The organism is Vibrio sp. ABG19 (assembly GCF_029962385.1).
Classification (GTDB): domain Bacteria; phylum Pseudomonadota; class Gammaproteobacteria; order Enterobacterales; family Vibrionaceae; genus Vibrio; species Vibrio ostreae.
In genome coordinates this window covers 1,149,047-1,264,389 of sequence record NZ_CP071708.1, presented here as the reverse complement: position 1 = coordinate 1,264,389, position 115,343 = coordinate 1,149,047, and the positions used below count along the sequence as shown (strand labels likewise).

The window sequence follows — 115,343 nt, the reverse complement described above, 5'->3', positions numbered from 1 at the left end:
GGCTGAAGCGTTCGAAGTGGCCAAAACCGGCCGCCCTGGCCCGGTCATCGTTGATATCGCTAAGGATGTGCAACTGGCTCAGGCGCCGACCACCGTCCTGCCTGCCTTTACTCCACCAGCCATGCCACAAGTCACCGCAGACCAGCTGAGCGAAGCTCAGGCACTGCTGGCACAGAGCAAGCGTCCGGTGCTGTATGTCGGCGGCGGCGTACAACTGGCGCACGCCACGGAAACGGTACGCGAATTCCTGCGCTTAAACCCGATGCCTTCGGTCAGCACCCTGAAGGGCCTTGGCACCATCGAACGTCACGACCCGCACTACCTCGGTATGCTGGGCATGCACGGCACTAAAGCCGCTAACCTGGTGGTCCAGGAAAGCGATCTGCTGATCGTGGTCGGCGCCCGTTTTGATGACCGCGTGACTGGTAAACTGGATACGTTCGCCCCGCACGCTAAAGTGATTCACATCGACATCGATGCGGCTGAATTCAACAAACTGCGTCAGGCGCACGCCGCGCTGCGTGGTGACATCAATGTTATCCTGCCACAGCTGGAGCTGAGCCACGACATTTCACCCTGGGTTCACCACAGTGAAAGTCTGCGCAGTGGGTTTAAGTGGCGTTACGACCACCCGGGCGAGCCGATTTTCGCTCCGCTGCTGCTTAAGCAGTTGTCTGACATGATGCCGGACAGCACGATGGTCTCAACCGACGTCGGCCAGCACCAGATGTGGGCTGCGCAGCATATTCAGCCGCGTCAGCCACAAAACTTTATCTCTTCCTCGGGCCTTGGCACCATGGGCTTCGGTCTGCCGGCCGCGATGGGCGCGGCAGTAGCCCGTCCTGACGACCAATCCGTTCTGGTGACCGGTGACGGTTCATTTATGATGAACATCCAGGAGCTGGGTACGCTGAAACGCCGCCAGATCCCGGTCAAGATGGTACTGCTCAATAACCAGCGTCTGGGCATGGTACGTCAGTGGCAGTCACTGTTCTTTGACGGCCGCCACAGCGAAACCATTCTCGATGACAACCCGGATTTCATCATGCTGGCTAAAGCTTTTGATATCCCTGGTAAAACCATCACCCGTAAACAAGAAGTGGAACCGGCACTGCAAGAAATGCTAGCCAGTAAAACCGCTTACCTGCTGCATGTTGCCATCGACGAAGAAGAAAACGTCTGGCCGTTGGTACCGCCGGGCGCGTCCAACAATGACATGTTAGAGAACACCTAGGAGACGCTCACTATGCAAAGATATCTACTCGACATTAAAGCAGACGACAAACCGGTCCTGCTGGAGCGTGTACTGCGTGTCGTGCGTCACCGCGGGTTCATCATTCGTCAGGTTGCCGCCACTCAGAACCATGAAAGCAGAATTGCCAGCGTGGAGATCATCGTCGACAGTGATCGACCAATCACCACCCTGACCAACCAGATTGAAAAATTATGGGACATTCGCAGCGTCGACGTTACGCCGATCAAAAGCAACGAACTCCCAAACAACAATTTACAGCAAAAAATTTGCGCTTAAGGAAGAGACAATATGCCTAAGTATCGTTCGGCGACCACCACTCACGGTCGCAACATGGCAGGTGCCCGTGCACTGTGGCGCGCCACTGGCGTTAAAGATGAAGATTTCGGCAAGCCGATCATCGCCGTGGTGAACTCGTTCACCCAGTTCGTCCCAGGCCACGTTCACCTGAAAGACCTGGGTCAGATGGTGGCACGTGAAATCGAAGCGGCTGGCGGTATCGCCAAAGAGTTCAACACCATTGCGGTCGATGACGGCATTGCGATGGGTCACGGCGGCATGCTGTACTCACTGCCATCACGTGAACTGATTGCCGACTCAGTGGAATACATGGTCAACGCGCACTGTGCCGATGCCATGGTGTGTATCTCCAACTGTGACAAAATCACTCCGGGCATGCTGATGGCGTCGATGCGCCTCAACATTCCGACCATTTTCGTGTCCGGTGGTCCGATGGAAGCGGGTAAAACCAAGCTGTCTGATCAAATCATCAAGCTCGACCTGGTCGATGCCATGATTCAGGGCGCCGACCCGAAAGTATCCGATGAGCAGAGCGAACAGATTGAACGTTCAGCGTGTCCGACCTGTGGTTCATGTTCCGGTATGTTTACCGCCAACTCGATGAACTGCCTGACCGAAGCGCTGGGCCTGTCCCAGCCGGGTAACGGTTCACTGCTGGCCACCCACGCCGACCGTCAAGAGCTGTTTTTGAGCGCTGGTCGCCGCATCGTCGAGCTGACCAAGCGTTACTACCAGCAGGATGACGAAACTGCCCTGCCGCGTAATATCGCCACCAAAGATGCGTTTGAGAACGCGATGGCACTGGATATCGCCATGGGCGGTTCAACCAACACGGTACTGCACCTGCTGGCCGCAGCACAAGAAGGTGAAGTGGACTTCGACATGACGGATATCGACCGCATGTCACGCCTGGTTCCGCACCTGTGTAAAGTGGCGCCGTCGACACAGAAATACCATATGGAAGATGTGCACCGCGCCGGTGGCGTAATGGGCATTCTGGGCGAGCTGCAACGTGCCGGCCTGCTGCACGATGACACCCGCACTGTACTTGGCCTGTCGCTGGCTGAGCAGCTGGCGCAGTACGATGTGATTCAGACCGACGCTGAAGAGATCAAAACCTTCTTCCGCGCTGGCCCGGCCGGGATCCGTACCACGCAGGCATTCTCACAGGACTGCCGCTGGGACACGCTGGATGACGACCGTGAGCAAGGTTGTATCCGCACCAAAGAACACGCCTTTAGTCAGGATGGCGGTCTGGCGGTGCTGAAGGGCAACATCGCCCTGGACGGTTGTATTGTTAAAACCGCCGGTGTAGATGAAAGTATCCTGAAATTCGAAGGCCCGGCGGTGGTATTCGAAAGCCAGGAAGATGCGGTTGAAGGCATCCTGGGCGGTAAAGTGAAATCCGGTGACGTGGTGGTGATCCGCTACGAAGGACCAAAAGGCGGCCCGGGCATGCAGGAAATGCTCTACCCGACCACTTACCTCAAATCCATGGGGCTGGGTAAAGAGTGTGCGCTGCTGACTGATGGCCGCTTCTCCGGCGGTACCTCTGGCCTGTCAATTGGTCACGCTTCACCGGAAGCCGCCAACGGAGGTGCCATTGGCCTGGTCAAACAGGGCGATCGTATCGCGATCGACATTCCGAACCGCTCGATTTCACTGCTGATCTCAGATCAGGAACTGGAACAGCGTCGCAAGCAGCAGGATCAAATCGGCTGGCAGCCGGTTGACCGCCAGCGTGAAGTTTCATTTGCACTCAAAGCTTATGCCAGCATGGCAACCAGTGCTGACAAAGGTGCGGTGCGAGATAAATCTAAGCTAGGAGGCTAGCTTATGACGCTCACCCAACAAACCGGCGCAGATTATCTGCGCCAGGTATTGCGTGCTCCGGTCTACGAAGTGGCCACGGTCACGCCGTTGCAGGATATGCCGCGTTTGTCAGCGCGTATCGGCAACCAGGTACAAATTAAACGTGAAGACCGTCAGCCGGTGCACTCGTTTAAGCTGCGTGGTGCCTACAACATGCTGGCCAACCTGACCGAAGAGCAGAGAAACGCCGGGGTGATCGCTGCCTCAGCCGGTAACCATGCCCAGGGCATGGCTCTGTCCGGCACCAAACTGGGCGTACCAGCCACGATCGTGATGCCGCGCACCACACCCGATATCAAAGTGGCGGCCGTACGAGGCTTCGGTGGTAACGTGGTCCTGCACGGCAGTAACTTCGACGAAGCCAAAGCGGAAGCGGAGCGCCTGTCGGCCGAATTCGGCTACACCTTCGTGCCACCGTTCGATCACCCGCTGGTGATCGCCGGGCAAGGCACCATCGGCATGGAAATGCTGCAGCAGAACGGCCACCTCAACTACATTTTTGTCCCGGTAGGCGGCGGCGGTCTGGCGGCTGGTGTCGCAGTGCTGGTCAAACAGCTGATGCCGGAAGTGAAAGTGATTGCGGTTGAACCGGAAGATTCGGCCTGCCTGAAAGCTGCGCTGGATGCCGGAGAGCCTGTGGTGCTGGATCAGGTCAGCATGTTTGCTGACGGTGTTGCAGTAAAACGGATCGGCGATGAAACCTTCCGTCTGTGTCAGCAGTATCTGGATGGCCACATTACCGTATCAAGCGATGAAATCTGTGCCGCAGTGAAAGATATTTTCGAAGACACCCGTGCGATTGCTGAACCTTCGGGCGCACTGGCTCTGGCTGGTCTGAAAAAATACGCCGAGCAGTATGAGCTCAAAGATCAGAAGCTGGCCACCGTGCTGTCTGGTGCTAACACCAACTTCCACGGCCTGCGTTATGTGTCAGAACGCTGTGAACTGGGCGAAAAACGCGAAGGCTTGCTGGCAGTCACGATTCCGGAGCGCAAAGGCGCGTTCTTTGAGTTCTGCCAGATCATCGGCGGCCGGGCGGTGACCGAGTTTAACTATCGCTACAGCGATGACGAACTGGCTAACGTATTTGTCGGTATCCGCCTGCTCGGCGGTCCGGAAGAGCTGAAAACCATCATCAGCGAACTACGCCAGTCCGGCTATCCGGTTCAGGACTTGTCCGATGATGAAATGGCCAAGCTGCACATTCGCTACATGATTGGCGGACGTCCGTCCAAGCCACTCAAAGAGCGCTTGTACAGTTTTGAGTTTCCGGAATACCCGGGCGCGCTGCTTAAATTCCTCAGCACCCTCGGTACCCACTGGAACATCAGCCTGTTCAACTACCGTAACCACGGGGCCGATTACGGCCGTGTACTGTGTGGTTTTGAACTCGATGCTGACGATCTGAGCCGCTTCTCGGCGCACCTGGTCGAACTGGGCTATCAATATAAAGACGAGACCGATAACCCGGCCTATCGTTTCTTCCTCGCCAAATAGCGATGTCACCCTGCCTGCAGCCACCGCCCGCGGTGGCTGTTTTTTTTTACCATGCTCCACTCTTTATTCTCCCAGGACAGAAACCTCCCGCACATCCCCCTCAGATATAACCACACTATTATTATGCTTTTGATGCATAGATATAATGCTAAAGTTTCATTTAATTCATCAACCTATCAGGTCTACACTTAGCGGTATCTTTTATCCACCAGTGGAGAGCTCCATGTTTCAAGCTTTGATTCTCAACCAGGAAGACAAACGTACCATCGCCACTATCGAACAAATCGATGAAGCGCAGCTACCACCAGGCGAAGTGCTGATCGCGGTCGATTACTCTTCATTGAACTATAAAGATGGCCTGGCCATCACTGGCAAAGGCAAAATCATTCGTGAGTTCCCCATGGTACCGGGCATCGATCTGGCTGGGACTGTGCTGGAATCTGCTGATGAGCGCTATCAACCCGGCGATGCCGTGGTACTGACCGGTTGGGGTGTGGGTGAAAATCACTGGGGCGGCATGGCGCAAAAAGCGCGCCTCAAAGCCGACTGGCTGGTGCCGCTGCCTGCAGGTCTGGAAGCCCGCCAAGCGATGATGGTCGGCACCGCAGGCCTGACTGCCATGTTGTGTGTGCAGGCCCTGATTGACGCTGGCGTGCAACCCGACTCCGGCGAAGTGCTGGTGACCGGTGCCAGCGGCGGCGTGGGTTCTGTGGCGGTCACGCTGCTGTCCGCACTTGGTTATCAGGTTGCCGCAGTGACCGGACGCAGCGAGCAAAACAGCCCGCTGCTGCAACAACTGGGTGCCAAGCGCATTATTGACCGCAATGAATTTGCCCAGCCGGCACGTCCGCTGGAGAAACAGTTGTGGGCTGGTGCGATTGATACTGTCGGCAGCCAGGTACTGGCCAAAGTGCTGTCGCAGATGGATTACAACAGCGCGGTCGCCGCCTGCGGCCTGGCCGGTGGCTTTGATCTGCCGACCACTGTGATGCCGTTTATCCTGCGTAACGTGCGTCTGCAAGGGGTGGATTCGGTGCAGTGCCCGCGTGACAAACGTATCGCCGCCTGGCAACAGCTGGTGGATCTGCTGCCAAGCCGCTATTTCGACCAGGCGTGCCATGAAATCACTCTCGAACAGGCGCCGCAGTTCGCCGAAGAGATCACCAATGGCCAGATCACCGGCCGCGTGGTCATCAAGCTGTAATTCTCTCTACCGGAGCCTGCTCAGGGCTCCGGACTTTCCAGCCCCATCTCTGTCACCCGTGTGGCAATCAGTTTACTGCACTCCTGCTTGACCACTGCCCGCAGCCACTCCTGGGCCGGCGAATGGTGGCAGCGCGGATGCCAGATCATCGAGTAATCAAAAGGGGTAAAGGCAAACGGCAGCGGTTTCACCACCAAATCATGCCGTTCGGCGACCAGATACGCCAAATCGGCCGGCACGGTGATGATCAGCGGCATGGTGTCGATAATTGCCAGGGCCGCTTCCAGATGATAAGCGCGCAACACCATACGGCGTGGCGGCAACCCTTGCAGCGCCTGCTCGAGCAATGCTTTTACCCCGTCACTAATGGCGATCATCGCATGCGGCGCCGCCTGATAATCCGCCAGCGTCATAGTTTTCCGGGCCAGCGGATGCTGGCGCGACATCAGGCACAACACTCCGACCCGGCCGAGAATCTCACTGTGCAGCGGTTCAATCGAGTGGGTCGGACGGCAAATCGCCAGATCGGCCCCCTCGTAAGTTAGCTGATCGAGCAGCCTTTCATGCTGCAACGGCAGCAGCTCTATCGCGACCTGTGGCGCCTGCTGATAAATGCGCGGCAAGGCAAACGGCAAAATGGTCTGCATCGCATAATCGGTAGTAGCAATGGTAAAAGTCTGAGCGCAAGATGCGGGGTCAAACTCAAGCGGCGACAGCAACTGACGCAGCGACTCCAGCGGATCTCCCAGTGCCTGATTGATAATCAGAGCCTTTTCAGTTGGGATCAGATGCTGACCATGACGGGTAAACAGGGGATCGTCGAGTAGACTACGCAGCCGCCCCAGCACCCGGCTCATCGCCGACTGACTCAGGCTGAGGCGCTCAGCCGCCTTGCTGACACTGCACTCTTCCACCAGAACCCGCAGCGCCACTAACAGATTCAAATCACGACGGTAAATATCTTCAAGTTCCACGCATAATCCCGGGTTGAAAAGCAATAAAGCAGAGTGTAACTAATAAACAAAAAAAATCCCGCCTTTCAGCGGGGAAGCCCAAGAAAACTGGGGATAGTGTCGGAATGTATCTGAGCGTAGTTTGACAAGTGTGTTAGTTTTCCTGCTCTTCCGATGTGCCTTGCCAGCGGCGCATCTCGAGCCAGATTCCAAAAAGCGAAGCACTTACACCAAATAATGGCATTAATGAGGTCTCAACCGGAGACCGCATAACGAGGGCGCAGAACGAAATAAAACACAGAACCGAATAGATGGTCAGTCTGTCTAGTGCTGTTAACATCTTGCACCCCTTCGATTTTTGTTACCAACTTGTTAACTAAATTAAAACAAAAAGATCACTTTGCCAAGTGGTTATTGAATATTTTTTCCTCACCAGTATCATCTGAGTCTGATTTGTGACATCAATTAGGTTTGACCATGACATTTAATCCTGAATTAGCCACGTTAACGTTAGAAGCGCAAGGATTACGCTGCCCCGAGCCAGTGATGATGGTCAGGAAGACAATGCGCACCATGCAAGACGGCGACGTACTGCTGATTAAAGCAGACGACCCGTCCACCACGCGCGATATCCCGAGTTTCTGCCGTTTTATGGACCACCAGTTGCTGGCAGCCAAGACCGATGAACTGCCCTACCAGTTCCTGATAAAGAAAGGCCTGGCGTGACGGCTGCTCCGGCCTGATTTAAAGCTCCGCTGCTGGTTTAAACCAGCAGCGCGGGAATCCCTCATCATCCACAATGATGGCTGGATACGGGTTAACGATCAAAAAAGGCTGCCTGAGGCAGCCTTTTGTTTAATCTTGTTGTTCCAGTGTGCGGATTTCGGCCTGCAGCCTATATAGCTGTTGCTGCATGGCACGCATCTCTGCATGCAGCGGAATGATGTGCGCGACGCGAATCCAGGACTCGACGGTTAAACCTGTCATGATAATGGCCCCCACCACCATGGGTAGCCACATATCGGTTAACGACATCCCCAGTAACGTCAGTGCCAGACCAAAGCTAAACAGATAACTCTGACTCTTGGCGCTCATTCCCATATAACGTGTCAGCATAAACCTTCCCTCTTGCGGTGATGGTTATCCTTACCCTAGCATGCTCTGCAGCCGACAAGTTTGGCCTCTGTCACGCTCTGAATCAGCTCACTCGGAATCAGAAAAATGCCGCAGCCAGCGCCAGCACTAGGAACAGCGCCGCTGTCACTTTACGGATCAGACCAAGCGGCATTTTATCCGCCGACAATTTACCGATCAGCACCACAGGCACGTTAGCCAGCAGCATACCAATCGTCGTCCCCAGCACCACCCAGGTCAGCGCATCAGCATACTGCGCGCCGAGAATCGAGGTCGCAATTTGAGTTTTGTCACCGATTTCCGCCACAAAGAAAGCAATAAAGCTGGCAACAAAGGGACCACGGTTGGAGATCTCTTCATCATCATCGAGTTTATCCGGGATCAGCACCCAACCCGCCATCGCCAGGAAGCTGGCCACCAGCACCCATTTAAGAACTTCCGGCGCCAGGTAATCCGCTACGACAACACCGAGCCAGGCAGCTAACGCATGGTTGGCGATGGTAGCAGCAAAAATAGCGGCAATAATAGGAATAGGTTTACGGTACCGGCTGGCCAGTAACAGAGATAGCAGCTGGGTTTTATCCCCGATTTCTGCCAGCGCAACGGTAGTAATTGAAATAGCTAAAACGCTCACGACTTGCTCAATGGGGCGGGATTATTATAAAACCATAGACAAACGCCACGCCCCACCCCGGTTCGTGTTGTTTGTCTAAGGTCTTGCTAAACACAGCGTGTGCCGTGTCTCGAACGCCATGGTGATTTGGCACCAATTATGTTGACGGACGAACCGAACTGCGTGGCTGCAGGTTCGATAAGCTACTCCCCAAAGACGAACCGGATTCTATCCAGCCCAGACGCAGAGTACAAGCCTTGGGTGGCAAAAAAGCGACAAGTGGGAAATTTAAGCAGCTTAAACGACAAAAACTCCATTAAAAGAGATTTTTGCCGATTAATTAAGCAAGATTTCCTCTACTTTGTCGGGGCAGAACTCGGTATACTTGATTGTTATTTTTTATCACTTCAGACAAAAGAATCGCGCGAACCTGACTATGCAAAAATACGACATCAAAACCTTTCAGGGTATGATCCTCGCGCTGCAGGATTATTGGGCCCAACAAGGCTGTACCATCGTTCAACCACTGGATATGGAAGTGGGGGCAGGTACTTCTCACCCAATGACTTGCTTGCGTGCTATCGGTCCTGAGCCGATGGCAACAGCGTACGTTCAACCATCCCGCCGTCCGACTGACGGCCGCTACGGTGAGAACCCGAACCGCCTGCAGCACTACTACCAATTCCAGGTAGTGATCAAACCTTCTCCGGATAATCTGCAGGAACTGTACCTGGGCTCACTGGAAGTGCTGGGACTGGACCCGCGTGTCCACGATATCCGCTTTGTGGAAGACAACTGGGAAAACCCGACTCTGGGTGCCTGGGGTCTGGGCTGGGAAGTCTGGTTAAACGGCATGGAAGTCACCCAGTTTACGTACTTCCAGCAAGTGGGCGGCCTGGAATGTAAACCGGTCACCGGCGAAATCACGTACGGTATTGAACGTCTGGCGATGTACATTCAGGGCGTCGATTCTGTGTATGACCTGGTCTGGACTGACGGTCCGCTGGGTAAAGTGACTTACGGCGACATCTTCCACCAGAACGAAGTAGAACAGTCGACCTACAACTTTGAACACGCTGACGTCGACTTCCTGTTTGGTTTCTTTGATCAGTGTGAAAAAGAGTGTCAGCACCTGATCGCGCTGGAAAAACCACTTCCTCTGCCGGCTTACGAGCGCATTCTGAAAGCGGGCCACGCTTTCAACCTGCTCGATGCGCGTAAAGCCATTTCGGTCACCGAGCGTCAGCGTTACATTCTGCGTATCCGTAACCTGACCAAATCGGTAGCCGAGGCATACTACGCCTCACGTGAAGCTCTGGGCTTCCCGATGTGCAAACCATCCGACCAGAAGTAAGGGGAAGACGTCACATGGCAAAAGAATTTTTAATTGAGCTGGGTACCGAAGAGCTGCCACCAACGCAACTGCGTACTCTGGCTGAAGCGTTTGCAGCCAACTTCGAAGCCGAGCTGCAAACAGCTGATATCGCCCACCAGGGTGTAAAATGGTATGCAGCACCACGCCGTCTGGCCCTGAAAGTGGCCGACCTGGCCGAGCGTCAGGCCGACAAAGTGGTTGAAAAACGTGGTCCGGCAGTCAGTGCGGCATTCGATGCTGACGGCAACCCGACTAAAGCCGCTCAGGGCTGGGCACGCGGTTGTGGTATCACGGTTGAACAGGCTGAGCGTCTGACGACCGACAAAGGTGAATGGCTGCTGTTCAAACAGGAAGTCATCGGTCAGAGCACCAGTGAAATCCTGGCTGAGCTGGCTGACAAAGCACTCAACAATCTGCCGATTGCCAAGCCGATGCGCTGGGCCGACAAAGAAACCCAGTTTATCCGTCCGGTCAAAACCCTGACCATGCTGTTTGGCAGCGACCTGATCGAAGGTGAAATCCTCGGCGTGCAATCGGCACGCACTATCCGCGGTCACCGTTTCATGGGCGAAGCCGAATTCACTATCGACTCAGCTGATCAGTACCCGCAGATCCTCAAAGAGCGCGGTAAAGTGATGGCCGATTACGATGAACGTAAAGCGATCATCCTGGCCGACGCACAAAAAGCGGCCGCGGCGGTTGGCGGTGTCGCCGATCTGGAAGATGATCTGGTCGAAGAAGTGGCATCACTGGTCGAATGGCCGGTAGTACTGACGGCAAAATTCGAGCAGGAATTCCTGAAAGTTCCGGCGGAAGCCCTGGTATACACCATGAAGGGTGACCAGAAGTACTTCCCGGTTTACGACGAAAATCGCCAGCTGCTGCCGAACTTCATCTTCGTCTCCAACATCGAATCGAAACAACCACGTTTCGTGATTGAAGGTAACGAGAAAGTGGTTCGTCCGCGTCTGGCCGATGCCGAGTTCTTCTTCAACACTGACCGGAAGCGTCCGCTGATTGACCGTCTGCCACAACTGGAGCAAGCCATTTTCCAGAAGCAGCTCGGGACCATTAAAGACAAAACCGATCGCATCACCGAACTGGCTGGCTACATTGCTGACCAGATTGGCGCCGATGTGGAAAAATCTAAACGTGCCGGCCTGCTGGCGAAATGTGACCTGATGACCTCGATGGTGTTCGAGTTCACCGACACCCAGGGTGTCATGGGTATGCACTACGCACGTCACGACGGCGAAGCCGAAGAAGTAGCCGTAGCGCTAAATGAGCAGTACATGCCGCGTTTCGCCGGTGATGATCTGCCAGGCAACGGTGTCTCCTCTGCGCTGGCCATGGCTGACAAGCTGGATACCATTGTCGGTATCTTCGGTATCGGTCAGGCACCAAAAGGCAGCGACCCGTTCGCTTTGCGTCGCGCTTCACTGGGTGTACTGCGTATCATCGTTGAATACGGCTACAACCTGGATCTGGTTGACCTGGTAGCAAAAGCGAAATCTCTGTTCGCTGACCGCCTGACCAACGCCAACGTTGAGCAGGATGTGATTGAATTCATGCTCGGCCGCTTCCGTGCCTGGTACCAGGATGAAGGCTTTAGTGTCGACATCATCCAGGCGGTGCTGGCGCGTAACCCGACCAAACCGGCTGATTTCGACCAGCGCGTGAAAGCCGTCTCGCACTTCCGTGCTCTGGAAGCCGCAGAATCACTGGCGGCAGCCAACAAACGGGTAGGTAATATTCTGGCTAAGTTCGACGGTGAACTGGCGCAAGAGATTGACCTGGCTCTGCTGCAGGAAGACGCTGAGAAGACGCTGGCGGAAAGTGTTGAAATCATGACCGAAGCGCTGGAGCCGACCTTTGCGACCGGTAACTACCAGCAAGCGCTGAGCCAGCTGGCTGAACTGCGTGAGCCGGTCGATGCGTTCTTTGATAACGTCATGGTGATGGCAGACGATGAAGCGCTGAAGAAAAACCGCCTCACCCTGCTTAATAACCTGCGTAACCTGTTCCTGCAAGTGGCGGACATCTCACTGCTGCAGAAATAAGTTCAGCGTTACTATCCCCTGTTAACAAGGCCAACTCCCCGGAGTTGGCCTTGTTTTTTGATCTAAAACAAAATAGTACTTTGCCTGCCAAAAGCATTGCGGTATGTTCAAGAATCAAGCGAAATGGCGGATATTCTTCCCGCTAAACTAAAATATACAAACACAACTCATCAGGTAGTCGAGCAATGCAGTTTTCAACTTTTGGCGAAAAATTTAACCGGTACTCCGGTATTACCCAGTTAATGGACGATTTAAACGATGGTCTGCGCACGCCAGGCGCGATCATGCTGGGTGGCGGTAACCCGGCGGCCATTCCGGCCATGCTCGATTACTTCAAACTCGCCAGCCAGGACATGCTCGAAGACGGCTCGCTGATTGCCGCGATGACCAACTATGACGGCCCGCAGGGCAAAGACGTCTTTATTAAGGCGCTGGCTAAACTGCTGCGTGACACCTACGGCTGGGATATCAGCGAGCAAAACATCAGCCTGACCAACGGCAGTCAGAGCGGTTTTTTCTACCTGTTCAACCTGTTGGCCGGGAAACAGCAAGATGGCAGCCATAAGAAGATTCTGCTGCCGCTGGCACCGGAATACATCGGTTATGGCGATGCGGGGATCGATGAAGATATCTTCGTGTCCTACCATCCGGAAATCGAGCTGCTTGATAACGGCCTGTTCAAATATCACGTTGACTTCGAACAGCTGCAGGTGGATGAGTCGGTCGCCGCTATCTGTGCCTCGCGCCCGACTAACCCGACCGGCAATGTCCTGACCGATGAAGAAGTGCATAAACTGGATCAGCTGGCTCGTGCCAATAACATTCCGCTGATTATTGATAATGCTTACGGTCTGCCGTTCCCGAATATCATTTTTGAAGATGTGCAGCCATTCTGGAACGACAACACCATTCTGTGCATGAGCTTGTCGAAACTCGGCCTGCCGGGTGTACGCTGCGGGATCATTATTGCCAGCGAGGAAGTGACTAAAGCCCTGGCCAACATGAATGGCATCATCAGCCTGGCACCAGGCAGTGTCGGCCCGGCTCTGGCGCACCGTATGATCGAAAAAGGCGATCTGCTGCGCGTCAGTCAGGACATCATCAAGCCGTTCTACCGCCAGAAATCACAACGTGCGGTTGAACTGTTGCAACAGGCCATGCCGGATCCGCGCTTCCGTATTCATAAACCGGAAGGTGCGATTTTCCTGTGGCTGTGGTTTGATGAACTGCCGATCACCACCATGGAGCTGTACCGCCGTCTCAAAGCACGCGGTGTGCTGATTGTACCGGGAGAGTATTTCTTTATCGGCCAGAAAGAAGACTGGGATCATGCGCACCAGTGCCTGCGCATGAACTATGTGCAAAGTGATGAAGCGATGCAACAAGGCATTGCCATCATCGCTGAAGAAGTGGCGAAAGCCTACCAGCAAGGCTGATAGCCCTGCGCCAGACAGCAAAAGGCCCGCATCTGCGGGCCATCGTGTTATTTGCCTGTAACAACCACACGCTGAGTATCAGCGCTCGCGGTTACTCGTCGCCAATCAGTTGCTGGCCGTTGATGGCGATTTTACGTGGCTGCATCGCCTGCGGAATTTCCCGCTCCAGATCAATGTGCAGCAGACCTTTTTCCATCTGCGCACCCACCACTTTGACATAATCCGCCAGTTGGAACTTACGCTCAAAGTCGCGTTCCGCAATGCCCTGGTAGATATAGTTTTTGTTCTCTTCCGGTGCCCGCTCACCACGCACAATCAGAGTATTTTCGTGCTGGGTAATATCCAGATCCTGCTCGGCGAAACCGGCTACCGCCATGGTGATACGGTATTTATTCTCTTGCTGCTGCTCGATGTTGTACGGAGGGTAACCGCCCTGGGTGTTTTTGGCGCCGCCTGCTTCCATCATGTTCAGCAGGCGATCAAAACCAATCGCATTACGGTACAGCGGAGTAAAATCAACAGTTCTCATATCCTATCCTCTTTCTTAAGCAATAGTCTTAACAGTGTGTTAAGTGGCATCACTCACTCATATGACCTGAGCATGCCCGGTTGGGTTGAGCAGCCGGCCTTTTCCTCTCAAGAGCGAAAAGGTGGGTGGCTGCGGGAGACCCGTCTGGCATCTCCCTACAACACAGATATAAGGACGCAAAATTCACTTTCAAGCGCGCAGATTAAAATTTTTTGCATTGTCTGCCGCACCTACTCGCCTTCCTCTGCGCAAACCGTTTGCCGCTCATCAAAAATGCCGCAATGTTTTTTGCGTAGCAGCCTGGGGAATATCAGCGCGCCGAATTGGCGGAAAACACGGCAAAAAAAAGCAGCGCTCAAGGCGCTGCTTTCTTATGCTTGGGTGGTTAACTCTTGCTGTATCGGTTAACCAAGCTGGCAACTAGACATCCAGGTTCGCCACTTTCAGGGCGTTGTTTTCAATGAACGCGCGACGCGGTTCAACCTGATCACCCATCAGTGTGGTAAACAGTTCATCAGCACCGACGGCATCCTCAATCGTCACCTGCATCATGCGGCGCGTTTCCGGATCCATGGTGGTTTCCCACAGCTGATCAGGGTTCATCTCGCCCAGACCTTTATAGCGCTGACGGCTCAGACCACGCTGTGACTCTTTAATCAGCCAGTCGAGCGCTTCAACAAAGCTGCTCACCGGTTGAGTGCGCTCACCACGTTGAATGTAAGCGCCCTCTTCAATCAGACCATTCATCGCTTCTGACAGATCCGCCAGTTTGGCGTACTCTTTCGAGTTCAGCAGATCAACACTCAGCAGATAATCATGAGTCACACCATGGGTACGCACTTTCACTTTTGGTGAGTACGCACCTGTGGTTTCATTGTGCTCGACCACAAAGCTGTACTGGTTAGCGCCAGACTCTTTGTCATTGAGCTGAGTCACCAGTTGCTCAGTCCAGGTCTGAACCTCAGCCTGGTTCTGACACTGCTGCGCGGTCAGGCGCGGGGTGTAGATAAACTCATGAATCAGTGCATAAGGGTAACGGCGGCTCATGCGCTCCACCAGCTTGATACCGGCGTGGTAATCCTGCACCAGTTTTTCCAGTGACGCCCCCGCCATGGCCGGTGCTTCAGGGTTAACATGCAGCGCAGCGTTATCCAGCGCCAGAGCAATCTGGTACTGGTTCATCGCTTCTTCATCTTTGATGTACTGCTCTTGTTTGCCTTTTTTCACTTTAAATAGTGGTGGCTGAGCAATGTAGATGTAACCACGCTCAATCAGCTCCGGCATCTGACGGTAGAAGAAGGTCAGCAGCAGAGTACGGATGTGTGAACCATCAACGTCCGCATCGGTCATGATGATGATGTTGTGGTAACGCAGTTTATCCGGATTGTACTCATCACGGCCGATACCACAGCCGAGCGCGGTGATCAGCGTTGCCACTTCCTGAGAAGAGAGCATTTTGTCGAAGCGTGCTTTCTCAACGTTAAGGATTTTACCCTTCAGCGGCAGAATCGCCTGGTTCTTACGGTTACGGCCCTGCTTGGCGGAACCGCCCGCAGAGTCACCCTCCACTATGTAGAGTTCAGACAGTGCAGGATCTTTCTCCTGGCAATCGGCAAGTTTACCCGGCAGACCGGCCAGATCCAGCGCACCTTTACGGCGTGTCATCTCACGTGCTTTACGCGCCGCTTCACGGGCACGGGCCGCATCGATGATCTTGCTACATACGGTTTTCGCTTCATTCGGGTGCTCGGCCAGGAAATCGTTCAGCTTCTCGCCCATCGCCGATTCCACCGCCGATTTCACTTCCGACGAAACCAGTTTATCTTTGGTCTGGCTGGAGAATTTCGGATCCGGAACTTTAACCGAAACCACAGCCGTCAGGCCTTCACGCGCATCATCCCCCGAGGTCGCCGTCTTGGCTTTCTTGCTGTAACCCTCTTTATCCATGTAGGTATTCAGGGTACGGGTCAGCGCCGCACGGAAACCAGCCAGGTGGGTACCACCATCGCGCTGTGGAATGTTGTTGGTGAAACAGAAAATGCTTTCCTGGAAGCTGTCATTCCACTGCATCGCCACTTCCACACTGATCCCGTCTTCACGCTCCTGCACAAAGTGGAATACTTTCTCATGAATCGGGGTTTTGTTGCGGTTAAGGTGGCTGACAAACGCCTGGATACCGCCTTCATACATGAAGTGGTCCTGCTTACTGTCACGCTCATCCACCAGCTTGATAGACACGCCGGAGTTCAGGAAAGAGAGCTCGCGTAGACGCTTAGCCAGAATATCGTAGTGGAATTCAATGTTGGTAAAGGTTTCCGCACTTGGCCAGAAACGGACTTTGGTACCGCTCAGATCAGTGTCGCCTACCACGGTCAGTGGATTTTGCGGTACACCGTGGTGATAGGTTTGGGTATGGATATGGCCGCCACGGTGAATGGTCAGCTCCACCTTCTCAGACAGCGCGTTCACCACCGACACACCTACCCCGTGCAAACCACCGGATACTTTGTAGGAGTTATCGTCAAACTTACCGCCGGCGTGCAGTACTGTCATGATCACTTCTGCCGCGGAAACATTCTCTTCCTCGTGAAGTTCGGTTGGAATACCACGACCATCATCGCTGACCGATACTGAGTTATCTTCGTGAATCGTCACGATGATATCTTTACAGTAACCCGCTAACGCTTCATCAATCGAGTTATCCACCACCTCAAATACCATGTGGTGCAGACCGGTGCCATCATCAGTGTCGCCGATGTACATCCCCGGACGCTTACGTACCGCGTCGAGACCCTTCAGTACTTTAATACTCGATGAATCGTAATTATTCGACATGAGTTACTCTCTCACTATTTATCCTTGCCCTATTGTGCCATGTTCCACATGAAACATCTTGCTATTTGACTCGATCATGTCGGCAACCTGGCTTTCAGTAATAGAACTTACAAAAACTTGTGCCCCCGTCGCTTTTAAGCAGTCAGCAAGGCGCTTACGACGTTGGCTATCGAGTTCGGAGGCAAAATCATCAATCAAATAGATGCATTGCTTCCCGGTCAGTTCGGTCAGATGCTGCCCTTGTGCAACACGCAGGGCGCAGACCATGAGTTTCAGCTGACCGCGTGACAGAACATCCTCTACCGGCGTCCCGTTCACCTTGATTTTTAAATCGGCTTTGTTCGGACCACTGAACGTGTAGCCCAGAGACTGGTCACGTTCAAAGTTCTTCTCCAGTATCTGGTGATACGGAGTGTCTTTGTCCCAGCCCCGGTAATACTTGAGGCTGATGTCAAATTCGGGCAGAAAGGTGCGGCACAGCTCTTCGGCCACGCCTTTCATCTGCTCGATGTACGCCGCACGCCACTGGTCAATATTGTGTGCCAACCGGGCCAACTCCTGATCCCAGTAACTGAGTTCACGGTAGCGGGTCGCGGTTTTCAGCAGTGCATTGCGCTGTTTATTGAGCCGCTTGAAACGCCCCCAGGCATCAAAGAAACCTTTTTCGCTGTGGAAGACGCCCCAGTCGATAAAGGCACGGCGATTTTTCGGCCCGTCCGTCAGCAAATCAAACCCCTCCGGATGAATGAGTTGCAGCGGCAGAACCTGCGCCAACTGGGCGAGCTTCTGCCCAGACTGACCGCCTATTTTAACCTCTGTCGAGCCATCACGCTGCTTATTAATGCCAATGGGTAGCTCAAATTGATCCGAGGTCAAAAAACGCCCGTGCACAAACAGTTCCGGGCAGTCATTCTGAATAACCCGGCCAGTCAGTGAGCTTTTAAAAGAGCGGCCGTGACCGAGTAGATAAATCGCTTCCAGTACACTGGTTTTACCACTGCCGTTGGGGCCAATAAGAAAGTTAAAGCCTGATGATAAATCGATATCACAGGCTTTAATATTGCGAAACTGCTGAACAATCAGACGAGTAAGAGGCATGATGTATGTGAGCCGAGCACTAGAGGCGAATTGGCATTACCACGTACATGGCGCTGTCGTCATCGACGTTTTCAATCAGCGCACTGGCGTTAGCATCCGACATCGACACCCGCACATTGTCACAGCGCAGCGTATTGAGCACGTCCAGTACATAGCTGACGTTGAAGCCGATTTCAATTGCATCGCCTTCAAAGCCGACATCCAGCATCTCTTCCGCTTCTTCCTGCTCCGGGTTATTGGCGGTAATGCGCATTTCGCTGTCGGCCAGGTTAACCCGTACGCCACGGAATTTTTCATTGGAAAGAATCGCCGCACGGGAAAATGCCTGACGCAGCTCATCACAGCCGGCGGTCAGCGTTTTGTTGGTACTTTGCGGCAATACGCGGCGATAATCAGGGAAACGGCCGTCAACCAGCTTTGAAGTAAAGATAAAATTGTTCACTTCTGCACGCAGGTTAGCCGCACCAATCTGAATCGTCACTGGCTGTTCCGGCGCATCCAGCAGCTTGACCAGCTCCAGAACACCTTTGCGCGGTACGATGATCTGCTTGTGGGCAAAATCGCCCGCCAGCGGGGTCTGGGAGACCGCCATACGGTGGCCATCCGTCGCTACGCTGCGCAGGGTACTGCCGTCGATTTCAAACAGCATACCATTGAGGTAGTAACGCACATCCTGGTTAGCCATCGAAAACTGGGTTTTCTCAATCAGGCTGCGCAGATCGCCCTGGCTTAAAGTCAGCTCGACCTCGCTCTGCCAGTCTTCGATATTAGGGAAATCATTGGCCGGTAAGGTTGCCAGCGAGAAGCGGCTGCGGCCGGAGCGAACCTGAACCCGGTCACCTTCCAGCAGCACAGTGATCACCGCCGCATCCGGCAAGCCGCGACAAATGTCGAGAAACTTACGCGCCGGTACAGTAATACTGCCCGCTTCAAAGTCCCCTTCCAGCGTCACGCGGCTGATCAGCTCCGCTTCCAGATCGGTCGCGGTCATCGACAACTGATTGTCTGCCACTTTTAGCAACAGGTTACCCAAAATCGGCAACGTGGCCCGGCCGCCAATGGTTCCCGACACTTGTTGCAGTGGTTTAATGAAGTGACTACGTTCAATCGTAAATTTCATAGTGTGCTCTTAAACGATATTGGATATACGACGCGAAAAATCAGCGCTAAGCATAGCGCGAATCAGGAAGAAAGCGTACGAATCAGGTTGGAGTAATCTTCCTTAATATCGTGGCTCTCTTCACGCAGCTGTTCGATTTTACGACAGGCGTGTAACACCGTGGTGTGGTCACGGCCACCAAACGCATCGCCGATTTCCGGCAGGCTGTGGTTGGTGAGTTCTTTCGATAACGCCATGGCCAGTTGACGCGGACGGGCAACCGAACGCGAACGGCGTTTTGACAGCAGATCCGCGACTTTAATCTTGTAGTACTCGGCAACGGTCTTTTGAATATTGTCGATGGTGACCAGTTTTTCCTGCAGTGCGAGCAGATCGCGCAGCGCTTCGCGCACGAAATCAATCGTGATCGGACGGCCGGTAAAGTTGGCGTTGGCGATCACCCGGTTGAGTGCGCCTTCCAGCTCACGCACGTTGGAGCGCAGACGCTTAGCGATAAAGAACGCCACTTCGTCGGGCAGATGAATCTGGTGATCTTCCGCCTTTTTCATCAGAATCGCGACCCGGGTTTCCAGCTCCGGCGGCTCAATGGCCACCGTCAGACCCCAGCCAAAACGCGATTTAAGGCGATCTTCCACCCCGTTAATCTCTTTCGGATAACGGTCAGAAGTGAGGATAATTTGCTGGTTGCCTTCCAGCAGGGCGTTAAAGGTGTGGAAGAACTCTTCCTGCGAACGCTCTTTGTTGGCAAAAAACTGAATATCATCGATCAGCAGTGCATCGACACTGCGGTAGTAGCGTTTGAACTCTTCAATCGCGTTATTCTGCAGCGCTTTCACCATGTCCTGCACGAAACGCTCAGAGTGCATGTACACCACTTTAGCGTTCGGGTTGTTATCCACGATAGCATTGCCGACCGCATGCAGCAGGTGAGTTTTACCCAGGCCGGTACCACCGTACAGAAACAGCGGGTTATACGCCGCGCCCGGATTGTCCGACACCTGACGTGCCGCCGCCAGACCAAGCTGGTTCGACTTACCTTCCACGAAGTTATTGAACTTGTGTTTCGGGTTCACGTTAGAGCGGTGCATGATGTCGGCCGCTGCCGCAGCATCATCATCCCAGGTTTTATTGATCGGCTGACGACGCGCCAGTTGAGCAGGAGCTGAAGATTCGGCCGCCACGTCGGCCGCAGTACGGACCGGTGCCGGTTTGGGTGCTTGCACCCGGCGGCTGCCGACTTCAAAACGCAGGCTTGGTACATCCTGACCGCAATGCTCTTTCAGCAGTCGGTTGATGTTGTTGATGTACTTGTCGCGTACCCAGTCGAGTACGAAGCGGTTAGGCGCAAACAAAGTGAGAGTATTGTCATTGAGCTCCGCTTGTAACGGACGGACCCACATGCTGTATTCTGCGGCTGGCAGCTCTTCTTGTAGCTGTTGCAGACACTGCAACCATAGCGAAGATGACACAATTCCCTCACTCTAAATCAATGATCGGTAAAGACTGGCAATTCTACCTGTTGATAACTCAGATCGCCAGCGATTGATCCACGATCCAGTGAATAAGATCCAAGTTATTCACAATGTTTTCGAGCCAATCTGCCGGATCCTGGCAATTAGTCCTATATTTACCCACATAATGATCCACATGCTGGAAAATTCATCCAAGTTATCCCCAAAATAGCGGCATAATATAGTTATGGCTAATAACCACTAGTTATTTCTTCTATTGAGAAATTCAACAGTAAAATGAGACACTAAAATAATGAGGAGTCACAAGATGAAAAACTGGATTAAACTGGCAGTGGCCGCACTGGCACTTTCTGCCGCCACCGTACAGGCAGCAACGGACATCAAAGTCGGCATGTCAGGCCGTTACTTCCCGTTTACTTTCGTTAAGCAGGATCAACTGCAAGGTTTTGAAGTCGATGTCTGGAACGAAATCGGTCAACGTAACGATTATCATGTCGAATATGTGACTTCGAACTTCTCCGGCCTGTTTGGTCTGCTGGAAACCGGTCGTATCGATACCATCTCAAACCAGATCACCATCACCAAAGAGCGCCAGGCCAAATACCTGTTCTCTGACCCGTACGTGATTGATGGTGCTCAAATTGCAGTGCGCAAGGGTAACGACAGCATTCAGGGCATTAAAGATCTGGCCGGCAAAACCGTGGCGGTTAATCTGGGCTCTAACTTTGAACAACTGCTGCGCAAATACGATACCGACGGCAAAATCAACATTAAAACCTATGACACCGGTTTTGAGCGTGACGTCGCGATGGGCCGTGCCGATGCATTTGTCATGGACCGTCTGTCAGTACTGGAAGTGATTGATAAAACAGGGCTGCCACTGCAACTGGCCGGTTCACCATTTGAAACCATCGAGAACGCCTGGCCGTTTGTGAACAACGAAAAAGGCCAAAAACTGCAAGCTGAAGTGAACCAGGCACTTGCTGCGATGCGCGCAGACGGTACACTGAGCCAGATTTCAGAAAAATGGTTTGGTACCGATATTACTCAATAATCGTCATCAACCGACCAATCTAAAAAGGTGGAATCGCAGGATTCCGCCTTTTGCTGTCTTTGAGGGGAAGTAAATGGGCTTTGATTTTCAATACATGCTGGGGCTGATGCCGATACTGCTCAAGTATCTCAGCACCACGATGGAAATGGCCGCACTGGGCATGATTTTCGCGCTGATTCTGTCGGTGCTGCTGGCCAATATTCGCGTGTTCAAGATCCCGGTACTGGAACCGCTCTGTCAGCTGTACATCAGCTTCTTCCGCGGAACACCACTGCTGGTACAAATGTTCCTGCTTTATTATGGTCTGCCACAGATTTTTCCGATCCTGGTCGGCATTGACGCGTTCAGCGCCGCGGTGATTGGCCTCACTCTGCACTTTGCGGCCTATATGGCTGAAACCATTCGCGCCGCCATCATAGGTATTGACCGAACCCAGATGGAAGCCAGTCTGTCAGTCGGTATGACCACCGGTCAGGCGATGCGCCGTATCATTCTGCCTCAGGCCAGTCGCGTCGCCCTGCCTTCGCTGATGAACTACTTTATCGACATGATCAAATCGACCTCACTGGCGTTTACCTTTGGTGTGGCCGAAATCATGGCCAAGGCACAAATGGAAGCCTCGTCCAGTTTCCGCTTCTTTGAAGCCTTCCTGGCCGTAGCACTGATCTACTGGGGTGTGGTCGTGATTCTGACCCGCATTCAGACCTGGGCCGAAAACAAACTCAATAAGGCGTATGCACGATGATCAAACTGAGCAATATTCACAAACGCTTTGGCCAGAGTGAAGTCCTGAAAGGGATTGATATCTCGATCGAACAAGGCGAAATCATCGTCATTATCGGCTCCAGCGGTACCGGTAAATCGACCCTGCTGCGCTGCGTCAACTTCCTTGAGCAGGCCGATCGCGGCACCATCACCATCGATGATGTCAGCGTCGACAGCCAGAACCACAGCAAGGCGGAAGTGCTGGCCCTGCGCCGCAAAACCGGCTTCGTATTTCAGAACTACGCCCTGTTTGCCCACCAGACTGCGCGCCAGAACATTGCTGAAGGCCTTATCACGGTGCGCGGCTGGAAAAAAGATCAGGCGCTTGGCCGTGCCCAGCAAATTCTGGAAGACATAGGTCTGGGTGACAAAGGCGACAGCTATCCGGCCGCCCTGTCCGGCGGCCAGCAGCAGCGGGTCGGTATCGGCCGCGCCATGGCACTGCAGCCGGAACTGCTGCTGTTTGATGAACCGACCTCAGCGCTGGATCCGGAGTGGGTCGGTGAAGTACTGAACCTGATGAAAAAGCTCGCCACCCAGCACCAGACCATGCTGGTGGTGACCCATGAAATGCAATTTGCCAAAGAAGTCGCGGACCGGGTGATCTTCATGGCCGAGGGTAATATCGTTGAACAGGGTTCTCCACAGGATATTTTTAATCATCCACAGGATCCGCGCCTGAAAAAGTTCCTCAATCAGGTCGGGATCGACTAAGGATCCTTGAGATTTCAGCGAGACTCCGTATAATCGCCCGACCGGAAAGTATGAAGCGCAGAGTAAACCGAATTCGGACTTGCTTTACGCTTTCGGCAAACCGAATCATTGACACCTTTTGTGACTGTGATTACAATTCCGCCTCTTTGTTGAGAGGCGTCGGAATGTCCTTTCTTTATATAAAGAGAAGATATATTGCCCACGCCGGGTTTTATGAACCTAGAAACTACTGATCAGTAAGGTACTAACAATGAAACGCACTTTTCAACCTACAGTTCTAAAGCGCAAACGTACTCACGGTTTCCGTGCACGTATGGCGACAGCGAACGGTCGTAAAGTAATCAATGCACGTCGTGCAAAAGGCCGTAAGCGCCTGTCAAAATAATCGTAAGCTTATTTTGAGTACGTACGCATTTAATCGGGAGTTACGTTTGTTAACTCCCGAGCATTACCAAACCGTCTTCCAGCAAGCTCACCGAGCAGGCTCCCCTCATTTCACTATCATTGCACGCAATAATAACCTTTCTCATCCTCGTTTAGGGTTAGCGGTACCAAAAAAGCAAATCAAAACGGCCGTTGGTCGAAATCGCTTTAAACGTCTCGCCCGCGAAAGCTTCCGCCTCAATCAGCATCAGTTACCCAACAAAGATTTTGTTGTGATTGCCAAAAAAAGCGCGCAAGATTTGAGCAATGAAGAAATGTTTACTTTATTCGAAAAGTTATGGCAGCGCCTATCTCGCCCTTCTCGTGGTTAGCCATTGGTTTAGTCAAACTATACCAGTGGTTCATTAGTCCACTCATCGGCCCTCGCTGCCGATTTACACCCTCTTGCTCCAATTATGCGTTAGAAGCGCTGAGAGCTCACGGATTTGTAAAAGGGTGTTGGTTATCCGGCAAACGTCTATTAAAATGCCACCCTTTGAACGAAGGGGGATTTGACCCCGTTCCACCAGTCCAAAAACAAGACAGAGATAAATAACGATGGATTCTCAACGTAATATCCTGCTGATCGCTTTGGCGCTGGTTTCTTTTTTACTTTTCCAACAGTGGCAAGTAGCAAAGAACCCGGCACCTGAAGCGGTTGAACAGGCGCAAACCAGCAGCAGTGCTCCGGCACCTTCTTTGGCCGATGAGTTCGATCCGGTACCATCACCAACCAATGCTGCGGCAAAAGTGATTACAGTCACCACGGATGTACTGACTCTGTCTATTGACACGGTTGGTGGTGATGTCGTTCTGGCAAAACTGAACAAATACGCTGAAGAGCTGAACTCTGACAAGGCTTTTGTTCTGCTGAAAAACACCCAAGGTCACCAATTCATCGCCCAGAGTGGCCTGATTGGCCCGCAAGGTATTGACCTGAGCAGCAACAGCCGCCCGACTTACACTGTTGACGGCGACAGCTTTGCTCTGGCCGATGGTCAGGATGAACTGCGTATTCCGATGACTTACCAGTCAAACGGTATCGAGTACACCAAAACCTTTATTTTCAAACGCGGCGATTATGCAATCGACGTGACTTACGATGTCGCCAACAACTCTGGCGACAACGCAACCATGGGGATGTACGCACACCTGCGTCAGAACCTGCTTGATTCAGGCGGCAGCCTGGCAATGCCAACTTACCGTGGCGGCGCTTACTCAAGTGAAAATACCCGTTACCAGAAATACAGCTTCGATGACATGCAGGATCGCAACCTGGCTATCAACCTGCCAAACGGTCAGGGTTGGGCAGCGATGATCCAGCACTACTTTGCGACCGCGTGGATTCCACGTGACGCAGCGGGGACGAACCTGTACTCACGCGTGATCGGCAATCTGGGCGACATCGGTATCCGTATCCCGAATCAAACCATTGCTAACGGCCAGCACCAAGAGTTCAAAGCTACGCTGTGGGTTGGTCCTAAGCTGCAAGACCAGATGGCGGCTACCGCACCAAACCTGGATCTGGTTGTAGACTACGGCTGGTTATGGTTCATCGCCAAGCCTCTGCACTGGCTGCTGTCGACCATTCAGGGTCTGGTCAGCAACTGGGGTCTGGCGATCATCTGTCTGACCTTTATCGTGCGTGGTGCCATGTACCCGCTGACTAAAGCACAGTACACCTCAATGGCGAAAATGCGCATGCTGCAACCAAAACTGCAGGAAATGCGTGAGCGTATCGGTGATGACCGTCAGCGCATGAGCCAGGAGATGATGGCACTGTACAAGAAAGAGAAAGTGAACCCGCTGGGCGGCTGTCTGCCTATCTTCCTGCAGATGCCTATCTTCATTGCACTGTACTGGGCACTGATGGAATCGGTCGAACTGCGTCATTCGCCGTTCTTCGGCTGGATTCACGATCTGTCGGCACAAGACCCGTACTACATCCTGCCACTGCTGATGGGTGTCAGCATGTTCTTCATCCAGAAGATGAGCCCGAGCACGATTACCGATCCAATGCAGCAGAAGATCATGACCTTTATGCCGGTGATGTTTACCTTCTTCTTCCTGTTCTTCCCTTCAGGTTTGGTTCTGTACTGGCTGGTATCGAACATTGTGACTCTGATTCAACAGAATCTGATTTACAAAGGTCTGGAGAAAAAAGGCTTACACAGCAAAACCAAGTAAGCACTCAGGATAAGCAAAGGCGACCGGATGGTCGCCTTTTTGTTGCTCGCTGATTACAATAACACTCATCCGATTCTGTAACAGGTAAGGTTATGACTACCGAAACTATCGTCGCGCAGGCTACGGCACCAGGTCGTGGCGGCGTCGGCATTATCCGGGTATCCGGCCCGAAAGCGGCGGACGTCGCACTGGCGGTGACCGGACGCCCCCTTAAACCGCGTTATGCGGAGTATCTGCCATTTAAAGATGCCAATGGCTTAGAGCTCGATCAGGGCATCGCGCTGTTCTTCCCCAACCCGAACTCGTTTACCGGTGAAGATGTGCTTGAGCTGCAGGGTCACGGCGGTCCGGTAGTGATGGATATGCTGATTAAACGCATCCTGACGCTGCCGGGTATCCGCCCGGCTCGTCCGGGTGAGTTTTCCGAGCGTGCTTTCCTCAATGACAAGCTGGACTTAACCCAGGCCGAAGCCATTGCTGACCTGATTGATGCCAGCTCGGAAGAAGCGGCTAAATCCGCGCTGCAATCGCTACAGGGCCAGTTTTCGAAGCGGATTAATACCCTGGTCGAGTCTCTGATTCATCTGCGTATCTACGTTGAAGCCGCGATTGATTTTCCTGAGGAAGAGATCGACTTTCTCGCCGACGGCAAAGTCTCCGCCGATCTGCAGGCCATCATCGACAACCTCAGCGCAGTGCGTCAGGAAGCCAACCAGGGCGCCATCATGCGTGAAGGGATGAAGGTGGTGATTGCCGGTCGCCCTAATGCCGGTAAATCCAGCCTGCTCAACGCGCTGTCCGGTAAAGAATCCGCGATTGTGACCGATATCGCCGGGACCACCCGGGACGTGCTGCGTGAACACATCCATATTGATGGCATGCCGCTGCACATCATCGATACCGCCGGTCTGCGTGAAGCGTCCGATGCGGTCGAGAAAATCGGTATTGAACGCGCCTGGGAAGAAATTAAACAGGCTGACCGGGTGCTGTTTATGGTCGATGGCACCACCACCGATGCCACCGACCCGAAAGATATCTGGCCCGATTTTGTCGACCGTCTGCCGGATCATATGGGCATGACCGTCATCCGTAACAAGGTCGATCAAACCAGTGAAGCGCTGGGGATCTGCCACGTCAGTCAGCCGACCCTGATCCGCTTGTCTGCCAAGACAGGTCAGGGCGTCGATGCGCTGCGTACCCACCTCAAAGAGTGCATGGGCTTCTCCGGCAATCAGGAAGGTGGCTTTATGGCCCGTCGCCGCCATCTGGATGCGCTGGAACGCGCCGCTGAGCACCTCGACATCGGTCAGCAGCAGCTTGAAGGCTACATGGCAGGAGAAATCCTGGCCGAAGAACTGCGCATCGCCCAGCAGCATCTCAATGAGATCACCGGCGAATTCAGCTCCGATGATCTGCTTGGCCGCATCTTTTCGTCGTTCTGTATCGGCAAGTAAAGCGGCGACATACCCACAGCGGGCCTGACGTTAACGCGTCAGGCCCGTTTTTTTTGTGGATCCCACATCGCCCCCACCCCGGCCGTTATGCATTGTGGATAACTCTGCCCACCGCAAGGATCCTTTTCCATTCATGGACAAAACATGATCTTGCCCTTTACTATCCACAACTTACCCTAGTATTCTGCTAGCCTGAATTACCATGTTTCCATCTTATGACCACATACCGGGGTTCTTATGATTCATATCATCACAGGCAGTACTTTAGGCAGCGCGGAATATGTTGGCGATCACCTCAGCGATCTGCTTGAACAACAGGGCAAAGAGACCACCATTCACAATCAACCCGATCTGAACGACATTCCGGCGCAAGGTATCTGGCTGATCATTACGTCCACCCATGGTGCCGGTGAGTATCCGGATAACATCCAGCCTTTCATCCTGGCGCTGCAAAATACCCCGCCCAATACCCGGGATCTCCAGTTCGCCGTGATCGCCATCGGTGATTCCAGCTACGATACGTTCTGCGCGGCAGGACAACACGCGTATGACCTGTTGGAAGATATCGGCGCCACCCCGCTGACAGACTGTCTGTTGATTGATGTGCAGAAGCATCCGGTACCGGAAGATGCCGCCGAAGAGTGGCTGAATGACGTGATTGAACGTTTTTAACCTCTGGCGAGCGGCTGTTACGGCCGCTGCCACCGTATTTGGCCCTACTCATTTCCAATCGGCCATGTTCCGTCGGGATAAAAACCCCGAACAATTGAACATTTATTGACCACTTGGCCTGTGCATAAGTCTGAACTTATCCGGTGATCAACCTATAGTTATCCATAGAACAAGTTTGATCACTGCGAGGCCCTGTGTATAACTACCCATTTTGATCCCAGCTAATCCTCGTACTGATCAGTTGATGATCACAAGTTGCGATCCAGAAAAGATCCATGATCTTGTTGATCATTTCCTGGTTATCCACAGAGATCGTCGATCCTAATAATAGATCCAATAAAAGATCTCTATATAGATCTTTATATATTATTTACTTGAAAGTCCTTTGCGTAAAAAAGCACAAAAGCGATTTTCTAGCCAGTGGAAAGAAGGTAGAATACGCCTCCTTTTATTTTTCCCGTAGTCTCATTGAATACCTGAGGTCGTTCATGCTTTATCACGAAACATTTGACGTCATTGTGGTTGGTGGCGGTCATGCAGGAACGGAAGCCGCACTCGCAGCCGCTCGTACAGGCCAACGCACATTACTTCTCACGCACAATATCGATACCCTGGGCCAGATGTCCTGTAACCCGGCCATTGGTGGTATTGGTAAAGGCCACTTAGTTAAAGAAGTGGATGCAATGGGTGGTCTGATGGCACAAGCTATCGATCACGCAGGTATTCAATTTCGCACCCTGAATGCGTCTAAAGGACCGGCAGTACGTGCCACCCGCGCTCAGGCTGACCGTGCGTTATACAAAGCGTACGTACGCAACGCGCTGGAAAATACGCCCAATCTGACGTTGTTCCAGCAAGCCGCCGATGATTTGATCGTCGAAAACGATCAAGTGCGTGGTGTGGTGACTCAAATGGGCCTTAAATTCCACGCCAAAGCCGTGGTGCTGACGGTAGGAACTTTCCTGGGTGGTAAGATCCACATCGGGATGGAAAACTTTTCTGGTGGCCGTGCCGGGGATCCTCCATCGATCGCTCTGGCTCAGCGCCTGCGTGAACTGCCGTTCCGGGTTGATCGTCTCAAAACCGGAACCCCCCCACGTATCGATGCCAACAGCGTGGATTTTTCTGTGCTGGAAACGCAGCATGGTGATAATCCGACGCCGGTGTTTTCTTTCATGGGTAACCGTGAACAACATCCGCATCAAATTCCGTGTTACATCACTCATACCAATGAGAAAACTCATGATGTGATCCGTGCCAACCTGGATCGCAGCCCGATGTATGCCGGTGTGATTGAAGGGATTGGCCCGCGTTACTGTCCGTCGATTGAAGACAAGGTGATGCGTTTTGCGGATAAGAACAGCCATCAGATCTTCATTGAGCCGGAAGGCCTGACATCAACAGAACTGTATCCGAACGGTATTTCCACCAGCCTGCCATTTGATGTGCAGCTGCAGATTGTTCGTTCGATGAAAGGGTTTGACAACGCCCATATCGTGCGTCCGGGCTATGCGATTGAATACGATTTCTTCGATCCGCGTGACCTGAAACAGACCTATGAAACCAAATTTATCCAAGGCCTGTTCTTTGCCGGTCAAATCAACGGCACCACAGGCTATGAAGAAGCCGCGGCACAGGGGCTGATGGCCGGTCTTAACGCTAGCCTGTACAGCCAGGACAAAGAGGGCTGGAGCCCTCGTCGTGACCAGGCATACATGGGCGTGTTGATTGATGATCTGTCCACCATGGGCACTCAGGAACCGTACCGTATGTTTACCTCACGTGCTGAGTACCGTCTGCTGCTGCGCGAAGACAATGCCGACCTGCGCCTGACCGAAAAAGCCCGTGAACTGGGTCTGGTCAGTGATGAGCGCTGGGCTCGCTTTAACCATAAAATCGACAATATGGAAACCGAGCGCCAGCGACTGAAAGAGACCTGGATGAATCCGAAATCGGACGGTGTTGAAGCACTCAACGCGCTGCTGAAAACCCCGATGTCGCGCGAAGCGAGCGGTGAAGATCTGCTGCGTCGTCCGGAGATGACCTACGAACTGGTCACTTCTCTGCCAGCGTTTGCGCCGGCCCTGGAGGATCGCGAAGCGGCGGAACAGGTGGAAATTCAGGTTAAATACGAAGGTTACATCCAGCGTCAGCAGGAAGAGATTGAAAAATCGCTGCGCCATGAACACACCAAGCTGCCGGTGGATCTGGATTACCAGGACGTTAAAGGCCTGTCGAATGAAGTGGTGTTGAAACTGAACAACGCTAAACCGGAAAGCATCGGTATTGCATCACGCATTTCCGGTGTTACTCCGGCCGCGATCTCGATTCTGCTGGTGCATCTGAAAAAACATGGCCTGTTGAAGAAAGGGGAAGCCGCCTGATGAACCCATTGCGCATCAAACTCGATGCGCTGATTGCTCAGACGACCCTGGAGGTTTCTGAGCAACAGCGTCAACAGCTGGTCGGCTACGTCGAAATGCTCAACAAATGGAATAAAGCCTACAATCTGACTTCAGTGCGTGATCCGCTGGAGATGCTGGTCAAGCATATCCTCGACAGCATGGTGGTCAGCCCGCATCTGAGCGGCGAGCGCTTTATCGATGTCGGCACCGGCCCTGGCCTGCCGGGGATTCCGCTGGCGATCATGAATCCGGACAAATCGTTTGTCCTGCTCGATAGCCTGGGTAAGCGGATTCGCTTTATCAAACAGGTGATTCACGAGCTGAAAATCTGCAACGTCACTGCGGTGCAGAGCCGGGTGGAAGAGTTCGATCCACAAGGAGGATTTGACGGCGTGCTAAGTCGTGCGTTTGCTTCTATCACAGATATGGTAGAGTGGTGTCATCACCTGCCTTGTGCAGACAGCGGCGTATTTCTGGCATTGAAAGGCCTGCTGCCCCAAGACGAACTCGCTCAGTTACCTGAATGGTGTTCTGTGACCGACATCAAAGCTTTGAAAGTTCCTGAGTTGGAAGGTGAGCGTCATCTTGTAATCTTATCTCGCAAGGGATAACAGCGAGGCATTACCGTGGGTAAAATCGTAGCGATCGCCAACCAGAAAGGTGGCGTAGGAAAAACAACAACTTGTATTAATTTGGCAGCGTCAATGGCGGCCACCAAGCGTAAAGTGCTGGTGATCGATCTTGACCCGCAGGGTAACGCCACCATGGCGAGCGGCATCGACAAATACCAGGTTGATGCAACCGCGTACGAGTTGTTGGTTGAAGATGCGCCATTTGAAGAAGTGGTGTGCCGCACAACCACGGGCCATTATGATTTGATTGCCGCTAATGGTGATGTGACCGCCGCGGAAATCAAACTGATGGAAGTGTTTGCCCGCGAAGTTCGTCTCAAGAATGCTATCGCGTCAGTTCGTGATAACTATGATTTCATCTTTATCGATTGTCCACCGGCTTTAAACCTTCTTACAATCAATGCGATGGCTGCGGCCGATTCGGTACTGGTACCGATGCAATGTGAGTACTTTGCCCTGGAAGGTTTAACGGCTTTGATGGATACGATCAGTAAGCTGGCGGCAGTGGTGAACGAGAATCTTAAGATCGAAGGTCTGCTCAGGACCATGTATGATCCTCGTAACCGCCTCGCGAATGAAGTCTCTGATCAGTTGAAAAAGCACTTTGGCAACAAAGTGTACCGCACCGTTATCCCTCGTAATGTACGCCTCGCCGAGGCGCCTAGTCATGGCAAGCCTGCCATGTACTACGACAAGTATTCTGCCGGAGCCAAAGCGTATTTAGCGTTAGCTGGCGAGATGCTGCGTCGTGAAGAAGTACCTGCATAACTCCAACTAAAGGATTCGTTTACATGTCTAAACGTGGTTTAGGAAAAGGGCTGGATGCACTTTTGTCAACCAGCTCTGTAGCGCGTGAAAAACAACAGCTGGCCACGCACAGTCAGGCCCTGTCCAGCGACGGTCAGTTGACTGATCTCGCGATCACCAGCCTCAAACCGGGCATTTACCAACCCCGTAAAGATATGTCAGCAGAAGCGCTGGAAGAACTGGCGGCTTCGATTCAGTCCCAGGGTATTATCCAGCCGATTGTTGTGCGTCCGCTGACCATGGGCGGGTATGAAATTATTGCCGGCGAACGTCGCTGGCGCGCCGCACGTCAGGCTGGGTTGAAACAGGTGCCGTGTTTGATCAAAGCGGTCGAGGATCGTGCCGCGATCGCGATGGCCCTGATCGAAAACATCCAACGTGAAGATCTGAATGTGATCGAAGAAGCCCAGGCGCTGGAGCGACTGCAGGACGAATTCAAACTGACCCACCAGCAGGTGGCGGATGTGATCGGTAAGTCGCGCGCGACCGTGAGTAACCTGTTGCGTCTCAACCAGCTCGACGACAGCGTGAAGCGCCTGGTTGAAACCAAGCAGCTGGAAATGGGTCATGCCCGTGCGCTGTTGATGCTGGAAGGTGAACAGCAGGCCGAAGTGGCAGAGCGGGTCGCTAAAAAGCAACTCACCGTACGCCAGACAGAACAACTGGTGAAAAAGTGCCTTTCTGAGACTTCTGATGCAAAAAATGTCGTGGAAGACGAAGAAATACAACAAATGTCACAAAATCTAAGTGAAAAACTCGGCGCTAAAGTGTCAATTAGCCGCTCGAAGAATGGTAAGTCGAAGATAACGATAAATCTTGATGAACCTCATAAATTCGAGCAATTGATTGCCAAGCTACAGGGCTAAGTGAGATAATTGATTTAAATCAATTGTGCAAAATAAGTTTTCTTGAGCGAAATATGTCGATGTGTGAACAAAATTGTAACTTTTTGCAGCGTTGTAATTGCAATCAGTTGCCGTCACCGTATAATTTTCGCCAATTTCCGGCCCTTAATAAAAAAGCGTTGGATATTACTAGAGGTACGAATACATGGTAGCTGCGTTAGCTAGGCCAGGACGAGAGCTTGCAAAGCGATTGTTAATGATCCAGTTTGGCGCGGCTATAGTTGTGGCAGCAGGGATGGCGATTGCCGTAAATGCTGAATGGGGAATTTCAGCGCTAATTGGCGGGGGCATATTTGTCATCGCCAATGCAGTGTTTGCGCTGTGTGCTTTTATGTTTAGTGGAGCTCGGGCTGCAAAACGCATCACGGCCTCTTTCTACACGGGTGAAGCACTCAAAATCCTCATCACTATCGCACTGTTCTCTGCAGCCTACATGTATATGCAGGTGGAACTTGTTCCCCTAAAACTAACCTATTTGCTGGTTCTGGGTATTAATATCTTTGCACCAGTGCTTTTCATTAACAACAAAAAATAGGATGAGTTATGGCTGCGCCAGGTGAAGCGCTAACATCGTCCGGATACATTGAACACCACCTTTCCAACCTATCGTTATACAAGCTAGGTATGGTCGCGGAGGAAACAAGTTTCTGGAACGTACATATCGATAGCCTGTTTTTTTCTTTGTTTACCGGACTGATCTTCCTGTGTGTGTTCCGTTCTGTGGCGAAGAAAGCAACAGTAGGTGTACCAGGCAAGCTACAGTGTTTTGTTGAAATAGTGGTTGAATTTGTCGATACCAACGTCAAAGACACCTTCCATGGACGCAATCCGCTAATAGCACCGCTGGCACTGACTATCTTTTGTTGGGTATTGCTAATGAATATCATGGACTTAGTGCCAATTGATTTCTTACCTTATCCAGCAGAACATTGGCTAGGTATCCCTTATCTTAAGGTGGTTCCTTCTGCTGATGTGAACATCACCATGGCTATGGCCCTGGGCGTATTTGCTCTGATGATTTACTACAGCATCAAAGTAAAAGGCCTGGGAGGGTTTGCGAAAGAATTGGCGTTACATCCATTCAATCACCCAGTTATGATTCCGTTTAACCTGCTTATTGAAGTGGTATCGCTGCTTGCTAAACCACTGTCACTAGGTATGCGTCTATTCGGTAACATGTTCGCGGGTGAGGTTGTATTCATTCTTATCGCAGCAATGCTACCATGGTGGCTACAATGGATGGGTTCACTACCGTGGGCTATTTTCCATATTCTGGTAATTCTGATTCAGTCTTTCGTGTTCATGATGTTGACAATCGTATATCTGTCAATGGCACACGAAGACAGTGATCATTAATAAAAATATTTAGCTTTTATTTGGGCTCATAAGCCAACAACAATAATTGGAGATAGTAATGGAAACTTTACTGAGCTTTTCTGCAATCGCCGTAGGTATCATCGTCGGTCTTGCTTCTCTTGGTACTGCGATTGGTTTCGCACTTCTGGGCGGTAAATTCCTGGAAGGCGCTGCACGTCAACCAGAAATGGCTCCTATGCTGCAAGTTAAAATGTTCATCATTGCAGGTCTGCTGGATGCGGTTCCAATGATCGGTATCGTAATCGCACTGCTATTCACTTTTGCGAACCCATTTGTTGGTCAACTAGGTTAATCACTTTTTGCCAGAGACAAACCGCGTCACGTGGTTTGTCATTGATTAACACTAAGTCCATATAGAGGGGTAGCTGTTGTGAATATGAACGCAACTCTGCTAGGTCAAGCAATTTCATTCGCACTGTTTGTGTGGTTCTGCATGAAGTATGTGTGGCCGCCAATCATGAACGCAATTGAAGAGCGTCAGAAGAAAATTGCTGACGGTTTGCAAGCTGCTGAGCGTGCAAAGAAAGATTTGGACCTAGCACAAGCCAACGCTTCTGATCAAATGAAAGAAGCGAAGCGCACAGCAACTGAGGTCATTGAGGCAGCGAATAAACGTAAAGCCATGATTTTGGAAGAAGCACGCGAGGAAGCTCAGGCAGAACGCCAGAAAATCCTTGCTCAAGCTGACGCCGAAATCGAAGCTGAACGTAACCGCGCCCGCGATGAGCTGCGCAAACAAGTTGCAACTCTGGCGATTGCTGGTGCTGAGAAGATCCTTGAGCGTTCTATCGATAAAGATGCGCACAAAGACATTCTCGACAACATTACTGCAAAACTTTAAGTCTGGGGGCGCCGAATGTCTGATATGACTACAATTGCACGCCCCTATGCTAAAGCAGCATTTGAATTTGCGGCGGACAAACAGCAACTGACCCAATGGGGTGAGATGCTGGGTTTCGCTGCTGAAGTCGCGAATAACGACCAGATTAAAGAGCTGTTAACCAGCTCTACCTCTGCTGAAAAACTAGCAGAAATCTTTGTCGCAATTTGTGGTGAACAGTTTGATGCACATGGCCAGAACCTGTTACGGGTGATGGCAGAGAACGGTCGTTTACAGGCCCTTCCGGATGTTTGCGCTCAATTCCATATCCTGAAACAGGAATATGAGAAAGAGATCAACGTTGAAGTGATTTCAGCGACTGAGCTTACTGAGCAACAAAAAGCAGACATTAGCAGCAAACTTGAGCAGCGTCTTGAACGCAAAGTTCAGCTGAATTGCAGTGTAGATGAGACCCTACTTGGTGGGGTTGTAATTCGAGCCGGAGACCTAGTCATCGATAACTCAGCGCGTGGTCGTTTAAAACGCCTGGGCGATGCCATGCAGTCTTGATGGGGATTGGAGCATGCAACTTAATTCCACGGAAATTAGCGATCTAATTAAACAGCGTATTGAATCTTTCAACGTTGTTAGTGAAGCTCGCAACGAAGGTACTATCGTTTCGGTAAGCGATGGTATTATCCGAATTCACGGCCTAGCGGACGTGATGCAGGGTGAAATGATTGAATTACCGGGTGGCCTTTTCGCACTAGCACTTAACCTTGAGCGTGACTCGGTAGGTGCGGTAGTAATGGGCCCGTACGCCAACCTGAAGGAAGGCGATAAAGTAACTGGTACTGGTCGTATTCTTGAAGTACCGGTAGGTCCTGAACTGCTGGGTCGTGTGGTTAACACTCTGGGTGAACCAATCGACGGTAAAGGTCCGATTGATGCGAAACTGACTTCTCCAGTAGAAGTGATTGCACCTGGTGTAATCGACCGTCAATCTGTTGACCAGCCAGTTCAAACTGGTTACAAATCAGTGGACTCGATGATTCCAATCGGCCGTGGTCAGCGTGAGCTGGTTATCGGTGACCGCCAGACTGGTAAAACAGCGATGGCGATCGATGCGATCATCAACCAAAAAAATTCAGGTATTTACTCTATCTACGTAGCGATCGGTCAGAAAGCATCGACTATCGCCAACGTGGTACGTAAACTGGAAGAGCACGGCGCACTGCAAAACACTATCGTGGTTGTCGCGTCTGCTTCTGAATCTGCTGCACTGCAATACCTGGCGCCTTACGCGGGTTGTGCAATGGGTGAATACTTCCGCGATCGCGGCGAAGACGCACTGATTGTTTATGATGATCTATCTAAACAAGCGGTAGCTTACCGTCAGATCTCTCTACTGCTACGTCGTCCACCGGGCCGTGAAGCTTTCCCTGGTGACGTATTCTACCTCCACTCACGTCTGCTAGAGCGTGCTGCTCGTGTCAGTGCTGAGTACGTAGAACGTTTCACTAACGGTGAAGTGAAAGGTAAGACTGGTTCTTTGACTGCTCTGCCTATCATCGAAACTCAAGCTGGTGACGTATCTGCATTCGTACCGACCAACGTTATCTCTATCACCGATGGTCAGATCTTCCTGCAAACTGAACTGTTCAACGCGGGTGTTCGCCCGGCGGTTGACCCAGGTATTTCAGTTTCGCGTGTAGGTGGTGCGGCGCAAACGAAAATCGTTAAGAAGCTGTCTGGTGGTATCCGTACCGCTCTGGCTGCATACCGTGAGCTGGCGGCATTCGCACAGTTCTCATCGGATCTTGACGATGCGACTAAACGTCAGCTGAACCATGGTCAGAAAGTAACTGAACTGATGAAACAGAAACAGTACGCTCCAATGTCTGTTTTTGATCAGGCTCTGACTATCTACGCAGCTGAGCGTGGTTACCTGAATGATGTAGAACTGTCAAAAGTTCTGGATTTCGAGGCAGCCCTACTATCGTTTGCTCGCGCGCAATACGCTGAACTTGCAGCGCAAATCGACCAGACGGGTGCATATAACGATGAAATCGAAGCTCAGCTGAAGAAGCTGGTTGATGATTTCGTAGCAACCCAAACTTGGTAATAGGTCGGTGGCATTCTTTGCCACCAACTAATGGAGAGTAACGATGGCCGGCGCAAAAGAGATACGTAATAAAATCGGTAGTGTAAAAAGCACTCAGAAAATTACGAAAGCGATGGAAATGGTGGCAGCTTCAAAAATGCGTCGCTCGCAAGAAGCGATGGAAGCTTCCCGTCCATACGCAACAACTATGCGTAAAGTGATCGGTCATGTCGCTCATGCAAATCTGGAATACCGTCATCCGTATCTGGAAGAGCGTGAAGCGAAACGTGTTGGTTACATCATTGTTTCTACAGACCGTGGTTTGTGTGGTGGTTTGAACGTTAACCTGTTCAAGAAAGCCATCACAGATATGCAAACCTGGCAGGAGAAAGGTGTTGAAATTGAACTGGCGATTGTCGGTTCAAAAGCAACCGCTTTCTTCAAAAACAGCGGCGCGCGCGTAGCGGCTCAGGTGTCTGGTCTGGGGGATACCCCGGTACTGGAAGATCTGATCGGCTCGGTCGGTGTGATGCTGAAGAAATATGATAACGGCGAATTGGATCGTCTGTACGTGGTGTTCAACGAATTTGTAAACACCATGGTACAACAACCAAAGATCGATCAATTACTACCTTTGCCTAAATCGGAAAGCGAAGAAGTCAAGCGTGAGCATTCATGGGACTACATCTACGAGCCTGAACCAAAACCTCTGCTGGATGCGCTACTGCTGCGCTACGTAGAGTCTCAGGTTTATCAGGGTGTGGTTGAGAACCTTGCTTGTGAGCAAGCGGCTCGAATGATTGCGATGAAAGCTGCGACGGACAACGCGAGCAACCTGATTGACGAACTGGAACTGGTGTACAACAAAGCCCGTCAGGCGGCGATTACACAGGAACTGTCGGAAATCGTAAGTGGTGCGGCAGCGGTTTAAGCTTAGGTAAAACAAACAGTTTAGAGGATTAACGATGGCTACAGGTAAGATCGTACAGATCATCGGTGCGGTAGTCGACGTAGAGTTCCCGCAGAGCGATGTACCTCAGGTATACGACGCTCTAAACGTAACGGACTCCAAAGAACGTCTGGTTCTTGAAGTTCAGCAACAGCTAGGCGGTGGCGTAGTTCGTTGTATCGTAATGGGTAGCTCTGATGGTTTACGTCGTGGAGTAGAAGTAGTAAATACCGGTGCTCCAATTTCAGTACCAGTAGGTACTAAAACCCTAGGTCGTATCATGAACGTTCTGGGTGATGCGATTGATGAGCGTGGTGAGATCGGTGCGGAAGAGTCTTACTCAATCCACCGTGCAGCACCAAGCTACGAAGAGCAATCAAACGAGACTGCACTCCTGGAAACAGGGGTTAAAGTTATCGACCTGATCTGTCCATTTGCTAAAGGTGGTAAGATCGGTCTGTTTGGTGGTGCTGGTGTAGGTAAGACCGTTAACATGATGGAACTTATCAACAACATCGCACTGCAACACTCAGGTCTGTCTGTATTCGCCGGTGTAGGTGAGCGTACTCGTGAGGGTAACGACTTCTACTTCGAGATGCAGGAAGCGGGTGTTGTAAACATCGAGAAGCCGGAAGAATCAAAAGTAGCAATGGTTTACGGCCAGATGAACGAGCCACCGGGTAACCGTCTGCGTGTTGCTCTGACTGGTCTGACTATGGCTGAGCGCTTCCGTGACGAAGGTCGTGACGTACTGCTGTTCATCGATAACATTTACCGTTATACCCTTGCGGGTACTGAAGTATCGGCTCTGCTGGGTCGTATGCCATCAGCGGTAGGTTACCAGCCAACACTGGCTGAAGAGATGGGTGTTCTGCAGGAGCGTATCACGTCAACCAAGCAAGGTTCTATCACGTCTGTACAGGCGGTATACGTACCTGCGGATGACTTGACCGACCCGTCACCAGCGACGACTTTCGCGCACTTGGATGCAACCGTTGTACTTAACCGTAACATCGCATCTATGGGTCTGTACCCTGCGATCGACCCACTGGATTCGACTTCACGTCAGCTGGATCCACTGGTTGTTGGTCAGGAGCACTACGACATTGCGCGTGGCGTTCAGCAGACTCTGCAGCGCTACAAAGAGCTGAAAGACATCATTGCGATTCTGGGTATGGACGAGCTGTCTGAAGAAGACAAGCGCGTGGTATCTCGTGCACGTAAGATTGAGCGTTTCCTGACTCAGCCTTACCACGTAGCGGAAGTCTTCACAGGCGACCCGGGTACCTACGTACCACTGAAAGAAACTCTGCGTGGCTTTAAAGGCCTGTTAGCTGGTGACTACGACGACGTTCCAGAGCAAGCGTTCATGTACTGCGGTGCAATCGACGAAGCTCTAGAGAATGCGAAGAAGCTATAAGGCTAACTAGGAGGCGATATGGCAGCAATAACCTTTCATCTGGATGTAGTCAGTGCTGAGAAGAAAATCTTCTCTGGCCTAGTGGAAACATTTCAGGTGACCGGTAGCGAAGGTGAGCTAGGTATTTTCCATGGCCACACACCGCTGCTGACCGCTATTAAGCCTGGTATGGTGCGTATTGTGAAACAGCACGGCCACGAAGAAATTATTTATGTTTCTGGTGGTATTGTTGAAGTTCAGCCTGGCACAGCGACTGTGCTGGCTGATACTGCAATTCGTGGTGAAGACCTAGACGCAGCGAAGGCAGCAGAAGCTAAGCGTCGCGCTGAGGAGAATATCCAGAATCAGCACGGCGATATGAACTTCGCACAAGCGGCCAGTGAACTGGCTAAAGCCATTGCTCAGCTTCGAGTGATCGAGTTGACGAAAAAACGTCGTTAATCTTTAGCGATGTGATGACAAAAGGCGGCCTCAGGGTCGCCTTTTTGCTTATTTTTTATCAGAAATTTAACCCAATCATTTAACACGCCTATAGTAAGCCGCTAAAATGCGGTCAGTTCTTTTTCTTAAAACGTCAGACAGGTACAACATGAAATTTAGCGCAGTGATCCTTGCCGCTGGTAAGGGAACACGCATGCACTCGGAGCTGCCGAAAGTGCTGCATACTCTGGCCGGTAAGCCAATGGTGAAACATGTGATTGATACGTGTCATTCACTGGGAACCCAGAATATTCATCTGGTGTACGGCCATGGCGGCGACAAAATGCAGCAGACACTGGCTCAGGAGTCGGTCAACTGGGTTTTGCAGGCCCAGCAGCTGGGGACCGGTCATGCGGTTGATCAGGCATCGGCTCAGTTTGCCGATGATGAAAAAATCCTGGTGTTGTACGGTGACGTGCCGCTGATTTCGCCACAGACCCTGGAGCGTCTGCTCGATGCCCAGCCGGAAGGTGGGATTGGTCTGCTGACGGTTGAGCTGGACAACCCGACCGGTTATGGCCGTATTGTGCGCCGGGACGGTCAGGTGGTGGCCATTGTGGAGCAGAAAGATGCCTCTGAAGAGCAGAAGCTGATCCGCGAAATTAATACCGGTGTGATGGTGGCAACCGGCCGCGATCTCAAACGTTGGCTGTCTGGCCTTAACAACAATAATGCTCAGGGTGAATACTACCTGACTGACGTGATTGCGGCGGCGCACGCGGATGGCCGTGTCATTGAGGCGGTGCACGCCGCCAGCGCAACGGAAGTGGAAGGGGTTAATGATCGCATTCAACTGGCGCGTCTTGAGCGTGCTTTCCAGTCCGCTCAGGCTCAGGCATTGCTGGAGCAGGGCGTGATGCTGCGTGACCCGGCCCGTTTTGATCTGCGTGGTACTATCCAGTGCGGGCGCGACGTCGAAATCGACGTGAATGTGATCATCGAAGGTAATGTGTCGATCGGCAACAACGTTGTGATTGGTGCCGGTGCGATTCTGAAAGATTGTGAAATCGACGATAACACTGTGATTCGCCCATATAGCGTGATTGAAGGCGCCACGGTCGGTGAAGACTGTACCGTTGGCCCGTTCGCCCGTCTGCGTCCGGGCGCGGAAATGCACAACGATGCTCATGTTGGTAATTTCGTTGAAATGAAAAATGCCCGTCTGGGGCAGGGATCAAAAGCCAACCATCTGACCTACCTGGGCGATGCGGAAATTGGCCAGCGCACCAATATCGGTGCCGGTACTATTACTTGTAACTACGACGGTGCTAACAAGTACAAAACCCTGATCGGGAATGATGTATTTGTCGGCTCTGACAGCCAGCTGGTGGCACCGGTCGTGATTGCCGACGGAGCGACAATTGGCGCGGGCACCACATTAACCCGTGATGTGGCCGCTGGTGAGTTAGTGATTACTCGCGCTAAAGAGAAGAAAATTTCTGGCTGGCAGCGTCCGGTGAAGAAAAAATAATTCATCGCTGATTGATATAAAAAAGCCTGCATGACAATGCAGGCTTTTTTGTGGTCGCCATCAGCAGAGAGTTAAAGACGATTACTTCTCTTCGGCGACACGGGCATGGTCCGCCGCTGTGAACTCATCATGCTTGGCGCGGTTAGCCAGCCAGTAGCCGCTCCACAGACCGAGCATACAGACCAGAATAGCTACGCCAGTAACCAGTTGGGCCTGGCTGGCCAGCGCAGCCACCAGAGCACTGGCCAGGCTGGAGACACAAATCTGCAGGCTGTTTTGCAGTCCTGCTGCCGTTGCCGGGCTCTGCTTGGCACTTGCCAGGGCGCGGTTGACCACAATCGGGTACAGAGCGCCATTGGCGACCGCAATCAGGCAGAACGGTGCCAAGATTGGCCAGATAGAGGTCAGTGGCCACTGCGAAGCAATAAATACTAGCAGCGTGGCCACAGTAAACAGTGCCAGCAGTTGTTTCAGAACCCGCTCATCACCGTATTGGCGTACACACCATTTACCCAGATAGCCACCGGTCATAAAGGCGATGGTTTGCGGAATAAAGCTCAGGCCGATATCGCGCGCATCATAGCCAAGTTGGGCCATGATTTCCGGCATTCCGGTCAGGTAGGCAAAAAACGCCGCGGACGCGGTGGCAAACATCAAAACGTGACCGGTATAAGTCCGGCTGCGCAGCAGCGCTTTGATATCTTGCCCGACTGAGGTGGTCTTTGCTTCGGGCGCGGTGTTGGTTTGTAAGCCCGTACTTACCGCCAGTACCAGACCTATCGAGGCCAGGACAATAAAGATACTGTTCCAGCCAAAGTGATCGGTCAGCACCACACCCAGCTGCGGGGCCAGCGCCGGAGAGAGCGCCACCAGCGGCATAATGGTGGCAAAGATTTGTTGGCTGGTTTTGCTCGGGTAGCGCTGGATCACCATGGCCTGCCAGATCACCGCTGGCGCACAGACACCAATCGCCTGCATAAAGCGCAGGCTGAGCAGCTGCCACACCTGATCGCTCCAGGCCAGACCTGCAGACGCCAGAGCAAACAGCAGCAGGCCGCTGATGAGGGTATTACGATGACCAAACTTATCGCTGGCCAGGCCCCACAGCAGCTGACCTGATGCCATGCCGACCAGGAAGACCGTCAGTGACAGCGCAATCTGTTCTGGTCCGGTGGCAAAGTCCTGCTCCATCAGCTTAAAGGCGGGCAGATACATGTCGGTGGCAACGAAGCCGAGCATAGAAAGTGCAGCCAGATAGAACAGCTGCCATGACGATACTTTCATTCTTATTCCCATCAAAAAAATTAACTGAAATTTATCCTGTCTGTTGAGTTGTTATGCAGGATTTATCGAAGCTGCCATTCTATTTTTGCTTTAAGATAAAATGAAACGCGAAATTTATTAGTTATCAGTCAAATTTTTTGAAAGGTAGGGCGTGATGTTTGCAAAGTCTTCACTGGAGATGCTCGATACGGTGGCCAGGCTGGGGAGCTTCACTGCGGCCGCCGAGCAACTGCATAAAGTCCCCTCGGCGATCAGCTACGGGGTGCGTCAGGTCGAGAGCGAACTGGGAGTGGTCTTGTTTCGGCGCCTGCCGCGCAAGGTGGAACTGACACCGGCTGGGGAACTGTTTATGGCCGAGGCGCGGCTGTTACTGCGTCAGATGGAAGAGGTCAAGGCACAAACCCGGCGCGCGGCGCGTGGCTGGCAGGCCACACTGAAGGTCACGCTGGATAACGTGGTTAAGTTGGATCCACTTAAAGCTATGATCGAAGAGTTTTATCGCCGCTTTGAATTTGCTGAGCTGCAAATCAACATGGAAGTGTTTAATGGATCCTGGGAAGCGATCGCTCAGGGCCGGGCGGATGTGGTGATCGGCGCCACTTCTGCCGTGCCGGTCGGGGGTGACTTTGAAGTGCGTGATATGGGCGTGCTTGACTGGGCTTTTGTCGTTGCCAGAGACCATCCTTGTGCCCGTGAGCCGGAGCTGAGTGAGGCCTTTGTCAGTCAGTTTGCTGCGATTTGCCTCGATGATACGTCCAGTGTGTTGCCGAAACGGCATACCAGCCATTATCCGCAGCAGCGCCGTTTGCTGCTGCCCAACTGGCACAGTGCGATCGAATGTCTTAAAAACGGGCTTGGAGTCGGCTATATGCCGCGCCATATGGCGCAGGGCCTGCTCGCCAGCGGTGAGCTGGTGGAGCGTGATTTGACGGATCACAAGCCACTCAGCCAGTGCTGTCTGGTGTGGCGTAAAGAGGACAACCATAAACTGATTGGCTGGATGGTCGATTACCTCGGCAGTAGTGAGCAGCTTTACCGCGACTGGCTTCAGGCGTATTAAGCCAGGTCAGGACACACTAAGCCAGGCCAGAAAACCCAGTCCCGCTCTTGGCGAGCGGGACTGGAATCATCATGCCAGCTAGCACGCGACCGGGTTTGGCCGCGCACGTATTCCAATTTCAGTACCAGTAGCGACTACGGGCGTTCAAAAATGGTGGCTATGCCCTGGCCAAGACCGATACACATGGTTGCCAGACCATATTTGGCATGGTTGGCTTCCATCAGATTAATCAGTGTGGTTGAAATACGGGTACCGGAGCAACCCAGCGGATGGCCGAGAGCGATCGCGCCGCCATTGAGGTTGACCTTGCTCTCCATTTTATCCAGCAAGCCGAGATCTTTGGCGCATGGCAGAGCCTGGGCGGCAAACGCTTCGTTGAGCTCGACTAAATCAATGTCATCGATAGTCAGTCCGGCCCGCTGCAGCGCTTTTTTGGTCGCCGGTACCGGGCCGTAGCCCATGATGGATGGATCGCAGCCGGCGACGGCCATTGACTTGACCCGGGCTCGGATAGTCAGTCCCAGCTCTATCGCTTTGTCCTCACTCATGATCAGCATCGCCGAGGCGCCATCTGATAACGCCGAAGAAGTGCCAGCCGTGACTGTGCCATTGGCTGGGTCAAACACCGGGCGTAACTCCGCCAGACTGGCGGTCGTGGTTTCCGCACGAATCACTTCATCACTGTCGAGCATGAATAGGGTGCCATCTGGTGCATGCCCTTCGGTAGGCAGAATCTCATTGGTAAAGCGACCTTCCAGTGTGGCTGCGTGCGCGCGCTGGTGGGAGCGGGCAGCAAAGGCATCCTGTTGCTCACGGCTGATACCGTGCAGTTTACCCAGCATCTCTGCCGTCAGGCCCATCATACCGGCCGCTTTAGCGACCTGTTTCGATAAGCCGGGATGAAAATCAACGCCATGAGTCATCGGTACATGGCCCATGTGCTCCACGCCGCCGACCAGGCAAATATCAGCATCGCCGACCATGATCGCACGGCTGGCATCGTGCAGCGCCTGCATCGAAGAACCACACAGACGGTTCACCGTGACGGCGCCGACTTCAATCGGTAACCCGGCCAGCAGAGCGGCATTACGAGCAATATTAAAACCCTGCTCCAGTGTCTGTTGCACACAGCCCCAGTAAATGTCTTCGATAGCGTGTGCATTAACCGCAGGGTTACGTGCCAGCAGGCCTTTCATCAGGTGGGCGGATAAATCTTCTGCGCGCTGGTGGCGGAAGGCGCCGCCTTTGGAGCGTCCCATCGGTGTGCGCAGGCAATCTACAATCACTACATTTTTCATTCTGTTATTCCTTGTGCAAATCGACGTAATCACGAACGGGCAGAGGGAGCCGGATAAAAGCTCTCAGCACGGGCTGCTTTGTCCAGCAACAATTGCGGCACCTGATACAGCGCACCCAGCTCTTGGTACTGCTCAGCCATAGCGATATAGGTGTCCAGCCCCAGGCTGTCCAGATAACGGAATACACCGCCGCGGAAAGGCGGGAAACCAAGGCCATAGACCAGCGCCATATCCGCTTCTGCGGCTGAGGCGACAATGCCTTCCTGCAGGCACAGCACCACTTCGTTGATCATCGGAATCATCATGCGTTCAATGATGGTCTGTGCTGCGGGTTCGCTGCGTTCGCCGCACACGGTTTCCAGCAACGGCATGATTTCGAGCGAGAATGATTTTTTCGGTTTGCCTTTTTTATCCAGGCTGTATTGATAGAAGCCGCTGCCATTCTTCTGGCCAAACTTTTCCGCTTCGTACAGCGCATCAATGGCATCACGACCGGTTTTGCCCATGCGTTGCGGGAAGCCTTCCGCCATCACGGCCTGGGCATGATGAGCGGTATCGATACCCACAACGTCCAGCAGGTAAGCCGGGCCCATTGGCCAGCCAAACTGGCGCTCCATCACTTTATCAATTTGGGTGAAGTCGGCGCCGTCACGCAGCAGCAGGCTGAAAGCAGCAAAATAAGGGAAGAGTACCCGGTTGACGAAGAACCCTGGGCAGTCGTTAACCACGATGGGGGATTTGCCCATCTTAGCGGCGTATGCGACGACCCGGTTGATGGTGTCATCTGAGGTATGCTTGCCGCGAATGATCTCAACCAGTGGCATGCGATGGACCGGGTTAAAGAAATGCATGCCACAGAAATTCTCCGGGCGCTGCAGCGATTTGGCCAGCAGGTTAATTGGAATGGTCGAGGTATTGGAGGTGATGATGGTTGCATTGTCGACCTGCTGCTCCACTTCGCTCAGAACCGCGGCTTTGACCTTAGGATTTTCCACCACAGCTTCGACCACGACATCGGCCTGTTCTATGCCGGCGTAATGCAGGCTGGGGGTGATGGAGGCCAGAATCTCGGCCATCTTGAAACCGTCAATCTTACCGCGTTCCAGCTGTTTATTGAGTAGCTTGGACGCTTCGGTCATACCCAGATCCAGTGAGTGCTGGGCAATGTCTTTCATCACGACCGGTACGCCTTTGGTCGCCGACTGATATGCGATGCCGCCACCCATGATGCCGGCCCCCAGCACCGCCGCGCGCTCGGTCTGTCGGGTTGCCGCTTTGGCGGATTGTTTAGCCAGGCCTTTAATGTACTGGTCGTTGAGGAAAATACCGACCAGCGCGGCAGCCTGCGGTGATTTGGCTAACTGGATAAAATGCTGGCGTTCAATCGCCAGTGCTTCATCACGCTGACAACCTGCTGCCTGTTCTATGCTGGTGACGGCGGCCATGGGGGCCGGATAATGCGGGCCGGCAACCTGAGCGACCATGCCCTTGGCGCAGGTAAAGCTCATCATGGCTTCGGTTTTACTTAAACTGAGTGGCGCCATCTTTTGTGCCCGGCGAGCCTGCCAGTCCAGTTTCTCGTGGATGGCCTGAGTCAGGGTAGCCAGAGCTGAGCTGATGAGCTGATCACGGTCGACAATCGCATCCAGCAGACCCAGTTTGAGAGCCTCTTCTGCCCGGCACGCTTTACCCTGCGTAATGATTTCCATCGCGCTGTCGGCACCGATCAAGCGCGGCAGGCGCACTGTGCCGCCAAAACCGGGCATGATACCCAGTTTGGTTTCTGGTAGCCCGATGCTGGTGGTTTTGTCACCAATGCGAAAGTCGGTAGCAAGTACACACTCACATCCACCACCGAGCGTGAAGCCGGTCAGGGCTGACAGCGTCGGTACGGGCAGATCTTCCAGTTTATTGAAAATGCGGTTGGCAAATTGCAGCCACTGGTCGAGCTCGGCTTCCGGTTTGGCAAACAGGCCGAGAAATTCGGTGATGTCGGCCCCGACAATAAAAGCGTCTTTGTCCGAGTTGAGAATTAGGCCTTTTAGGCCAGAGGTGGCATGCAGCACATCTAACGCTTCATCTAACGATTGCAGGGTAGCAAGGTCAAGTTTATTAACGGATTGCGGCGCGCAGAAGGTAAGCTCGGCAATACCGTCCTGTAATTCCTTTACCTGTAGGGTGTTGGCTTGGTAAATCATTGTCTATCTCCGTGACATACAATCGGTGATTGTGTGTGAGAGTGTTCTGGGTACTCAGTTGTTATTTTGTTCTGGTTAGACCAGTAATTTTAGTGTGAACCCGGGATTGGTTAATTTCAATACATTTTTTAAACAACTGTTTAACATTGTGCGCTCATACCAATCCTAGGTCATTTTTACTGAGCTCGTGTTACACTGGCCGGCCTTTTCATCACAGAGTGAGAGTTATGAACGTTCAGCCCTATTTCATTCCCGCCGCTCCGGTGCAGTCTGAAGAGGAAATCAAGAAAAGCCACTTTATTACCTATCTGGCGCATACGCCGGGGATTGAGGCGGCTAAAACCTTTGTTGAACAGATTAAAGCTCAGCATAGCGATGCCCGTCATAACTGTTGGGCCTTCGTGGCCGGACGACCACAAGATTCCATGTTGTGGGGATTCAGTGATGATGGTGAACCATCCGGTACCGCGGGGAAGCCTATTTTGGCCCAGTTGTCCGGTTGCGGCGTGGGTGAATTGACGGCGGTGGTGACGCGCTATTATGGTGGTATTCGCCTTGGTACCGGTGGCTTGGTCAAAGCCTATGGCGGCGGAGTGCAACAGGCACTTAAGTTGCTTCAAACAATTGAGAAAAAAATCACCACAAAGTTACGCCTGACGTTAGACTACGGATTAGTGGCTCTGGCGCAGTCAGTGATGAGTCAGTTCGAGGCGGTCGAAGTGCAGTCACAATATAATGAAAGTGTTCAATTGGTGGTGGAGCTGGAATTCCTCAACGTAGATGCATTCACCCAAAGCCTTATTAACAAGAGTGGGGCTAAAATTCTTGTTACTCGTATGGATAACGAATAGGAAGTCAGAAGCGCTGCTTCGTAAGTCTGTTAATGCAATTTCGTTCAATAATTCGAATCGTCGGGCTGCTGCTCGCTCTGTTTAGTGTCTCCATGCTGGCGCCGGCGCTGGTGGCGTTGATCTATCGTGATGGTGCCGGGGTGCCTTTTGTCTCGACATTTTTTGTGCTGCTGCTGTGCGGAGGCCTATTCTGGTGGCCTAACCGGCGCTATCGGCATGAATTAAAATCCCGTGACGGCTTTCTGATCGTGGTTCTGTTCTGGACCGTTATCGGCAGTGCCGGTTCACTGCCTTTCCTGCTGGCTGATACGCCCAATGTTTCGGTCACGGACGCCTTCTTTGAATCGTTTTCTGCTTTGACTACCACCGGTGCGACAGTGATCGTCGGACTCGACAGTCTGCCCAAAGCCATTCTGTTCTATCGCCAGTTTCTGCAATGGTTCGGCGGAATGGGGATCATTGTCTTGGCGGTGGCTATTCTGCCGGTACTTGGCATCGGTGGTATGCAGCTTTACCGGGCTGAGATTCCCGGCCCGGTGAAAGATAATAAGGTGACGCCACGCATTGCCGAAACGGCCAAAGCGCTGTGGTACATTTATCTCAGCCTGACCATTGCCTGTGCGGGTTCATTCTGGCTGGCCGGGATGACGCTGTTTGACGCCATTTGTCATAGCTTCTCTACCATCGCTATCGGTGGCTTCTCTACCCATGACGCCAGCATCGGTTACTTCGACAGTTACGCCATCAACATGATCACTGTGGTGTTCCTGCTTATTTCTGCCTGTAACTTCACTCTGCACTATGCGGCATTTTCAACCGGCGGGGTGCATCCTAAGTATTATTGGCGCGATCCCGAATTCCGCGCCTTTATTGTGATTCAGTTTATCCTGTTTGCGGTTTGTTTCCTCATGCTGTTGAAACATCACTCAACGGACTCTCTGTACGACGCTTTTGATCAGGCACTGTTTCAGACCGTGTCGATATCAACGACCGCCGGATTTACCACCACCGGCTTTGCTGATTGGCCGCTGTTCTTACCAGTCCTGTTACTGTTTTCCTCTTTTATCGGTGGCTGTGCCGGTTCGACCGGTGGGGGGATGAAGGTCATCCGGGTTTTTCTGCTCACTCTGCAAGGGGCCCGGGAAATGAAACGTCTGGTCCATCCGCGCGCCATCTATCATATTAAAATCGGAGACAGTGCACTGCCACAACGAGTTGTCGATGCGGTGTGGGGGTTCTTCTCGGCTTACGCGCTGGTGTTTGTGGTGTGTATGCTGGCTTTGATAGCAACCGGTATGGATGAACTGAGCGCTTTTGCTGCGGTGGCGGCCACACTGAATAACCTAGGGCCTGGGCTGGGAGAAGTCTCAGTCCACTTTGCCAATGTGAACGATACCGCCAAGTGGATCCTGATTGTGTCGATGCTATTCGGCCGCTTAGAAATATTTACCTTATTGATACTGCTGACGCCGACTTTCTGGCGCAGCTAAGGATAGAATCGTGAAAGCACTGTTGCTTTATTCCAGCCGTGAAGGGCAGACGAAAAAAATCATCGAGCGAATTGCTACTCAGCTTGCACCAATAGAATGCGAGATTGCAGACCTGCACACAACCGGGGAAGTGGACTGGGCCGCGTACGACAAAGTGCTGATCGGAGCCTCAATTCGTTATGGCCGTTTTAATAAGGAACTGTATCAGTTCATCGAACGCAATCTGACACCATTACAACGCGCTGATGCCGCTTTCTTCTGTGTTAATCTGACCGCCCGTAAAGAAGACCAGGGTAAAGATACCCCGCAAGGTAGTGTCTATGTTCAGACCTTCCTTAAGAAGTCCCCTTGGCAGCCCGAGGTGATTGGGGTGTTTGCCGGTGCTCTCTATTACCCTCGCTACCGCTGGTTCGATAAAATGATGATTCGTCTGATAATGACGATGACCGGTGGCGAAACGGATACCAGTAAAGAAGTCGAGTACACCAATTGGGAAAAAGTGACTCAATTCGCGAAAAAGTTTAAAAACATGTAAACCAAACGGGTAGATTTGCGGCTTATTGACGTCTTTTTATACGAACGGCAAGAAAGTAATAAAAAATGGCAAAAAAACTATTGCCAAATTCTGGTTGCTCCCTATAATGCCGCCTCACTGACACGGGAACAGTTCGCAAGAAGCGCTTCCGGGTTTAGACGGTTACCAAGCATCATCAAAATTGATGAAAAAGTTTTGAAAAAAGTGGTTGACACTAAAACTTAACTCGCTAAAATGGCCGTCCGCTTTGAGAGGAAGACCTCAATAAGCAACGCTCTTTAACAATATAAACCTATCAATCTGTGTGGGCACTCGTTGATGATAATCGAAGATGATTCTAAAGAATCAACTTAGGTATCAATGAACTGAGTGACCAATTTGAATGAGCAATCATTCGAGCACAGTCAATTCATTACCATTCTGTTGGAATGGTAATAGCTTTGAATTACTAAGGTAATTTGAAGTCAGTATTCATTGAGCCGAACAAAATCTTAAATTGAAGAGTTTGATCATGGCTCAGATTGAACGCTGGCGGCAGGCCTAACACATGCAAGTCGAGCGGCAGCGACTTAACTGAACCTTCGGGGAACGTTAAGGGCGGCGAGCGGCGGACGGGTGAGTAATGCCTGGGAAATTGCCCTGATGTGGGGGATAACCATTGGAAACGATGGCTAATACCGCATAATGCCTTCGGGCCAAAGAGGGGGACCTTCGGGCCTCTCGCGTCAGGATATGCCCAGGTGGGATTAGCTAGTTGGTGAGGTAAGGGCTCACCAAGGCAACGATCCCTAGCTGGTCTGAGAGGATGATCAGCCACACTGGAACTGAGACACGGTCCAGACTCCTACGGGAGGCAGCAGTGGGGAATATTGCACAATGGGCGCAAGCCTGATGCAGCCATGCCGCGTGTATGAAGAAGGCCTTCGGGTTGTAAAGTACTTTCAGCAGTGAGGAAGGCGGGTGCGTTAATAGCGCATTCGTTTGACGTTAGCTGCAGAAGAAGCACCGGCTAACTCCGTGCCAGCAGCCGCGGTAATACGGAGGGTGCGAGCGTTAATCGGAATTACTGGGCGTAAAGCGCATGCAGGTGGTTTGTTAAGTCAGATGTGAAAGCCCGGGGCTCAACCTCGGAATTGCATTTGAAACTGGCAGGCTAGAGTACTGTAGAGGGGGGTAGAATTTCAGGTGTAGCGGTGAAATGCGTAGAGATCTGAAGGAATACCGGTGGCGAAGGCGGCCCCCTGGACAGATACTGACACTCAGATGCGAAAGCGTGGGGAGCAAACAGGATTAGATACCCTGGTAGTCCACGCCGTCAACGATGTCTACTTGGAGGTTGTGGCCTTGAGCCGTGGCTTTCGGAGCTAACGCGTTAAGTAGACCGCCTGGGGAGTACGGTCGCAAGATTAAAACTCAAATGAATTGACGGGGGCCCGCACAAGCGGTGGAGCATGTGGTTTAATTCGATGCAACGCGAAGAACCTTACCTACTCTTGACATCCTCAGAAGAGACTGGAGACAGTCTTGTGCCTTCGGGAACTGAGAGACAGGTGCTGCATGGCTGTCGTCAGCTCGTGTTGTGAAATGTTGGGTTAAGTCCCGCAACGAGCGCAACCCTTATCCTTGTTTGCCAGCGAGTAAAGTCGGGAACTCCAGGGAGACTGCCGGTGATAAACCGGAGGAAGGTGGGGACGACGTCAAGTCATCATGGCCCTTACGAGTAGGGCTACACACGTGCTACAATGGCGCATACAGAGGGCGGCCAACTTGCGAGAGTGAGCGAATCCCAAAAAGTGCGTCGTAGTCCGGATTGGAGTCTGCAACTCGACTCCATGAAGTCGGAATCGCTAGTAATCGTGGATCAGAATGCCACGGTGAATACGTTCCCGGGCCTTGTACACACCGCCCGTCACACCATGGGAGTGGGCTGCAAAAGAAGCAGGTAGTTTAACCTTCGGGAGGACGCTTGCCACTTTGTGGTTCATGACTGGGGTGAAGTCGTAACAAGGTAGCGCTAGGGGAACCTGGCGCTGGATCACCTCCTTATACGAATGATTATTGCGATGAGTGTTCACACAGATTGATACGGTTTAGATAAAGAAGAGTATCTTAGTGTCCCGTTCGTCTAGAGGCCTAGGACACCGCCCTTTCACGGCGGTAACAGGGGTTCGACTCCCCTACGGGATACCATTTCCTTGTGAAATAAAAGGGGTCGTTAGCTCAGTTGGTAGAGCAGTTGACTTTTAATCAATTGGTCGCAGGTTCGAATCCTGCACGACCCACCATTCCTTCCATTAGGAATTAAAACTCAAGACTTGGGGCTATAGCTCAGCTGGGAGAGCGCCTGCCTTGCACGCAGGAGGTCAGCAGTTCGATCCTGCTTAGCTCCACCATTCTTGAATAATGGGCGATTAGCTCAGTTGGGAGAGCACCTGCCTTACAAGCAGGGGGTCACTGGTTCGAACCCGGTATCGCCCACCATCTTTAAGCGCATTCCTTCATAAAGAAGAAATCAGTGCTCTTAAACATGGTTCATCTCATTAGAGATACGAATCTTGCTCTTTAACAATTTGGAAAGCTGACAAAATAATCTTTTGTTTATTCGTAAACGAAACATTATTTGTAAAGTTCTCAATGTATTCCGAAATGGAATGCACCAACAACACATTCAAGTGTGCTTGGTAGAAACTTGTTTAACAAGTTTCAAAATTGAGTCCGGCAAAATCGAAAAGTCTCTCGCTCATTCAAATAATGAGAGACAACGAAACCTTGGTGACTTGGTTCATCAACTCGAAACTCCTTCGGGTTGTATGGTTAAGTGACTAAGCGTACACGGTGGATGCCTTGGCAGTCAGAGGCGATGAAGGACGTACTAACTTGCGATAAGCGTAGATGAGGCAGTAAGAGCCACTTGAGTCTACGATTTCCGAATGGGGAAACCCACCTGCATAAGCAGGTATCATTAACTGAATACATAGGTTAATGAAGCGAACCGGGGGAACTGAAACATCTAAGTACCCCGAGGAAAAGAAATCAATTGAGATTCCGAAAGTAGCGGCGAGCGAAATTGGATTAGCCCTTAAGCTTTATATGCGTCAGGTGAAGGTTCTGGAAAGGACCGCGAAACAGGGTGATAGCCCCGTAGCCGACAGCGTATGTTCAGTGAAATCGAGTAGGGCGGGACACGTGTTATCCTGTCTGAACATGGGGGGACCATCCTCCAAGGCTAAATACTCCTGACTGACCGATAGTGAACCAGTACCGTGAGGGAAAGGCGAAAAGAACCCCTGTGAGGGGAGTGAAATAGAACCTGAAACCGTGTACGTACAAGCAGTAGGAGCACCTTCGTGGTGTGACTGCGTACCTTTTGTATAATGGGTCAGCGACTTATATTCAGTGGCAAGGTTAACCATTTAGGGGAGCCGTAGGGAAACCGAGTCTTAACTGGGCGTTCAGTCTCTGGATATAGACCCGAAACCGAGTGATCTAGCCATGGGCAGGTTGAAGATTGAGTAACATCAATTGGAGGACCGAACCGACTAATGTTGAAAAATTAGCGGATGACTTGTGGCTAGGGGTGAAAGGCCAATCAAACTCGGAGATAGCTGGTTCTCCCCGAAAGCTATTTAGGTAGCGCCTCGGACGAATACTACTGGGGGTAGAGCACTGTTAAGGCTAGGGGGTCATCCCGACTTACCAACCCTTTGCAAACTCCGAATACCAGTAAGTACTATCCGGGAGACACACGGCGGGTGCTAACGTCCGTCGTGGAGAGGGAAACAACCCAGACCGCCAGCTAAGGTCCCAAATTACAGCTAAGTGGGAAACGATGTGGGAAGGCTCAGACAGCTAGGATGTTGGCTTAGAAGCAGCCATCATTTAAAGAAAGCGTAATAGCTCACTAGTCGAGTCGGCCTGCGCGGAAGATGTAACGGGGCTAAGCTGTAAACCGAAGCTGCGGCAATGCGATTTATCGTATTGGGTAGGGGAGCGTTCTGTAAGCCGTTGAAGGTGTGCTGTAAGGCATGCTGGAGGTATCAGAAGTGCGAATGCTGACATGAGTAACGATAAAGGGGGTGAAAAACCTCCTCGCCGGAAGACCAAGGGTTCCTGTCCAACGTTAATCGGGGCAGGGTAAGTCGACCCCTAAGGCGAGGCCGAAAGGCGTAGTCGATGGGAAACGGGTTAATATTCCCGTACTTCTTACAATTGCGATGGGGGGACGGAGAAGGCTAGGTGGGCCTGGCGACGGTTGTCCAGGTTCAAGTGCGTAGGCTTGAGAGTTAGGTAAATCCGGCTCTCTATAAGGCTGAGACACGATGTCGAGTCACTACGGTGATGAAGTCATTGATGCCATGCTTCCAGGAAAAGCCTCTAAGCTTCAGATTGTAAGGAATCGTACCCCAAACCGACACAGGTGGTCGGGTAGAGAATACCAAGGCGCTTGAGAGAACTCGGGTGAAGGAACTAGGCAAAATGGTACCGTAACTTCGGGAGAAGGTACGCTTCTGACGGTGAAGTCCCTCGCGGATGGAGCTATTGGAAGTCGCAGATACCAGGTGGCTGCAACTGTTTATTAAAAACACAGCACTGTGCAAAATCGTAAGATGACGTATACGGTGTGACGCCTGCCCGGTGCCGGAAGGTTAATTGATGGGGTTAGACTTCGGTCGACGCTCTTGATCGAAGCCCCGGTAAACGGCGGCCGTAACTATAACGGTCCTAAGGTAGCGAAATTCCTTGTCGGGTAAGTTCCGACCTGCACGAATGGCGTAATGATGGCCACGCTGTCTCCACCCGAGACTCAGTGAAATTGAAATCGCTGTGAAGATGCAGTGTACCCGCGGCTAGACGGAAAGACCCCGTGAACCTTTACTACAGCTTGGCACTGAACATTGAACCTACATGTGTAGGATAGGTGGGAGGCTTTGAAGACGTGACGCCAGTTGCGTTGGAGCCGTCCTTGAAATACCACCCTTGTATGTTTGATGTTCTAACTCTGGACCGTTATCCGGTTCGAGGACAGTGCCTGGTGGGTAGTTTGACTGGGGCGGTCTCCTCCCAAAGAGTAACGGAGGAGCACGAAGGTGGGCTAATCACGGTTGGACATCGTGAGGTTAGTGCAATGGCATAAGCCCGCTTGACTGCGAGAATGACAATTCGAGCAGGTGCGAAAGCAGGTCATAGTGATCCGGTGGTTCTGAATGGAAGGGCCATCGCTCAACGGATAAAAGGTACTCCGGGGATAACAGGCTGATACCGCCCAAGAGTTCATATCGACGGCGGTGTTTGGCACCTCGATGTCGGCTCATCACATCCTGGGGCTGAAGTCGGTCCCAAGGGTATGGCTGTTCGCCATTTAAAGTGGTACGCGAGCTGGGTTTAGAACGTCGTGAGACAGTTCGGTCCCTATCTGCCGTGGGCGTTGGAAGATTGAAGGGGGCTGCTCCTAGTACGAGAGGACCGGAGTGGACGAACCTCTGGTGTTCGGGTTGTGTCGCCAGACGCATTGCCCGGTAGCTAAGTTCGGAATCGATAACCGCTGAAAGCATCTAAGCGGGAAGCGAGCCCTGAGATGAGTCTTCCCTGACACTTTAAGTGTCCTAAAGGGTTGTTCGAGACTAGAACGTTGATAGGCAGGGTGTGTAAGCGTTGTGAGGCGTTGAGCTAACCTGTACTAATTGCCCGTGAGGCTTAACCATACAACACCCAAGGGGTTTTGATTGGACTCAATGACCAGTACATTGAATGTGTAAAGAGAACCTTTTTCGAAAGAACAGCTTTCCGAATTATTAATTATCGCTTACAGCGGTAGTTAAACAGAATTTTGCTTGGCGACCATAGCGTTTTGGACCCACCTGACTCCATTCCGAACTCAGAAGTGAAACAAAACAGCGTCGATGGTAGTGTGGGGCCTCCCCATGTGAGAGTAGAACATCGCCAGGCTTTAATTACTTGCTTCAGATTGCTCCTTTTTTAAGGAATAGCCTGAAAGCAAAAACGAGAAAAGACTTTATAGTCTGACCAATGCGGAGCGGTAGTTCAGTTGGTTAGAATACCGGCCTGTCACGCCGGGGGTCGCGGGTTCGAGTCCCGTCCGCTCCGCCACTTATTCGAAACCCTAGCAGAAATGCTAGGGTTTTCTCAAATCTGGTGTTTCATAATCTGCCAGAGACAATTTGGGTACCTATTTCTAGGGGTGTAGCTCCAATTGGCAGAGCAGCGGATTCCCCTGATTTTGGGAATTGGCGCGTGTTGGGAGTTTGAATCTCTTCAAGACCCAAAGTATCCAGATACAATTTGATGACCTATTTCTAGGGGTGTAGCTCCAATTGGCAGAGCAGCGGATTCCAAATCCGCGTGTTGGGAGTTCGAATCTCTCCACCCCTGCCATATTAAGAAGCCTCAGCAGTAATGCTGGGGCTTTTTTACGTTCAGAAGCACAAATACTTATCCAATCTACTCCCCATATCTGGCATATTTCTGCGTCCTGTCATTTACATTTTGTGGCCAATCAGTTTTATTACCAATATCAAGGTTATATTTATCAGGAATGGTTATGGAACTCACTCGGCGCCGCTTGCTGCAATTCGGTTCGGCGATTGGAATTGGAGCGGCGTTGCCAGCATGCTCTTTGCTGCGTCTTAGTTCAGACGAAGACAGTTATGTGTATCACCTGACCGCACAACCCGCTACCGCTGAGCTGGTTCCCGGTTATCAGACCGATGTCCTCGGTTTCAATGGTTCCATTCCGGCGCCGACGATTCGTTGTCGGCAGGGTAAAAAGGTGACCATCCATTTCACTAACAAACTGAACCAACCGACGACCATTCACTGGCATGGTTTGCGTATACCGATTGCGATGGATGGCGTCCCTTTCCTGAGTCAGGATCCGATTATGCCGGGTGAGACTTTTACCTATGAGTTTACTCCGCCGGATGCGGGGACTTTCTGGTATCACCCGCATATGAACAGTGTCAATCAGTTGGGTATGGGGCTAGTTGGTATGCTGGTTGTGGAAGAAGCGGATCCGGTTGTGTTTGATCAGGAGTTCTCCCTGATGCTGAAACACTGGCACATCGATAAGCAGGGGCAGTGGAAACAGCGTATGATTCCACGCTACAGTGCTCGTATGGGGACTCCTGGCGAGTGGGGTACGGTTAACGGGCAGCATAACCCCCAGTACCCGATTAAGCACAATGCAACCGTGCGTGCGCGTATCGCCAATGTTGACAACACCATCACCTATCCGATTGCGGTGCAAGGCGTCGATGCCTGGATCGTGGCGATTGACGGCAACCCGATTACTACCCCGTATTTACTCAAAGAACACAAGATGGGCCCGGGGATGCGCCTGGATATCGCCTTCATTGCACCAGCCGCCGGGCAGACGGTTTACATTCGCCAGATGAAAGGTAAATTTGCGTTTCCGCTGTGTGAGTTTGTCAGTCAGGAATCCTGGCTGGCTGAGGAGAAATCGATTCCCCGTCTGCCATTAAATCCGATTCCTGAAGTGGACTTATATCGTGCCGAAGAGATCGATTTTGTCTTTGAGTGGGAAGGGGCGGTGACACCCGCAGATGAGTCCGGAAACGCGGTACCGGATTTCTGGTTGATTAATAAACGCGCCTGGGAAGGGATGAGTGCCGGTAATATTCCTAAGCCGCTTGCGACGCTGACGCGCGGTAAAAGCTATATTTTTAACCTGCGCAATGTTACTCAGTATCACCATCCGATTCACCTGCATGGTCATACCTTTACCGTGATTGAACTTAATGGTCAGCCTGTTAAAGAGCCGTTTCATACCGATACCGTGTTACTGGGCAAGAATGGTAGCGCCAAGGCGGCATTTGTGGCTGATAACCCGGGACGCTGGATGTATCACTGTCATGTGATAGAGCATATGCATACCGGGCTGATGGGCTATATTGAAGTGGTCTAGATGTGACTCCTGTAACTTTTTTAAAATTGGCTGTTTAATGTATCAGGCTACTGAAAAAGAAAACTATTTTTTCCTTTCTCCGCGCTGATCTTGAGCGATAAATCGTTACAATAGGTTACAAATTAGTACGGAGAGGTTACATGGGACAATTATCAATTTTGGGTCTGATAGCTTTAGGTGGGGCGATTGGTGCCTGCTCACGTTATCTGGTCTCAGAGTGGTGCATTACTTTATTCGGGCGCAGCTTTCCATACGGTACTCTGACCGTGAACATCATAGGTTCTTTCATCATGGGATTATTGATTGCTGCGTTTGAAAATGAATGGCTGGCACCTTATCCGTGGCGTCAGGTGGTTGGGTTGGGATTTCTCGGTGCCTTGACTACTTTCTCGACCTTTTCAATGGATAACGTATTGATGATGCAACAGGGCGCTTTTGTGAAAATGGGCCTGAATGTATTGCTTAATGTCACGTTGAGTATTTCTGCTGCCTGGCTCGCTTACCAGTGGTTAGTTCGAGCCTGATTAAAAACTCGACATTAACACTTGGTTAACGCAACACGATTCTCTATAATCGATTCACTTGTCGGAGTGCCATAAGGCTGAGACCGTTTATTCGGGATCCGTTGAACCTGATCTGGTTAGTACCAGCGAAGGGAACAAGAGAAGACTTTCTCTGGCGATCTGTGGATCGTCATATCTTCAGTAACCAGATTTGTCTGCTTACCTCTTGTCGCAACTATCCGCCAAGCATTTATCCCTAAAATCCTAAAAGGAAAATGCTATGTCGTCGAATCGCAAACAAGCGAGACTGGAAGCTAAACAGTTTATTGAATCGCTTTCTGTTCAACCTTATCCCAATTCTCAAAAAACATACGTCACCGGCTCTCGTCCGGACATTCGCGTGCCGATGCGTGAAATTTCTCTGGCTGACAGTCTGATCGGCGGCAGCAAAGAGCAGCCGGTTTACGAGCCTAATGAGCCGGTGAGTGTCTACGATACTTCCGGTGTGTACACCGATCCCGAGCATACCATTGACCTCTATCAAGGGCTGCCAAAGCTGCGTGCTGAATGGGTGGCGGAGCGCGACGATACCGAGCTGCTGGATGCGATGAGTTCCGAGTATGCCCGTGAGCGTCTGGCTGATGAAACACTAGATGAACTACGCTACGGCAATCTACCGCAGATTCGCCGCGCGAAAGCAGGTCAGTGCGTCACTCAACTGCATTATGCCCGTCAGGGAATGATTACCCCGGAAATGGAGTTTATCGCCATTCGGGAAAATATGGGCCGGCGTCGTTACCAGGATGAGCAGCTTAATCAGCAACATCCGGGGCAAAACTTCGGCGCAAATCTGCCACGGGAAATTACGGCAGAATTTGTGCGTCGTGAAGTGGCCGAAGGACGAGCCATTATCCCGAGTAATATCAACCATCCTGAATCTGAACCTATGATCATCGGCCGTAACTTCCTGGTCAAAGTCAACGCCAACATCGGTAACTCTTCGGTCAGCTCCTCGATTGAAGAAGAAGTTGAGAAACTGGTGTGGGCGACGCGCTGGGGTGGTGATACAGTGATGGATCTGTCGACCGGACGTAATATTCATGAAACACGCGAATGGATTCTGCGTAACAGCCCGGTGCCGATTGGTACCGTACCTATGTATCAGGCGCTGGAAAAGGTCAACGGTATTGCTGAAAACCTGACCTGGGAAGTGATGCGTGACACCTTACTTGAACAAGCAGAGCAGGGGGTGGATTACTTTACTATCCATGCCGGTTTGTTGCTGCGCTATGTGCCTATGACTGCCAAACGGGTCACTGGCATTGTTTCCCGCGGTGGATCGATTATCGCCAAATGGTGTCTGGCACACCATGAAGAGAACTTCCTTTATACTCATTTTCGAGAGATTTGTGAGATCTGTGCCAAGTACGATGTGGCGTTGTCGCTGGGTGATGGCCTGCGTCCAGGATCGATCGCAGATGCTAATGATGAAGCTCAGTTTGCCGAGTTACGTACTTTGGGTGAGCTGACTAAGGTGGCGTGGGAATACGATGTGCAGGTGATGATTGAAGGCCCGGGGCACGTTCCGATGCACATGATTAAAGCCAATATGGACGAGCAGCTGGAGCATTGTCATGAAGCGCCGTTCTACACCTTAGGCCCGCTAACTACGGATATTGCCCCGGGTTATGACCACATTACTTCCGGTATCGGTGCGGCGATGATTGGTTGGTTTGGTTGTGCGATGTTGTGCTACGTCACCCCCAAAGAGCACCTTGGCCTGCCGAATAAAGAGGATGTGAAGACTGGCCTGATTACCTACAAACTGGCCGCCCATGCTGCTGATTTGGCCAAAGGTCATCCTGGTGCGCAGATCCGTGATAATGCTCTGTCGAAGGCGCGTTTTGAGTTCCGCTGGGAAGACCAGTTTAACCTGGCGCTGGATCCGGTGACTGCCCGAGCTTTCCATGATGAAACCCTGCCGCAGGAGTCAGGTAAGGTTGCCCATTTCTGTTCGATGTGCGGTCCGAAATTCTGCTCGATGAAGATCTCCCAGGAGGTGCGCCGTACTTACGCTGATTACACGGCGTCGAGTAATGACGCGATGACAGTGACATTGCTGGATGATCCCCTGGAAGGGATGCGGCAGAAATCGCAGGAGTTTCTTAGCTCAGGTTCTCAGCTCTATCATCCGGCTGTGACCAGTCCAGAGAGCGTGGCTGAGGAGTAACCGTGAAATTACTGATCCCATCTCATTGTGTTGTGATGACGGGAGACGTGCAGCGGGTACTGTTACTTGCCAAACAACAAGGTTTGCATATCGATCACATTGAGTTGGGCGTTAGCCCAACTCAGCATTTCCACCTTGTTGCTGACACGACTCTTCGTTTATCAAGCAATCTGTTTGTATTAAATCACCTCTCGCTTGGCAGCGAGTCTGCTCCGGATCTTTGTATTGATTACATCGGCGCAGGCAGTCATTTGACCAGCTCACTATGCCCAGCAGTCGCTACGGTCGCTATCGGCGTAGCCGGTTGCAACGGGTTGGAAGATACCTGGTGGTATGGCGATGAACAGCGTCGGCTGATTCATCTGCGGGCATTAACCGCGCAGCAGCAACGACAACATCTGACCTGGCTGCTGAGTCTGCTCGCTCTTGATTTTGCCTTGGAGGATGCGTTGGTGCTGTCTCGGGCTGCGCTCAATGTTTCACGTGAAACATGGCCGCGCGATTATCGCGATTTTCCCCAGCCGGAACCTCAGGCCATCTACCGTGGTGTTGCGCCGTTTGCGTTATTGGATAAAACATCGCTCGGGCTCTATCCGGTGGTGGATGACGTACGTTGGATTGCCACCTTGTTGCCGCTTGGCATCAAGACGATTCAGCTGCGCATCAAAGACCCCGCCCAAGCTGATCTGGAACAGCAGATTATCCAGGCGATAGCGTTGGGCCGCGAACATGGTGCCCAGGTGTTTATCAATGATTACTGGCAATTGGCCCTTAAACATCGGGCGTTTGGCGTCCATCTGGGGCAGGAAGATCTGCTGTGCGCCGATCTCGCTGCGTTATCTGCCGCCGGTATCTGTCTCGGATTGTCTACCCACGGCTATTTTGAACTGCTGCGTATCCAGCAGTTAGCACCGAGCTATATCGCGTTGGGGCATATTTTTCCCACCACCACCAAGCAAATGCCGTCCAAGCCGCAGGGGCTGGTACGACTGAAACTGTATCAAAGCTTGCTCGATAGTCTTCCTTATGGCGAGCATGTCGGAGTACCCAGCGTGGCGATTGGCGGTATTGATCGCAGCAACGCCGCTCAGGTTCTCGAGTGTGGGGTAAGCAGTATTGCTGTGGTCAGGGCAATTACCCAGGCTGAGGATGTCGGCCTGGCTGTTAGCCAACTGCAGCGGTTTCTTCCCGCGCCTGCGAGCGTGACGGAGGCCGGTGATGTTAAGTGATCAACAATTTATGCGCTATCAGCGTCAGGTTGCGTTACCGCAGATCGGTGAAGCGGGGCAGCAGCGTTTGCTCAACAGTCAGGTCCTGATTATTGGCTGTGGCGGATTGGGCAGCGCGGCGGCGCAGTTTCTCGCCGCCGCCGGGGTCGCAAGGCTGGTAATTGCCGACGATGATCAGGTCGCACTTTCCAATCTGCATCGTCAGCTGGCTTATCGCGTGCAGGATGTCGGCCAACCGAAAGTACGTGCTTTGGCGCGCAGTCTACAAGCACTCAATCCAGACTGTCAGGTACGTACGGTTGAGCGCTACATAGATGCCACATTACTGAATCTGGAAGTGGGCTTAGCCGATGTGGTGCTCGACTGCAGCGACAATCTGCCGACACGTCACCAGGTTAACCGGGCTTGTCATCAGGCCGGAGTGTGTCTGATTTCAGGCTCGGCCATTGGCTGGGAGGGTCAGTTGATCCCGCTCGATTTTACTCAGCGTCCCCAGGGCTGCTATCAGTGTGTGGTACCCGAGCAGGAATCGGCGGCTGCGCTGCGCTGCTCCGACATGGGTGTGGCCGGCCCTGTGGTCGGCACCATAGGTAACTTACAGGCTCTGCTCGCTGTGCAGAAATTAATTCAGCTTGAGGAGTTTCACAGTCACTACATGCAACGTTTCGATGCGCTGAGTATGCAGTGGCAAAAGTGGCAACTGATCGCCGATCCACACTGTTTACAGTGCGGGTGTGGCAAGGAATGAAGGTATGACTATCACCATCTTTATTAATCAGCAAGCACACCAGATTAAGGCGGCGACCAGTTTGCTGACACTGCAGCACGAACTGGGCCTACCGACACTAGGCTGTGTGTTTGCCATCAACCAACAAGTTATACCCAAAGGCTTATGGTCTGAGACGCTACTCAATCAGGGTGATCAGATCGCACTGTTTCAGGCCATCGCAGGAGGCTAATATTTATGTCTGTAACGAATTCTATATCTAAGCAATCCAAGCGCGAAATTTTAGCTGGCAATCCACCGCTGATTATCGCCAATCGCCAGTTCGATTCTCGCTTACTGACCGGAACCGGAAAGTTTTCTGATCGTAGCACTATGGCTAAAGCGATTGCTGTGAGTCAGTCTGAGCTGGTCACTATGGCACTCAAGCGGGTTGATCTCGAACAGCGTGATGACGACATTCTCGCACCGCTGATCGCCAGCGGGATGAACTTGTTGCCGAATACTTCCGGTGCCAAAACGGCGCAGGATGCGATCTATGCGGCACATCTGGCGCGCGAGGCGCTGGGTACTGAGTGGCTGAAACTGGAAATTCATCCCGATCCCAAGTATTTAATGCCGGACCCGATCGAAACTCTGAAGGCGGCCGAACAGTTGGTTAAAGACGGCTTTATTATCTTGCCTTACTGTCATGCCGACCCGGTGCTGTGCAAACGGCTGGAAGAGGTCGGTTGTGCGGCCGTCATGCCGCTGGGTGCGCCGATTGGGACCAATCAGGGACTAAGCTCAAAAACCTTCCTGGAGATTATCATCGACCAGGCGAACGTACCGGTCATTGTAGATGCCGGTATCGGTGCGCCATCGGATGCCGCGTTGGCGATGGAGATGGGCGCAGATGCGGTATTGGTCAATACCGCAATCGCCACGGCACGTGATCCGCTGGTGATGGCTAACGCGTTTCGGTTGGCAGTGGAAGCGGGCCGAATGGCTTATCTGTCTGGCCTGGCGACTCAGCAACAGAGCGCGTCTGCGTCGAGTCCGTTTACGGCATTCCTGGATAATTGAGCGGGATGATTGAGTATGAGTTTTATTGATCAATTTAACCAGCTCGGCTGGGATGATATTAAGTTGTCGGTGTATGCGAAAACCCGGCACGACGTAGAACGGGCACTGGCCAAAAGCAAACGCGATCTGGAAGATTTTAAAGCGCTGATTTCGCCTGCGGCGGAAGGGTATCTGGAACAGATGGCGCAGCTCTCTTACCAGGCGACCCGACGCCGTTTTGGCAATACGATGTCGTTCTACATTCCGCTCTATCTGTCCAACCTGTGTGCCAACGCATGTACTTATTGTGGCTTTTCGATGGAAAACCGCATTAAGCGTAAAACACTTAATGAGGAGGAAATCCGGGCTGAAATCGCCGCTATCAAGCAGATGAAATTTGATAGCGTATTGCTGGTGACTGGTGAGCATGAGACCAAAGTCGGCATGAACTACTTTCGGCATATGCTGCCGATCATTAAGCCGTCGTTTCACTATCTGGCGATGGAAGTGCAGCCACTGCAGCAGCAGGAGTATGCAGAACTCAAGACGTTGGGATTGGATGCCGTGATGGTTTATCAGGAAACGTATCATCCATCGACGTACGCCCAGCATCATCTGCGTGGTAACAAAATGGATTTCGAGTTTCGGCTTGAAACTCCAGATCGCCTGGCGCGAGCCGGGATAGATAAAATCGGTTTAGGCGCCCTGATTGGTTTAGAAGACTGGCGTACCGATTGCTTCTATGTTGCGGCCCATCTTGATTACCTGGAGCGGACTTACTGGCAGTCACGCTACTCGATTTCGTTTCCGCGCTTGCGGCCGTGTGAAGGGGCTTTGCAGCCTAAATCGGTGATGACGGACAAACAGTTGGTGCAGCTGATTTGCGCTTTTCGGTTGTTTAATTCTGAGGTTGAATTATCACTTTCCACCCGAGAAACGCCGGCCTTTCGCGATAATGTTGCACCGCTTGGCATAACCAGTTTGTCAGCGGCATCGAAAACCCAGCCCGGTGGCTATGCGGATCCGAAAGCGGAGCTGGAGCAGTTTGCTATCAGTGATGAACGTTCAGCGCTTATGGTAGAACAGGCGATGCAAGCGCGAGGTTTGCAGCCGGTCTGGCATGACTGGCATGCAGTCTATTCCGGTTAGCCTGAGGTTGAATGACCCGGCTTATGTTTCACGTGAAACATACACAAATAAGGCGACCTCTGGTCGCCTTATTTGTGTGGCCGATGTGAGCGGTATTAGAATGAAGTCTTCATCAGGCAGCTTGTGCCTGGTGGTATTTACCCAGCAGAGCATGGTAAAAATCGTGATCGCTCAATGTACCGAGTAAGCGATTTTCTTCCATCAGTAAAATCGGGTTACCAGTACGGTAGCGAATTTCAATCGCCTGACGCATATCAATGTCCGGGCTGGCCATGACCAATGTTTGTGGATTCAATGACTGCAGCGATAACTCAGCATGCCACTCAATCAGCTCAACCGGGCTATCGCCACACACAACCCATTGTTGTTGCTGTTGCTCAACCCACAGATCTGACTGCTGGCAGATTTGCCAGCGCCCATTGTCCTGAACCAGGCTGTCGCTGCTGTTCATCAGCGAACGGCCTTTGAGCACATTGAGCGGATTAGTGTGAGCGACAAAATCTTTCACGTATTGCGTTTCCGGCGTCAGGACTATCTGTTCCGGCTTGCCATACTGAATCAACTTGCCGGATTCCATAATCGCAATGCGTGAGCCGATTTTCAGCGCTTCATCCAGATCATGACTGACGAAGATGATGGTCTTATTGAGCTGCTTTTGCAGCAGCAGCAATTCATCCTGCAGCTGGCTGCGGATCAGGGGATCGAGAGCCGAGAAAGGTTCGTCCATCAACAGAATGTCGCTGTCCATGGCGAAGGCGCGCGCCAGACCGACCCGTTGCTGCATACCACCGGACAGCTCATGAGGCAGTTTGTTTTCCCATTCGGCCAGGCCGACCATGGCCAGTTTTTCCCGTGCCTGGGCACGGCGTTGCTGTTTGCCGATGCCTTGCATTTCCAGGCCAAATGCCACGTTATCCAGCACGCTCAGCCACGGCATGAGGGCAAATTTCTGAAATACCATTGAGACTTTGTTGGTGCGCAGATGGCGCAGTGTATCAGCGTCGCACTGCGCCAGGTCGATACTTTGTGCACCATCCTGGATTTTCAGAGCGCCGCGCGTGACCGGGTTGAGGCCGTTAACCGCGCGCAGCAGGCTGGATTTACCTGAGCCGGACAGACCCATCAGCACGCAGATTTCACCTTGTTGCACATCGAGTGTCACATTATCAACGCCGACCACCAGACCGGTCTGGTCGATGATCTCCTGGCGGCTTTTGCCCTGATCGAGCAGTTCCAGAGCCGGTGCTGTGTTTTGGCCAAACACCACGTCGAGATTTTCAATACTGATCGCTGGCATGATTATGCCTCCTTGCTGTTAGGTGCTTTACACAGACGGTCGAGAATAATAGCGACCAGGACAATCGCCAGACCGGCTTCAAACCCTTGGGAAATATTGACCGTATTGAGGGCACGAATAACGGGTTTGCCCAGGCCATCTGCGCCGACCAAAGCGGCAATAACTACCATCGACAGTGACAACATAATGCATTGGGTAATGCCGGCCATGATGCTCGGCAGGGCGGCCGGTAGTTCCACTTTGAACAGCAGTTTCATCCGGCTGGCTCCGAAAGCTTTACCGGCCTCGATCAGTTCTTCCGGCACTTTAGTGACGCCAAGATAGGTGAGGCGGATTGGAGCGGCTATGGCGAAAATGATGGTGGAAATCAGTCCGGGCACAATACCCAGTCCGAACAGAACCAGCGTCGGGATCAGATAAACGAATGTAGGTACCGTCTGCATCAGATCCAGAATCGGGCGCAGTACGGTATACAGCCATGGTCGGTGCGCAGCCATGATGCCAAGCGGAACGCCGAGCAGAACCGAAATCGTAGTGGCGGCAAAGACCAGTACAAAGGTTTCCAGCATCTCCTGCCAGTAGCCCAGGTTAAGGATCAGCAGCAGCGCGGCAATAATAAACACCACCAGGGAAAGGCTGCGGTGCAGCCACCAGGCCAGTGCTGCGGTGATAATGATAGGGACCGCTGGCGGGAACCATTTGAAGACATCGACTAACACCATGATGATGTTTTCCAGTACGAAAGAGATGGTATCGAATACGCCCGAAGCATGCAGAGTCAGCCAGTCCACACCGGCTTCCATCCAGTGGCCCAACGGAATTTTGTGATCGCTAATCATAGTGTGCAGTTCCTTATAGCGGGTGGCTTGTGCCACCCGGCGGGGTTATACGTCAGAGTTGAGATAATCAGTTACGGCTTTCTCCGCAGGCTTGCCATCACGCGTGGTGACATCTTTCAGCCACGGGGTCAGCACGTCAGGATGCTGACGCAACCAATCTTTGGCGGCTTGTTCCGGGCGCTGGCCCTGATTGAGGATGGCTTCCATCAGGCTGTTTTCCATCTCAAGACTGAACTGCAGATTACTGAGCAACTGGCCGACATTCGGGCACTGCTGGGTATAGTCATTGCGCACGTTGGTGTAGACGTTGGCACCGCCATAATTAGGGCCGAAGTAGTCATCACCGCCGCTGAGGTATTCCATCTCAACATTGCTGTTCATCGGGTGCGGCGCCCAGCCGAGGAAAGCTATCCATTGCTGGCGGCGTACCGCCCGTTTGACCTGCGAGACCATGCCGGCTTCGCTCGATTCCACCAGATCAAATTGCTTGAGGTCGAACGCATTGTTGTCAATCATTGACTGGATCAGGCGGTTACCATCGTTGCCCGGCTCGATGCCGTAGATGCGGTGTTTAAACTGATCGGCATGCTTGGCAAGATCGGCAAATGACTTAACCCCGGCGTCATACACGTACTTAGGTACGGCCAGGGTGTACTTGGCACCTTCGAGATTGGCGCGGATGGTTTGTACGCTGCCGTTGTCACGGTACTTGGCAATATCGCCTTCCATGGTTGGCATCCAGTTACCGAGAAAGACATCGATGTCGCCGTTGGCCATGGAAGAATAGGTCACCGGTACCGACAACAGATCGGTCTTGGTCTGATAGCCCAGGCCGTGCAGCAGCTCAGTGGTCACGGCTGTCGTTGAGGTGATATCGGTCCAGCCGACATCGGCAAAACGAACGGTGTCGCAGCTGTTGGCATAGGCGTTGATTGACAGCAGTGTGGCTGCTGAGAAGGTCATGACTTTACGCATTGAACTGTCCTTATTTTATCATTAATTCCACACCGGACTGCGTGTCTAGCGCACGCTGCGGTGGTGTTTCTCTTTGTTGGGTCTGCCAGTGCGCAGCGATCCACACCGGCTCTGGTTCGGCAGGAAGCGGCGCAGTCCCGAGTAGCATGTCGGCAGCGCGCTCGGCGACCATAATGGTTGGCGCATTGAGGTTACCGTTAGGAATGGTCGGGAACACGGAGGAGTCGACCACCCGCAAGCCGGCAATGCCGCGTACCCGGCACGCTTCATCCAGCACCGCCATTACATCATCGGCTGCCCCCATTTTGCAGCTGCATGACGGGTGGTAAGCACTCTCGACATTCTGTTTTACCCAGGCATCGATTTCGGCATCAGTGCTGATGGTGTTGCCTGGCTGGATTTCAGCGCCGCGATACTCATCCAGCGCTTGCTGGGCGAGGATTTCACGCGTGAGGCGGATACAGTCACGCCAGTCCTGGATATCTTGCTGTTCAGACAGATAACGGAACAGAATGGCCGGTTTATCGGCCGGATCGGCGGAGCGAATCCACACCCGGCCGCGACTGAGTGGCTTATTCGGGCCGACATGGACCTGAAAGCCGTGACCGTCGAAGGCGGTGCGACCATCATACCGCATGGCGGCTGGTAAGAAGTGGTATTGCAGATTGGGCCATTTCAGTCCGGCCCGCGAGCGGATAAAGGCGCATGACTCGAAATGATTGGTGGCACCCAGGCCTTGCCTGGTCAGCAGCCATTGCGCCCCGATCATGCCTTTACTGACCAGGCCCAGTTTGCTGTTAAGGGTGATCGGCTGCTGACAGCGATACTGGAAATAGATTTCCAGGTGATCCTGCAGGTTTTCACCCACTCCGGGTAATTCATGTTCCACTTTGACACCGGCATTTTCCAGCACATCACGCGGGCCGATACCAGACAGCTGCAACAGCTGTGGTGAGCCGATGGAGCCAGCGCACGACACGACTTCCTGTGTTGCTGTGGCGGTTTCAATCCGGCCATTACGTTCAAACTCGACTCCGACCGCACATTTGTTTTCCAGCAGGATTTTACGCGTCAGTACTCCTTTGAGCAGAGTCAGGTTAGGACGCTTGAGCGCACGGCGCAGATAGGCGTTGGAGGTTGAGGCGCGTACGCCGTTATCCACCGTCATATGCATGGCGCCAAAGCCTTCCTGCTGGTAGCCGTTGTAATCTTTGGTGTACGGATAACCGGCTTGCTGCCCGGCATCGATGAAAGCCTGGTAGAGCGGGTTGAGTTCCATATCGTTGCCGTTACAGGTCGCCAGCGGGCCGTCACCGCCGCGGTACTCATCAGCGCCGCCGCTCCAGGTTTCTGCCTTCTTAAAATAAGGCAGGCAGGAGGCGTAATCCCAACCGGCCGCTCCCTGCTGTTGCCATTCATCAAAGTCACAGGCGTGACCACGGACATACACCATGCCGTTAATCGATGAACTGCCACCCAGCACTTTGCCGCGCGGGCAGTGCAGGGTCCTTCCGTCCAGACCAGGTTCGGGCAGGGATTCAAACTGCCAGGCATATTTGGCACTGTTCATCGGGTATGAGAGTGCTGTCGGCATCTGGATGAAGACACTTTTGTCGCCTCCGCCGGCCTCAAGCAGCAATACGGAATGTTCCCCGCTGGCGCTGAGGCGATCGGCCAGTACGCAGCCTGCCGACCCGGCGCCGATAATGATGTAATCAAATGTCTGGGTCATAACTGCTCCTCAGGCGTACGGGCCGGCAAAATCGTCCAGCTCAATCAGGACGCTTTTGGTCTGGGTGTAGTGGCTCAGGGTTTCCATACCGTTCTCGCGTCCGACACCGGACTGTTTGTAACCGCCGACCGGCATGGGTGCCGGAGAGTCACCCCAGGTGTTAACCCAGCAGATACCGGCTTGCAGCTGGTGGATCACGCGGTGCGCGCGTGACAGGTTCTGGGTGAATACGCCGGCGGCCAGGCCATAGTGGGTGTGATTGGCGCGGCGGATCACTTCCTGTTCATCACTGAACTTGAGTACCGCCATCACAGGGCCAAAGATTTCCTGCTGCACGAACGCCATATCGTCGCTGCAGTCGGTAAACACAGTGGGAGCGACGAAGTTACCATTGGCCAGACCGTTATCGGTGACCTGATAGCCGCCGGTCAGCAAGGTGGCGCCGCTGGTTTTGGCGCTTTGGATTGCGTCCAGAACCTTGTGCATATGATCGCGCGAGATCAATGCACCGATTTGAGTGCGCGGATCCTGCGGATCGCCGACGATCAGTTTTTCGCTGCGGATTTTGAGCTGATCAATGAAATCGTCGTACAGACTTTCATGGACAAAAACCCGGGTTCCGTTAGTACACACTTCGCCCTGAGTGTAGAAGTTTGCCACCATGGCCGCTGATACTGCCTGGTCGAGCTTGGCATCTTCGAACACCAGCAGTGGCGATTTACCACCCAGCTCCATGGTGACCGATTTGAGGCTGCGCGCACTGTCTGCCATGACCGCCTTACCTGTACCGGTTTCACCGGTAAAGGACACCTTGGCGATCGCCGGGTGGGCGGTCAGCATCTGGCCGACACGACCGTCCCCCTGGACGACGTTAAATACCCCGTCCGGCAGGCCAGCTTCGCTGAAAATCTGTGCCAGCTTCAGCGCTGTCAGCGGTGTTTCTTCCGAAGGCTTGAAGATCATCGCATTGCCTGCTGCCAGCGCGGGGGCCGCTTTCCACATTGCAATTTGAATCGGGTAGTTCCAGGCGCCGATACCGGCACAGATACCGAGTGGCTCTTTGCGGGTGTAAAAAAACTGATTGGCGCTGAGTGGTTGCTGTTCACCCTGCAGAGCGGGTGCCAGACCCGCAAAATATTCAATCACATCGGCACCAGTGGCGATGTCGACACAGTCTGCTTCCTGAATCGGCTTCCCGGTATCGAGCACTTCCAGTTGCGCCAGTTCATCGTTACGCTCGCGCAGTATACGCACTGCGTTGAGCAGGATTCGGCTGCGTTCCACCGCGCTCATCGCCGACCAGACAGCAAATCCGGCCTGGGCGGATTCGATTGCCTGTTGCACGTCCTGCTCGCTGGCGAGCCCCAAAACAGCCAGTGGCTGACCCGTTGCCGGGTTATATGAGGTAAAGGTTTCCCCGGACGACGCGCGTTGCAGCGAGCCGCCTATATAAAGTGATGCTTGTTCCATGTGAAGACCTTGTGGTTAAAGACCTAACTTGTCATCGGTGCGTGTTGCGCCAGTTGTATGTCTAGGTAATCGTTAATTAACAGTCGGGCTTGCTCGGCATTGATCCCGGCAGGGTTCAGTGCGCCGCGCAGCCAGATTCCATCAATCAGAGCCGCGATGCCGTGGGCCACCTGGTTAGCGCGGTGGCGGGGCAGAAGAGAATTCAATTCAATTTTAAGATGTGAGAGCAGACGCTTTTCGTTGACACGTTGTAAACGATGTAATTGTTCGTCATGCATCGAATAGGTCCAGAAGGCGAGCCAGGTTTTCACGACCTGACTTTCGGCCTGAAAGCCTAAGAAGTTGGCATTGACGATGGCATTGATACGCGCCTGATGATCATTTTTCGGCAGTTTGGCCAGTGCCTGAGTTACGGTAATCGAATGTTGGCGCAATATGGCGCGCATGGTTTCTTCCAGCAGGCCATGTTTGCCACCAAAGTAGTGATTGATGATCCCGGTTGAGACGCCGGCCTCGCGGCTGATCAGTGCGATGCTGGCCGCATGTAATCCCACTCGCTCGATGACTGCCATCGTGGCCTGAACCAACTGTGGCTTGCGTATGTCTGGCATTCCTACCTTGGGCATCTGCACTCCTTATCATTTTTAATTGAACGATTAGTTAAATATAACTTAGCCAAAAAATAATTAGATCTCAAATCAAATTGTTGAGTATTTAGTGTTCTATACGGTGTGGGTTTATATTTTATTTAAATAAAAACAATCTCTTAACCAGTAAATATTTTTTTGATTTGAGGTGGAAAGTTTTGAATTGTATACAAGTGACAAGAAGTGACAGGCAAAAAAAATCCCCGAGCGGCAAGGCTCAGGGATGAACAGTCGGATGGGACGGGTTATGGGTGCTGCAGTGGCTGGGTGGCCTGTTGCAGCCAGGCTTTCACCTCTCCGTCGACTAACGGACTGACTTCCTGCCACACCGTTTGATGATAGTGGTTGAGCCATGTCAGCTCAGGCTTGGTCAGCATGTTGATGTTAATCGCGCGCACATCGATCGGGCAGCGGGTCAGCGACTGAAAACCGAGGACGGAAAAATCACCCTGAGTGGCAAATTCGCTGACCAGCTCGAGGTTTTCTATCCGGATACCAAAACCGTCAGCACGGTAGTAACCCGGCTCGTTCGACACCACCATACCGGGGCGCAGTGCGACCGGGTTATGGACTTTGCTGATGCGCTGTGGCCCCTCGTGGACACTGAGGAAATGGCCGACACCGTGGCCGGTGCCGTGATCATAATCGTAACCGTGCGCCCACAGGTGCTGACGGGCCAGCGCATCGAGCTGGTGGCCGCAGGTCCCTTGCGGGAAGCGTGCTGTCGCCAGAGCGATGTGGCCTTTCAGGACTAGGGTGAACTGCTGTTTCATCTCGTCACTGACTTCGCCGATGGCGATGGTACGGGTGATGTCTGTGGTGCCGTCACTGTACTGGCCGCCTGAATCGACCAGATAGAGGCTGTTCATGCTCAGCTGACCCGGCTGTGGCTGGTTGATGTGATTGTAGTGACACATGGCGGCATTACTGCCAGCCGCGGAGATGGTATCAAAACTCAAATCGGCCAGGCTCGGATCGAGTTCGCGCAAGGCTTGCAGTTTATCGGCCAGTGCCGCTTCATCATGCAGACGTCCGGCGGCGACTTCGCTGTCGAGCCAGGCGAGAAATTTCGCCATCGCCGCGCCATCCCGGATATGGCACGCTTTCATACCGGCCACTTCCGTGGCGTTCTTGGCCGCTTTAGGCAGCAGACAAGGGTCGGCGTCACTGACTAGCTCAGCACCCGCGTTTTGCAGGGTGAGGGTAAACCAGGCATTGCTGGTGGCGGGATCCACCAACACGCGGCGTCCGCTCAGGGCTGCGAGCTGCTCGGGCAGAGCTTCAGGTGGATGGACACGAACCCCCGGACCGACGTGTTCGGCAAAACCTTGTGCCAGACGAGCCGGGTCGAGGAAGAAATCAACGCTGGCATCAGCATGGATGATGGCGTGTGACAGCAGAACCGGCAGGCGGGACACGTCCAGGCCACGAATATTCAGCAACCAGCAGATGGAATCAAGTTCGGTTAAAATGGCGCTATCTACAGTCTTTTTACGCAGAATTTCGGCGATTGTGTGGCGTTTTTCGCTGCTGGATGTGCCGACCAGTTCGTTGCCCATCAGGCGCATCGCAGAGACCAGAGGCTGCGGACGGTCATGCCACAGCTGATCAATCGCGTTGTGGTCATTGGCAATAAGCTGCAGTTCGCTGCCCAGTGTGGTTTGTGCCGCTGTCAGCCAGCTGGCGCGGTGCATACGCGGGTCATAACCGATTTTACTGCCTGTCGGCAGGCTCTGTTTCAGCCAGGCCAGGTAGGGCTCTTCAATCAGGTGACGGTATTCAAACCACTGCGCCGGAACCTGTTTGCGTACCTGAACGGTGTAGCGGCCATCGACGAAAATCGCCGCTTTGTCCCGGGTGATCACGGCGGCACCTGCCGAGCCGGTAAAACCGGTCAGCCAGTGCAGGCGTTCATTGTGGGCCGGCACATATTCGCCGAGGTATTCATCTTCGTGAGGGACGATCAGAGCGTCCAGACCCTGCTGGGTCAGCCAGTCACGCAGGGCGGTGACGCGTTGGGAAATAGAATCGGGCATCTGTGATTATCCTTATTAACATCCTTACTTATGGTGCATGGATTGCACGTCCGGGACGGAGCGAAATAAGCTACTCCTTTTATTATGACTGTGCAAATGTACGCCATGCGGGGTGTTGAATGATTTATCAGCCGGGTGACTGACTTTTCTAGCGCTTTACTGACTTTGGCGCAGGTGCAACGTTTTACTGTAAATGATCTGGCGCAGCCAGCTCAGAGCCGGGTCGTTATCACGGTCGCGGTGCCAGAATAAAGTATACGCCATCGGCGGGAATTCGAGCGGCAGGGGCAGTACGGCCAGCCCCATCTGCTGTGCCACCAACTGGGTAAAATGGCTGGGCGCAGTGAAGACAAAGTCGGTGTAGGTGCACAGACTGGCGGCGCTGTTAAAGTCCGGCACAGTTATGGCAATGTCACGTTCCAGCCCCTGATCGGCGAGGCGGTAGTCGAGCAGCCAGCGATCATTGCCGTCACAGCGCACCTGAACATGACGCAGCGCCAGATATTGCTGCAGATTCCACGGCTGCTGCAGCACCGGATGGTCACGGCGTACCACACACATCTGGCTGTCGCGATAAATTTCCTGCTCGCAGATATCGCTCGGCGGCAACATGGTCAGACGGGCATCATTAATATCGATGTCTTTGCCGGTCAGGCCCAAATCCAGCTCACCCAGTTGCAGTTTTTTAAAGGTCTGCTCGCTCCAGGTGTGAGTACTGATGTTGATGTTCGGTCCCTGATTGAAAATGGCCGGTAAAAAGTGGGGCAGAATCAGTGAGTAGACACTCTCTACGGCGGCAATGTGAAAGCGGTATTCGCTCGATTTAGGGCAGAACTGCTCCGGCTGGGTGATCAGTTCGAGCTGATTAACCAGAATATCCAGCTTGGGCTGCAGAAACACCACTTTTGGTGTCGGTTTGAGACCGTGTGAGGTGCGTACGAAAAGAGGGTCGTTGAACTGCTCGCGCAGTTTAGCCAGTGATTTGCTGACCGCTGACTGGCTCAGGCATAACCGATGGGCAGCACGGGTGACATTGAGTTCTTCACTGAGCACTTTCAGGCACACCAGCAGGTTGAGATCGATGCGGGCTAGCTTTTCAATCTTCATCTGATTTTCCTAAATGGAATAATAGGGATGATTATAAGCCATTTTTACTCATATCATGCCTGGTTTATAGTCCACGGCGAGATCTTAATCACTGAAGTTGGAGTAAACGTGAGCGTGACGCAATCTGTTGGTCCCGGCAAACTACAAATGGTGCTGCTGACCCTGCTGGTTCTTTTCAGCCCTTTGGCCATTGATATTTATCTGCCCGCCTTGCCGCAGATTTCGCAGACGTTTCACGTGGAACACGCTCTGGCCCAGGATACGATCACCTGGTTTCTGTTTGCTATGGGAATCGGCCAGTTGTTTGCCGGACCGTTAGCAGACAAACTCGGTCGTCGAACTGTTGCATTAGGAGGGATAGGTATCTACGCGTTGAGCGCTTTATTGGCGTGGAGTGCTCAAAACATCGAGTGGATGCTGACTGCCCGTCTGCTACAAGGCTTAGGTGCATGTGCAACATCGGTAGCAGCCTTTGCAACAGTTCGCGATATTTTCGGTCCGCATCGCAGCGGTAAAATGATCAGCTACCTCAACGGGGCGATCTGCTTTATTCCGGCCCTGGCGCCGATTCTCGGCAGCTGGCTGACCCAGCAGTTTGGCTGGCGCAGTAATTTCAGCTTTATGGCTGCTTTTGCGGTTGTAGTCGGGCTGCTGATGCTGGTCACCATGCGCGAAACCAACCCGACTACCGACAAACAGGCGGTGTTTAAACTGAGCCGCTACTGGTCGGTGATTAAAACCCCGTCTTTCCTGTTTCATGCCAGCTTGTGTCTGTTAGCAATGGCCGTCATTCTGGCGTATGTCACCTCTGCTCCTGTGGTGCTGATGACCAACCTGGGGCTGGATATGAACCAGTTCACCTTCTGGTTCGGCATCAACGCGGTCATCAATATTATCGCTTGTCTGACGGCGCCGCGCATTATGGACCGCTTTGGTACTCATACAACGCTGGTGATGGGCATTACGGCTCTGCTGGTGGCCGGTGTGAGCATGTTGCTGTTGGCTCAGGTGGCGACTCCATTCGCGTTCATGCTGCCAATTTTTATCTCTTCGATGGGGTTTGCCTGGGTGCTGGGGGCGGCAGCCGGTAAAGCACTGGCGCCGTTTGGTGATAAGGCCGGTACCGCGGCCGCTTTGTTAGGTTTGTTCCAAATGAGTGGCTCAGGTCTGGTGGTCGGTCTGTTGCAGCGGTTAGACTTGCAGCCGCAGATGCTGATTGGATTACATATGTGGCTGATCGCGCCAGCGTTGTTGGTTCTGTTTTCGAAAGCCGGGCGCGCCTGGCATCAGTGGGCACTGGACTCTTAGCTTCAGTTGCAGTGTTCGCTTGGGTAAATTCACCCTAAGGGCTATTTTCTAAACGACACAACGCGTGTATATTGTAGTTTCTTTCGTTCTTTAGAATAACTCTTTGGAATCTCTATACGATGTCTATGACGACCTACGAAATGGCTCGCATCTGGGAGCAGCTTGATGATTCACCAGAAAAAGTCATGTTTGGTAAATTGCTTGCGGAGTTGGGCAATCAAAGTAGCGAGCGCATTCGCAGCGCCGCGAAGCAAGTTCCGCTACCGGTACTGCGTGATCTGGTTTACCAGTTTCAGCAAGTGATCGATTCGCGCAAGCATGAACAGGTTGATCTGCTGGCAAAAGAGCTGGCTAAACAGGGCATCTCCGCTGACGAGTTGCTCGGCTACCTGAACAAGTAAGCGCTCTCGGGACTCTGCGGGTCCGCAATAGCGCTGAAATGATAAGCCCGGGCATTGCTCCGGGCTTTTTGCATTCTCGCTACCCACTGGCATTCTCGCTGGCAACTGGCATGCTAGCTGAGCAGCGGCATTGTGGCGGGTAGGTCTATCCTGCCAGTGTATGTGGTTGGTTTTGCTGCTTCAGGGATTGACGTTGCGGTTGATCGGGTTCTGCAGTGAAATCAGAGTTTCGGTTGACTGCACTTCGTCAATCGCCTGCAGTTTATCGATCAGGACATACTGCAGCTCTTCAATCGATCGGCACATCAGCTTGACGAAAATATTGTACGCCCCGGTGGTGTAATAGGCTTCGACCACTTCATCCAGTGCATTGAGCTTGGCCAGCGCCGAGTGGTAATCGCGCGCGGCATTCAGGTTGATACCAATAAAGCAGCATACGTCGTAACCGAGCTTTTTGGTGTTGACCACCACTTCGGTGCCCTGAATGATGTCGGCGGCTTTCATCTTTTCTATCCGTACATGGATAGTGGCCGGACTGACATTAAATTGTTTCGCCATCTCCGCGTAGGGAGTGCGTGCGTCATCCATCAAAATCTTCAGAATCGCACGATCCAATTCATCCAGTTTGGTTGATGCTAGTTGCATATAAAATCCTGGCGGTTGTTCAACGGTTGAGTGTTACCCTGGCTGAGGAGAGCAGATATCATCCTGAGTGATATCATTAATTGCTGATTGTGCCAAGTGGTGTCGCGGCCTGAGATGTTTTTTCGCGCTCTGTCCGGCACTTCCGGGCCCTGCAGAACCTTTAGCCGCGCCGGACAAAATCGGCTAAACTGGCGCCCAATCTAACTTTCTCTTTGCTGGAGTAACACCTTGCAGCTACAACTGATTTGTGAAGCCCCGCACCGTGCCCTGCAATTGCAGCATATCGCGCAGCGCTGGCAGTTGACCCACGATGCCAGCAGTGCGTTTGCGCTGGTTCTGACCGAAGAGCGTCTTGAACTGCGTAAAACTGATGAAGCGAAACTGGGCGCGATTTACGTCGACTGGGTGAGTGGTGCGGTGGCGCACCGGCGTAAATTCGGCGGTGGTAAAGGGCAGGCGATTGCCAAAGCGGCCGGGCTGAACAAAGGCGTAACTCCGACAGTGCTGGATGGAACCGCCGGGTTAGGACGCGATGCCTTTGTGTTGGCCTCGCTGGGCTGTAAGGTGCAGATGGTGGAGCGCCATCCGGTGGTGGCGGCGCTGCTCGATGATGGTCTGGCCCGCGCCCGAGAGGATGCGGAGATCGGTCCTTGGGTCTCAGAGCGGGTCAGTCTGCTGCATGCTTCCAGCCATGACGCGCTCGATAAACTGGCTGATGATGCCAGCTTCCAGCGTCCGGATGTGGTCTATCTTGACCCTATGTATCCCCATCCGGAGAACAAGAAAAAATCGGCTCTGGTCAAGAAAGAGATGCGTGTGTTCCAGTCTCTGGTGGGCGCCGACCATGATGCCGATGGCTTGCTGGCACCGGCGTTGCAATTGGCGACTAAGCGGGTGGTGGTCAAGCGCCCGGATTATGCCGATTGGCTGGCCGGGCAGAAACCGAGTATGGCGATTGAAACCAAGAAAAACCGCTTTGATGTGTACGTCCTGGCGGCGATGGGTGAGTGAGCGGATGAGTCTGTTGGCTTGCGGTCTTTAGTCTCTCGCTACCCTGGCCTTGCTCATTCTTGATTCACCCGCGGCAGTGATTAACATTCTTCACAATCAGAGCTTGCGTTTGGTCGCGCCCGGCGTTATATCTAACTAAGAATTATTCTTATTCTTACCGGAGCGTCACCTTATGGCCACACGTCTGTGCAAATTAAATCGTCGCGATATTGCCGCCTCGCTGGATGACATTCAGGCGATGGTGGCACAGCCTGGTTACATGTGCCGTTCTTGTGCCCGTTCCTGTGCGGATAAGTCGGCGTTGTGCAAACCCCAGGCGCTGGCCAAGCAGCACACTCAGCAGAAGTCACTGCTGCCGGTGGTTAATGTCGACAGTAAACCAGCCAAAGCGGCCAATAAGGCGGCGTTAAAGCTGGCGAAGAAGACGCTCAAAAAGCAGAAAAAGTATCAAAAGAAGCTGGAAAAAGTGCTTAAAAAGCAGCGTAAACTGATGCGCAAGCAGCAGGCATTGCAGTCTAAATTCAGTGTACTGCAGGAGGCGGGATCCGATCTGAACGTCACTCCGGTGCTCGATACAGGTTTCAGTGCGCAGATGCATTAATTGTCTGTCTCACAACCAATAAAAAGGCCCACTACCTCGGCAGTGGGCCTTTTTGTTGCTCCCGGCCAGCGAGTCATGGGCGGACACGTTGGGCATGCAGCAAAGCTGCGCCTTAACGGCTGGCGCGCTGGTAGCTGAGTTCGGCGCGACGTTTGACCCAGGTTTCATTGACCCACAGCGACAGCAGAATGATGGCACCGCCAATCAACAGACGCGGCAGATCGACATCCCGGTTCCAGATCAGAATATTGACCAACAGGCCGGCTGGCACCAGGGCATTGTTCATAATTGCCAGCGCGCCGGCATTGACCAGACAGGCGCCGCGGTTCCAGGCAAAATAACCGAAACCGGAAGCAACCACGCCAAGGTAAAGCAGGATGCCCCACTGCAGATGGGTGGTCGGCAGTCGTTCCGGATTACCGAGCAGCAGGAAGGCCACACTGGCGACCACTAACGCGCCGAGGTAGAAGTAACCGAAAATGGTGCGTTGTGGCAGCTCTACCTGTTCTTTTTCCATCACATATTTGTACAGCACCTGGCCGATGGCAAAGCAGATGTTCGAGCCCTGAACCACCATGAAGCCGAGGAAAAAGTTTTCATTCACTCCGGCAAATTTGATCACTGCCGCGCCGGCTACCGCAATCGCAGCCGTCACCAGATACCAGGGTGAAAAGCGCCCTTTGAGCAAATCATAAATCAGGGTGACATAAATCGGTGTGAAAACGGTAAACAGCAGCACTTCCGGTACCGAAAGCAGCTCGAATGACGGGTAGTAGAAGCAGTACATCAGACCGAGCTGAAAACCACCGGCTGCCATCAGTTTCAGCGCCAGTTTGCCCGGCACCTGCTTGAATTTGAGGAAAGGTAGAAAGACGACACTGGCCAGTGCAATCCGGATCCAGACCGAAAACCAGGCATCGACCTGACCAGCCAGATAGACGCCAATCAGGCTGAACGAAAAGGCCCAAAGAAGGGTCACTGCAGACAAATAAATCATGATTAAAACGTTTCAATCGAAAAAGTGCCTGCAGTGTAACTGAGTTTTAAATCAGCGTCAGTCTTTGAGTGGCACTACCAGCAGGTCGACAGGTGAGCAATTAATAAGCTGACGGGTCGAGGAGAGCAGTTTACTCCAGAAATCCTGATGATGGCCGCACACCACCAGGTCAATCTGGAACTCTTTGATGGTATCGCACAGTTCGTTGTTGAGGTCACCGCTGCCGACCAGGGTATGTTTGATCGGGAAATTAGCGTACTGAGCCAGTTCCTGCAGTTGCTTTTGCGATGTTTCCATCGAGTGATGCTGGGTTTCCGCCAGATTGATGTCAATCAGGCCGGTGTAAAGTTCGGCGTAATTGACGTCGATATGAACAAAAGAGATCTCAGCATTGAGAGGCGTGGCCAGTGCAACCGCTTTGTCGATCAGGTGTTTGCTGTCTTCTGAAAGATCGATAGCAACTAAAATGTGTTGATAGCTCATAATGCTCGCTCCTAGTCAGTAATCCACTACAGATTAGCACCTCGGCGCGAAATTTTTTGCCATCCGGATCAAATATCCTTCGCCATTGGTGCAGGTCGCCTCACAATAGCGATTGAACATGTTATAGTCAGCTCAGTGATTTATAACGTATTAGGAGCGTCCGATGCTATCGCAAGCCATGGTTGAACAACTCAATGATCAAATTAATCTCGAATTTTTTTCATCCAATCTATACTTACAAATGAGTGCTTGGTGTGAGGACAAAGGATTTGATGGTGCGGCTGAATTTTTACGCGTCCATGCCGTAGAAGAGATGCAGCACATGCAACGTCTGTTCACTTACGTAAGTGAAACCGGTGCAATGCCTATCCTGGGTGCGATCGCAGCGCCAAAACACGATTTCGCGAGTCTGGGTGATGTATTCCGCGAAACTCTGGAACATGAGCTAATGATTACACAGAAAATCAATAAACTGGCACATGTGGCGTTCACATCTCAAGATTACTCAACGTTTAACTTCCTTCAGTGGTACGTGGCGGAACAGCACGAGGAAGAGAAGTTGTTTAAAGGGATTGTAGATAAGCTGGATCTGGTTGGTGAAGACGGTAAGGCATTGTTCTTCATCGATAAAGACTTGGCAGCATTGGCAAAAGCAGGCTCATCTTCGGTAATGGATGCCCCCGCTGGGTAATCATCTCAGCAAAAAGACCAATTGAAGCGATCGTCTTTTTCTCTGGGCATACTTACTCGAGGTGTAGGGAGGAAAAGATGATCAGTGGAGATATTCTTCTATTAGCGCTCATGATAGTAACCGGAGTCAACCTGTTACGTTATCTGACCGCGTTACGCTCACTCATTTATATCATGCGCGAAGCCCATCCGTTGCTTTATCAGCAAGTGGATGGCGGCGGTTTCTTTACCACCCATGGTAATGTGACCAAACAGGTGCGTTTGTACCATTATCTGAAAAGTAAAGAGTATCACCATCACCACGATCCGGTTTTTACCGGCAAATGTGATCGGGTGCGTGAGCTGTTTATCCTCTCTACCACCTTAGTGGTCGTGACGACAGTCGCTTCATTTATGCTGTAACACGGTCAATTGGCAAGCGGGGTTTTTGCCGTTAGAATACCGCCCCGAGTGAGTAAGGATGTGCGCTGCACATCCTTTTTTATTGCAGTTGAGTGTGGAAATTATGAGTGAAAAAGTCGATGTGGTGGTCATTGGAGCCGGTGCTGCCGGGCTGATGTGTGCGGCCGAAGCCGGTAAACGGGGCCGTCGGGTGCTGGTCATCGATCACGCCAAAAAACCGGGGCGCAAAATCCTCATCTCTGGTGGCGGACGCTGTAATTTCACCAACTACGATGTCTCGGCGGCCAATTACCTGTGCCGCAACCCGCATTTTGTTAAATCGGCGCTGTCGCAGTACACCAATTGGGATTTTATCGCCATGGTGAGCAAGTACGGGATCGACTTTGAAGAGCGCGATCACGGGCAACTGTTCTGCCTCGATTCCGCCAAAGATATTGTCAATATGCTGCTGGCTGAATGTGACCAGCCGACCATCAGCCAGCGCTATCAGGTTGAAACGCTTGACATCGCCAAGACCGAGAGCGGCTTTAGCCTGCATACTTCGGCGGGTGACATTGAGTGTGAGTCACTGGTGGTGGCGAGTGGTGGTTTATCGATGCCGAAACTGGGTGCAACGCCGTTTGGCTACAAGGTGGCTGAGCAGTTTGGTTTGGCAGTACACACGACCACGGCCGGCCTGGTGCCGTTTACCCTGCATGTTGAAGATAAAGAGGCGTTGGCCGAGCTATCGGGTATTGCGGTACCGGCAGAAATCCGCGCCGAATGTGGTCAGGTGTTTAAAGAAGCGCTGCTGTTTACCCACCGGGGTCTGTCGGGACCGGCAGTACTGCAGATCTCCTCGTACTGGAAGCCGGGCCAGGCAGTCACCATTAATCTGGTGCCGGACGTGGATGTGGAAGAGTTGCTGACCCGCTCGCGTGACAAGCATCCCAACCAGAGTCTGAAAAATACCCTGGCACGGGTGCTGCCAAAACGGCTGGTGGAAGTGCTGATTGAGCGTAAATGGCTGAGCGACAAACCGCTAAAACAGTTTAATTCCAAAGAACTGGCACAGATCACCACCACACTTGAGCAGTGGCGTATCGTGCCGAACGGCACGGAAGGTTACCGCACCGCAGAAGTGACCCTGGGCGGGGTCGATACCGATGCGATTTCCTCCAAAACCATGCAATGCAACAGCGTGCCCGGGCTCTATTTTGTCGGCGAAGTGATGGATGTCACCGGCTGGCTGGGCGGCTACAACTTCCAGTGGGCCTGGTCGAGCGGTTACGTCGCCGGACAATGGGTGTAACGGGCCTGAGACAAGAGTCACGGCCAGAAAAGACAGCCGCTTGGTATGCGCCGCCGGGATGGGTCCTCTCCGGCGGCTTTGTTTTTATCCGCCGCTGAGCGCAGCGTTGCTGAGGTGACGGCGCCGCTCGCTCATTACCAGCAGCAGACGTTGCAGGGCAATAAAGCTGAACAGCAGAATCCCGACAATGATTTTGGTCCACCACGAGCTTAAGGTGCCATCAAAGGTAATGTAGGTCTGAATCAGGCCCTGAATTAACACGCCAAACAGCGAACCAAACACCGTGCCCACGCCGCCTGACAGCAGCGTGCCGCCAATCACCACGGCGGCAATCGCATCCAGTTCGACACCGACCGCCGCCAGCGGGTAACCCGCTGAGGTATAGATGGAAAACACTATTCCGGCGCAGGTGGCGAGAAAGGTCGACAGCATATAAATACCGACGGTTGTGCGTCTGACCGGCACCCCCATCAGGGCGGCAGACGCTGCATTACCGCCGACGGCATAGACGTTATTGCCAAAGCGGGTGCGGTGCGCCAGCAGGATACCGGCGACTACGATCACCAGCATCACCACCGCCATCAGACTAAGCCGGCCGCCGCCGGCAATATGCCAGGCACTGCGTGATAACTCGCGGTACACCGGGTGCTCAATCGGCAGCGACTGCTCAGAAATCAGGAAACTGACCCCGCGCAGGAAAAACATCCCGGCCAGAGTAACAATAAAAGCCGGGATCTTGAGAGCGTCGATCACCCAGCCCATCAGGCCGCCAAACAGCGCGCCCAGCACCAGCACCAGCCCCATGGCCAGATACGGATGCAGGCCCCAGTCTCCGATCACAGTGGCGAGAAATACCCCGCTGAAGGCTACCACCGAGCCGACCGACAAATCGATACCGCCGGATAAGATCACAAATGTCATACCTACGGCGAGAATGCCGAGAAAGGCATTGTCAGTCAGAATGTTACAGATGACCCGGGTGGACAGAAAGGCCGGAAATTCCACCATGCAGTACAGGTAACCGAGCAGAAACACACCAATGGTGATTAACAGCGGAAAATGACGTTGCATCATGATGATTTCCTCTTTAGCAGCTGCAGCACCGCCGGTGATTGCAGTATCAGCACGGTGAGTACCACCATGGCTTTGACAATGTGATTCCATTGCGGCTGATAACCGGACAGCAGAATTCCGGTGTTAATACTCTGGATAATGAAGGCGCCAACCAGGGTTAGCAGCAGGTTGAAACGTCCGCCCATCAGCGCGGTGCCGCCAATCACTACCGCCAGAATGGCATCCATTTCCAGCCACAGACCGGCGTTATTGGCGTCCGCGCCGCGAATATCCGCTGCGACGATAATGCCGGCCACGGCAGCCATGACGCCGCTCAGCATATAGACAGACATCACGATCGCCGGAGTATGGATACCGGCGTTTTTGGCGGCACGGATATTGATACCTACCGATTCGATAAACAGACCGAGCGCGGTTTTTTTGGTCAGAGCCCACAATGCCAGGGTACTCAGTAGCAGCAGTATAATTGGCGTTGGCAGATAGAGCAGCGAGCCGCTGCCAAACCAGGCCAGGCTGGTATTACTGAAGGTGACAATCTGGCCTTCGGTGATGAGCTGGGCCACGCCGCGCCCGGCCACCATCAGGATCAGGGTAGCGACGATTGGTTGGATTTTGCAGATCGCGACCAGAAAGCCGTTCCACAATCCGCATGCGACACCGGACAGCAGGGCGCAGAGTAGAATGGTGCCCGGTGCATAGCCCTGCTGTGCCATGCTGGCCAGCACAGCGCCGCTGATCGCCATCACCGCACCGACCGAGAGATCAATCCCGCCGGTGGCGATGACCAGGGTCATGCCCAGTGCCAGCAGGGCGACCGGCGCACCGCGATTAAAAATATCGATCACGCTGCCAAACAGACGGCCATCCTGAATATGAATGGAGAAAAAGTTATCGGCGATCAGGGCATTGATAACAAACAGCAGTGCCAGCGCTGCCAATTGCGGTGTGCCTTTGGGCAGCGAGCCGGAGCGGTGGCGCTGCTTGCCCAGCGCCGGGGTATTGAGAATGGTCATAACGTCTTCCTTACAGCGCGATAGCTTGCATAATGGCCGGTACAGAGAGATCCGCGGTGGGGATTTCCGCCACCTGACGCCGGTCTTTCAGCACCAGCACCCGATCGGCATAACCGACCAGCTCTTCCAGCTCGGAAGAGATCACCAGCAGGGCGAGGCCGTTGGCACACAGGCTCTCAATCAGACGGATGATTTCGGCGTGGGCACCGACATCGATGCCGCGGGTCGGCTCATCCAGGATCAGAAACCTGGGTTTGGTCAGCAGCCAGCGTGCCAGCAGCACTTTTTGCTGGTTGCCGCCGGAGAGAAACTCAATCGGTTGCTCAATATCCGGGGTTTTAATCTCCAGCTGGCGCACAAAACGCTGTGCGATAGCGTCCTGCTCTTTGCGCGGCACCGGCTTGAACCAGCCACGCTGCGCCTGCAGGGCGAGAATAATGTTTTCCCGCACGGAAGCGGCACCTATGATGCCATCGGTTTTGCGATCCTCCGGACAGTAGCCAAAACCGAGTTGCGCGGCGTGGCGGGCAGAGCGGATGGCAACCGGCTGGCCTTTCAGACGACATTCGCCACTGTCGCTGCGCTCGATACCGAAAATAACCTGCGCCGTTTCAGTGCGGCCTGAGCCGAGCAAGCCGGCCAGGCCGACGATTTCACCGGCATGCACTTTGAGGTCAAACGGGGCGATACAGCCCTGTTTGCCAAATTGGTCAAACTCCACCACAGGTTCATCACTGAGACGGGTTTTACCGGCCCGGTGCAGAGCACTCTGGTCGAGCTCGCGCCCCAGCATCATTTTCACCAGCTCCAGCTGGGGCAGTTGAGCGGTGTCTCGGGTGCCGACCAGCTGACCGTTACGCAGCACGGTAATGCGGTCGCTGATCTCATACACCTGATCGAGAAAATGGGTAATAAACACCAGGCTGATACCACGTTGTTTCAACTGGCGCATGATGGCAAACAGCATGGCGACTTCGTTGCTGTCCAGACTGGCGGTGGGTTCATCGAGGATGAGTATCTTGGCTGACAGTGAGATGGCGCGTGCGATGGCGATCACCTGCTGGATAGCGACCGAAAAATGATTAAGCGGCTGGCTGACATCGATATCGAGCCCGTAACTGCGAACAATATCGTGCGCTTCTCTGGCCATCGTGCGGCGATCGACCAGGCCCCATTTACGCGGTTCATTGCCGATAAACAGGTTGTCCATCACCGTCATATTGGGCAGCAGGTTGACCTCCTGATACACGGTGCCGATCCCCAGTTGCTGGGCATGGGCTGTGTTGTGCGGTGTGATGGTCTCGCCATCGAGTTCCACTGTGCCGCCGTCGCGTTGATAGACGCCGGTCAGGGTTTTCACCAGGGTCGATTTACCGGCGCCATTTTCGCCCAGTAGAGCCATGATCTCGCCCCGCTGCAGGGTGAAATCCACCTTATCCAGTGCTTTCACTCCGGGAAAATATTTGCATATCCCGCGTGCACTGAGCAGCGTTGGTGATTGGTGTGCTAAAGACATAATCGCTCCCGAAGGTGCCCGTTGGGCCGGGCACCGCTGAATCTGTCACTCACGCTGAGCGTGAGTGACTTGGATAAGCCAGTTATTCAGATCTGTGATGACGACATCCAATCAGTAGCCCAGATCTTGTTTCAGCTCCAGTTGCGACTGGGCGTCATCCGGCAGGTACAGCTTGGACTCGGTAACGATTTTCTTCGGCGGGACAGTGCCCTTGTCTTTCAGGGCGATCAGGGCATCGAAGGCGGGACCGGCCATGTTCGGCGTCAGCTCGACGGTGGCGTTGGCCTCGCCGTTAAGCATGGCCTTGAAGATGTCCGGCACCGCATCAATGGAGACAATGACGATATCGCTGCCCGGTTTGAGGCCGGCTTCTTTAATCGCCTGAATGGCGCCGATCGCCATGTCGTCATTGTGAGCAAACACCGCGCAGATGTTCTTGCCGTTATTTTCCGCTTTGATGAAACTCTCCATCACCTCTTTGCCCTTGCTACGGGTAAATTCACCGGACTGGGTACGGACTATCTGCACGTTGTCAGCCTGTTTCAGCGCCTCGGCAAAGCCCTGTTTACGGTCAATCGCCACGCTGGCGCCGACGGTGCCCTGCAGTTCAACCACGTTACAGGCTTGGCTGCCGACTTTATCAATCAGCCATTGACCGGCGACTTTGCCTTCCAGCACGTTGTCAGCGGTGATAGCGGTGGTATAGAGCGAGTCATCCTCTACGCTGATGCCGCGGTCGAGCAGAAAGACCGGAATATCATAGTCACGGGCTTCTTCCAGGACCGGTCCCCAGCCCGTCTGCACCACTGGGGCGATAAAGATGGCATCCACGCCCTGGGCGATGAACGAACGGACCGCTTTGATCTGATTTTCCTGTTTTTGCTGTGCATCAGCAATTTTGAGGTTAATACCGCGTTTTTCTGCTTCTGCTTTGGAAACGGCGGTTTCGGCGGCTCGCCAACCGGATTCAGAACCAATTTGTGAGAAGCCGACGGTAAGGGTGTTGGCCAGCAGTGAACCGGACATCAGTACCGCACTGACGGAGGCAGCTAAAGAGAGTTTTTTTAACATGATTTATTCCCTATCTTGTTGATTTTTTGTTTCACTCTCGGAGTAGACGTATGGCTTTTAGCTATCTGGCGCTGGAATTTTAGAGTGTGTTATCAGCGGGTCAGATATGAGAGTGAGTTAATAATAGGTTGATCAATTGTTAAGCAGCTAGAGCTCGGTCACAGAAAGGTTTTGCCAGCAAATATGTCCATTTTATTAGCATTATTGCGCAGTTTGGCGGGTATTCGCCGCCATTTCGCAGCGAGTCGTGACCACAGGGCGGACTGAAGGGCATGAATGAGAAGCGGCGCATAAAAAAGCCTCCTTATTGCAGGCAATAAGGAGGCAAAACAGCAGAAAGTTCCCCACTTACTGCGATTTCTGTTTATAGCGGTCAAAAATAACGGCTGCCAGCAGAATTGCGCCGCGCACGACGTATTGGGCAAACGGTGACATATTGAGCAGGTTCATGGCATTCTCAACCGTGCCCAGGATCAGCACCCCGGCAATCACATAAGAGACTTTACCTATGCCGCCTTTGAGCGATACGCCACCCAGGACACAGGCTGAAATTACCACCAGTTCGAAACCGACTGAGGTCATCGGCTGACCACTGGTCATGCGCGCTGCCAGAATCACCCCGGCCAGCGCCGAGATAAAGCCGGACACGGTGAAGATGATCATCTTGGTTTTGACCACGTTGACGCCGGCCAGACGGGCCGCTTCTTCGTTACCACCAATGGCCAGGGTGTTACGGCCATACACGGTGCGGTTGAGCAGGAAAGCAAACACCGCGAAGGTCACTATGGTCAGCCAGATCGGGGTCGGGATACCGAGCAGGGATGAGTTCCCCAGGGCAAAGAAGCTCTCTTCGGTAATGCCGACCGCTTTTCCGTCGGAGATGATGTAGCCCAGACCGCGCGCGATTTGCATCGTCGCCAGGGTGGTGATCAGCGCGTTAATCTGCAGTTTGGCAATCACAAACCCGTTCAGCAGGCCAAACAGCACGCCGGACAACAGACCGGCTCCGACGCCGAGCACCACGCTGCTGGTGGCGTTGATCGCCACCGCCGTTACCACGCCGGAGCAGGCAATGACCGAAGCCACGGACAGATCGAGATCGCCACAGGCGAGACAAAACAGCATGGCACAGGCCACCATCCCGCTCATGGAGATAGCCAGGCCGAGGCCTTTCATATTGATGAAGGTAGCAAAGTAGGGCACAAACAGCGCGCAGAGCAGAAACAGGCCGGCAAACACGATCAGCATGCCGAATTTGTCCCAGATCTTGGCGAAGTTAAAACTTGAGCGGCCAGGCTCGCTATCGATCACTTTGGTAGGGTTGGATAAAGACATAATATTCTTCCTCAGGATTAAGCTGCGACAGCTTCATTGCCCAGCATCGCCAGACGCAGGGCCGCTTGTTCATTAAACTCGTCCCGCTGCAGTTCACCGCTCACGGCACCATCTTTCATCACCAGCAGGCGGTCGGAAATGCCAAGTACTTCCGGTAAGTCGCTGGATACCACCAGTACCGTGACGCCGTTTTCAGCCAGCTTAAAAATCAGTTCATAAATTTCCGACTTGGCACCGACATCGATACCTCGAGTCGGTTCATCGAGCAGGATCACGCTCATTGCCGTCGATAACCAGCGGCCGAGAATCACTTTCTGCTGGTTGCCACCCGACAGTTTGCCGATCGGTTGCTCGAGTGATGAGGCTTTGACATTGAGTGCCTCTTTCTGTGTCTGTGCGTTGCGTTTTTCCCATTCAAAGTCGATCAGGCTGTTGAATTTCAGGTACCAGGGGCGGGCACTGATGTTGGTGTTTTCCTGGACTGACATGATAGGGACGATGCCGTCCGCTTTACGGTCTTCCGAGCACAGGGTGATACCGGCGCGAATCGCATCCTGCGGGGTTTTGATACCGATTTTGACATCATGCAGGTAGAGATCACCGCCTGTTGCGCGTTCAGCGCCGAAAATCAGCCGGGTCAGTTCGGTACGTCCCGCTCCCACCAGACCAAACAGGCCGAGGATTTCCCCCTGTTTGATGTCGAGCGAGACTGGCGCGCTCAGCCCCGGGCCCTGGAAATTTTCGATGCGTAATCCGCTCTGGCCATGTTGGCGTCCCCGGTAGTTATAGATGTCGTTGATTTCCCGGCCCACCATCAGCTCAACCAGGCGATCGTGGCTCAGTTCGCTGAGGTCATCAAAGGTCTGCACGTGAGTACCGTCTTTAAAAATGGTGAGCGCATCGCACAGATCAAAGATCTCTTCCATACGGTGCGAGACATATAAAATGATTTTGCCGTCATCACGCAGTTCGCGAATCACCTTAAACAGGTTTTTAATTTCCCGTTGTGACAGGCTGCTGGTTGGTTCGTCAAAGGCGATGATTTGCGCGTTGCGGCTCAGCGCTTTGGCGATCTCAACCATCTGCCACTGACCAATCGAAAACTCTTTCAGCGGCCGCGATGGGTCAAAGGTTTCACCCAGACGTTCGAGCTGCACCCGCGCGTTACGGTTGAGGGTGTCATTATCCACCCGGCCATTCTTAGTCGGCAACTGACCGAGGTAGATGTTTTCCGCCACACTCAGTTCCGGCACCAGGTTGAGTTCCTGATAAATGATCGCGATGCCTTGTTCCAGCGCATCATTGGTGGAGTCAAACAGGTGCTCCTTGCCATCGATCGCCAGGTGACCGTCGGTTGGTTTATGGAACCCGCTCAAGGTTTTCAGTAACGTCGATTTTCCGGCGCCGTTTTCGCCCATCAGAGCATGCACGCTGCCGGCATTGGCGCGGAAGCTGATATTACTCAGAGCTTTAACTCCGGGGAAATGCTTGGAAATGTTACGAAATTCGAGATAAGAGGGGGACTTCGCCATAACGTTTTCTCCGTTTAATCCTTTCTCTCCGTGGAATCCGGTGGCGACCGAAAGGCGGTCGCCACCCTGCAGGGACTTACAGGCCTTTTTTCGCCAGTTCGTCACGGAAGTTGTCGCGCGTGATCAGGACCACATCGGTGACTTCGACGAATTTTTTCGGTTCAACACCGTCTTTGACCCACTTGTACAGCGATTCAATACTTTGATAGCCGTGCACGTCCGGGCTTGGCAGCAGAGAGCCATAGAAGCCGGTCGGTTGAGATTTAGCCAGTTCGTTGACGGCATCCACACCGTTGATACCGATACCGATCACGTTGTCGGCACCAAAGCCCTGGCCTTCAGTGGCGCGAATGCCACCCAGTACTGTGTTGTCGTTCATGCCGACCACCAGCCACTGTTTCACGTCCGGGTATTGCACCAGCAGTGAGTTGGCCGCATCCAGTGCACCAGGAATGTCATTGGTTTTGGTTGGGACGCGGTAGATTTGTCCGGCCGGGAACCCAGCCGCTTTCAGTGCGGAAATTGAACCATCTACGCGGCGGCGCGCGGTATCGAGTTCATCGGCAGTAATTGCCATTACACCGGTCGTGGTGGCATCCCAGCCACGTTTGGTCATTTCGTTATACAGCTCCTGACCCTGGCGCTCACCGATGGCCGTTGCTGCCATCATCACCAGCGGCACGTCCGTCATCGGCTGGCCTTTGGCGTTAAGAAACTGGTCGTCGACCGTGACCACTTTAAGGTCATAGCTTTTCGCTTTGGCCATGATGGCCGGACCCAGTTTTGGATCCGGCGTGCAAATCACAAAACCTTTCGCGCCTTGTGCGGCCAGGGTATCGATGGCGTTAAGGGTTTTCTCGCCATCCGGCACCGCCATTTTGACCACTTCAAAACCGAGATCTTTGCCCGCTTGTTCGGCGAACGACCACTCAGTCTGGAACCAGGGTTCTTCCGGCTGTTTAACCAGATAACCAAGCCGCAATTCATCATCCGAACCGAAGAACGCATTGGCAGAAGCACTTAACAAGGTCAATCCACTGAGGACTGCGGTAGAGAGTAGGGTTTTTAGTTTCATTGTTATTCCATCCGCTGGTAGGGGTTTGTTTCGCTATCCATAGTTGAGGATTCCGCGCCAGGTTGAAGTGACCAAAATCACACCTAAAGATTGTAGCAATTTTGTCCATTTATTTAGCGGGAGGGAACATGATGCGGATCTCAGTTGCCAGCTTATGGTGCGAAATTGGCGCTCTGACAGGCTGAAAATCACGGCATTTGCGCACTATTGGTGAGCTTTTTATCGCTTGCCCTTTTTTTAAACAACAGCACGCTTTTATCTATGTGGCGTTTTTATCCATATATCTAGCGGTCGTGGTCATGGTTGCCGCAGCGTAGCGGAGTTATAACAAAATAAAAATCCCACCCTACATGGAGTTGTTATGGAGCATTTTGCTACTCAGCCTGCGTATGTCATCGGTCTTGATTTTGGCTCGGACTCGGTACGTGCCTTACTGGTTAACGCGACCAGTGGCGAAGAGGTGGCCTCCGGTGTCACTTATTATCCGCGCTGGATGCAGGGCCTGTATAACCAGCCGGAACAGTCTCAGTTTCGCCATCACCCGCGAGATTATATTGAAGCGATGACGAGCGCGGTGCAGGCAGCGTTGGCCGCTCAACCGGCCGCCGTGCGCCAGGCGGTGGTTGGTATCGGCGTGGACACCACAGGTTCCACGCCGGCGCCGATTGATGCAGATGGCAATGTGCTGGCGCTGCTGCCGGAGTTTGAGCACAACCCGCATGCGATGTTTATTTTGTGGAAAGACCACACCTCGGTGGCCAAAGCGGAGCGCATCAACCAGCTGGCACATAGCGGTGATTTTACCGATTACACCAAATACATCGGCGGCATCTACTCCTCGGAATGGTTCTGGGCCAAAGCCGCCTGGGTCAGTGAGCAGGATGCGGCGGTCGCAGCCCGGGCGCACAGCTGGGTTGAACTGTGTGACTGGATTCCTGCCTTGCTGAGCGGTAACCAACATCCCGATACGCTGCGGCGCGGTATTTGTGCCGCCGGACACAAGGCGATGTGGCACGACAGCTGGGGCGGTCTGCCGGATCAGGTGTTCTTGTCGGCGATTTCACCCACGCTGGATGGCATGCGCGCGCGCATGTTCAGTCAGGTTTATACCGCTGAGCAGCAGGCCGGGCAACTGAGTACGCAATGGGCGGAAACGCTGGGCCTGCCGGCCGGGATTGCTGTGGCCGTCGGTGAGTTTGACTGTCACATGGGCGCGGTTGGTGCCGGCGCCGGCGCGAATGACTTGGTTAAGGTGATTGGTACCTCAACCTGCGACATTTTAATGGTCGATGCCGGAGACGTTGGCGAGCGCACCATTCATGGTATCTGCGGTCAGGTCAAAGGCAGTGCACTGCCCGCGCTGATGGCACTTGAAGCCGGTCAGTCGGCCTTTGGTGACATTTATGCCTGGCTGAAACGGGTCCTGTTGTGGCCACTGCAGAGCTTCGCAGCACAGCACCCCGGGGCGCAGCAAACCCTGGATGAACTGGAGCAAGCGCTGATCCCTATGCTGTCTGATGCGGCGGCGCAGTATCAGTTTAATCCGCATTCACCACTGGCAATGGACTGGCACAACGGTCGCCGCACGCCTTATGCCAACCAGCGCCTCAAAGGTGCGCTGGCTGACCTTAATCTTGGCTCGGAAGCGCCGGCTTTGTTCGCGGCGCTGGTGGAGTCCACCGCGCACGGTGCCAAAGCCATCGTGGATTGTTTTGTCGATCAGGGCGTAGACGTGGCGCGGGTGATTGCCATTGGCGGTATCTCGCAAAAATCACCCTATGTGATGCAGATGTGTGCCGATGTGATCGGACGTGAGATTGCTGTGGTGCGTTCAGAGCAGTGCTGCGCGCTGGGGGCGGCGATATTTGCGGCGGTCGCGGCCGGGGTATACGCCGATGCGCAGCAGGCGCAACAGGTCATGGCGAGCCCAATCAGTGCCGTGTATCAGCCGGACCCTGAGTTGCAGGCGCTGCGCGCCCGTCGTTATCAGGGCTATCGTCAGTTAGGTCAGCACCTGGAGCAGCTGGCGGAATTTCATCAAGCGCAGGAGCAATAACATGACTCAACAGGCAACTCTCAATCCGGTGCGCCCGCAGGCTGAGCGTCTGCGTAAGCTGCGCAACGAGGTGTGGCAGGCCAATCTGGATCTGCAGCGCCACAATCTGGTGACATTCACCTGGGGCAATGTGTCCGCGATTGACCGCGAATCCGGCTTGGTGGTGATTAAGCCGAGCGGTGTGGCGTATGAAGATCTCAGCGCTGACAACATGGTGGTGGTCAACCTGGCTGGTGACATTGTTGAGGGAGAATTGAATCCGTCTTCCGACACGGCGACGCATCTGGTGCTGTACCGCACCTATGCACACATCGGCGGTGTGGTGCACACCCATTCACCGCATGCCACGGCCTGGGCTCAGGCAGGTAAGGCCATTCCGGCGCTGGGCACCACGCATGCGGATTACTTCTACGGCAGTATTCCCTGTACCCGCGCGCTGTCGAACGCAGAAATTGCCAGCGATTACGAACTCAATACCGGTCTGGTGATGGTGGAAACCCTGGCAGACCAGGATCCGATGGCGACACCGGGCATGATCGTCAAAGAACATGGCCCGTTCAGTTGGGGCAAAGATGCCCACCAGGCGGTGCATAACGCCGTGGTGATGGAAGTGGTGGCGTCGATGGCGCTGCAGACACTGCAGATCAATCCGGCGGTGGAATACATCAATCAGGCATTGCTCGACAAACATTACCTCCGCAAACACGGCGCCAATGCCTATTACGGCCAGGCCGACAGTCATAAAAAATAAGCAGGGAAATAGAATGAAAGTATTTAACGATAAGCAAGTATGGTTTGTAACCGGCTCTCAGCATCTGTATGGCCCGAAAGTTTTGCAGCAAGTGGCCCAGGACAGCGCTCACATCGTGGCAGGGCTCAACGAGTCTGCGGCGATTTCGGTGCCTATGGTAGATAAAGGTACGGTGAAAACGCCGGACGAAATCCTCGCCGTGTGCCGCGCAGCCAATAACGATCCGGACTGTCTTGGCCTGGTGCTGTGGATGCATACCTTCTCACCGGCCAAAATGTGGATTGCCGGCCTGAGCCAGCTCAACAAGCCGTTTTTACACCTGCATACCCAGTTCAATGCCGCGTTGCCGTGGGATTCGATCGATATGAACTTCATGAACCTTAACCAGAGTGCACATGGTTGTCGGGAGTTCGGTTTCATCGGTACCCGGATGGATATTGACCGTAAAGTCGTGGTTGGTCACTGGCAGAATCCGCAGGTGCATGAGCAGATTGATGACTGGTGCCGCGCGGCGGTAGGTATCGCGGTCGGTCAAAGCCTGAAAGTGGCGCGTTTTGGTGATAATATGCGTCAGGTGGCAGTAACGGAAGGCAACAAGGTTTCGGCGCAGATTAAGTTTGGCTATGAAGTCAACGCTTACGGCCTGGGCGAACTGACCGAGGTTGTCGATGCCGTCTCCGAGGCGGATGTGGCACGTATGCTGGACGAATACGCGTCGAGCTATGCGATGGATGCGGCGCTGATCAATGACAGTGACCTGCGTAAGATTATGCAGCGTGAGGCCCGGCTGGAAATCGGCATGGAACGCTTCCTCACTTCCGTTGGCGCCAGTGCATTCACCAATACGTTCGAGAACCTGACCGGACTGGGATCGCTGCCGGGCCTGGCGACACAGCGCCTGATGGCGAAAGGCTTCGGTTACGGTGGCGAAGGCGACTGGAAAACGTCGGCCATGGTGCACATCATGAAGCAGATGGGTAAAGGCCGCCGTGGCGGCACTTCCTTTATGGAAGATTACACTTACCACTTTGGCGCGACCGATCAGGTGCTGGGCGCGCATATGCTGGAGGTGTGTCCGAGCATTGCCGCGGCGAAGCCTAAGCTGGAAATCCATCCGCACACTATCGGCCTGCGTTGTGATGTACCGCGCTTGTTGTTCAGTGGTGAGCAGGGACCTGCGCTCAATGTGTCGGTGATTGACCTCGGTAACCGCTTCCGCATGCTGGTCAACTGTCTCGACACGGTTGCGCCGCCACAAAGCCTGCCGCATCTGCCGGTCGCGCATGCCCTGTGGCAGCCTCTGCCGGATCTGCAAACCGCGGCGGCGGCCTGGATCCATGGCGGCGGCGCGCACCACAGTGCTTACAGCCAGGCAGTCAGCGTCGAGATGCTGAGCGACTACGCCGATATGCTGGGCATGGAAATGGTGCTTATCGACCAGCAGACCAATCTGCGTCAATTCAAGTCGGAGCTCAAAATGCAAAGTGTGTACTATCGCTTGGCTTCCGGCGTTTAAGTCGTCTGTCCCCTTTGCGTGCAGAGGGGACGCACAAGCACAAAGAGGTAATGCATAGTGAGCGTAGACGAGTCTTGTCGCGAACCCAGCTTTGATATTCATCATCAGTTGTGGACCCTGAGGGTGTCGACAGCCCGTCCGACAGAGTTTCAGCTCTATCACGCCGGGCAGATGCTCTATCAGGGACGACTGGAATTGACCAATAATGGTGAGCAGCTCGATCTGTCGGCGGCGGAGTGGAAATTTCGTCATCGTGCGGAGCGTATCGAGCAGTGGTGCCAGTGGCATCACAGTGACCGTTTGTCACTCAACATGAATTACTTCTTTCATCAGCAATCGGAGCAGCCAGCGGTGGTGATTGAGTATCTGGCGCGTAACAGCATTCCGACTCGGCTTGATATCCGCCATGTCATCCAGCCTGTCACTGCGCAGCCTTCGCCAATCGCGGCGGCCAGCCGTGAGTTACCGGCGCCGTCTTGCCAGCACTGGCAGCGTGCGCGGCATGGCCTGCCGAGTGATTTTATTCGTCAGGCGGCCAAAACCGATCTGTTTCGTGAAGCATTTTCTGCCACCCAGTGGATCGTATTGGAAAAAGTGTGAACTCAAAAATCGCCAAGCTAACAGGCAGCCCCTACACTAGGGAAAAATTCAGCAACTGTTGGTCTATGCAAACAACCGATCCTCTCAAACCTGGCTACAATTTCGATGCACACCTGGTGGCCGGGCTGACGCCGATCATTGAAGGCGATGAACTGGATTACACCATAGATCGTCCCGGCGGTATGAAGGGTTACATTATTAACATCACCAGCAAAGGCGAAGGCACAATCTTTTGCGGTGAACAGATGTTTCACGTGAAACCGGGCGATCTGCTGCTGTTTCCACCCAGCGCTAACCATTTCTATCATCGTAAAACCGACAGTGCATCCTGGTTCCATCGCTGGGTTTATTTCCGTCCGCGCGCGTTCTGGAATGACTGGTTGAGCTGGCAGGAAGAGCGTAACGGCGTGTTCCTGACTCAGGGGCTGGACGCGCAGACGATAGAGCATATCGAAAACCTGTTTGTCGATATTGAATATACCGCCAAGTCGGATATGCCGTATCGCGATGATTTGGCGATTAATCTGCTGGAGCAACTGCTGATCCGCTGTAAAACCGTGCAGCCGGATGTGGTGAGTAAACCGCTTGATCCGCGCATTATCCAGGCGATTAACTATATGACCCAGAACCTCAACCAGGATTTTACTCTGGAGGAGATCGCGGCCCACACCTGTTTGTCACCGTCCCGGCTTGGCCATCTGTTTCGTGATGAAATGAAGATGACCATTACCCAGTGGCGCGATGATCAGCGCATCAGCCGAGCCAAACAACTGTTAGTGACGACTCACTATTCAGTCAATCACATTGGCCGGATCGTCGGTTATTCCGATCCGCTCTATTTTTCACGGGTGTTCAAGCGTAAAGCTGGGGTCAGTCCGAAAATGTACCGCGAGCAAATTACCTGATAAATCTCTCATTATTGCCCTGCTGCCGCGCCGAAATCTGTCCTATAGTATTGCTGTTGGCTGCCACAAGGAGTGCAAGCATGAATCAAGAAGCCCTGATCTCCCGCCTCAATGAATTGCCCCGTATCGAGAGCATCCAGCAGGAACTGCTCAATATGGTTCATCGTGACAATGTCGATTTCAGTGATTTATCGCGCAAGATGTCGATGGATCAGGTACTCAGCGCCAGGGTGCTGCGGATGGCCAATTCGGCCCAGTTTGGCAACGCCGCAAGCAAAGGGGTATCGACCATCAGCGATGCCATTGTCCGCGTCGGCAGTGGTGCGGTGCGCACCCTGATCTCTTCTTCTGTGGTGTCAGGGGTGTTTCCGGCGCTGAAAACACTCAATATCAAAGACTACTGGTCGCATACATTTGAAATAGCCATGATCGCCAGCAAGCTGGCCAAACCGCTCAAACTGGATTCGAATGAGGCTTTTACCACCGGCGTTTTGCATAATATCGGTGAGCTGATGATTCACGCGCTGGAACCGACCAAGGCTGAACAGATTGAACAGCGAGTCCGTCAGGGGGAAAAAGCCAGTGAGGTGCAGCAGGAGTTGCTAGGGGTTGATGCACAACAGCTGGGGGCTCAGCTGGCGAAAGCGTGGAATTTTCCGCCTGAGATGGCGGATGCCATCGAGCATGTCAATCACCCTGGTCAGGCGGAGCAATCGAAACGTCTGGCGTGTGTGCTTTATCTGGCGCGCGATGTCCATCGCCGCTGGGATTCACTGTTTGATGCGCAGGAAAAACAGGCTTTTCTTGAGCGTCATCCGGCGGTGAAAGCACTTAAGCTTGACCCGCAGTGCTATGTCGTCATCGATCAGGTGCGCGGTCAGGGCGCTGAACTGGCCCATCAGTTGTTCTAGGCTTTTTCTGCCGCCAGTTTACTGCGTTTACGTTTGAACTGCTGAATAACCAGGCCGGTGATGATCAGAACCAGCCCGATCAGTGTGGTCGGGTGAATCTGTTCGTCGATGATGGTGGCGAGTAAAATCAGGGATACAAACGGCGAGACAAAAATCAGGTTGCTGATGCGGGCGGTATTATGGGTGTTTTTCAGTGCGCTCAGCCACAGCACAAAGGTAATGCCCATTTCAAACAGGCCGACGTAAGTGACCGCTGCCCAGCCGCTGGCGGTGATGGCGTTCCAGGCGGCGCCTTCATACAGGTTGATCGCAATCGCAAACGGGATGGCGATAACAAAGCCGAGCAGGACGCCGACCACAGGGTCAGCCTTGTTTTTGGTATTCAGAATCCAGTAGCCGGCCCACAGCAAGGTTGAGATCAGGGCCAGTCCGACGCCGAGCGGACTGTCAAACTGCAGACCCAGCACATCGCCTTTAGTGGCGATCACCACCACGCCGAAATAACTCAGTACGCAGGCAATCCAGTCCTGAACACGGATTTTCTGGCCGAGAAACAGCGCCGCCATCAAGGTCAGGGTGATGGCCCAGCTGTAGTTGATCGCCTGAGCCTGAGAGGCCGGCAGCAGGTCGTAGGCTTTGAACAGAATCAGATAGTAAGCGAGCGGGTTGATCAGGCCAAGCAGCAGGTAATAACCGGGGTTAGCAATCAGAGTCGGGACGATCAACTGGCGTTTACCCTGCCAGCAGCAGATGGCGAGCAGCGCCAGAGCCGAGACGATACAGGCCACGGTCAGCATCTGGATTGGCGTGAACTGGGCCAGGGTCAGCTTAAACGCGGTGGCGACGGTAGACCAGAGTAATACTGCACTCAGCCCTAATCCCAGGGCACGACCTTCATTCATACAAGTTTCCATTCCATGTTTGCTTAGTCGCTAGTCTAAGCGCGGAATAATGTGCCGACAAACTGGACATTTATCCAGTATCGAAATACTCTTTTTGTCAACAACCCAAAGTAAGTAAACCGTTATTATGCAATGGATTCTCGACAACCTGGAAGCCTGCCTGGCCGCACTGGGCGCCGCTGCCGTGTCTGGTCTGGCCGTCGGCTGGTGGGTCAAACAAAAATATCAGGTTCAGGCCCAGTTGCTGCAACAGCAACTGAGCAGCGAAGCGCGCTGGCATGAGCAGCAAATCACCCAGTTGCAACAATCACTCAGCAGTGCCCAGCAGGAGCTGGAACAGCTCGATCAGGAGCGTGATAAAGCGGAATTCGAATTACGCCAGTCACACGGCAAAATGATGGCGGTGCTGGAAAAATTGCGTTATTTCGAGGCGATTAAACAGGAACGGCAGCAATACAGCGATGAGCTGGGCCGGCTGCGGGAAGAAAAAGCGCAGCTTGAAGTGCAACTGCATGAACAACAGGCCCGTCATCAGCAGCAACTGGAATCGAGCCAGGAAAAACTGCAGCTGCTGGAGCGCGCCGAAGAGCGCCTCAAGCAGCAGTTTGAACAGCTGGCCAATCAGGTGTTTGAAGCCAAAACCGCCAAGGTGGATCAGCAGAACCGTCAGAGCCTGGATGGTTTGTTGTCACCACTGCGTGAGCAGCTGGACGGCTTTAAGCGCCAGGTGAATGACAGTTTTAACCAGGAAGCGAAAGAGCGCCATACGCTGGTGCATGAACTGCGTAATCTGCAGCGCCTCAATGAACAGATGGCCAAAGAAGCGCTCAACCTGACTCAGGCGCTGAAAGGTGATAATAAACAGCAGGGTAGCTGGGGCGAGGTGGTGCTGGCGCGGGTACTGGCGGAGTCCGGCCTGCGTGAAGGGCACGAATACCAGACCCAGGTCAGCCTGCAAAACGAGGCGGGTAGACGCTATCAGCCGGATGTGATTGTCCATCTGCCGCATGACAAACAGGTGGTGATTGACTCGAAAATGGCGCTGGTGGCTTACGAGCGTTACTTCCATGCCGAGACGGACGCGGAGCGCGATGTGGCGCTGCGCGATCACCTGCTGGCGCTGCGCAGTCACATCAAAGGGCTGGGGCAGAAGGATTATCATCAGCTCAAAGGCATTCAGAGCCTGGATTACGTATTAATGTTTATTCCGGTTGAGCCGGCGTTCCAGGTTGCGATTCAGGCTGACCCGAGTCTGGTCAAAGATGCGATGGAGCACAACATTATTCTGGTCAGCCCGACCACCTTGCTGGTGGCGCTGCGCACGATCGATAACCTGTGGCGTAACGACCGCCAGAACCAGAACGCCAAGCTCATTGCCGAGCGGGCCAGCCGCCTGTACGACAAGCTGCGTCTGTTTGTCGATGATATGGAAGGGCTGGGCGGTGCGTTGGATAAAGCCAACCAGAGTTATCAGGGCGCAATGAACAAACTGGCCAGTGGTCGTGGTAATGCGATTCGTCAGGCGGAGGGGTTTAAACAGCTCGGGGTGGAAGTCAAACGTTCTATCGGCCAGCAGTGGGTCGAAAAGGCTCAGCATGAAACAGATTTCGGGTTAGAAGAAAGACATCAAGCTGAGGATAAAGTAAACTAATCGCCGCAGTTGCAGTTTAGTCGTGAACACGGCTCAAGAGGAAACACAATGACGGATACCAGAGTGCAAACCAATACAGCAGAGAATCAAGAAACCACCCATTTCGGTTTTGAGACAGTAAAGACCGCGGAGAAAGCGACCAAAGTGGCCCAGGTATTCCACTCAGTGGCAGCCAAATACGACATGATGAATGACATGATGTCGGGGGGGATTCACCGTCTGTGGAAGCGCTTTACCATCGATTGTTCCGGCGCGCGTCCGGGGCAGCGTATTCTGGATCTGGGCGGTGGTACCGGTGACCTGACCGCAAAATTTTCCCGTATCGTGGGCGAACAAGGTCATGTGATCCTGGCCGATATCAACAACTCGATGCTCAATGTCGGCCGCGATAAGCTGCGTGACCGCGGTATTGTCGGCAACGTACATTATGTGCAGGCCAATGCAGAAGAACTGCCGTTTCCAGACAACTATTTTGACTGTATCACCATCAGTTTTTGTCTGCGTAACGTGACTGACAAAGACAAAGCGTTACGTTCTATGTACCGCGTACTCAAGCCGGGCGGTCGTCTGCTGGTACTGGAGTTCTCCAAACCTCTGCTCGATCCGCTGTCGAAAGTGTATGATGCTTACTCATTCCACATTCTGCCGAAGATGGGCCAGTTGATCGCTAACGACGCCGATAGCTACCGTTATCTGGCGGAGTCGATTCGTATGCACCCGGATCAGGAAACCCTGAAAGGAATGATGGAAGAGGCCGGTTTCGATAATGCCAGCTATTACAACCTGACTGGCGGGATTGTGGCTCTGCACCGCGGTTACAAATTCTAAGGACCGCTTATGCCGTTTGAACCTTTAGTTACGGCGGTGATCGAATCATCGCTTAATACTCTGATTCATGATGATCCTGAACTCGAACGCCGCCTTGCCCGCCTTAAGGGGCAGGTGATCCAGGTTCATCTCAAAGAACTGAATAAGACCCTGACCTTTATCTTCAGCCAGCAGATTGATGTGCTGGCTAACTATGAAGGTGAGCCGGACTGCTATCTGTCGCTCCACCTCTCGGTATTGCCTGAACTGCGTGAGCAGGCCAACATTACCCGTTTGATTAAACAGGACAAACTGGTGCTGGAAGGCGACATTCAGCTGGCGCAGAAATTCTCCCAACTGATGACCGACTGTAAGCCGGATCTTGAAGAATGGCTGTCACGTGTCACCGGTGATGTGGTTGCCCACGGTCTGGTGCAAGGGGTGAAAAATGTCGGCGCTGCATTGCATGCCCGGATCAGCAAACATCAGAATCACCTCGGCCAGGTGCTGACCGAAGAGTGGCGTGTCGCTCCGGCTGCGCTCGAGATCGCCCATTTCTGCGATCAGGTCGATGATGTCAAAAGTCAGGCTGCGCGCGTTGAAGCCCGTTTAGCCAAGTTGTTGGAACGAGTATGACCCTGGCCGAAGTAAAGCGTTTATACCGGATTATAAAAGTCCAGCTTGAGTATGGTCTGGACGAGTTCCTGCCTGATCATCAGTTGGCACGGGTGCCACGTCTGGCGCGTAAATCGATGTTCTGGATTCGTAACCAGCATGCGGATAAACCACTGGGTGAACGGCTGCGTCTCGCGCTGCAGGCGCTCGGACCGGTGTGGATCAAGTTCGGTCAGATGATGTCGACCCGACGTGACCTGTTCCCGCCGCATATTGCCGATCAGCTGGCCCTGTTGCAGGATAAAGTCGCGCCGTTTGATGGTGCACTGGCCAAGCAGCAGATGGAGAAAGCCCTCGGCGGGCCGCTGGAAACCTGGTTTGATGAGTTTGATATTGAACCGCTCGCCTCGGCCTCGATTGCCCAGGTACACACTGCCAAGCTCAAGTCCAATGGCCGCGAAGTGGTGCTGAAAGTGATTCGTCCGGATATTCGTCCGGTTATCAATGCCGATCTGAAACTGATGTACCGTCTGGCGCGTATTCTGGCCCGGGTTACACCGGAGGCTCGTCGTCTTAAGCCGGTAGAAGTGGTGCGTGAGTACGAAAAAACGCTGCTCGATGAACTGGACCTGCGCCGTGAAGCCGCCAATGCCATCCAGCTGCGGCGTAACTTCGAAGGCAGTGATGAACTGTACGTGCCGGAAATTATTACTGAGCTCAGTAATAAAACTGTCATGGTTTCTGAGCGAATATACGGCATCCAGGTTTCAGACGTTAGCCGTCTGCAGGCCAATGGTACCAATATGAAACTGTTGGCTGAGCGTGGTGTGACGGTGTTTTTCACCCAGGTTTTCCGCGACAGTTTTTTCCATGCCGATATGCATCCGGGTAATGTGTTTGTCAGCCCTGAGCATCCGGACAATCCGATGTGGATTGGTCTTGATTGCGGTATTGTCGGCACCTTGAATGCCGAAGATAAGCGCTATCTGGCCGAAAACTTCCTGGCGTTTTTCAACCGCGACTACCGTAAAGTTGCTCAGTTGCATGTTGACTCCGGTTGGGTTCCGCAGGATACCAATATCGATGAATTCGAAGTGGCGATTCGCATTGTGTGCGAACCGATTTTTGCCAAACCGCTGTGCGATATTTCGTTTGGCCATGTATTGCTGAATCTGTTCAACACTGCGCGTCGCTTCAATATGGAAGTGCAGCCGCAGCTGGTACTGCTCCAGAAAACGCTGCTCTACGTAGAAGGTTTAGGGCGTCAGTTGTATCCGCAACTCGACCTGTGGCAAACCGCCAAGCCGTTTCTGGAAAAATGGATGATGAACCAGGTCGGCCCGCAAGCGGTGGTGAATGCCATCAAAGAAAAAGCGCCGTTCTGGGCAGAAAAACTGCCTGAGTTGCCTGAGTTACTGTATGACAGTCTCAAGCAGGGCAAAAATTTGAATACCCGCATGGAGCAGTTTTACCAGGGCTACCGTGACAGTAAGCGCCAGCAGGCGACGGGTAAGTTTTTATTTGGTGTTGGCGCCACTTTAGTCGTATGCTCGGCAATATTGCTGTCCAGCCACTACGAGCAATGGGCGGCAGGCGGTGCGATTGCCGGCGTCGCATTTTGGCTGTTGAGTTGGCGAGCTTATCGTCAGTAGACGTTAATCTCTTGAAATATTTGTGTAACTAATAACCCGAGGTAAAGAAAATGGGTGGGATCAGTATTTGGCAACTTCTTATCATTGCCGTTATCGTCGTCTTGCTGTTTGGTACGAAGAAACTGCGTGGTATCGGTGGCGATCTGGGTGGTGCGGTGAAAGGCTTTAAGAAAGCCATGTCGGAAGATGACCAGACAACGGCGAAGAAAGATGCCGACTTTGAACCAAAGAATCTGGAACAGCAGAAAAGCGAAGCCGCTGCTGCTGAGACAAAGAAAGACAAAGAGCAGGCCTAAATCGTGTTTGATATCGGTTTTTGGGAACTGGTATTAATTTCTGTCGTGGCTCTGGTGGTGTTAGGTCCGGAACGTCTGCCGACAGCCATTCGCAGCGTGGCGAAATTCGTTTCGTCCGCCAAGAACATGGCCAACAGCGTCAAAGATGAACTGGCTCATGAACTCAAGGTGCAGGAGCTGCAGGAAAACCTGCGCAAGGCGGAACAGATGAACATGAAAAATCTGTCGCCAGAGTTGCAGGAATCGGTGGATACGCTTAAGCAGGCTGCGCGTGATGTGCAGCGTCCTTACGCTGCGCAGGCGCAGAGTGAAGCGGCATCATCGGATGCCGAGCCTGTTGTGAGCAATTCTGCTTCAGCCGAGCCGTCCAACACGGCAGAAAAGAAAGCCGACTAATTACTCCGGCCAAGCACTGCCGATGGCAGCTGTCAGGTCCGGTTACATGAGGTTTCAATGTCTTCAGTCGAACAGACTCAACCGTTGATCAGCCATTTGTTGGAACTTCGTGATCGCCTGCTGCGTTGTATCGCAGCGGTGATCGTGGTGTTTGTCGGGCTGATTTATTTTTCGAATACGATTTACGAATTTGTCTCGCGGCCGCTGGTGGATCGTTTGCCGGAAGGGGCGACCATGATCGCCACTGATGTGGCGTCGCCGTTTTTTACTCCGCTGAAACTGACGTTGATCGTCGCGGTCTTTATTGCGGTACCGTTTATTTTGTACCAGGTGTGGGCATTTGTTGCGCCGGGCCTGTATAAGCACGAACGCCGCCTGATTTTCCCGCTGTTGCTATCCAGCTCGCTGCTGTTTTATTGCGGTGTCGCGTTCGCCTATTTCGTGGTTTTTCCGCTGGTGTTCGGTTTCTTTACCGCTATCTCGCTAGGCGGGGTCGAGTTTGCGACCGACATCGCCAGTTATCTCGACTTCGTTCTGGCGCTGTTTATGGCGTTCGGAGTCGCGTTCGAAGTGCCGGTGGCGATTATTTTGCTGTGCTGGACGGGTGTCACGACGCCAAAAGAGCTGGGAGAGAAGCGTCCGTATATTATTGTGGCGGCATTCATTGTCGGCATGCTGCTGACGCCGCCGGATATGGTATCGCAGACGCTGCTCGCCATTCCGATGTGTCTGTTGTTTGAAATCGGTCTGTTCTTTGCCCGTTTTTACACCCGCAAAGATGACCAGCAAGAGGATGCGGAGCAGGAGTGATTTAGCCTGTCACCACAATCGACGTCGATAAACGATAAACGGTAAAATAAGCAAGAGCGGCCTGCGGGCCGCTCTTGCTGTTTGTGCGCAGCAGGATTGACCTGCGAGCTGGCGTCATCCGGTCTGATGGTCGCTCAGCGCTGATTAGAGCTTAAACAGCGTTTTTGCGTTGTGGGTGGTGATGCGATCAATGTCGGCCACATCGGTCTCTCGCAGTTCAGCGACACGCTGTGCGACCAGCTGGGTATAGGCCGGTTCATTACGCTTGCCGCGATGCGGTACCGGCGCCAGATAAGGGCAGTCGGTTTCCAGAATAACGTAGTTCATATCCAGATGCGGGATGACCTGATCCATTCCGCCATTCTTAAAGGTTGATACACCGCCCAGGCCAAGGTGGAAACCCAGCTCATTAATCGCTTGCGCTTCTGCCACGCTGCCACCAAAACAGTGGAACACACCGCGCAGCTGGCCGTCCTGCTCCTGACGCAGCAAAGTCAGGGTCTCTTCAATCGAATCCCGGGTGTGGATCACCACAGGCAGATCGCGCTGTTTGGCCCAGTTAAGCTGGGTCACGAATGCCATTTGTTGTTCAGTGCGGTAGGTTTTATCCCAGTATAAATCGATACCGATTTCACCCACGGCAATGAAATTATGCCGGTCAAACCAGGCTTCAATCTCGGCCAGCGTTTGGGTGATGTTGCTGTCGACATAACAGGGGTGCAAACCCATCATCGAGCGGCATACCTGCGGGTAAGCCGCTTCGGTCGCCAGCATTGGCGCGATGGAGTCGAGATCGATATTCGGCAGCAGGATCTGCTCGATTCCCTGAGCCAGTGCCCGGCTGACCACCTCGTCACGATCCTGGTCAAACTCACTGGCATAAATATGGGCATGGCTGTCAATCATAGCGCACTCTCGTTCGTTGGCTGTCGAAAAATCCCAGTATACGTGAGTGTGAGCTTGGGGTCATTTTTTGCATTTTTCCCGCCAGATCCTAGCGCCGTGAAGTAGGAGTGATATCATTTCGCCACCAGGCGGTACTATCACCACATCAGGTGATGCCGCAGAGCTGCGAAAAATGCCTGAGCCAGGGTGGCATCAGCGCCAGTATCAGGTCGAATCATAAGGAGAGTAGAGTGTCTGTATCCATTCAAGGTCAGTTTCCGGGGCGCCGCATGCGCCGTCTGCGTAAGCACGATTTCAGCCGTCGTCTGATGGCGGAAAATCAGCTGTCAGTGGATGATTTGATTTATCCGATGTTTATTCTGATGGGCAAAGATCGCCGTGAAGCGGTGGAATCGATGCCGGGTGTCGAACGTTTGTCGATTGATCTGATGCTGGAAGAGGCACTGTATCTGGCGAATCTTGGTGTGCCGGCGATTGCACTCTTCCCGGTGGTTAACCAGGACGCCAAAAGCCTGTGTGCGACCGAAGCGTACAACCCGGATGGTCTGGTGCAGCGCGCGGTGCGTCTGCTTAAAGAGCATGTACCGCAAATTGGTGTCATCACCGATGTCGCGCTTGATCCGTACACTACCCATGGTCAGGACGGCATTATCGACGACGACGGCTATGTGATGAATGACGAGACCACCGAGGTGCTGGTTAAGCAGGCGCTGTCACACGCCGCGGCCGGTGCCGATGTGGTTGCACCGTCAGATATGATGGATGGCCGGATCGGTAAAATCCGCGCGGCACTGGAAGAGGCCGGGCATATTCATACCCAGATCATGGCTTATTCGGCCAAATATGCTTCCAATTATTATGGTCCGTTCCGTGATGCCGTCGGCTCTGCCGGTAATCTCAAGGGCGGCAACAAGAAAAATTACCAGATGGATCCGGCCAACAGTGATGAAGCGCTGCATGAAGTGGCGCTGGACATCAATGAAGGGGCGGACATGGTGATGGTCAAGCCGGGTATGCCGTATCTTGACGTGGTACGCCGGGTGAAAAGCGAACTGCAGGTGCCAACGTTTGCTTACCAGGTCTCAGGTGAATACGCGATGCATAAAGCAGCGATTAATAACGGCTGGCTGGCTGAGCGTGAAACCGTGTTTGAATCGCTGCTGTGTTTCAAACGTGCCGGTGCCGATGGCATTCTGACCTATTTTGCCAAAGATGTGGCCGAGTGGCTGGCTGAGGATAATGCCAAGGCGGCTGAATATCTGCGCCGCGCGGACTAAACGAGTCTGTTGCCATTATCCAGGCTGGCCGCAGTGCCGGCCTTTTTTATACCAGAATGACGAGGAGTAAGGGATGCAAATTCGGATCGGAACCCTGCAAGAGGCGGAGCAGGTTGCTGCGCAAATCGCTGAGTTCAGCCGCAGCGAGAACCGCGCCAGTATGGCACTGCGTTTGGCAGGCAAGCGGCATCTTATTCTGGTGGCGGAAGATGAGCAGCAACTATTGGGGTTTAAAATTGGCTATCAGGTCGATGCCACCACCTTCTACAGCTGGTTTGGTGGTGTGACGGCGGCAGCGCGTAATCGAGGTGTGGCGCAGCTGCTGCTCGAGGCTCAGGAGCGATGGGTAACAGAGCAGGGATATCAGGCGTTAACGGTTAAATCACGTAATCAGTTTCCGGCCATGTTACGTTTACTGCTGAGAAATGGTTATCTTATTGAAAATTTTGAAAAAGTAGACCCTTTGATTGAGAGCCGACTGTACTTGATTAAATATTTTTAAAAATAAATGAGATTTTTTCTCATTTAGAGCTTGACTACGAAATGAGAATCATTATTATTAAACCTGTCTTAGGGAATAAGTGACCAGCCAGACAGTGCGGCACACCACTGGTGACAAAACACAGAAGTTTGGCCGGACACATTCTTTTTGACACGACATTGCTCACATTGCTTCCAGTGTAATATTTTAAGCTTTATGGGAAAGGACAGCTAACGGACTTTCACCTTATATTGCTAGGCGACATTCTCGGATGTCGCTTTTTTTATGCCTGTCATCCGTGCGGGGGCAGCTTTGCAGCGTAATGTTTAACTTTCATGCCTGATCCGAATGATTCGCCAGCACGCAGCAGGGTGGTTGAGTAAAAGGACAGCGAGTGTCTTTTCCACATTGCATGATCGGAAAAGGATCGTAATGAGATTGATCGATCTTTGTGAAAGTCATTTAAAAATATACACTTAAAATGATTGTATCGCAGTTTATGTGCCATTTAATAACCAGTGGATAAAATCTATGAACAGAGTTATCCACAGGAGGCCGACCAAGGCGGACCAGGTCTGGGGGAATAATTGCTGCCACATAGAGCGCGCTTTGGCGCTTGAACATGGAAACCGGACAGCAGTCATGGCATCCTAAGCGGCATTGTTTCTTGTTGGATAGCAAATCTATGGCCCGCATCCCTGATAACCCGTTAATTCTGATTGATGGTTCTTCTTATTTATACCGCGCTTTTCACGCCTACCCGGGCACCATGAGTAATGGTGAAATCCCGACCAACGCCGTCTATGGTGTGGTTAACATGGTGCGAGCCATGATGCGTCAGTTTGCCAGTGAGCGTATTGCGGTGGTGTTCGACGCCAAAGGCAAAACCTTCCGTGATGATATGTATGCCGAGTACAAGGCGCACCGTCCGCCAATGCCGGATGATCTGCGTTGTCAGATAGAGCCGCTGCATCAGGTGATCCGTGCCATGGGGCTGCCGCTGCTGTCGATTGAAGGCGTGGAAGCGGATGATGTGATAGGTACCCTGGCGCACCAGGCGTCGCAAGCCGGTATGCCGGTGCTGATCAGCACCGGTGATAAAGATATGGCGCAGCTGGTGGATGACAACGTTACCCTGATCAACACCATGACCAACGTGGTGATGGATCGCGCAGGGGTGATCGAAAAATTCGGTATTCCGCCGGAGCTGATCATCGATTATCTGGCGCTGATGGGCGATAAAGTTGATAACATTCCGGGTGTGCCCGGGGTGGGTGATAAAACCGCGACTGCGCTGCTGCAGGGTATCGGTGGTCTGAATGATCTGTATGACAAGCTGGATGATATTGCCGCGCTCGGTTTCCGTGGTTCGAAAACCATGGCGAAAAAGCTGCAGGATAACCGCGACAATGCCATGCTGTCCTATCAGTTGGCGACCATCAAACTGGACGTCGAGCTGGACTGCACACCAGAAAGTTTGCTGAAAAATACCCCAGACCGTGATGCTCTGATTGAACTGTACGGCAAGCTGGCGTTTAAATCCTGGCTGACCGAACTGCTGGAAGGTGGCAACGGCGTGGTGGAAGCGGCGGAAAAAACCGGCGCCAGCGCAGCGTCCAGTGGTGCGAAAACCTCTTCAGTGCCTGCGGCGGATACCTCAGCAGTGACGATTGATCGTAGCCATTACGAAACCATTGTTGATGAAGCGGCGTTTGCCCGCTGGCTGGATAAGCTGCAAGCGGCTGAAGTGTTTGCGTTTGATACCGAAACTGACAGCCTGGACTACATGGTGGCCAATCTGGTCGGTGTCTCATTCGCAGTAGCGGAAGGCGAAGCGGCTTATGTGCCGGTCGCGCATGATTATCTCGATGCGCCGCAGCAACTGGATCGCGACTGGGTATTGGCCCAGTTCAAGCCCATTCTGCAGGATGCACAGCAGGCCAAAGTGGGCCAGAACCTCAAATACGATGCCAGTGTGCTGGCCCGTTATAACATCGAACTGCGCGGTATTAAGCACGATACCATGCTGGCCTCTTACGTTTATAACAGCGTCGGTGGTAAGCACGATATGGACAGCCTGGCACTGCGTTTCTTGCAGCACAGTTGTATTTCGTTTGAGCAGGTGGCCGGCAAAGGCAAAAACCAGCTGACCTTTAACCAAATCGATCTTAAGCAGGCTGCGCCTTACGCGGCAGAAGATGCCGATGTGACGCTGCGTCTGCATCACCGTCTGCAGCCGCTTATCGATCAGGATGAGTCTTTGCAGCGTATCTATCGTGACATTGAAATGCCACTGGTGCCCGTGTTGTCGCGTATTGAGCGTACCGGAGTCCTGATCGATGACATGCTGCTTGGTGCGCAGTCGCAGGAGATTGCTCACAAGCTCGATGAACTAGAGCAGAAAGCGTTTGATATCGCCGGTCAGGAATTTAACCTCAGCTCGCCAAAACAGCTGCAGACCATTTTGTTTGAGCAGATGCAATTGCCGGTGGTGAAGAAGACGCCGTCCGGTACTCCGTCGACCAACGAAGAAGTGCTGCAGGAGCTGGCTCTGGATTACCCGTTGCCGGCCGTGATTCTGCAATACCGCGGTCTGGCCAAACTGAAATCGACGTACACCGACAAACTGCCGAAAATGATTAACCCAAGTACCGGCCGGGTGCACACCTCTTATCATCAGGCGGTGACGGCGACCGGGCGTTTGTCCTCGACCGATCCTAACCTGCAGAATATCCCAATCCGTAATGAGGAAGGGCGTCGTATCCGTCAGGCGTTTATTGCGCCACACGGCTGGAAAATTATGGCTGTCGACTACTCGCAGATTGAACTGCGTATTATGGCGCATCTGTCCGGTGATAAAGCGCTGCTGGAAGCTTTCCAACAGGGTAAAGATATCCACGCCGCGACCGCAGCGGAAATTCTCGGAGTCAGTATTGATCAGGTCAGCAGCGAACAGCGCCGCCGTGCCAAAGCGGTGAACTTCGGTCTGATCTATGGCATGAGTGCTTTTGGCCTCGCCAAGCAACTCGGCATTCCGCGTGGTGAAGCGCAGCAGTATATGGATACTTACTTCGAGCGTTATCCGGGCGTGATGCAGTACATGGAAGATACCCGCAGTACGGCAGCCGAACAGGGCTATGTGGAAACCATCTTCGGACGTCGTCTTCATTTGCCGGAAATTCAGTCGCGCAACGGTATGCGTCGTAAAGCGGCTGAGCGTGCGGCAATCAACGCGCCGATGCAGGGCACGGCAGCGGACATCATCAAGAAAGCCATGCTGCTGGTCGATGAATGGATCGAAGCGGAAGGGGCTGGTCGGGTGAAACTGCTGATGCAGGTCCACGATGAACTGGTGTTTGAAGTCGAAGAGTCAGCTTTGTCCGAAATTGAAAGTAAAGTACAGAATCTGATGGAATCTGCCGCATCTCTGGCGGTGCCTTTAGTGGCTGAATCTGGTCACGGTAACAACTGGGATGAGGCACACTAGACAGAATATCGCCTAATCCACTGAAATATCATGAGCCAGCGCACAGTCGCTGGCTTTTTTTTATCAATAAAAAAGTAAGTGTATTTCAGAAGTTTATGTTGCTTAATAAAAATTTAATGAAAAAAAACTACAAAAGGAGTTCCCATTTGTGACCAATTGTTGTACATTAACTTCCGTAGGGTACAGAGGTAAGATGTTCTATCTTTCAGACCTTTTGTTTCACGTTATTGGATTAGGCTGATTCAGCCGCCCCAGTCACACTTTTGACTGGGGCGTTTTTTATTGGGCCGCGTTTAATCTGAAGCTGCCCGTTTGCTACTCTCTGAACTGATTTTATCCACGTGGTCTGCCTGACCAAGCCCATTCTCCTGCTCTGTCACTCTGCGAACAACGGCGAAAGCCAGTAACCATTTCTGTAATTCATCGTCATTCACACTTTTGGTTATTTCTGCGAGTAAACTAAGCGGAGCGGACGGCCGTTTTGTTTCTATCTTGATGATCTATATGGTTTAGTTGTCATTTTTTTCGGTCGGAAAGGTGAGTGAATTTCGTGATCCGGCCATATTGTAATCTGGCGTAAATTAATCAATCCTAGCGCCATAACAATAATTACCTCCTATTTCTCTCCCGTTGCCCCACCAGGATGGTGGGGATTTTTATTTGTGTCCTGGGCCAACTGTTGCTTGTGAAAGCTGTTTTGTTTGAACACGGCGTGGTGCGCAAATACGGCGCGCACTGATTGACGGGCGAAAAAAGCCCTGCGTGTGCAGGGCAATCAAATAATAAGTGGGCGTAAATTGCAGTTGGTTAGCGTTTACTGCTGTGGATCATCCAACTGCTCGGCTGCGGCTTCCTCGGCGGCCAGCTGTGCCAGCATTGGTGCAAACCAGCTATCGAGTTTGTGACGTAATACATCGACACCGATACCATTGTGGGACGAAAACGCATCCACTTTAACATCGCCGCCCAGCTCCAGCGCATCCTGACGCACTTTCAGTAACTGAGCTTTACGCGCGCCGCTTTTCAGTTTATCGGCTTTGGTCAGCAGTACCTGGACCGGAATGTTGCATTCCACTGCCCAGATAATCAGCTGCTGGTCGAGATCTTTCATCGGATGGCGAATATCCATCAGCACCACCAGACCTTTCAGGCAGGTACGCTTTTGCAGGTATTCCCCCAGTGACTGTTGCCACTTTTTCTTCATTTCCAGCGGCACCTGGGCAAATCCATAGCCAGGCAGATCGACAATATGACAGCCTTCGGTCACCTTAAACAGGTTGATCAGCTGAGTACGGCCGGGAGTTTTACTGGTCTTCGCTAAGTTTTTTTGGTTAGTTAACTTATTGAGAGAGCTGGATTTTCCAGCGTTTGAGCGTCCTGCAAACGCAATTTCGATACCTTCATCAGCGGGAAGATGGCGAATGTCTGGCGCACTGGTGATGAAATGCGTGTTTTGATAATGAATTTTTACGCTCACTGTTAACTCCATCTCGACTTTGAGTTGTCGATTGATTACTTTTTGGTGAAATTGTGTAATATAACCGTGCTCGGCATAAGGTCGCTTATTGTACCATGAGTGGTACCTTCTGGTACTGGAAGCTTGATAATTATAAATGGAATGTCATGAAGAAATTAGCGCTAATCTTAAGTCTTTTAGCCAGCTGCTCTGCATGGGCCCAAGGCAGCATTGAAGCTGGTAAAGCAAAATCCCAAACGTGTGTTGCCTGCCATGGTGCAGATGGCAACAGTCAAATTACCACTTACCCTAAACTGGCCGGTCAACACGCTAAGTATATTGAGAAGCAGCTGAAAGATCTCAAGCTTGGTATGTCGAGCGGTGGTGCACAAGGCCGTTATGATCCGGTGATGAGCGCGATGGCGATGCCATTGAGCGAAGAAGATATGGCCGATCTGGCTGCCTATTATGCGTCGTTGCCGATATCACCGAACTCCACCCCGGAAGACGTGGTAGCAAAGGGCAAGGTGCTGTATACCGCCGGTGATGTGTCCCGCGGACTGACGGCATGTATTGCCTGTCACGGCCCGCGCGGTAACGGCACCGAACTGTCCGGTTTCCCGAAAATTTCGGGCCAGCATGCGGACTACGTCAAAGCCCAGCTGCAAAAATTCCGTGATGATCAGCGCGGTAACGACATGAACGCTATGATGCGTGATGTGGCGAAAAAACTGACCGATGCTGATATCGAAACCCTGTCCAAATATGTCGGCGGCCTGCACTAACCTTTTTGTCCTACACCTGTTCGAGCATTGCTGTTGAAATAACCCCGCCTGGCGGGGTTATTTCGTTTAAGACGGATCGGTTTGAGACGAACGCCGGGATAGGCTGAGTTTGCCATGCTGTGTGTAAGACATTGGCTATAGTTGTCATTTTTATCGGGATTGGTTTTAGGTTAATTGTCTGATTTAAAACATAATAATTTTTAGAGTCGGGTGAGGTTAGCAAAGTTTGCGCTGGCGCACATTGTGCCGGAGTGCGAAGCGGGTAAAGTAGGGTCATCGGCATGACGCTGAACAGGGAATTCAGACCAGGCAGGTCTCCACGGAGCTGGCGAGGAATGCTGGTAAACGGACAGGGAAACGCTTTACAGGAGTGAAGCGCAACAAGGATGGTTAACTGGTCTTAAGGTAAAGACAGTGACAAGGAATCAGGCGCAGGACGCGCCCGGATACAGGAAGTAATCAGGGATTGCCATAACTCATCAGGATGATGACAAACCACACTTTTTGGCACGGAAAGCCCGAAAAACAAACGGACATTTGGTGCACCATCTGGTGCGACCCGATTTCGTCACTTCAGGTGACGATTTGGAAAGCGACAGGGAAACCTGCCGCTTTTTTTATTTGCGCTGGCTTTTTTTACAAAATCGGCGCGATTTTGTACGATCACTCTCCACTCTACAGCCAGTTTCTGGTATGTTTCGCATCCCCGTTTGAAGGATGTCTGTATGCACCCATGCCCTTTATGTCACAGTAACGACACTCACGCTTACTATGAAGACCAGCACCGTGCGTACCTGCAGTGCCAGCTGTGTCAACTGGTGTTTGTCAATCCGGAGCACCGCCTGGACGCCGTGCGTGAAAAAGCCTTTTACGATTTACATGAAAATGACCCGGCTGATGCTGGTTATCGTCGCTTTTTATCCCGTGTCTGTGATCCGATACTGGCCAGGCTGGCGCCTCAATCTAAGGGGTTAGATTTTGGTTGTGGTCCCGGACCGACGTTGTCCCTGATGCTGGAAGAAGCCGGCCATCAGGTGGCGCTGTATGATGTGTTTTATCATCCAGGGCGCCAGGTGCTGGAGACCAGCTATGATTTTATGACTGCCACTGAAGTGATCGAGCATTTGCACGATCCGGCCCAGGTTTGGCAGCAATGGTTAAATTTAGTTAAGCCAGGTGGCTGGATTGGTCTGATGACCAAGATGGTCAAAAATGTGGACGCATTCGCGACATGGCACTATAAAAATGATCTGACCCATGTGATCTTTTTTAGCCGCCACACGTTTGAATTTCTGGCAGAGCGGGATCAGCTCGAACTTGAATTTATAGGCAATGATGTAATTTTACTGAGGAAACCCCAGTAATGACTCGACAAAAAGAATCAATCAGCAAAACCGGTATCAATGGCGATCTGGTTTTTGCTCGTAAACATAACCGTACTTCTGGTGAGCTGGAAGGGCGTCTGCGCAAAAAACTCAAAAAGCGCAAAGGTCTGAAAACCGGCAGCCGTCACTCGGAGGGCTCGCAGGAAGCGCAGCGTAAAGCAGCGCAGCAGAGCGATCCGCGTCTGGGCAGCAAGAAAAAAATTCCGCTGATTGCCGAAGCGCCA

At 52.8% G+C, this 115,343-nt stretch carries 103 protein-coding genes, 7 tRNA genes, 3 rRNA genes and 1 riboswitch (2 of these 114 running past the window's edge); of the genes, 80 read left to right on the top strand and 33 right to left on the bottom strand.

What is annotated here, in order from left to right; all coding sequences use genetic code 11:
- From ilvG to J0X00_RS12040, 5 genes are all read left to right on the top strand, one after another.
- On the top strand, positions 1–1,234 hold the 3' portion of the coding sequence (ilvG, locus tag J0X00_RS12060) for an acetolactate synthase 2 catalytic subunit (protein ID WP_136487749.1). Its footprint begins 413 nt before the window's first position; 1,234 of the gene's 1,647 nt are visible here — the last part of the coding sequence; the start codon falls outside the window, past its left edge; the stop codon is at positions 1,232–1,234.
- 12 nt (positions 1,235–1,246) lie between these two features.
- Positions 1,247–1,531 (top strand): acetolactate synthase 2 small subunit, encoded by a 285-nt coding sequence (gene ilvM / locus J0X00_RS12055; RefSeq protein WP_136487748.1) that lies wholly within the window; start codon positions 1,247–1,249, stop codon positions 1,529–1,531.
- A 12-nt stretch (positions 1,532–1,543) separates the two neighbouring features.
- Entirely contained in the window at positions 1,544–3,385 is a 1,842-nt protein-coding gene (gene ilvD, locus J0X00_RS12050) for a dihydroxy-acid dehydratase (protein WP_136487747.1), read from the top strand.
- Between the two features lie 3 nt (positions 3,386–3,388).
- Positions 3,389–4,921, top strand: coding sequence for a threonine ammonia-lyase, biosynthetic (gene ilvA, locus J0X00_RS12045; RefSeq protein WP_136487746.1), 1,533 nt, complete (start codon positions 3,389–3,391; stop codon positions 4,919–4,921).
- Positions 4,922–5,144: 223 nt separating this feature from the next.
- A complete protein-coding gene (locus J0X00_RS12040; protein WP_282478118.1) occupies positions 5,145–6,125 on the top strand; it encodes an MDR family oxidoreductase in 981 nt (326 codons plus the stop codon).
- A gap of 20 nt (positions 6,126–6,145) precedes the next feature.
- On the opposite strand, the gene J0X00_RS12035 is transcribed toward J0X00_RS12040, so the two are convergent.
- On the bottom strand, positions 6,146–7,099 hold the full coding sequence (locus J0X00_RS12035; RefSeq protein ID WP_282478117.1) for a LysR family transcriptional regulator: 954 nt from the start codon (positions 7,097–7,099) through the stop codon (positions 6,146–6,148).
- Positions 7,100–7,232: 133 nt separating this feature from the next.
- Positions 7,233–7,418 (bottom strand): hypothetical protein, encoded by a 186-nt coding sequence (locus J0X00_RS12030; protein WP_136487743.1) that lies wholly within the window; start codon positions 7,416–7,418, stop codon positions 7,233–7,235.
- Between the two features lie 137 nt (positions 7,419–7,555).
- Here J0X00_RS12030 and tusA point away from each other — a divergent pair, with 137 nt between their 5' ends.
- Positions 7,556–7,804, top strand: coding sequence for a sulfurtransferase TusA (gene tusA / locus J0X00_RS12025; protein WP_136487742.1), 249 nt, complete (start codon positions 7,556–7,558; stop codon positions 7,802–7,804).
- Positions 7,805–7,933: 129 nt separating this feature from the next.
- Here the strand turns inward: tusA and J0X00_RS12020 are convergent, their stop codons facing one another.
- Complete coding sequence (locus J0X00_RS12020; protein WP_282478116.1) at positions 7,934–8,194, bottom strand: hypothetical protein; 261 nt, start codon at positions 8,192–8,194, stop codon at positions 7,934–7,936.
- A 97-nt stretch (positions 8,195–8,291) separates the two neighbouring features.
- Positions 8,292–8,846: a TMEM165/GDT1 family protein gene (locus J0X00_RS12015; protein WP_136487740.1), complete on the bottom strand. Its 555-nt coding sequence runs from the start codon at positions 8,844–8,846 to the stop codon at positions 8,292–8,294.
- A gap of 415 nt (positions 8,847–9,261) precedes the next feature.
- On the opposite strand from J0X00_RS12015, the gene glyQ reads away from it, so the two are divergent.
- The 3 genes from glyQ (at position 9,262) to J0X00_RS12000 (ending at position 13,696) form a co-directional block, all read left to right on the top strand.
- Complete coding sequence (gene glyQ / locus J0X00_RS12010) at positions 9,262–10,179, top strand: glycine--tRNA ligase subunit alpha (protein WP_136487739.1); 918 nt, start codon at positions 9,262–9,264, stop codon at positions 10,177–10,179.
- A gap of 14 nt (positions 10,180–10,193) precedes the next feature.
- Entirely contained in the window at positions 10,194–12,260 is a 2,067-nt protein-coding gene (gene glyS / locus J0X00_RS12005) for a glycine--tRNA ligase subunit beta (protein WP_282478115.1), read from the top strand.
- A gap of 185 nt (positions 12,261–12,445) precedes the next feature.
- Positions 12,446–13,696: a valine--pyruvate transaminase gene (locus J0X00_RS12000; RefSeq protein ID WP_136487737.1), complete on the top strand. Its 1,251-nt coding sequence runs from the start codon at positions 12,446–12,448 to the stop codon at positions 13,694–13,696.
- Between the two features lie 91 nt (positions 13,697–13,787).
- Here J0X00_RS12000 and J0X00_RS11995 read toward each other — a convergent pair whose 3' ends face one another.
- From J0X00_RS11995 to dnaA, 5 genes are all read right to left on the bottom strand, one after another.
- Positions 13,788–14,225, bottom strand: a complete 438-nt coding sequence (locus J0X00_RS11995) for an Hsp20 family protein (protein ID WP_136487736.1) — start codon at positions 14,223–14,225, stop codon at positions 13,788–13,790.
- A 420-nt stretch (positions 14,226–14,645) separates the two neighbouring features.
- Positions 14,646–17,060, bottom strand: coding sequence for a DNA topoisomerase (ATP-hydrolyzing) subunit B (gene gyrB / locus J0X00_RS11990; protein ID WP_136487735.1), 2,415 nt, complete (start codon positions 17,058–17,060; stop codon positions 14,646–14,648).
- 18 nt (positions 17,061–17,078) lie between these two features.
- Complete coding sequence (recF, locus tag J0X00_RS11985; RefSeq protein WP_136487734.1) at positions 17,079–18,158, bottom strand: DNA replication/repair protein RecF; 1,080 nt, start codon at positions 18,156–18,158, stop codon at positions 17,079–17,081.
- Positions 18,159–18,177: 19 nt separating this feature from the next.
- Complete coding sequence (dnaN, locus tag J0X00_RS11980) at positions 18,178–19,278, bottom strand: DNA polymerase III subunit beta (RefSeq protein ID WP_136487733.1); 1,101 nt, start codon at positions 19,276–19,278, stop codon at positions 18,178–18,180.
- 62 nt (positions 19,279–19,340) lie between these two features.
- The gene (dnaA, locus tag J0X00_RS11975) at positions 19,341–20,747 is read right to left on the bottom strand and encodes a chromosomal replication initiator protein DnaA (RefSeq protein WP_136487732.1); all 1,407 of its coding nucleotides are present in this window, start codon (positions 20,745–20,747) and stop codon (positions 19,341–19,343) included.
- 310 nt (positions 20,748–21,057) lie between these two features.
- On the opposite strand from dnaA, the gene J0X00_RS11970 reads away from it, so the two are divergent.
- The 23 genes from J0X00_RS11970 to glmU all read left to right on the top strand — a co-directional run bounded on the left by J0X00_RS11970 (position 21,058) and on the right by glmU (position 41,389).
- Positions 21,058–21,804, top strand: coding sequence for an amino acid ABC transporter substrate-binding protein (locus J0X00_RS11970; RefSeq protein WP_136487731.1), 747 nt, complete (start codon positions 21,058–21,060; stop codon positions 21,802–21,804).
- Positions 21,805–21,877: 73 nt separating this feature from the next.
- On the top strand, positions 21,878–22,549 hold the full coding sequence (locus J0X00_RS11965) for an amino acid ABC transporter permease (protein ID WP_136487730.1): 672 nt from the start codon (positions 21,878–21,880) through the stop codon (positions 22,547–22,549).
- Positions 22,546–23,283: an amino acid ABC transporter ATP-binding protein gene (locus tag J0X00_RS11960; protein ID WP_136487729.1), complete on the top strand. Its 738-nt coding sequence runs from the start codon at positions 22,546–22,548 to the stop codon at positions 23,281–23,283. The genes J0X00_RS11965 and J0X00_RS11960 overlap by 4 nt, the downstream gene beginning before the upstream one ends.
- Before the next feature lie 250 nt (positions 23,284–23,533).
- The gene (gene rpmH / locus J0X00_RS11955) at positions 23,534–23,668 is read left to right on the top strand and encodes a 50S ribosomal protein L34 (protein WP_136487728.1); all 135 of its coding nucleotides are present in this window, start codon (positions 23,534–23,536) and stop codon (positions 23,666–23,668) included.
- A 46-nt stretch (positions 23,669–23,714) separates the two neighbouring features.
- A complete protein-coding gene (rnpA, locus tag J0X00_RS11950; protein ID WP_240798226.1) occupies positions 23,715–24,038 on the top strand; it encodes a ribonuclease P protein component in 324 nt (107 codons plus the stop codon).
- Positions 24,005–24,262, top strand: coding sequence for a membrane protein insertion efficiency factor YidD (gene yidD, locus J0X00_RS11945; RefSeq protein ID WP_136487726.1), 258 nt, complete (start codon positions 24,005–24,007; stop codon positions 24,260–24,262). The genes rnpA and yidD overlap by 34 nt, the downstream gene beginning before the upstream one ends.
- A gap of 2 nt (positions 24,263–24,264) precedes the next feature.
- Complete coding sequence (gene yidC / locus J0X00_RS11940; protein ID WP_136487725.1) at positions 24,265–25,893, top strand: membrane protein insertase YidC; 1,629 nt, start codon at positions 24,265–24,267, stop codon at positions 25,891–25,893.
- Positions 25,894–25,985: 92 nt separating this feature from the next.
- Positions 25,986–27,347 carry a tRNA uridine-5-carboxymethylaminomethyl(34) synthesis GTPase MnmE gene (gene mnmE, locus J0X00_RS11935; RefSeq protein ID WP_136487724.1) on the top strand — a complete coding sequence of 454 codons (1,362 nt, stop codon included), beginning with the start codon at positions 25,986–25,988 and terminating at the stop codon, positions 27,345–27,347.
- A gap of 237 nt (positions 27,348–27,584) precedes the next feature.
- The gene (mioC, locus tag J0X00_RS11930) at positions 27,585–28,019 is read left to right on the top strand and encodes an FMN-binding protein MioC (RefSeq protein ID WP_282478114.1); all 435 of its coding nucleotides are present in this window, start codon (positions 27,585–27,587) and stop codon (positions 28,017–28,019) included.
- Positions 28,020–28,507: 488 nt separating this feature from the next.
- Positions 28,508–30,403 (top strand): tRNA uridine-5-carboxymethylaminomethyl(34) synthesis enzyme MnmG, encoded by a 1,896-nt coding sequence (gene mnmG / locus J0X00_RS11925; RefSeq protein WP_282478113.1) that lies wholly within the window; start codon positions 28,508–28,510, stop codon positions 30,401–30,403.
- Complete coding sequence (gene rsmG, locus J0X00_RS11920; RefSeq protein ID WP_218562571.1) at positions 30,403–31,035, top strand: 16S rRNA (guanine(527)-N(7))-methyltransferase RsmG; 633 nt, start codon at positions 30,403–30,405, stop codon at positions 31,033–31,035. Before mnmG ends, rsmG begins: the two co-directional genes overlap by 1 nt.
- Positions 31,036–31,050: 15 nt before the next feature.
- The gene (locus J0X00_RS11915) at positions 31,051–31,824 is read left to right on the top strand and encodes a ParA family protein (RefSeq protein WP_136487720.1); all 774 of its coding nucleotides are present in this window, start codon (positions 31,051–31,053) and stop codon (positions 31,822–31,824) included.
- Positions 31,825–31,847: 23 nt separating this feature from the next.
- Entirely contained in the window at positions 31,848–32,729 is an 882-nt protein-coding gene (locus J0X00_RS11910) for a ParB/RepB/Spo0J family partition protein (RefSeq protein WP_136487719.1), read from the top strand.
- Positions 32,730–32,913: 184 nt separating this feature from the next.
- Positions 32,914–33,303, top strand: a complete 390-nt coding sequence (locus J0X00_RS11905; RefSeq protein ID WP_136487718.1) for a F0F1 ATP synthase subunit I — start codon at positions 32,914–32,916, stop codon at positions 33,301–33,303.
- Positions 33,304–33,311: 8 nt separating this feature from the next.
- Complete coding sequence (gene atpB / locus J0X00_RS11900; RefSeq protein ID WP_136487717.1) at positions 33,312–34,124, top strand: F0F1 ATP synthase subunit A; 813 nt, start codon at positions 33,312–33,314, stop codon at positions 34,122–34,124.
- A gap of 58 nt (positions 34,125–34,182) precedes the next feature.
- Positions 34,183–34,437 (top strand): F0F1 ATP synthase subunit C, encoded by a 255-nt coding sequence (gene atpE, locus J0X00_RS11895; protein WP_002540812.1) that lies wholly within the window; start codon positions 34,183–34,185, stop codon positions 34,435–34,437.
- Between the two features lie 78 nt (positions 34,438–34,515).
- Positions 34,516–34,986 carry a F0F1 ATP synthase subunit B gene (atpF, locus tag J0X00_RS11890; RefSeq protein WP_136487716.1) on the top strand — a complete coding sequence of 157 codons (471 nt, stop codon included), beginning with the start codon at positions 34,516–34,518 and terminating at the stop codon, positions 34,984–34,986.
- A 15-nt stretch (positions 34,987–35,001) separates the two neighbouring features.
- On the top strand, positions 35,002–35,535 hold the full coding sequence (gene atpH / locus J0X00_RS11885) for a F0F1 ATP synthase subunit delta (protein WP_282478112.1): 534 nt from the start codon (positions 35,002–35,004) through the stop codon (positions 35,533–35,535).
- A 13-nt stretch (positions 35,536–35,548) separates the two neighbouring features.
- Positions 35,549–37,090, top strand: a complete 1,542-nt coding sequence (gene atpA / locus J0X00_RS11880; protein ID WP_136487714.1) for a F0F1 ATP synthase subunit alpha — start codon at positions 35,549–35,551, stop codon at positions 37,088–37,090.
- Between the two features lie 43 nt (positions 37,091–37,133).
- Positions 37,134–38,000, top strand: coding sequence for a F0F1 ATP synthase subunit gamma (gene atpG / locus J0X00_RS11875; protein WP_282478111.1), 867 nt, complete (start codon positions 37,134–37,136; stop codon positions 37,998–38,000).
- A gap of 34 nt (positions 38,001–38,034) precedes the next feature.
- Positions 38,035–39,438, top strand: coding sequence for a F0F1 ATP synthase subunit beta (gene atpD, locus J0X00_RS11870; protein WP_136487712.1), 1,404 nt, complete (start codon positions 38,035–38,037; stop codon positions 39,436–39,438).
- Between the two features lie 18 nt (positions 39,439–39,456).
- Positions 39,457–39,879: a F0F1 ATP synthase subunit epsilon gene (locus tag J0X00_RS11865; RefSeq protein WP_136487711.1), complete on the top strand. Its 423-nt coding sequence runs from the start codon at positions 39,457–39,459 to the stop codon at positions 39,877–39,879.
- A 148-nt stretch (positions 39,880–40,027) separates the two neighbouring features.
- Positions 40,028–41,389 (top strand): bifunctional UDP-N-acetylglucosamine diphosphorylase/glucosamine-1-phosphate N-acetyltransferase GlmU, encoded by a 1,362-nt coding sequence (glmU, locus tag J0X00_RS11860; RefSeq protein ID WP_282478110.1) that lies wholly within the window; start codon positions 40,028–40,030, stop codon positions 41,387–41,389.
- An 81-nt stretch (positions 41,390–41,470) separates the two neighbouring features.
- Here glmU and punC read toward each other — a convergent pair whose 3' ends face one another.
- Positions 41,471–42,673 carry a purine nucleoside transporter PunC gene (gene punC / locus J0X00_RS11855; RefSeq protein WP_282478109.1) on the bottom strand — a complete coding sequence of 401 codons (1,203 nt, stop codon included), beginning with the start codon at positions 42,671–42,673 and terminating at the stop codon, positions 41,471–41,473.
- Positions 42,674–42,827: 154 nt separating this feature from the next.
- On the opposite strand from punC, the gene punR reads away from it, so the two are divergent.
- Positions 42,828–43,733, top strand: a complete 906-nt coding sequence (punR, locus tag J0X00_RS11850) for a DNA-binding transcriptional activator PunR (protein ID WP_218562573.1) — start codon at positions 42,828–42,830, stop codon at positions 43,731–43,733.
- A gap of 134 nt (positions 43,734–43,867) precedes the next feature.
- Here the strand turns inward: punR and fadA are convergent, their stop codons facing one another.
- Positions 43,868–45,031, bottom strand: coding sequence for an acetyl-CoA C-acyltransferase FadA (gene fadA, locus J0X00_RS11845; RefSeq protein ID WP_282478108.1), 1,164 nt, complete (start codon positions 45,029–45,031; stop codon positions 43,868–43,870).
- 29 nt (positions 45,032–45,060) lie between these two features.
- Positions 45,061–47,229 carry a fatty acid oxidation complex subunit alpha FadB gene (fadB, locus tag J0X00_RS11840; protein WP_282478107.1) on the bottom strand — a complete coding sequence of 723 codons (2,169 nt, stop codon included), beginning with the start codon at positions 47,227–47,229 and terminating at the stop codon, positions 45,061–45,063.
- 227 nt (positions 47,230–47,456) lie between these two features.
- Here fadB and J0X00_RS11835 point away from each other — a divergent pair, with 227 nt between their 5' ends.
- The 21 genes from J0X00_RS11835 (at position 47,457) to thiH (ending at position 64,926) form a co-directional block, all read left to right on the top strand.
- Positions 47,457–48,080, top strand: a complete 624-nt coding sequence (locus J0X00_RS11835; RefSeq protein ID WP_136487705.1) for a YigZ family protein — start codon at positions 47,457–47,459, stop codon at positions 48,078–48,080.
- Between the two features lie 32 nt (positions 48,081–48,112).
- Positions 48,113–49,570 carry a TrkH family potassium uptake protein gene (locus tag J0X00_RS11830; protein ID WP_136487704.1) on the top strand — a complete coding sequence of 486 codons (1,458 nt, stop codon included), beginning with the start codon at positions 48,113–48,115 and terminating at the stop codon, positions 49,568–49,570.
- Positions 49,571–49,580: 10 nt separating this feature from the next.
- Positions 49,581–50,105, top strand: coding sequence for a menaquinone-dependent protoporphyrinogen IX dehydrogenase (gene hemG, locus J0X00_RS11825; protein ID WP_218562576.1), 525 nt, complete (start codon positions 49,581–49,583; stop codon positions 50,103–50,105).
- Positions 50,106–50,598: 493 nt separating this feature from the next.
- Positions 50,599–52,151 (top strand): 16S ribosomal RNA (locus J0X00_RS11820).
- 68 nt (positions 52,152–52,219) lie between these two features.
- Positions 52,220–52,295: transfer RNA gene (locus tag J0X00_RS11815), tRNA-Glu, on the top strand.
- 19 nt (positions 52,296–52,314) lie between these two features.
- Positions 52,315–52,390: transfer RNA gene (locus tag J0X00_RS11810), tRNA-Lys, on the top strand.
- Between the two features lie 32 nt (positions 52,391–52,422).
- Positions 52,423–52,498 (top strand) — tRNA-Ala (locus tag J0X00_RS11805).
- 12 nt (positions 52,499–52,510) lie between these two features.
- Positions 52,511–52,586: transfer RNA gene (locus tag J0X00_RS11800), tRNA-Val, on the top strand.
- Between the two features lie 331 nt (positions 52,587–52,917).
- Positions 52,918–55,807, top strand: a 23S ribosomal RNA gene (locus J0X00_RS11795).
- Positions 55,808–55,935: 128 nt separating this feature from the next.
- A 5S ribosomal RNA gene (rrf, locus tag J0X00_RS11790) occupies positions 55,936–56,051 on the top strand.
- Together the 16S, 23S and 5S rRNA genes with 7 tRNA genes alongside form the textbook arrangement of a ribosomal RNA operon.
- An 85-nt stretch (positions 56,052–56,136) precedes the next feature.
- Positions 56,137–56,213 (top strand) — tRNA-Asp (locus J0X00_RS11785).
- Positions 56,214–56,302: 89 nt separating this feature from the next.
- Positions 56,303–56,388 (top strand) — tRNA-OTHER (locus J0X00_RS11780).
- Between the two features lie 33 nt (positions 56,389–56,421).
- A tRNA-Trp gene (locus J0X00_RS11775) sits at positions 56,422–56,498 on the top strand.
- A gap of 166 nt (positions 56,499–56,664) precedes the next feature.
- Positions 56,665–58,047 carry a multicopper oxidase family protein gene (locus tag J0X00_RS11770; RefSeq protein WP_282478106.1) on the top strand — a complete coding sequence of 461 codons (1,383 nt, stop codon included), beginning with the start codon at positions 56,665–56,667 and terminating at the stop codon, positions 58,045–58,047.
- 140 nt (positions 58,048–58,187) lie between these two features.
- The gene (gene crcB / locus J0X00_RS11765) at positions 58,188–58,571 is read left to right on the top strand and encodes a fluoride efflux transporter CrcB (protein WP_282478105.1); all 384 of its coding nucleotides are present in this window, start codon (positions 58,188–58,190) and stop codon (positions 58,569–58,571) included.
- Positions 58,572–58,623: 52 nt separating this feature from the next.
- Positions 58,624–58,722, top strand: a riboswitch (TPP riboswitch).
- A gap of 108 nt (positions 58,723–58,830) precedes the next feature.
- Positions 58,831–60,780 (top strand): phosphomethylpyrimidine synthase ThiC, encoded by a 1,950-nt coding sequence (thiC, locus tag J0X00_RS11760; RefSeq protein ID WP_282478104.1) that lies wholly within the window; start codon positions 58,831–58,833, stop codon positions 60,778–60,780.
- A gap of 2 nt (positions 60,781–60,782) precedes the next feature.
- Complete coding sequence (locus J0X00_RS11755) at positions 60,783–62,009, top strand: thiamine phosphate synthase (protein WP_282478103.1); 1,227 nt, start codon at positions 60,783–60,785, stop codon at positions 62,007–62,009.
- Entirely contained in the window at positions 61,999–62,757 is a 759-nt protein-coding gene (locus J0X00_RS11750) for a HesA/MoeB/ThiF family protein (RefSeq protein ID WP_282478102.1), read from the top strand. Before J0X00_RS11755 ends, J0X00_RS11750 begins: the two co-directional genes overlap by 11 nt.
- Before the next feature lie 4 nt (positions 62,758–62,761).
- Positions 62,762–62,968, top strand: a complete 207-nt coding sequence (gene thiS, locus J0X00_RS11745) for a sulfur carrier protein ThiS (protein WP_282478101.1) — start codon at positions 62,762–62,764, stop codon at positions 62,966–62,968.
- Positions 62,969–62,973: 5 nt separating this feature from the next.
- Entirely contained in the window at positions 62,974–63,798 is an 825-nt protein-coding gene (locus tag J0X00_RS11740) for a thiazole synthase (RefSeq protein ID WP_218562579.1), read from the top strand.
- Between the two features lie 15 nt (positions 63,799–63,813).
- Entirely contained in the window at positions 63,814–64,926 is a 1,113-nt protein-coding gene (gene thiH, locus J0X00_RS11735) for a 2-iminoacetate synthase ThiH (protein WP_282478100.1), read from the top strand.
- Between the two features lie 112 nt (positions 64,927–65,038).
- Here the strand turns inward: thiH and choV are convergent, their stop codons facing one another.
- The 8 genes from choV to J0X00_RS11695 form a co-directional block, all read right to left on the bottom strand.
- Positions 65,039–66,223 carry a choline ABC transporter ATP-binding protein gene (gene choV, locus J0X00_RS11730; protein ID WP_282478099.1) on the bottom strand — a complete coding sequence of 395 codons (1,185 nt, stop codon included), beginning with the start codon at positions 66,221–66,223 and terminating at the stop codon, positions 65,039–65,041.
- A 2-nt stretch (positions 66,224–66,225) separates the two neighbouring features.
- Positions 66,226–67,062 (bottom strand): choline ABC transporter permease subunit, encoded by an 837-nt coding sequence (gene choW, locus J0X00_RS11725; RefSeq protein WP_136487265.1) that lies wholly within the window; start codon positions 67,060–67,062, stop codon positions 66,226–66,228.
- Positions 67,063–67,107: 45 nt separating this feature from the next.
- Entirely contained in the window at positions 67,108–68,037 is a 930-nt protein-coding gene (locus J0X00_RS11720) for a choline ABC transporter substrate-binding protein (RefSeq protein ID WP_282478098.1), read from the bottom strand.
- Between the two features lie 10 nt (positions 68,038–68,047).
- The gene (betA, locus tag J0X00_RS11715) at positions 68,048–69,769 is read right to left on the bottom strand and encodes a choline dehydrogenase (protein WP_282478097.1); all 1,722 of its coding nucleotides are present in this window, start codon (positions 69,767–69,769) and stop codon (positions 68,048–68,050) included.
- 9 nt (positions 69,770–69,778) lie between these two features.
- Positions 69,779–71,239 (bottom strand): betaine-aldehyde dehydrogenase, encoded by a 1,461-nt coding sequence (gene betB, locus J0X00_RS11710; RefSeq protein WP_136487268.1) that lies wholly within the window; start codon positions 71,237–71,239, stop codon positions 69,779–69,781.
- Between the two features lie 23 nt (positions 71,240–71,262).
- Entirely contained in the window at positions 71,263–71,865 is a 603-nt protein-coding gene (gene betI, locus J0X00_RS11705; RefSeq protein ID WP_282478096.1) for a transcriptional regulator BetI, read from the bottom strand.
- A gap of 266 nt (positions 71,866–72,131) precedes the next feature.
- Complete coding sequence (locus J0X00_RS11700) at positions 72,132–73,922, bottom strand: aminopeptidase P family protein (protein WP_136487270.1); 1,791 nt, start codon at positions 73,920–73,922, stop codon at positions 72,132–72,134.
- A 156-nt stretch (positions 73,923–74,078) separates the two neighbouring features.
- Positions 74,079–75,029, bottom strand: coding sequence for a LysR family transcriptional regulator (locus J0X00_RS11695; RefSeq protein ID WP_136487271.1), 951 nt, complete (start codon positions 75,027–75,029; stop codon positions 74,079–74,081).
- A 147-nt stretch (positions 75,030–75,176) separates the two neighbouring features.
- On the opposite strand from J0X00_RS11695, the gene J0X00_RS11690 reads away from it, so the two are divergent.
- Together J0X00_RS11690 and J0X00_RS11685 are read left to right on the top strand one after the other, a co-directional pair.
- A complete protein-coding gene (locus J0X00_RS11690; protein WP_206208438.1) occupies positions 75,177–76,337 on the top strand; it encodes a multidrug effflux MFS transporter in 1,161 nt (386 codons plus the stop codon).
- A 119-nt stretch (positions 76,338–76,456) separates the two neighbouring features.
- Positions 76,457–76,738 carry a hypothetical protein gene (locus tag J0X00_RS11685; protein ID WP_282478095.1) on the top strand — a complete coding sequence of 94 codons (282 nt, stop codon included), beginning with the start codon at positions 76,457–76,459 and terminating at the stop codon, positions 76,736–76,738.
- A gap of 180 nt (positions 76,739–76,918) precedes the next feature.
- On the opposite strand, the gene asnC is transcribed toward J0X00_RS11685, so the two are convergent.
- Positions 76,919–77,383, bottom strand: coding sequence for a transcriptional regulator AsnC (gene asnC, locus J0X00_RS11680; protein WP_136487274.1), 465 nt, complete (start codon positions 77,381–77,383; stop codon positions 76,919–76,921).
- A 228-nt stretch (positions 77,384–77,611) separates the two neighbouring features.
- On the opposite strand from asnC, the gene J0X00_RS11675 reads away from it, so the two are divergent.
- Together J0X00_RS11675 and J0X00_RS11670 are read left to right on the top strand one after the other, a co-directional pair.
- Positions 77,612–78,394: a class I SAM-dependent methyltransferase gene (locus tag J0X00_RS11675; protein WP_136487275.1), complete on the top strand. Its 783-nt coding sequence runs from the start codon at positions 77,612–77,614 to the stop codon at positions 78,392–78,394.
- Between the two features lie 172 nt (positions 78,395–78,566).
- A complete protein-coding gene (locus J0X00_RS11670) occupies positions 78,567–78,995 on the top strand; it encodes a hypothetical protein (protein WP_282478094.1) in 429 nt (142 codons plus the stop codon).
- 112 nt (positions 78,996–79,107) lie between these two features.
- Here the strand turns inward: J0X00_RS11670 and J0X00_RS11665 are convergent, their stop codons facing one another.
- Together J0X00_RS11665 and J0X00_RS11660 are read right to left on the bottom strand one after the other, a co-directional pair.
- Positions 79,108–79,992, bottom strand: a complete 885-nt coding sequence (locus J0X00_RS11665; protein WP_282478093.1) for a carboxylate/amino acid/amine transporter — start codon at positions 79,990–79,992, stop codon at positions 79,108–79,110.
- A 57-nt stretch (positions 79,993–80,049) separates the two neighbouring features.
- Positions 80,050–80,475, bottom strand: a complete 426-nt coding sequence (locus J0X00_RS11660; RefSeq protein WP_136487278.1) for a universal stress protein — start codon at positions 80,473–80,475, stop codon at positions 80,050–80,052.
- A gap of 163 nt (positions 80,476–80,638) precedes the next feature.
- Here J0X00_RS11660 and ftnA point away from each other — a divergent pair, with 163 nt between their 5' ends.
- The 3 genes from ftnA to J0X00_RS11645 all read left to right on the top strand — a co-directional run bounded on the left by ftnA (position 80,639) and on the right by J0X00_RS11645 (position 82,858).
- Entirely contained in the window at positions 80,639–81,166 is a 528-nt protein-coding gene (ftnA, locus tag J0X00_RS11655; protein ID WP_136487279.1) for a non-heme ferritin, read from the top strand.
- A 77-nt stretch (positions 81,167–81,243) separates the two neighbouring features.
- Positions 81,244–81,567, top strand: coding sequence for a universal stress protein UspB (gene uspB, locus J0X00_RS11650; RefSeq protein WP_136487280.1), 324 nt, complete (start codon positions 81,244–81,246; stop codon positions 81,565–81,567).
- Between the two features lie 103 nt (positions 81,568–81,670).
- Positions 81,671–82,858, top strand: coding sequence for an NAD(P)/FAD-dependent oxidoreductase (locus tag J0X00_RS11645; protein WP_168797050.1), 1,188 nt, complete (start codon positions 81,671–81,673; stop codon positions 82,856–82,858).
- Between the two features lie 84 nt (positions 82,859–82,942).
- On the opposite strand, the gene yjfF is transcribed toward J0X00_RS11645, so the two are convergent.
- The 7 genes from yjfF to J0X00_RS11610 form a co-directional block, all read right to left on the bottom strand.
- Positions 82,943–83,932, bottom strand: coding sequence for a galactofuranose ABC transporter, permease protein YjfF (gene yjfF, locus J0X00_RS11640; RefSeq protein WP_282478092.1), 990 nt, complete (start codon positions 83,930–83,932; stop codon positions 82,943–82,945).
- Complete coding sequence (gene ytfT, locus J0X00_RS11635; protein ID WP_282478091.1) at positions 83,929–84,945, bottom strand: galactofuranose ABC transporter, ATP-binding protein YtfT; 1,017 nt, start codon at positions 84,943–84,945, stop codon at positions 83,929–83,931. The genes yjfF and ytfT overlap by 4 nt, the downstream gene beginning before the upstream one ends.
- A 10-nt stretch (positions 84,946–84,955) precedes the next feature.
- On the bottom strand, positions 84,956–86,461 hold the full coding sequence (gene ytfR / locus J0X00_RS11630; RefSeq protein ID WP_282478090.1) for a galactofuranose ABC transporter, ATP-binding protein YtfR: 1,506 nt from the start codon (positions 86,459–86,461) through the stop codon (positions 84,956–84,958).
- A 111-nt stretch (positions 86,462–86,572) separates the two neighbouring features.
- Positions 86,573–87,532, bottom strand: coding sequence for a galactofuranose ABC transporter, galactofuranose-binding protein YtfQ (gene ytfQ / locus J0X00_RS11625; RefSeq protein ID WP_136487285.1), 960 nt, complete (start codon positions 87,530–87,532; stop codon positions 86,573–86,575).
- A 348-nt stretch (positions 87,533–87,880) separates the two neighbouring features.
- The gene (gene araH, locus J0X00_RS11620; protein ID WP_136487286.1) at positions 87,881–88,867 is read right to left on the bottom strand and encodes an L-arabinose ABC transporter permease AraH; all 987 of its coding nucleotides are present in this window, start codon (positions 88,865–88,867) and stop codon (positions 87,881–87,883) included.
- 17 nt (positions 88,868–88,884) lie between these two features.
- Complete coding sequence (gene araG / locus J0X00_RS11615) at positions 88,885–90,399, bottom strand: L-arabinose ABC transporter ATP-binding protein AraG (protein ID WP_136487287.1); 1,515 nt, start codon at positions 90,397–90,399, stop codon at positions 88,885–88,887.
- Positions 90,400–90,475: 76 nt separating this feature from the next.
- A complete protein-coding gene (locus J0X00_RS11610; protein WP_282478089.1) occupies positions 90,476–91,474 on the bottom strand; it encodes an arabinose ABC transporter substrate-binding protein in 999 nt (332 codons plus the stop codon).
- Positions 91,475–91,835: 361 nt separating this feature from the next.
- Between J0X00_RS11610 and J0X00_RS11605 the strand changes: the two genes are divergently transcribed.
- The 6 genes from J0X00_RS11605 to J0X00_RS11580 all read left to right on the top strand — a co-directional run bounded on the left by J0X00_RS11605 (position 91,836) and on the right by J0X00_RS11580 (position 98,213).
- Complete coding sequence (locus tag J0X00_RS11605; RefSeq protein WP_282478088.1) at positions 91,836–93,530, top strand: ribulokinase; 1,695 nt, start codon at positions 91,836–91,838, stop codon at positions 93,528–93,530.
- A 1-nt stretch (position 93,531) separates the two neighbouring features.
- On the top strand, positions 93,532–94,281 hold the full coding sequence (locus tag J0X00_RS11600) for an L-ribulose-5-phosphate 4-epimerase (RefSeq protein WP_282478087.1): 750 nt from the start codon (positions 93,532–93,534) through the stop codon (positions 94,279–94,281).
- Between the two features lie 13 nt (positions 94,282–94,294).
- Complete coding sequence (gene araA / locus J0X00_RS11595; RefSeq protein WP_282478086.1) at positions 94,295–95,797, top strand: L-arabinose isomerase; 1,503 nt, start codon at positions 94,295–94,297, stop codon at positions 95,795–95,797.
- A gap of 57 nt (positions 95,798–95,854) precedes the next feature.
- On the top strand, positions 95,855–96,397 hold the full coding sequence (locus J0X00_RS11590) for a hypothetical protein (protein ID WP_282478085.1): 543 nt from the start codon (positions 95,855–95,857) through the stop codon (positions 96,395–96,397).
- Between the two features lie 65 nt (positions 96,398–96,462).
- Positions 96,463–97,302 (top strand): arabinose operon transcriptional regulator AraC, encoded by an 840-nt coding sequence (araC, locus tag J0X00_RS11585; RefSeq protein WP_136487293.1) that lies wholly within the window; start codon positions 96,463–96,465, stop codon positions 97,300–97,302.
- Positions 97,303–97,382: 80 nt separating this feature from the next.
- The gene (locus J0X00_RS11580; protein ID WP_282478084.1) at positions 97,383–98,213 is read left to right on the top strand and encodes an HDOD domain-containing protein; all 831 of its coding nucleotides are present in this window, start codon (positions 97,383–97,385) and stop codon (positions 98,211–98,213) included.
- Here J0X00_RS11580 and J0X00_RS11575 read toward each other — a convergent pair.
- Positions 98,210–99,115, bottom strand: coding sequence for a DMT family transporter (locus J0X00_RS11575; RefSeq protein WP_282478083.1), 906 nt, complete (start codon positions 99,113–99,115; stop codon positions 98,210–98,212). The genes J0X00_RS11580 and J0X00_RS11575 overlap by 4 nt on opposite strands.
- 127 nt (positions 99,116–99,242) lie before the next feature.
- On the opposite strand from J0X00_RS11575, the gene rmuC reads away from it, so the two are divergent.
- The 7 genes from rmuC to tatC are packed head-to-tail and all read left to right on the top strand — an operon-like array spanning position 99,243 to position 105,342.
- On the top strand, positions 99,243–100,766 hold the full coding sequence (gene rmuC, locus J0X00_RS11570) for a DNA recombination protein RmuC (protein ID WP_218562586.1): 1,524 nt from the start codon (positions 99,243–99,245) through the stop codon (positions 100,764–100,766).
- Positions 100,767–100,814: 48 nt separating this feature from the next.
- A complete protein-coding gene (gene ubiE / locus J0X00_RS11565; protein ID WP_136487297.1) occupies positions 100,815–101,594 on the top strand; it encodes a bifunctional demethylmenaquinone methyltransferase/2-methoxy-6-polyprenyl-1,4-benzoquinol methylase UbiE in 780 nt (259 codons plus the stop codon).
- A gap of 9 nt (positions 101,595–101,603) precedes the next feature.
- Positions 101,604–102,209 (top strand): SCP2 domain-containing protein, encoded by a 606-nt coding sequence (locus J0X00_RS11560; protein WP_136487298.1) that lies wholly within the window; start codon positions 101,604–101,606, stop codon positions 102,207–102,209.
- Positions 102,206–103,840 (top strand): ubiquinone biosynthesis regulatory protein kinase UbiB, encoded by a 1,635-nt coding sequence (ubiB, locus tag J0X00_RS11555; RefSeq protein ID WP_282478082.1) that lies wholly within the window; start codon positions 102,206–102,208, stop codon positions 103,838–103,840. The genes J0X00_RS11560 and ubiB overlap by 4 nt, the downstream gene beginning before the upstream one ends.
- 50 nt (positions 103,841–103,890) lie before the next feature.
- Positions 103,891–104,136: a Sec-independent protein translocase subunit TatA gene (tatA, locus tag J0X00_RS11550; protein ID WP_136487300.1), complete on the top strand. Its 246-nt coding sequence runs from the start codon at positions 103,891–103,893 to the stop codon at positions 104,134–104,136.
- Positions 104,137–104,139: 3 nt separating this feature from the next.
- Positions 104,140–104,532 (top strand): Sec-independent protein translocase protein TatB, encoded by a 393-nt coding sequence (tatB, locus tag J0X00_RS11545; protein WP_136487301.1) that lies wholly within the window; start codon positions 104,140–104,142, stop codon positions 104,530–104,532.
- Positions 104,533–104,589: 57 nt separating this feature from the next.
- The gene (gene tatC, locus J0X00_RS11540; RefSeq protein WP_136487302.1) at positions 104,590–105,342 is read left to right on the top strand and encodes a twin-arginine translocase subunit TatC; all 753 of its coding nucleotides are present in this window, start codon (positions 104,590–104,592) and stop codon (positions 105,340–105,342) included.
- 144 nt (positions 105,343–105,486) lie between these two features.
- On the opposite strand, the gene J0X00_RS11535 is transcribed toward tatC, so the two are convergent.
- Positions 105,487–106,248, bottom strand: a complete 762-nt coding sequence (locus J0X00_RS11535) for a TatD family hydrolase (protein WP_136487303.1) — start codon at positions 106,246–106,248, stop codon at positions 105,487–105,489.
- Between the two features lie 230 nt (positions 106,249–106,478).
- Between J0X00_RS11535 and hemB the strand changes: the two genes are divergently transcribed.
- From hemB to polA, 3 genes are all read left to right on the top strand, one after another.
- Positions 106,479–107,525: a porphobilinogen synthase gene (hemB, locus tag J0X00_RS11530; RefSeq protein WP_282478081.1), complete on the top strand. Its 1,047-nt coding sequence runs from the start codon at positions 106,479–106,481 to the stop codon at positions 107,523–107,525.
- Positions 107,526–107,598: 73 nt separating this feature from the next.
- Complete coding sequence (locus J0X00_RS11525; protein WP_282478080.1) at positions 107,599–108,027, top strand: GNAT family N-acetyltransferase; 429 nt, start codon at positions 107,599–107,601, stop codon at positions 108,025–108,027.
- A gap of 664 nt (positions 108,028–108,691) precedes the next feature.
- Positions 108,692–111,493, top strand: coding sequence for a DNA polymerase I (gene polA, locus J0X00_RS11520; RefSeq protein ID WP_282478079.1), 2,802 nt, complete (start codon positions 108,692–108,694; stop codon positions 111,491–111,493).
- Between the two features lie 814 nt (positions 111,494–112,307).
- Here polA and yihA read toward each other — a convergent pair.
- Positions 112,308–112,970 (bottom strand): ribosome biogenesis GTP-binding protein YihA/YsxC, encoded by a 663-nt coding sequence (gene yihA / locus J0X00_RS11515; protein ID WP_282478078.1) that lies wholly within the window; start codon positions 112,968–112,970, stop codon positions 112,308–112,310.
- Between the two features lie 146 nt (positions 112,971–113,116).
- Between yihA and J0X00_RS11510 the strand changes: the two genes are divergently transcribed.
- From J0X00_RS11510 to yihI, 3 genes are all read left to right on the top strand, one after another.
- Positions 113,117–113,734, top strand: a complete 618-nt coding sequence (locus J0X00_RS11510) for a c-type cytochrome (RefSeq protein WP_136487308.1) — start codon at positions 113,117–113,119, stop codon at positions 113,732–113,734.
- Positions 113,735–114,459: 725 nt separating this feature from the next.
- Positions 114,460–115,098, top strand: a complete 639-nt coding sequence (locus J0X00_RS11505; protein WP_136487309.1) for a class I SAM-dependent methyltransferase — start codon at positions 114,460–114,462, stop codon at positions 115,096–115,098.
- Positions 115,098–115,343, top strand: the 5' portion of a protein-coding gene (gene yihI / locus J0X00_RS11500) for a Der GTPase-activating protein YihI (protein ID WP_136487310.1). 324 nt of this gene lie beyond the right edge of the window; the window shows 246 of its 570 coding nt (coding positions 1–246); the start codon lies at positions 115,098–115,100; the stop codon falls past the right edge of the window. The genes J0X00_RS11505 and yihI overlap by 1 nt, the downstream gene beginning before the upstream one ends.

Excerpts from the sequence above, each read along its gene's own strand:
- araA (WP_282478086.1), top strand. The coding sequence starts at position 94,295 with ATGAAAGTATTTAACGATAAGCAAGTATGGTTTGTAACCGGCTCTCAG.
- tatA (WP_136487300.1), top strand. The coding sequence starts at position 103,891 with ATGGGTGGGATCAGTATTTGGCAACTTCTTATCATTGCCGTTATCGTC.
- glmU (WP_282478110.1), top strand. The coding sequence starts at position 40,028 with ATGAAATTTAGCGCAGTGATCCTTGCCGCTGGTAAGGGAACACGCATG.
- atpG (WP_282478111.1), top strand. The coding sequence starts at position 37,134 with ATGGCCGGCGCAAAAGAGATACGTAATAAAATCGGTAGTGTAAAAAGC.
- tatC (WP_136487302.1), top strand. The coding sequence starts at position 104,590 with ATGTCTTCAGTCGAACAGACTCAACCGTTGATCAGCCATTTGTTGGAA.
- J0X00_RS11750 (WP_282478102.1), top strand. The coding sequence starts at position 61,999 with ATGTTAAGTGATCAACAATTTATGCGCTATCAGCGTCAGGTTGCGTTA.
- fadA (WP_282478108.1), bottom strand. The coding sequence starts at position 45,031 with ATGAAAAATGTAGTGATTGTAGATTGCCTGCGCACACCGATGGGACGC.
- mnmG (WP_282478113.1), top strand. The coding sequence starts at position 28,508 with ATGCTTTATCACGAAACATTTGACGTCATTGTGGTTGGTGGCGGTCAT.
- thiH (WP_282478100.1), top strand. The coding sequence starts at position 63,814 with ATGAGTTTTATTGATCAATTTAACCAGCTCGGCTGGGATGATATTAAG.
- ilvM (WP_136487748.1), top strand. The coding sequence starts at position 1,247 with ATGCAAAGATATCTACTCGACATTAAAGCAGACGACAAACCGGTCCTG.
- J0X00_RS11910 (WP_136487719.1), top strand. The coding sequence starts at position 31,848 with ATGTCTAAACGTGGTTTAGGAAAAGGGCTGGATGCACTTTTGTCAACC.
- rsmG (WP_218562571.1), top strand. The coding sequence starts at position 30,403 with ATGAACCCATTGCGCATCAAACTCGATGCGCTGATTGCTCAGACGACC.
- J0X00_RS12000 (WP_136487737.1), top strand. The coding sequence starts at position 12,446 with ATGCAGTTTTCAACTTTTGGCGAAAAATTTAACCGGTACTCCGGTATT.
- J0X00_RS11510 (WP_136487308.1), top strand. The coding sequence starts at position 113,117 with ATGAAGAAATTAGCGCTAATCTTAAGTCTTTTAGCCAGCTGCTCTGCA.
- rpmH (WP_136487728.1), top strand. The coding sequence starts at position 23,534 with ATGAAACGCACTTTTCAACCTACAGTTCTAAAGCGCAAACGTACTCAC.
- gyrB (WP_136487735.1), bottom strand. The coding sequence starts at position 17,060 with ATGTCGAATAATTACGATTCATCGAGTATTAAAGTACTGAAGGGTCTC.
- J0X00_RS11525 (WP_282478080.1), top strand. The coding sequence starts at position 107,599 with ATGCAAATTCGGATCGGAACCCTGCAAGAGGCGGAGCAGGTTGCTGCG.
- J0X00_RS11580 (WP_282478084.1), top strand. The coding sequence starts at position 97,383 with ATGAATCAAGAAGCCCTGATCTCCCGCCTCAATGAATTGCCCCGTATC.
- punC (WP_282478109.1), bottom strand. The coding sequence starts at position 42,673 with ATGAAAGTATCGTCATGGCAGCTGTTCTATCTGGCTGCACTTTCTATG.
- atpB (WP_136487717.1), top strand. The coding sequence starts at position 33,312 with ATGGCTGCGCCAGGTGAAGCGCTAACATCGTCCGGATACATTGAACAC.
- J0X00_RS11690 (WP_206208438.1), top strand. The coding sequence starts at position 75,177 with ATGGTGCTGCTGACCCTGCTGGTTCTTTTCAGCCCTTTGGCCATTGAT.
- yidD (WP_136487726.1), top strand. The coding sequence starts at position 24,005 with ATGGCAGCGCCTATCTCGCCCTTCTCGTGGTTAGCCATTGGTTTAGTC.
- tusA (WP_136487742.1), top strand. The coding sequence starts at position 7,556 with ATGACATTTAATCCTGAATTAGCCACGTTAACGTTAGAAGCGCAAGGA.
- mioC (WP_282478114.1), top strand. The coding sequence starts at position 27,585 with ATGATTCATATCATCACAGGCAGTACTTTAGGCAGCGCGGAATATGTT.
- ubiB (WP_282478082.1), top strand. The coding sequence starts at position 102,206 with ATGACCCTGGCCGAAGTAAAGCGTTTATACCGGATTATAAAAGTCCAG.
- ilvA (WP_136487746.1), top strand. The coding sequence starts at position 3,389 with ATGACGCTCACCCAACAAACCGGCGCAGATTATCTGCGCCAGGTATTG.
- punR (WP_218562573.1), top strand. The coding sequence starts at position 42,828 with ATGTTTGCAAAGTCTTCACTGGAGATGCTCGATACGGTGGCCAGGCTG.
- yidC (WP_136487725.1), top strand. The coding sequence starts at position 24,265 with ATGGATTCTCAACGTAATATCCTGCTGATCGCTTTGGCGCTGGTTTCT.
- J0X00_RS12040 (WP_282478118.1), top strand. The coding sequence starts at position 5,145 with ATGTTTCAAGCTTTGATTCTCAACCAGGAAGACAAACGTACCATCGCC.
- J0X00_RS11660 (WP_136487278.1), bottom strand. The coding sequence starts at position 80,475 with ATGAGCTATCAACACATTTTAGTTGCTATCGATCTTTCAGAAGACAGC.
- polA (WP_282478079.1), top strand. The coding sequence starts at position 108,692 with ATGGCCCGCATCCCTGATAACCCGTTAATTCTGATTGATGGTTCTTCT.
- ytfQ (WP_136487285.1), bottom strand. The coding sequence starts at position 87,532 with ATGTTAAAAAAACTCTCTTTAGCTGCCTCCGTCAGTGCGGTACTGATG.
- J0X00_RS11970 (WP_136487731.1), top strand. The coding sequence starts at position 21,058 with ATGAAAAACTGGATTAAACTGGCAGTGGCCGCACTGGCACTTTCTGCC.
- J0X00_RS11670 (WP_282478094.1), top strand. The coding sequence starts at position 78,567 with ATGGCCACACGTCTGTGCAAATTAAATCGTCGCGATATTGCCGCCTCG.
- J0X00_RS11605 (WP_282478088.1), top strand. The coding sequence starts at position 91,836 with ATGGAGCATTTTGCTACTCAGCCTGCGTATGTCATCGGTCTTGATTTT.
- J0X00_RS11700 (WP_136487270.1), bottom strand. The coding sequence starts at position 73,922 with ATGCCCGATTCTATTTCCCAACGCGTCACCGCCCTGCGTGACTGGCTG.
- mnmE (WP_136487724.1), top strand. The coding sequence starts at position 25,986 with ATGACTACCGAAACTATCGTCGCGCAGGCTACGGCACCAGGTCGTGGC.
- J0X00_RS11740 (WP_218562579.1), top strand. The coding sequence starts at position 62,974 with ATGTCTGTAACGAATTCTATATCTAAGCAATCCAAGCGCGAAATTTTA.
- J0X00_RS11575 (WP_282478083.1), bottom strand. The coding sequence starts at position 99,115 with ATGAATGAAGGTCGTGCCCTGGGATTAGGGCTGAGTGCAGTATTACTC.
- J0X00_RS12030 (WP_136487743.1), bottom strand. The coding sequence starts at position 7,418 with ATGTTAACAGCACTAGACAGACTGACCATCTATTCGGTTCTGTGTTTT.
- rmuC (WP_218562586.1), top strand. The coding sequence starts at position 99,243 with ATGCAATGGATTCTCGACAACCTGGAAGCCTGCCTGGCCGCACTGGGC.
- araH (WP_136487286.1), bottom strand. The coding sequence starts at position 88,867 with ATGTCTTTATCCAACCCTACCAAAGTGATCGATAGCGAGCCTGGCCGC.
- J0X00_RS11665 (WP_282478093.1), bottom strand. The coding sequence starts at position 79,992 with ATGATTTATTTGTCTGCAGTGACCCTTCTTTGGGCCTTTTCGTTCAGC.
- J0X00_RS11685 (WP_282478095.1), top strand. The coding sequence starts at position 76,457 with ATGTCTATGACGACCTACGAAATGGCTCGCATCTGGGAGCAGCTTGAT.
- J0X00_RS11995 (WP_136487736.1), bottom strand. The coding sequence starts at position 14,225 with ATGAGAACTGTTGATTTTACTCCGCTGTACCGTAATGCGATTGGTTTT.
- J0X00_RS11835 (WP_136487705.1), top strand. The coding sequence starts at position 47,457 with ATGAACGTTCAGCCCTATTTCATTCCCGCCGCTCCGGTGCAGTCTGAA.
- J0X00_RS11720 (WP_282478098.1), bottom strand. The coding sequence starts at position 68,037 with ATGCGTAAAGTCATGACCTTCTCAGCAGCCACACTGCTGTCAATCAAC.
- J0X00_RS11770 (WP_282478106.1), top strand. The coding sequence starts at position 56,665 with ATGGAACTCACTCGGCGCCGCTTGCTGCAATTCGGTTCGGCGATTGGA.
- uspB (WP_136487280.1), top strand. The coding sequence starts at position 81,244 with ATGATCAGTGGAGATATTCTTCTATTAGCGCTCATGATAGTAACCGGA.
- recF (WP_136487734.1), bottom strand. The coding sequence starts at position 18,158 with ATGCCTCTTACTCGTCTGATTGTTCAGCAGTTTCGCAATATTAAAGCC.
- glyS (WP_282478115.1), top strand. The coding sequence starts at position 10,194 with ATGGCAAAAGAATTTTTAATTGAGCTGGGTACCGAAGAGCTGCCACCA.
- J0X00_RS11960 (WP_136487729.1), top strand. The coding sequence starts at position 22,546 with ATGATCAAACTGAGCAATATTCACAAACGCTTTGGCCAGAGTGAAGTC.
- araG (WP_136487287.1), bottom strand. The coding sequence starts at position 90,399 with ATGGCGAAGTCCCCCTCTTATCTCGAATTTCGTAACATTTCCAAGCAT.
- fadB (WP_282478107.1), bottom strand. The coding sequence starts at position 47,229 with ATGATTTACCAAGCCAACACCCTACAGGTAAAGGAATTACAGGACGGT.
- glyQ (WP_136487739.1), top strand. The coding sequence starts at position 9,262 with ATGCAAAAATACGACATCAAAACCTTTCAGGGTATGATCCTCGCGCTG.
- choW (WP_136487265.1), bottom strand. The coding sequence starts at position 67,062 with ATGATTAGCGATCACAAAATTCCGTTGGGCCACTGGATGGAAGCCGGT.
- J0X00_RS11560 (WP_136487298.1), top strand. The coding sequence starts at position 101,604 with ATGCCGTTTGAACCTTTAGTTACGGCGGTGATCGAATCATCGCTTAAT.
- J0X00_RS11600 (WP_282478087.1), top strand. The coding sequence starts at position 93,532 with ATGACTCAACAGGCAACTCTCAATCCGGTGCGCCCGCAGGCTGAGCGT.
- J0X00_RS11905 (WP_136487718.1), top strand. The coding sequence starts at position 32,914 with ATGGTAGCTGCGTTAGCTAGGCCAGGACGAGAGCTTGCAAAGCGATTG.
- atpE (WP_002540812.1), top strand. The coding sequence starts at position 34,183 with ATGGAAACTTTACTGAGCTTTTCTGCAATCGCCGTAGGTATCATCGTC.
- ubiE (WP_136487297.1), top strand. The coding sequence starts at position 100,815 with ATGACGGATACCAGAGTGCAAACCAATACAGCAGAGAATCAAGAAACC.
- J0X00_RS11865 (WP_136487711.1), top strand. The coding sequence starts at position 39,457 with ATGGCAGCAATAACCTTTCATCTGGATGTAGTCAGTGCTGAGAAGAAA.
- thiS (WP_282478101.1), top strand. The coding sequence starts at position 62,762 with ATGACTATCACCATCTTTATTAATCAGCAAGCACACCAGATTAAGGCG.
- asnC (WP_136487274.1), bottom strand. The coding sequence starts at position 77,383 with ATGCAACTAGCATCAACCAAACTGGATGAATTGGATCGTGCGATTCTG.
- betB (WP_136487268.1), bottom strand. The coding sequence starts at position 71,239 with ATGGAACAAGCATCACTTTATATAGGCGGCTCGCTGCAACGCGCGTCG.
- betA (WP_282478097.1), bottom strand. The coding sequence starts at position 69,769 with ATGACCCAGACATTTGATTACATCATTATCGGCGCCGGGTCGGCAGGC.
- ytfR (WP_282478090.1), bottom strand. The coding sequence starts at position 86,461 with ATGTCTTTAGCACACCAATCACCAACGCTGCTCAGTGCACGCGGGATA.
- atpA (WP_136487714.1), top strand. The coding sequence starts at position 35,549 with ATGCAACTTAATTCCACGGAAATTAGCGATCTAATTAAACAGCGTATT.
- thiC (WP_282478104.1), top strand. The coding sequence starts at position 58,831 with ATGTCGTCGAATCGCAAACAAGCGAGACTGGAAGCTAAACAGTTTATT.
- betI (WP_282478096.1), bottom strand. The coding sequence starts at position 71,865 with ATGCCCAAGGTAGGAATGCCAGACATACGCAAGCCACAGTTGGTTCAG.
- J0X00_RS11695 (WP_136487271.1), bottom strand. The coding sequence starts at position 75,029 with ATGAAGATTGAAAAGCTAGCCCGCATCGATCTCAACCTGCTGGTGTGC.
- J0X00_RS11610 (WP_282478089.1), bottom strand. The coding sequence starts at position 91,474 with ATGAAACTAAAAACCCTACTCTCTACCGCAGTCCTCAGTGGATTGACC.
- choV (WP_282478099.1), bottom strand. The coding sequence starts at position 66,223 with ATGCCAGCGATCAGTATTGAAAATCTCGACGTGGTGTTTGGCCAAAAC.
- J0X00_RS11965 (WP_136487730.1), top strand. The coding sequence starts at position 21,878 with ATGGGCTTTGATTTTCAATACATGCTGGGGCTGATGCCGATACTGCTC.
- crcB (WP_282478105.1), top strand. The coding sequence starts at position 58,188 with ATGGGACAATTATCAATTTTGGGTCTGATAGCTTTAGGTGGGGCGATT.
- J0X00_RS11505 (WP_136487309.1), top strand. The coding sequence starts at position 114,460 with ATGCACCCATGCCCTTTATGTCACAGTAACGACACTCACGCTTACTAT.
- J0X00_RS11535 (WP_136487303.1), bottom strand. The coding sequence starts at position 106,248 with ATGATTGACAGCCATGCCCATATTTATGCCAGTGAGTTTGACCAGGAT.
- ilvD (WP_136487747.1), top strand. The coding sequence starts at position 1,544 with ATGCCTAAGTATCGTTCGGCGACCACCACTCACGGTCGCAACATGGCA.
- yjfF (WP_282478092.1), bottom strand. The coding sequence starts at position 83,932 with ATGATGCAACGTCATTTTCCGCTGTTAATCACCATTGGTGTGTTTCTG.
- dnaN (WP_136487733.1), bottom strand. The coding sequence starts at position 19,278 with ATGAAATTTACGATTGAACGTAGTCACTTCATTAAACCACTGCAACAA.
- J0X00_RS11645 (WP_168797050.1), top strand. The coding sequence starts at position 81,671 with ATGAGTGAAAAAGTCGATGTGGTGGTCATTGGAGCCGGTGCTGCCGGG.
- atpD (WP_136487712.1), top strand. The coding sequence starts at position 38,035 with ATGGCTACAGGTAAGATCGTACAGATCATCGGTGCGGTAGTCGACGTA.
- araC (WP_136487293.1), top strand. The coding sequence starts at position 96,463 with ATGCAAACAACCGATCCTCTCAAACCTGGCTACAATTTCGATGCACAC.
- ytfT (WP_282478091.1), bottom strand. The coding sequence starts at position 84,945 with ATGACCATTCTCAATACCCCGGCGCTGGGCAAGCAGCGCCACCGCTCC.
- J0X00_RS12020 (WP_282478116.1), bottom strand. The coding sequence starts at position 8,194 with ATGCTGACACGTTATATGGGAATGAGCGCCAAGAGTCAGAGTTATCTG.
- atpH (WP_282478112.1), top strand. The coding sequence starts at position 35,002 with ATGTCTGATATGACTACAATTGCACGCCCCTATGCTAAAGCAGCATTT.
- J0X00_RS11830 (WP_136487704.1), top strand. The coding sequence starts at position 48,113 with ATGCAATTTCGTTCAATAATTCGAATCGTCGGGCTGCTGCTCGCTCTG.
- ftnA (WP_136487279.1), top strand. The coding sequence starts at position 80,639 with ATGCTATCGCAAGCCATGGTTGAACAACTCAATGATCAAATTAATCTC.